Raw genomic sequence first — 113108 nt, forward strand, 5'->3', positions numbered from 1 at the left:
CGTGAATCTGGCTTTCCCGAACGGGGTGAACCCCATCTTCAACCCGGCTCCCACTGACCCCGCCCAGCGCAAGTTCCCGCGCCGCCTGCTGCCGGCTCTCACCGAAACCCAGTATAACCCGCAGAATGTGCAGGCCATCGGTGGCCTCGACCCGGACTACGCCACCCGACCCGTGTGGTGGGACCAGCGGTAGTGTTGCGCTGGTGTCTTTTCCCTCTTTCTGATGTGCTTTCTTTATGAACCTGTTTTCTGATATTCGGGCCTTGGTGCAGCGCCCCTGGCCCCTGCTGCTGGCCGTGGCCGGCCTGGCCACCACCGCCTGCGACGACGACTTTGAGCCGCCCTACTCGCTGACCGGCGACGGTGGTTTTTCCACGATTGGGGCCGCGCCAGCGGGCCTGCGCACCAAGTATGCCCCTGGCGAGGTGGTGAACCTGCTGGTTGGCTTTAATGCCGCCGACAAGGTGCGCGACTTTACCGTGTTTCAGGTGATTGGCCGGACCGACTCGGCCGTGGTCAGAACGCTGCCTCCTACCAACCCGGTTTTCGACTCGCGGGCGGGCATCACGGCCCAGCCGATTGCCTACACCGTACCGAACCTGCCTAACCAGACGGCCGTGCGGGTGGACGTGACGACGACCTTCGAGAATGGGGCCACCCGCCGCCAGCGCTTCACCTACAACGTGGCGGCCCGGCCGACCCTGCGCTTCGGCACCACAGCCTCGCCCACTACCATCACTACATTCCGCAACAACCTGGCAGCCACGGCACAGGCAGAAAACGACATCGTTGGGTACAATCTGGTGCTCAATGAAGGCGGTATCGGCACGATTCCGGCCACTCCTTCCACGGCTACGCTGTTCAAAAACGTGGATAGTCTGACCACGTATTACCGCATCGGTACGGGCCGGCGGATGCGGGCCAGCTCCATCCTCAATCCCAGCACCGGCGCGGCCAACGCCCGTACAGTGGATGTAACGGTACCCCGTAGCGCCCAGGGCCAGGCCGTGACGTTCGTGTTCAAAGCTTTTTCCGGCCCCGACTCGGCCGTGGTGACGTCGGCTCCGCTCAACGTGGTGGCACCCACGGCCCTGAGCCGGGTGCGCACCGGCCGCGTCACGGCAGGCCCCAGCGCGCCGCAGGATTCGGTAGCCTACGACCTCCGCCTGGGCGCCAACGTGCTTGCCAGCGCGCCGGCCGCGACTAAGGATTTATTTGCCAGCGGCGTTTTCACTACCACCGTTAGCCTCTCTTCGGCCAACAACACCGTCTATTACCGAATTCCGGTAGCCACGGCCGCCACCGGCTACTACAACACGGCTTCGGCCAATACCGTAGGCACGCTGCTCTACCAGAATGCGGCTTCGCTGACCGGCACTACGGCCCTGCCCGGGGCCGTAGCCGCCGGCGACCTGTTCGCTGTGCGCGTACGCGGGGCCGAGCCCATGCTTCTGCGCATAGTGGGCGTGAAGCCCAGCACGGCAGGTTCCACGGCCCGCGTGGTGTTTGAGTACCGCGCGCTCTAGCCCTGGCTCGTTGCCTCTCTCTGAACAGCCCGCTGGTACTTCCGGCGGGCTGTTTGCGTTATCAATGACGCCGGTTCTGAGCGTATTGGACGCTGGCGTGGCCGTCAACCGCAGCAGGCAGGCAGCCCAAGTCTGCCCGAATCCGTAATTTTGTGTATGCCTCTTACCGCCCGCATTAACGAAACTCTGGCCCGCCACGCGCTGCGCGCTACTCCCATCCGGCGGCAGGTGCTGCAGGTGCTGCTGAACCACCCCTACGCCCTCTCCAGCAACGACATCGAGCAGGCACTGGGCGAGGCGGGCATCGACCGGATTACGCTCTACCGCACCCTGCGCACCTTCGAGCAGCAGGGCGTCATTCACCGCGTAATTGATGCTACCGACATCATCCGCTACGCGGCCTGCGCCACTGGCTGCACCGAGCACGCGCACTACGACAACCACGTGCACTTCAAGTGCACCGCCTGCCAGCACACGTACTGTCTCAACCAGGTTTCCATCCCGCCGGTGGTGCTGCCGGGCCGGTTTCAGGCAGAGCGCAGCGACTACCTCATGTCGGGCTTGTGCAGCCAGTGCCGGCCGGCCGCCTAGCGTGCATTACTCTTCCATGCTGATTCCCTGGCTTTCCTCGCGGCGCGTCCCGGTACTATTCTGGTGGCCGATGACGCTGCTCATACTTCTGACTGCAGCCAGCGTAGCCCAGGCCCAGGCGCCGCTTACGGGCCGGTGGAGCTTGCGCCAGATTGCCTTCGAGGCCCCCGCCACCCTGCCGGACTCATTGCAGGAAAAGCTCTTTCACAGCCCGGCCGCCGAAACCAACATCGGCATCACCAACGGTGAGCTGACGCTAGTAGTGGAATTCCGCCCCGACAGTACCTATACCCTACACCACCACCCGCGGCGGCCGCCTGGTGCTCACCGAGCAGGGCACTTACTCCGTGCGCCGCAACCAGCTCTACACCCGCAGCGCCCAAAACACCGACGAGCCGCTGTTCAATGGGCAGCTGCTGCTGGAACTCACGCGCCGCAAGCTGCTGCTCCAAACACCCATCTGGCAGCCCGAGCTACAGATTTTCGAGCAGTTGGAATACGAGCGTCTCCCGGCGGTGAAGAAGTAAATGCTGATACCCACATGCCATGCATGTGGCAAGAAGACTTTAACGAATTTCGCTTAGAACCGCTTATACCGATCCTCCGTGATATAATAATACCCATTTGGCCGACCGTCACGATGCTCAAACGTCAAACGTTGATCTGTCAGTTCTATAATTTTCAGCTCCCGAAATAACCCATCATTAATTTTTATAATCAGGTTTTGTCGAGTGTACGCAAACGCAGAATCGTATACAGCTCGCGTACCGATGTATTGTCTGTAGCGCGCAGTACTGTCATTAAAGATCATATCATACGTAGAGCCTGGCTGGGGCGACGCTGCTACCTCGTCAGATTGCAACTCGTTACGTGGATTGTAGTAACGAAAGCGCTGCTCAAACAGGCGCCACTGCCCCGCCAACTGTCCATTAGTAACTGCGACCGGGACAACCGGCTCTGGCGTGCTTTTCTTGCAGGCTCCAGTAAACAGTACCAGCAATAGTAACAAACAGCCAAGGACAGAATGCGTAGGTAAATGATCAATCAACATAAAGTAAAAGGAAGAAGGCAATCAACAAAAGTACTTATCTGAGCCTATAGATGCTGATAAGCTGCGTGCTGTACTAGTGACAGGAAAGGACGGCTACCTACTGGACCGCGATTCGACTGGTGAATGCGGGTTGTTCCTTAGAAACTAGTTGGACTTGGTACATTCCCGCTGGAAGTTGCCCAACAGATAAGAGCACCTGGCCCTGTTGCCGCTCCAGTGCGGTTACGGGCCGTTGCGCAATGAGGCGCCCCACCATATCGCGCAGGTGGATAGTGCCGCTTGGCACTGGTGCCGACGGCAGCAGCACAGTCATTTGCTGATGCGCCGGATTAGGATATATCATTAGCACTCTGTCACCGATGGAAGCGGATGTGGCTAACGGAGTTGCTAAGCGCAGTTTCAGGGTCCAGTAGTTGGCAATGCCGAAGTTGAAATTTGACTTGTCGCCATTGCGGCCAGACGTGGAATAGCCACTGATTGCTACATGGCCATCCTTGATGAGGGCCATTGCCTGTAGTTCGTCAATATCATCGGCGCCATAGCGCTGGTTCCACTGCAGGGTGCCTTGCGCATCAATTGCGACCAGCCAGTAGTCTTCCCGTCCCCACGAAGACTGCGTTTTGTCACCAGATGCGCCCGAAACTGACGTGCCGCCTAACAGGAAGGCATTGGAGCCCAAGGGTAGCAAGGCCGTCAGCTTATCGTCAGCACTGCCACCAAAGCGCCGGTCCCATTGCTTGGCTCCCAGCGAGTCAATCTTCACCACCCAGTAGTCGCGGCCACCACGACTGGGCTGGCTGTGCTCTCCTCCTACACCGGAGGTGGAGGTTCCGCCCAGCAGGAATCCTCCATCAGCCGTGGGCACCAGACTGCTGAGCTGATCGATACCCGGTCCGCCGTAGGTACGGTCCCATTCCGGGCGCCCAAAGGCATCAACTTTCAGCAGCCAGTAGTCATCGTTGCCCCGGCTGGGCTGGGTTTTCTCTCCACTTACCGGCGACTTAGAGTAGCCCGCCAACAGGAATCCCGCATCCCGGGTGCGATATACGGCTTTGAGCATATCGTCGTCAGAGCCCCCATAGGAACGATTCCATTCGTACACGCCCTCATTGGTTAGTTTCGTTATATTGTATTCATATTCAGCACGCAACACGTAAGAACCAGCCAGTAGATGACTGCCCTCCTGCGTATCTATCATAGCGCACAGCCCTTGCGCGCCACTACCAAGAATAGTGGCATCCCACAGCAAGTTGCCTACTGAATCTATTTTCACGACCCAAAAAGCAGAACCATCCGTTTGCGGGTTGGCAGCGGTTTTATCACCGCTATTATTGGAATAAGACTCGCCGCCGAGCAAATACCCCCCATCTACCGTAGGGTGCAGACTCTGCAGTAGTTCTATGTTGTCTCCGCCATAGCGCCGGTCCCACTGTTTTGTACCGGCTGCATCAAGCTTTACCAGCCAGTAATCACTTCTACCCCGGCTCGGCTGGGTTTTGTTACCGGTCGCTCCAGAGTATGCCGTCCCACCAATCAGGCAGCCCCCATCCCGAGTGGCCACCATTGCTGATGGTGTATCGTTTTGATTTCCACCCGAAATTCGGTCCCAAATTTTAGTAGGAGTGTTTTGCGCCTGGGTCGTCAGACTCATCAAAAGGCATCCTGTAAGTGCCATCAAATATGCACTACCTAACGTCCATCGATTTAGGGAACGTGCTATCTGCTTGATGCATTTGCGCAAGCCATTGGCTTTCTCGAAAAAATTATTGCATTTCATCTAGTATATAGAATTAAGCTTACTAGTAGAGCATCAATATAAATTCAGCACTTGATTTCCAGCTTTTTCGCTGGCGGTTTTCTACAGACTACCGGCCGCCAAATATCCGGCTGAAGAAGCCGCGCTTTTTCTTGGGCTTGACTTTGGTTTTCACCTTCGTGACGGTGCCGGCGGAAGCGGCGGGGCGCGTGGCCGTTGGGCGCGGCGTGGGCACCACTACGGGCGGGGCCGCCGGCACTGGCGCGGTGGCTACCGGAGCGGGTGGCGCGGGCGTTTCGGCGGGGGCCTGGGCCAAAATGATTTCGCCGGGGCGGCCGGTGCTGCGCACGCTCACGGGGCGGCTTTCGTTGTGCAGCCTATCCACGGCCGTGAGGTAGTAGGCATAGGCGTGGCCGATGCGGGCCGCGGTGTCGGTGTAGGCCAGCAGGCCGCCGGTACGGGGGCGCACCACGGTCAGGATGCGGCGCGGGTCGTTGGGGGTGGGCGTTTCGCCGTCCTCGAAGCGGTAGATGACGTAGTACGCCGCCAGGTCGCCGTCGGCGGCGGGCGGGGCGGGCTGCCAGGTGAGGATGTTGGCGGGCAGCGCGGCCGTGAGGGTCAGGCCCTGGGCCGGGCGGGGCGGCACAGCATCCAGCCAGGGCATGGTGGGCACCAGCGCTGGATAATGGAACAGGTTTTGTCGCAGCGAGTCGGTAGTATGCAGCGCGTTGGCAAGCAACGACTTCGCGCTGAAGAACACGCTGCCGCCCACTTCGGCCGGGAACGTGCGGTTGAAGCGAATCTGGCGGGGCAGCTCGCGCGGGTTACGCCAGGTGGTGTCGGCCTTGGTGTTTTCCAGCATGCGGTAGGCGCCGTGCCCGATGTAGAGGTGGCGGCCGTTGGCGTTGCGCGCCCACCACTCCACCAGCACCGGATACTGCGCCACCTTGAAATTGGAGCTCCAGTAGAGCTGCGGCAGCAGGTAGTCAACCCAGCCCTGGCGCACCCACTCCAGCGCGTCGGCATAGAGGCCATCGTAGCCCTGGAAGGCTTTAGTGGCCGAGCCGTTGGGGTCGGTGGCTTGGTTGCGCCACACGCCGAAGGGCGAGATGCCGAACTTCACCCAGCGCTTGGTGCCCTGGATGGAGGCGTGCAGGTCGCGGATGAGCAGGTTCACATTCTGGCGGCGCCAGTCGGCCAGCTTCAGGTTGTCGGGGTTGAAGCGGGCGAAGGCGTCCTCGTCGTGGATGGTCTGGTTGGCTTCGGGATATGGGTAGAAGTAATCGTCGAAGTGCACGCCGTCGATGTCGTAGCGGCTGACCACGTCCAGAATCACGCGGTTGATGTACTGGCGCACTTCCGGCAGGCCGGGGTTGTAGAGCAGCTTGCCCGAAAAGCGGATAAACCACTCCGGATGCTGGCGGTATGGGTGATTGGCGGCCAGCCGGTGCGTCACGGTGTCCATGGTGGCCCGGTAGGGGTTGAACCAGGCGTGGAACTCCATGCCGCGGGCGTGGGCTTCCTCAATCAGGAAGGGCAGCGGGTCGTAGGCGGGGTTGGGCGCTTTGCCCTGAGTGCCGGTCAGCCACTTGCTCCAGGGCTCAAGGCTGCTTTGGTAGAAGGCATCCGACGCGGGCCGCACCTGCACAAACACGGCATTGATGCCGTTGCGCTGCTGGGCATCGAGCATGCGGATGTACTCGCGGCGCTGCTGCTCCGGCGAGAGGGTGCGGGCGCTGGGCCAGTCGATGTTTTCCACCGTGGCAATCCAGACGCCGCGCAGCTCGCGCTTGGGCGGCGTATCGGCGGCGGTGGCGGGGCGGCAGGAGGCGGCCAGCAGGCCGGAAGTCAAAAGCAGAAAAAGAGCGAGGCGGCCAGCGGCAAACAGTCGGAACATCAGCACGAAAACAGGGAATCAGCCTGCAAATTACGCACATAAGCGGCCGGATTGGTATGCGGCAGAAAGGATTGCCATGCCGGCATAGGTCAGCCCGCGCCGCCGGTTCCGGTCCGGCAATTGGCAACCCGCCCCTACAGCGCTTCCAGCGGCACGTCCAGCAAGTCGAACTCCGCCCAGCGGTGGTGGTCGAAGTGCCACCACTCGCCCGGATAATTGACGAAGCCGTGCGCGCTCATGGCGGCCAGCAGCCAGGCCCGGTGGCGGCGGGCCGGCGCGGAAACGGGCTCGTAGGCGGTGTGGGCGGCGGGCGTCAGGTCGTCGAAATCGGTGGGCATGGGCAGCGGGCGGCCGGTGGCCAGGTCCACGAGGCCCACGTCAAGGCTGGCGCCGCGGTTGTGGCGGGAGCCGCGCCAGGGCGGGGCGGCGTACTGCTCGTCCTGCACTTTTTCCCAGAGGCGCACCGTGGCGCGGTAGGGCCGGTAGGCGTCGTACACGAGCAGGCCGGCGCCGTGTTGGGCCAGGGCAGCCTGCACTCGCATCAGATCCAGGGCGGCGGGCCGGGCCAGCAGCGCGGCGGCGTGGGCGTAGAGCGGCGCGCCCAGCAGGTTGTGGGGCGTAGCGTAGCGGATATCTAAGCGCAGGCCCGGCACCACCTCCGCCAGGTTCACCAGGGCGTGGTCGGGGTGGCGCTGCACCAGCTGGCGGTACTCGGCGGCGCTGAGCACGCGCGGGCCGGCGGGAGTCGGCTCAGTCATGGGGCGTCGTCGGTGGGAGTGGCGCGGTAGTCGAGGCGGAAGCGGCCAAGGTCGGGGGCGTGGCGGCGGGGACGCTGCTGCTCGTAGCGCAGCACGGCCTGGCCCAGGTCGCGCAGAAACGGAAAGCCGATGGTATCGTAGTCGTACTTGTCGTCGTTGAGGATGCCGTCGGAGTTGGTGTAGATGACGGCCGAAAGCAGGAACTCCACGTTGCGCTCCAGGTCCACGACGTAGGCGTTGTCAATCAGGAAGCCATACGCCTGCCCGATTTTATTGAACACCCGCACGCCCGGCGGCAGCGGCGCGATACCGCCGCCGCCCAGCAGAAACTTGGCGTAGGTGTCGGGGAAATGGGCCACGTCGTAGCGCGGGGCCTGGCTTTCGCGGGGCAGCATGGAGAGGTAGCGGTGCAGGAAGCGGTAGTCGGCCTCGGCCAGCGCAAACCGCTGGCTGGCCGGCACGGCCTCCGGAAACAGCAGCGCCCGCAGCACCTGCTGTTGCTCTGCCAGCGGGAAATAGTTTTTGCTGCCCAGATCCAGCGGCTCGGGCACCAGCACTGTGTTTTCCTGCCCGTCCACGGCGCGCCCGCCCTGCATGTAGCCGCGCCCGATCCGGAAATCGGTGGCGGGCAGCGGCGGCAGCGGCTGGGCGTTGTAGGCAGCGGGCTGCACGTAGAGCGGCCGGCTCAGGGTGGTATCGGCGTAGAAAGCCAGCGGGTTGGTGTGGCGCGAGCCCGGCTCCTGGTCGCCGACGGAAAGCCGATGAATCAGGCGCGTTTCGGGCAGGCCGCGGCGGCGCAGCTGCTCGTTCAGCTCCTGCTGCCCCACAAACTCATAGAGCCGGTTAAAGGCGTCATTATCACTCACCAGCAGCACCTTGCGGATATACTGTCCGATGCTGGCGCGCCCGCTCCGGGCGGTGGTGTCGCGCAGTACGGCGGTCTGGCCGGCAAACGCGGTGTCGATGCGTAGCGGCGAGGCGGCGCCCAGCTCCGGCACCTGGGCGCGCAGGGTGCGCATCTTCTGCAGCGCCAGCGCGGCGGCCGGCAGCTTCACGGTGCTGGCCGGGTAGAAATACTGAGTGGCCGGCGCCCCGTAGCGGAAAGTGCGGAAGTGCGGCCGCCCGCGCCCGTCGCGGTTGATCTGGGTGTATAAGATCTGTACGCGGTAAGCGGCCGGGTCGCGCAGGATGCGGCCGAAACGGGCCGTATCGGCCTGCAGCAGCTCCGTAAGCGGGTTGCGGCCGCGCTGGGCTGTAGCCGGCCCGGCCGGCACCAGCAGCGCGGCGGCGGCAGTCAGCGAAAAAACAAAAGCCCTCATGCGGCGAAAGATAAAGTCTTCCGCCACATGAGGGCCGCTTGTCACTGCCGCGAAACAGACTTTCGCGGTTCGGGCCTTATTCAGCCCACTGGTCGTTTTTCTTTTTCGGGGCGCCTTCGTCGTTGGCGTCCGAGGTGCCTTCGGCGCCGTTGGTCTGGCTGGCGTTGCCGTAGTCGCCGCGGATGCCGCTGCCATCGCCCATGTTCTGCTGGGTGCTGGTGGCTTCGGGGTTGCCGCTGGCCTGGGCGTCGGCGTCGTGCTGGGCAGGAATTTTACCGCCGGTGCTCAGCTGGCGGCCTTCCTGCTCGGAAGCTGCGTTGGGTGTGGTTTGGGCGTTCTGGTCGGAATTTGGAGTTTGGTCGGCGCTCATGGGAAGGGAAGTAAGAAGATGAAGCAGCGTCGCGGCTTGATGGCCGCGCTGCCTGTCTATACGCGCAGGCTGGCGCTGGCGTTGGCAGGCGGGCGTGATAGTCCGGAGGCTTTTTGCCAACTTGGAAGCCGATTATTCTTTCTGGCTGCTTTTACCCCGACATGTCCTCTCCTTCTGATTCCGAATTTATCCAGCAAAAAACCGACGCTGATCTGCTGTACTTGGCCCGCAACCCGGAGCTGTATCATACTGACCTGGTAAACACGGCCCGCCGGGAGCTGCGCCGCCGCGGCATCAGCCCCGACCCAACCACGGAGTCACAACCGATGGGCAGCCACCTGCCGGTGTATGCCGATGACGAGCCGGCGCCGGCCCTGTGGCAGCGCCCGGCCCTGTGGATAGGCGTGCTGGTGGCCCTGCTGCTTGGCGGGCTGATCTATTGGCAAAACCAGCAGGCCGCCCGCCGCCAGGCCGCCGAGCAGGCCCGCAAAGAAGCCGGCCCGCCCGTGCTGGAAACCGTGCAGACCCGCGTAATTCCGGCCTTCGACTCGCTCACGCGCACCCAGATTGCGCAGGAGCTGCGCCAGCTGCCCGCCGTCGAGCGCACCCGCGACACGGTGGCTACGCGCAAGTACCGGCGGCTGGCAGAGCGCTACTGGAAAGCCGAAAACCAGAGCACCTACCTGCTCCGGCCGCTGCGCACCACTCAGCCCGACGCCACCCTGCCCGGCCAGGCCAGCACCGTGCTGGAAGAATGGCACCGCCTCAACAAAGCCCTGGCCTACGACCACAAGCTCACGCCCGTACTTTCCGAACGGGTGGAGCTGATGCGTCGCGCCGCCTACCTGCGCATGGATCTACTGCAGAACCTGAGTGGCCGCTACGGCAATGGCCTGCCCATCTACACGCCCCAGCTCGTCAGGCTGCAGGATTCGGCCACCGTGATGCGGGAGGCCCTGCTCAGCCGCGACAAATGGACCGCCCGTCTGCGGCGCGGTACGCTGTAAATCAACTACCCTGGCTTAAGCCGCCTCGTCGAGGAAGTACAGGTTCTTGAGGATGCTGCCTTTGAAGCGGTAGTTGCGGGCCAGCAGAAACGTGCTGATGGGGTGCTGCAGCGGATGCAGCGGGTCGAAATCCTCGGCCTCCACCATCACCAGCCGGGGCCGGTAGGCCGCGAAATCCAGGGATTCCAGCACAGAAAGGTCGAACTCCTCAGCGTCTATCGTGAGCAAATCGAAGCGGGCGGGCGCGTGGCACTCCTGCAGGATGGCCGTGAGCGTGCGGGGCTGCACCTGCCGCGTGCGCTCAATCTCCTCGCCCTGCGCCAGATACTGCGGCACGTACTGCGGGTCGGCCGTCGACAGCACGTTGTTACTGAACTCCAGGTACGTCAGCGGCTCGGGCTCGTGCGACACAAAGGCGCACACAGCCTGGTCGCGGGGGCGGATGCGGCCGAATTTGCGGATCAGCTTTTCATTGGCATCGATGCAGATGCCGCGCCAGCCGCGCCGGTACAGCAGAAACGTGTTGGAAATGAAGCGGGGCTCGTTGCAGCCAACCTCCACGTAGAACCCGTTGTGGGTCACCAGGGGCTTGAGCAGCGACTCAATCAGGCGGTCTTCGCCGGTGTAGCCGTAGCTCAGCCGCACGCTGCGCCCCAGCGGCAGGCGTAGCAGGGCTACCAGCACATATTTCAGGCTGCGCAAACCCGAGGAAACCGGGCTCGACCACGAAAAGAACTGCCGGAAGCTCACGCGGCTTTCCTTAAGGGCTACGCCGGCCTGGGTGAACAGGGCCCGGGAGCGGGCATTACGGTACAGGGAGGTAGCTAGGCGCTGTTGTGCCTGAGCTCGCAGACGAGCAGAAACCGACATCAAGAATAAATGACAAAAAGGCGTGGTGGGAGGGCAAAGGAGCAGATCACAAAAGCCTAAATATAGTTAAATTTACTGCCTGCACATTCATTAAAAAGATAATACTTTATAAAAATAGTTACTATACAGCTACCGCTAATCACGGGCAGCGTGGCAGACTGAACACGTTGCATATGCGCGGCTGTTAGGCACTGTTGGCCGGTTCTGGCAGAGTGCGTCGCCGGCTGCGGGCGTGGGCTGGTTCTTGATAGCGCTGAGCTTCTGAGTTCTGCCTTATGGAAATCCCGGCTCCCGAATCTCCTTTTGCGCACAAAACCGACGCCGAGCTGCTGCACCTGGCCCGGCAGGCCGCCCGGTACCCGGCCGTGGGCGCGGCGGCAGTGCAGGAGCTGCAGCGCCGCGGCCTGATTCCGGCCGAGCTGCCGGCTGCCGCAGCCGGACCGCCGCCAGCCTCACCGGTAGCGGAGCCCGAGGGCAGCACGCTGCGGCAGGCCGCCCGGCTGGTGCAGGCCGTTTTCCGGCCCCGCCGGGGGTATTTCGTTACCCCGCTGCTGCTGCTGGCCAACCTGCTGGCGTATGGCGCCATGGGCGTTCTGGGTGGCGTAAATCTATTGGCACCTGCCGGCTCCGACCTCATTGCCTGGGGCTCCAATTTCTCGGGGCTGGTGGTGGCCGAGCCCTGGCGGCTGCTCAGCGGCACTTTTCTGCACGGCGGGCCGGCCCATCTTTTCCTCAACCTGAGCGCCTTGCTGCTGCTGGGCCTGATGGCCGAGGCCAAAGCCGAGAGCCTCCGGTGGCTGCTGGTGTATCTGCTGAGTGGCGTGGGCGGCAGCCTGGCTAGCTTGTGGTGGCACAGCCAGGGTGTTAACTCCGTGGGGGCTTCGGGCGCCATTTTTGGGCTGTATGGGCTAGTGCTGGCGCTGCTGCTGGGGCGCGGGGCCGCGCTTAGCCGCCAGGAGCGAGCCGGCCTGCTGGGGTTGCTGCTGTACTTCGCGCTGGGCAGCCTGGTGGGGGGCCTGGCCGGCCCAGCCGGCACCGACAACGCGGCCCACCTCGGGGGGCTGGCTACCGGCCTGGTCGCGGGCTTGCTGAGCACGCTGAAGCACCGCTAGCCCCGGCCAACGCTCCGGCTGGGGCGGTTTTCCTGAAGCCTGCGCATGAACAGCCGATTTTATCTATCTGCAATTCAGAATCATATATATTTTTCTTGCTTTTTATTTACGAAAAGGAACTTTTTTTTAGCGAAGCGGTAGAAGGGCGGCATAATTTTAGCGAGACGTATACAGCTTAGGAATTTGTAATTCGTTGGCATTACCCGTTACTCATTCACCCTTTCTTTCTTTTCTATGAAATCTTTATTACCCGTTGCGGCCGGTATTCTGGCCTTGTTCAGCAGCAGCGGCGCCGTGGCGCAGCAGGCGATTCCGAATGGCACCCTCGAAACCTGGAGCCAGCGTGGGCTTTTCGAGTCGCCTCAATCGTGGCTGACGTTCGACGATATCATTTCAGCGCTGGTGGGGCCGCTGCCTTTTTCCACCAACACTACGGTAAAGTCCACGGATAAGCGCGGCGGCAGTTTTGCAGCCAAACTGGAGACGCAGAACTTTCAGGATAATTTCCCTGGTGTTCTGTTGCTCGGCACGCGCATTGGCAACACCAATACGCTTGGTGGCGGTATTCCCTATACCAACCGGCCAGCCAATCTGCAGTTCTATTACAAAATGACTGGCCCGGCAGCTGACTCGGCTGGGGTTCAGGTAGCACTTTTCAAAACGGTCAACGGCAACCCCGAAATCGTAGCTGATGCCTTCCAGATTCTGGCGCCTCAGGCCGGCTACACCTTAGTAACCCTGCCCCTCACCTACCGCCGCGCCGATACGCCGGATACGCTGCAGATATTTTTTGCTTCTGGCTTGGCCAACAACATCACCGCCGGCACCGCGCTGTTCATCGACGACGTGAGCCTGACCGGTACCGTGCAGGCGGCCAAAAACCCAGCCCTCGACGCGGCCCTCACGGTATATCCCAACCCCAGCCCCAGCGGCGAATTCCGGCTGTCGTCGGTGGCAAATCCAGCGGTGGCTACTGCCCCCTACACCCTCTCCGACGCCACGGGCCGGGTGGTGCGCACGGCCACTGCCGCGCCGCTGGGCACGGCTGGCGGCCGCCCCGTAGACCTGCGTGGCCTGCCAGCCGGCGTCTACCTGCTCCAACTCAACACCCCCGACGGCCCTGTTACGCGCAAGCTTATCCGCTAAGCCCGCACTCAATAACTGCTAAAACTTAATCAATCAGAAATTTCTATCAATTACCTGATCGTCAATTCAGTAAAGACTACCTGAATACTCAGCACATCTACTACTCAGAGTCCTTCCGCCGGCGGCTGCCGGCGGAAGTTTTTTTTGCCCTGTGCCCGGCGCATCATTTCAGGCACAACCTTTTGCCTATCACCTGTTTATGTGATTCACCCTTGCCTGTATAGCTGGTATCTTTATAACAGGCCGGCGGAAGGGCCGTCTGGTCTGTTCGCACCTTACTGTCTGCCGGCTATGAAAACGCTACTCCTTACTGTTCTTTGGCTGTTTCTTTTCGTTGGAATGGGGCCGGTTTCGGCCCAGAGTGTGCCCAACGGGGGCCTGGAAAGCTGGATCACCCAGGGCGCCGCCGAATACCCCGCCAACTGGCTGACCACCGACGCCATCTACTCCGGGCAGGGCCTGCCCCTGACGCTGGGCACCGTCACGAAAAGCACCGACCGCAACTCCGGCAGCTTCGCGGCCAAGCTGGAAAGCAAAACAGTATTCGGGGTGCCGTTTCCGTCGTTTCTGATTCTGGGCTCGCGCTTTGTCAATTCCAACACCTTCGGCATCGGCGGCATTCCGTTCACGGGGCGGCCCGCTACGCTGCAGTTCTGGTACAAGCTCACGCTCTCCGCCAACGACTCGGCCGGCGTGTATGTGGCCCTGACCCGGGGCGGCGGCCCTACTGCCCAGGTGGTAGGGGCCGGGGCCGCCATTCTGCCGGCGCGGGCCGGCTACGGCCAGTTTTCGCTGCCAATAGGCTACGCCGCGGGCCTGGCGCCCGACTCACTGCGGCTGTTTTTTCTGTGCGGCACCGGCGGCGTGATGGCCAGCTCCTCGCTGTGGGTGGACGACATTGGGCTGACCGGTGCGGTAGCCGCCACCTCGGCCCCGGCTGCCACGCAGGCCGCCCTCAGTGTCTACCCCAACCCCAGCGCGTCGGGTGAATTTGTGTTGGCTTCAGCGCAGCAGCCCGCGGTGTCCACCGCATCCTACCGGGTGTTTAATGCCCAAGGCCAGCTGATACGGCAGCAACCGGCCGCGCCGCTCAACGAAGCCAGCGGCCGCCGCGTAGATTTACGCGGAATGCCGGCGGGTGTGTATCTTTTGCACCTCAGCTCCCCCGCTGGCCCGCTGCTGCGCAAACTCCTGATTCCGTGACCGAACAACCGTCCCTGCCCGAGCCGTCGGCTCCTTCCTCCTCTACCCCGGGCGCCCTGCCCCCACCCGACGCCGTCCCCGCGGCCGCCGGCCCGCCCGCCCCCACCGACGACCCGCCGGCCGGACAGGAGCTGCCGGACGCGGCGCCGTCGCGCTGGAAGCGGGCCATCCGGGCGGTGGGGCGGGCCGCTACGGTACCGTTCAACACGGCTGGCTTTCTCTACCGCACGGGGCAGGAAAATATCCACTTCACACTGCCGGTGCTCAACGGGGCCTTCGGCGACCAGCTGGCCGAGCGCCAGGACCGCCGGGCCATCCGGATGAGCTTCCGCCGCCACGCCGCCGATGTGCCAGTGTCGGCGCTACGCCTCACGCCCGGCACCAAAGGGCCGCGCAAAGTGGTGGTATTTCTGCACGGCCTCATGGGCGACGAGGTGATCTGGCAGGCCGGCTCGGGCGAAGGCGGCCTGCGCTACGGCCCGCGTCTGCAGCAGGAAGCCGGCGTGGTGTGCCTCTACGTGCGCTACAACACCGGCCTGCACATCTCCCAGAACGGCCAGCTGCTCCACGCCCTGCTCACGGAGCTGCTCGAAGCCTACCCCGACGCCATCGGCCGGCTTTCGCTGGTGGGACACAGCATGGGCGGGCTGGTTATTCGGTCGGCGGGCTATTATGCGGCCCAAGCGGCAGTGGCGGTAACCGGCATTTCGTGGCTCACGCACCTGCAGGACGTGTTTCTGCTGGGCGTGCCCAACGACGGCTCGTTTCTGGAGCAGAACAGCCACTTCACGTCGGTGGTGCTGCGCAAAATCAACCTGCGCCCCACCCGCTTCATCAGTGGCCTGATTGATAAGCGCAGCAACGGCATCAAAGACCTGCGCCACGCCATTCTGGTAGACGACGACTGGCAGGACCCGCATGCCGACGACCTGTTTCCGCCCCGCACACTGGTGCCGCCGCTGCCCGGCGTGCGCTACCACGTGCTGGTGGGCTCCCTGCTGAAATCGGCCAACTCCGCCCTGCACGACTACTTCGGCGACGGCCTTGTGGGGGCCGGCAGCGCCCTGGGCCGTGTATTTGGCGACCCGGCTCTGCCACCCGAGCAGCAGATCAGCACCCGCGTGTTCCCGAAGCTGCACCACGGTACGCTCCTCTCCAACCCTGAGGTGTACCAGTACCTGCGCGACCGGCTGCAATAAGAGCCTTAGGCTGCATCAGAAAAGCCGATTGAAGCCACCAGAACGCCGGGCTTCACGTATCGAAGGCCATAAAAAAGCCGCCCAAACTGTCCCTTACAGAAGGAAGTTTGGGCGGCTTTTATGATTGCAGGGACCTTAGACACCTATGTTTGGCTTACTCTTTCGCGCGGGCCATAATCCAGGTGTGCATGGCTTCGAGGGTAGCTGTGGACACCACCGGACGGGGCTGGCCGTTGATCAGCGGCCACTCGGTGGTGGGGGCCTGGAAGAGGTGGTTGGCCCCCTCGATTTTCTGAGTGGTTACGCGGGCATTGCCTTTCAGAGCCTTGCCGAGCAGCTCCAAGTTAGTCTGGGCCTCGGCCATGTCGTCGGCGGTGCCGTGCAGCAGCAGCACGGCGCCCCGGGCTTTGCCCAGCTCCGGGCGCGGGTCCAGCTTCACGTAGTCGCGGTACCAGGGCGAGGTGAGGCGGGCCACGGCGGCCTGCACGGCTTCCGGGGGTAGGCCGGGCTGGTCCTGCCGCACCATGTTCGCCACGATGGCCTGAGCCTGGGAGGCGTCGGGGCTGTTGGCGATGATGTCGAGCATAGTACGACGGCGCTTGCGCTGGGCATCCATACGCTTCTTGTCCTCTACTTTCTGGCGCAGGCGTTGCTGCTCCAGAAACGTGGCCACCTGCGCCGAGTTGGAGCCCGAAGCCCGCATCTTATCAGCCTGAACCTGGGCCTGCTGGCGGGCCACATCCTGGCGGCGGGCCAAGCTCAGCAGGGCCGTATCGGCGGCGCCGGCCCGCAGCAGCAGCGACGGGCGCTGCTCCGAGAGCAGGTCGGTGCCGGATAGGCCGGCAGCGGCCAGCGACACCGTGAAGTTGGGAGGCAATGGTTGCGCTGCCGCCAGCAGGGCCACGTTGCCGCCCTGCCCGTGCCCGATCAGGCCCAGATGGGCCACGTCAATCAGGGGTCGGGTGCGCAGAAAGCTCAGGGCTGCCTGGGCGTCGTGGAGGCGGGCGGCCACGGTAGCCGTAGCCGAGTCGCCGCCCGATTTGCCGACGCCCCGGTCGTCGAGGCGGAGCACGGCCACGCCGCGGCGGGTGAGGTAGTCGGCCAAGTTGCCAAACAGGGCGAAGTCACCGTATTGCGCGTCGCGGTTCTGGCTGTCCTGGTCGGAGAGCAGCACCACGGCCGGAAACGGCCCCTCGCCGGCCGGCACGGTCAGGGTACCGGCCAGCTGCAGGTGGTCGGTATCGTTGGGCACCGTTACTTCCTCTACGCGGTAGGGCGGCGGGAACTTGAAGGCTTTGGGAGCCTGCGGCACGGCTGGCGGCACAAACAGCAGCGTGAGCGGCGTGGAGTAGCCGGGCTGCTGCCACACGCCCAGCAGCTGCTGGCCATCGGCGGAGCGGCGGCCCACAAAGCGGCAGCCGGCCTGCTCGGCCTCAAACAGCAGCGTATCGCCGCGCGGCGTCACGGTCATCGGCTCCCGGTTGACGCGCTGCATGGGCACATCGAGTACGGCAAACCGGTTGCCATCGGCCAGTTCCGTAACGGTGATGGCCAGCGGCAGGCTGCCGCCGGGCACCGTCAGCGCCCCTCTCCACTGGCCTTCCAGTGAATGACGGACGGCAGCCGGAGCTTGGCCCCGGGCATTGGCCCCAATCAACAGGAGCAAAAACAAGAGCAGCACAAATCCGACCCACGTAGAGCCGAAAACCAACTTTTTCATAATGGCAGAGAATAAGCAGTACACCCGGCCGGCACCTGGCCGGCGACGCGTATTGGCCGGCAAATACGGTAGCGGCCGGCCAGCCTGAAACCACTATCGGACCGGCAGCCACGGATAGCCGCCGAACCGGTAGTTCTGCTCGGTTAATGCACTTGCCTTACGGCAGCAAAACCCGGTCGATGACGTGCACCACGCCGTTCGTGCACTGCACATCCGGAATGACCATGGTGGCTGGCGTGGCATTGTTGGCGCCTTTCACCGAAAGCGTGCCGTTGCTGAAGGCGCCCAGCGCCAGGCGGCCGCCACCGGCCGTAGTGACGCTGCTGTTTTCGGGCAGCTCGGGCGTGAACTGGCCGCCGGGTACTACGTGGTTGAGCAGCACGGCCGTCACGGTGGCCTGTGGGAGCTTGCGGATATCAGCCGGCACGTTCAAGGGCACGTTCAGCGCCACGCCCAGGTCTTTGAACGCCTGGTCGGTGGGGGCAAAGACGGTGAGCGGCGCGCTGCCGGGCGTGGCCGACAGAGCACCAGCCAGATTGCAGTACAGCACGGCTTCCACCAAGAAGCTCAGCTCGGGCCGGGTAAACACCTGCGCATCCTTCAGCGCCACGGCCGACTGCACAATGTCGGCGCCGGTGGCCAGCAGCACTTTATCCACGGCGTGAACGGTGCCGTTGGAGGCGCGCACGTCAGTGGCCACAATGCGCGAACCGTTGACGTAGAGGCTGCCGCCGCGGCTGATAATCCGGCGGTTCGGCCCCAGCGCCGACGGCGAAACAACACCGGCCCGTAGGTCGGCGCTGCTGAGCGTGCCGCCGGTTACGTGGTACAGCAGCGTGCTGCGCAGAAACGGCTGCTGCAAGGTCAGTAGGTCGGAAGCCGAGTTCAGGCCCAGTCGGCCAAAGCCCGCGTTGGTGGGGGCAAACACGGTGAAATTGCCCTGCGGGTCGCCGGGGTTCTTATTGGACAAAATTGACACGACGTCACCGCGGATTGCCGCGTCTTCCAGAATCTGGAAATCAGGATTCGTGACGGCTACTCCGGCAATGGTTGGGTCAAGCTCATCGTTTTTCTGGCATCCTGCCAAAACCATGGCGCTCAGGGCTAAGCCGGCAAACCAGGTGGGTACGATTCTTTTCATGAGCAATGAGGTGTAAATAAGGGTTATTGGAACAGATGAGACCCGTGGGCATTTCAGTAACGAAAAAAAAATGCAACCGGATTTACTTCGTCCTAAATCCGGTGCGGGTACCTGGTACGTAAAGCAGGATATTATGATGTACCAACACAGTTCCTGTTTTGAGACAAGCCTCAAAGGTAGCTGTCTAGAATAATTTCCTGAAGAGTTTCCGTAGTTTTGCCCTTTAACACCGCGCTTTTATGCAACACACCTACCGTTTTCTACTTGCTTTTTCCCTGTTGAGCTTCGCCACGGCATCGGCAGGCCGCGCCCAAAGTCTGGTCAGCGGATTTTTGCCCGGCAAGGGCCATGGCTCCGTGGTTGTCTCGGGCACGCTGGAGCGTTACCAGAGCGTGTACCTCGCTCCGGAAAAAATCAACCGCGTACCCATCTTCGACAAAGTAGAGGTCAGTTCCGTGAACCTGTACGGCAGCTACGGCATCACCGACAAGCTGGAAGCCGTAGTGAGCTTGCCCTACATTCAGTCGAAGGGTTTTGCCGACGAACAGGTGCTGCGCGAGCAGGGCTACGTGAACAAGCGCGCTGGCCTGCAGGATATTACGCTGCTTCTGAAAGCCAAGCTGTTCTCCACTGAAATCGGGACCAACGTGCTGGATGTGCTGGGCGTGGTGAGCGGCAGCACGCCCGTGAGCGACTATAAGTCGGAAAGCGGGCTGGGCTACATTATTGCCATCGGCAACGGCGCGCGTAAGGTGTCGGGCCAGGGCGTGGTGCACCTCAAAACGCTGTCGGGTGTGTTCGTGACCGGCCAGGCCGGCTACAGCCTGCGAGACAACAGCGCCCCCAACGCCTTCGTGGCCGAAACCAAGGTAGGCTACGCCGGCCCGAAGCTGTACGTCGACGCCCTGGCTTCCTTCCAGAAGTCAGACAAGAGCGGCACCGATATTCTGCAGCCGGGCTTCACGGGCTTCTTCCCCGCCACCCGCGTCGATTATGTACGCCTGGGCGTCAGCGCGTTCCGTCCGCTGGCGAAGGGCTTCGGCCTGACGGTGGGCGCGGCGACGTACGTGGCCGGACGCAATCTGGGCAAGTCTACCGGCGTATCGGCCGGGGTGGCCTACAACTTCTAGCACACGCTTCAACACGTACCCTGTCGGCCCCGGTGCCAGCTTCCTTGGAGGCTGGCACCGGGGCCGACGGCTTTCCGGACATTGGCGCTTGTACTGGCACAGTACAAATCTATTTCACCGGTACTTAGATCATAGGACTAAGTTGATATTCATCTAGCAACATGCCAGGAATATTGCATAATAAATTCAAGCGCAAATAGAATTATCCTATATAAACTCTCATTAACAGCACATTATCAAAACACCAACTTACAGCCCGCTTAAATTTTTCATGATTATTTCGCGTTGTGTGGCTGCCATGTGGCAGCCGGCGGCGGCATTCGGCCTGCCGGTTCCCGCCTTCTGTACCCAACCCGCCTACCATGAAATACCGCTATTGGAGTGCTGCCCTGTTGCTTGCTTTTCTGTTTCCGGCCGGTGCCGCCCAAGCGCAGTCTGCTGCTGATGCGCTGTGGCAGGAAGTAGCCGCACCGGCGGCTCGGGGGCCGCTAGCCACATCGGCCCGCTGGTACAGCCTCGATACCGCCCGGCTGGCCCAGCGCCTAGCCCTGGCCCCGCCGGAAACCCGGCCTGAGCAGGCCGTGACGCTGGAACTCCCCTACCCCGACGGCCAGCTGCACCGCTTTGCCGTGACGCAGGTGCCGGTGATGGCGCCGGCGCTGGCCGCCCGGTACCCGCATATCCGCACCTACGCCGCCCGTAGCCTCGACGAGCCCGGCACCACGGCCCGCCTAGAATGGACCCCAGCCGGCCTGCACGCCCAAGTGCTGGGGCTGACCGGCACCGTCAGCGTGCAGGCCGAGGCTGATACGCCCGGCCGCTACCAGAGCCGCACCAGTGAGGTGCCGGAATTCGACTGTCGGGCTCTGCCGGTGCCGGGCGAGGCACAGCGGCCGGCCGGCGGCACTCCGCCCGCCGCGCCGGCGCCCTACGGCGGGCAGCTCCGCACGCTGCGCGTGGCCATGGCCGCCACCGGCGAGTATGTGCAGCGCCTGGGCAGCGGCACCGTGGAGGGCACTTTGACGTCGATGGTGGCGCTGGTCAGCTCGATGAACGCCGTGTATGAGCGCGACTTGGCCCTGCGCCTGCAGCTGGTGGCCAACACCGACCAGCTGATTTTCCTGGACGCCGCCACCGACCCTTACGACAATGCCAGCCCCACGGCCCTGATGGAAACCAACCGCACCGTGGTCGACAATGCCATCGGCTCGGCCAGCTACGACCTGGGCCACGTGCTGGGCTACCGCAGCAACGGCTACTCGGGCGTGGCCTACGTGGGCGTGGTTTGCCGCAGCTCCAGCGGCCTCAAGGCCGGCGGCTCTTCCACCGGCAGTTCGGCCAGTAGCATCGCCACCGTCACGACCCACGAAATCGGGCACCAGCTCGGCTCGGGCCACACCTTCAACGGCGACCAGGGCAACTGCGGCGGCGGCAACCGCAGCCCCGAGCTGGCCTACGAGCCGGGCGCCGGCAACACCATCATGTCATACGACTCGCGCTGCCCCCCCGACAACGTAGGCAGTGCCATCCGGTTTTTCCACGCGGGCAGCCTCAGCGCCATTCTGCCCCGGCTGACCTGCGGCACGCTGAGCGCCACTGGCAACCAGCCGCCCAGCGTGAGTGTGCCGCCCAGCACCTACACCATTCCGCAGGGCACGCCCTTCACCCTGGCCGGCACCGGCTCCGACCCTGACGGCGACGCCCTTGCCTATTCCTGGGAAGAGCTGGACCTCGGCACCACCACCAGCCTGGCCAGCGCCGCCACCGATGCCAGCGGCCCGCCCCTATTTCGCAGCTTCGCGCCCGTGGCCAGCCCTGCCCGCACGTTCCCGACGCTGTCGGCGGTGCTGAGCAACACGGCTTCGCTGGGGGAAATATTGCCGCTGGTGGCCCGCACGCTCAACTTCCGCCTCACGGCCCGCGACAACCGCGGCGGCGTGGCAGCCGCCAACGTCGCGCTGAACGTGGCCGCCGCGGGGCCATTCCGGGTTACGGCGCCCAATACGGCTATTTCGGCGGCCCCCGGCAGCACCTACACCGTCACCTGGGACGTACTGGGCACCAACCAGGCCCCGGTGAGCTGCGCCGAGGTGCGCATTCTGTTTTCCACGGACGGCGGCCAGACGTTTCCGACGGTGCTGCTGGCCAGCACGCCCAACACCGGCTCAGCGCAGGTGCAGCTGCCGCGCCTCACCACCACGCAAGGTCGCCTGAAGATAGAGGCCGTCGGCAACGTCTTTTTTGATGTCAACGATGCCAACCTCACCCTGGCCGGGCCGCTGCCGGTGGAGCTGAGCAGCTTCACAGCCGACGCCCGGCCCAACGCCGCCGAACTGAGCTGGACCACGGCCTCTGAACAGAACAACCGGGGCTTTGCGGTGGAAGCATCAACAAACGGCACCGATTTCCGGCAGATTGGCTGGGTGACCGGCCGTGGCAGCAGCGCCGCCCCTGCCACTTACCGTTTCCTGGACCCACGCCTGCCGGCCTATGGCAGCAGCACCGTCTACTACCGCCTGCGCCAGACCGACCTCAACGGCACCGAAACTCTGTCGCCGGTGCGGGTGCTGGCCGTGGTGGGTGCCCGCACCGCCACCCTGCAGGTGTGGCCCAACCCCGCCCACGACCACCTGACCGTGGCAGGCCTCACCGCCGGCCAGCCCGTGCAGCTGCTCGACCTCTCGGGCCGGGTGCTGCTGACGGCTACCGCGCCGGCCGGGCCGCTGGAGCTGCAGTTGCCCACCGGCCTAGCGCCGGGCGTGTATCTGGTGCGCAGCGGCGGCCAGGCACAGCGGCTGCTGGTGCAGTAAGCCACAAACTTCCTTAGCCTCAGAAAGCAAGAGCGGAGCCGAGACATCCCGCCCGTGTAGTACTCAGGTTACTACACGGGCGGGACGTCTCGGCTCCGCTCTTGCATGACTGGCAGCCGTATTTCTACCCAACCACCAGCTCCGTGAACGTGGCATCTACGACTACGCCGGGCAGGGTGAGGCCGGTTTCGAGGGTGACGGCTACAGCCTCGGCGGGCTGGCCGTCGGTGCTGTAGGCGGCGGGCTGGAAGGGCAGGCCGTGCAGCACCACGCGGTAGCGCGTGAAGCTGGGCTGGTAGTCGCCTTCGGTGGCTTGCTGCAGCAGCAGGCCGCTTTCGGTGCCGGTCACGGTGAAGCGGCGGGTGGTGCTCTGGCCACTCTGGTAGCCGTAGCCTTCGCCGCCGTCGTCGTAGAGCACGCTACTTTCCTGGCCGGCTTTGTAGTAGACGTGCAGCGTCACCTCGTCAATCACCTTCTCGCCCACGTACTGCTGCACCGGATACATCGGAATAACGGCGCCGGCGCGCACAAACAGCGGAATCCGGTCGAGGCCGGCGGCGGCCCACACTTCGGCACCGCCGCTCTTGGCTTCGTCGGTGTAGTAGTAGAACCAGTCACCGCGGGGCAGATACATCCAGCGGCCGTCGGCGCCGGCCTGCGTGATGGGGCACACCAGCAGGTGGTCGCCGAGGCTGAACTCGGCCATGCGCAGGTAGGTGTCAGTGTCGGTCTGGTCGAGGAAAGCCAGCGGGCGCAGCATGGGCGTACCCTGACTCACGTACTGCCAGAATGTGCTGTACATGTAGGGCAGCAGGCGGTAGCGCAGCTCAATAAAGCCCCGGGCCAGCTCCATGAAGTTCTCGCCGAAGCTCCAGGGCTCCTGGTCGCCGTGGTCGCCGCTGGAGTGGGTGCGGAAGAACGGGTGGAAGGCGCCCAGCGCCACCCAGCGCACGTACAGCTCACCGTCGGGCGTATCAATAAAGCCTCCGATATCGGAGCCAATGAAGCTGAAGCCCGAGATGCTCAGGCGCTGGCACTGGATGTTAGCCAGCCACAGGTGCTCCCAGGAGGCAATGTTGTCGCCGGTCCAGGCGGAGGAGTAGCGCTGGCCGCCGGCATAGGTGCTGCGCGTGATGGTGAACGGCCGGTTGGGGTAGCTGAACTGCTTCACGCCCTCGTTGGTGGCGCGGGCCATCTGCATGCCGTAGATGTTGTGGGCCTTTTTGTGCGAGGCCGGGTGGCCGTCGTAGTCGAAGCGCACGTCATCGGGGAAGGTGCCCTTCTCGAACACGGCCGGCTCGTTCATGTCGTTCCAGACGCCGCGCACGCCGGTTTCCTCAATCAGGCCCTTGAACAGGCCGGCCCACCACTCGCGCACGTCGGGGCGAGTGTAGTCGGGGAAGTTGCAGAGGCCGGGCCACACCGAGCCTTTCATCAGCGGGCCATCAGCTCGGCGGCAGTACACGTCTTTTTCCAGGCCCTCGGCAAACACCCGGTAGTTGGGATCAATCTTGATGCCGGGGTCGATGATGACGATGGTTTTGAAGCCGTCCTGGGCCAGCTCCTGCACCATGCGCTTGGGCTCGGGGAAGTGCGTGGGGCTCCAGGTGAAGCAGCGGTACCCGTCCATGTAGTCGATGTCGAGGTACAGGGCGTCGCAGGGAATCTGCCGGTCGCGGAAGCCCTTGGCAATTTCCTTGACGTTAGATTCGGGGAAGTAGCTCCACTTGCACTGGTGGTAGCCCAGCGCCCACAGCGGCGGCAGCTCGGGCGGGCAGGTCAGGCGGGTGTATTCCTCGGTCACTTCGAGCAGGCTGGGGCCGTAGATGAAGTAGTAGTTCATCTCGCCGCCCTGGGCCCAGAAGCTGGTGACGTCGGCACGCTCCGCGGCAAAGTCGAAGCTGGCCTTGAAGGAGTTGTCGAAGAAGATGCCGTGGGCAATCTTTTGCTGCAGCTCCAGGTACAGCGGAATGTTCTTGTAGAGCGGGTCGGAGCCCTTCACGTAGCCGTAGGTATCAGATCCCCAGTTGGTGAAGCGCTTGCCGCGCAGGTTCATGTTGTCGGGCTTGTCGCCGAGGCCGTAGTAGTGCACGCCGCTCTGCACCTGCTTGCTCATCTTCACGATGTCGTTGCCGGTGTCGTAGTCGTACTCCCAGTGGTAGCCCTTCTCGTCCTGCACCAGCGTGTTGCCGGAGCGGTCGAGCACGCGGGTTTTCAGGCCGTCCTTGGCTACGGTGCAGATCAGGCGGTCGGTGGTGATGCGGTAGTGGTCGGGCCGCTCCCGGAACTCCAGAAACTCGGGCGCCTGGCGGGCGGGTACGCCGTTGGGGAAGGCGTAGCTGAAATCGGGCGCAAACCCCACCTCCGAGGCGTAGCGGAAGCGCAGAACTTTATCGGTGATGACCTCCAGCCGGAGCTGGGCCCCGTTGTCGCAGCGGAAAACGAAATCGGAGCCGTCCTGCTGGCTGGCCACTACTTTGCCGGGAAAGAACTCCTGCTTCGCTTTCGCGGCCAGGTCGTTCAGCATGTAGTTGTTTTCCTGAATGTTGTGCTCGTTCATGAGGAAGGTCGGGCTGGGAAAAGCGGGCGGGTAAAAAAAAATCCGGCCGTGCCGGAGAAGCCTGCATTAAGCTTGCGAAGGTAAAAACGAATCCCGCGAATTTTGCCTAACATTGGCTATTGATTCGTAAAAACCGCCTTTATAGCCCCAATAAACCGGTTTTGCTATTCTTCCTTTTTCTGCCCGATTGCCCATGACTATTGCTCCGCTTAAGGTACTGATGCTGGGCTGGGACGCGCCCGCCGGAGCGGAGGCGACTCCGGCCACTACGGCCGCGCTGGTTTCGGCGCTGGCCCCGCACGCGGCGCTCACGCTGCTGCTGCCGCATCTGCCCGAGCCCATGCACCTGCCGGCCCCCGCCACCGCCACCGGCCTGGGCAACCTCACCGCCGAAGAGCTGGCTTTGGCCGACACCCATTTCAACGCCCCCCATCCGGAAACCTGGCAGTCGCCGATGGCGCCTTACCTGGGCGCCACGGTGGGCACGGAGGCAACTGGCCCGGCCACGCCAGCGGCGCCCTACATCGGCAGCAGCGAGGCCGCGCCAGCCGCAGCCCTAGGGCCAGACGCCGCGGCCGAACCGGCTTCGGCAGATACCGCCCAGACCGCCGAAACAGCTACCCTGCTCAACGCCGACGCCTTTGCCGCCGATGAAGCCGAGCCGGACGCGCAGGAAGCCGCCGCCCTCGACTTTACGGAGTTGGCTGGCGCCGAGCCAGAAACCGCAGATCAGGAAGGGGCGCCGTATTCTGAAACGCTTGCGCCCACTGCTCCCGTGGCAGCCATCCAGCCGGCCCCGGCGGCCGCGCTGGTCGGCCCGCAGTCGGTGCTGACCGTTGCGCTGGAAGCGTTGCGCACGCCGGCCGTTTCCGATGCCGACCTGAACTTCCGCGTGATTCAGTACGCCCGGTTTGCCACGCGGCTGGCCGCCAGCCAGGAGTTTGCGGTGATTTATGCCGCCGACTGGCAGGCGTGGCTGGCCGGCCTGGAGCTGCGGCAGCTGACCGGCAAGCCGCTGGTGCTGCACGTGCACAGCCTGGCCCAGGACCGCAACACGGCCGCCGACCGGGGCTGGGTGCTGGAGCTGGAGCGCCTAGCGTTGCGCCGCGCCGACCTGGTGCTGGCGGCTTCCTCAGCCCTGGCCCTGCGGGTGCTGGAGCTGCACGAGCTGCCGCCACAGCGGGTCCGCCGCTTGTCGGCCGCCGCCGCACAGGACCCGGCCCGCCTCGCCGAAGCCATTCTGGCGGCGCTTCAGGAAGTGGCCCCGGCGTAGCAGCACTGGCAGGTGGCGGACGGCAGATAGCCGGCGCTAGTGTACGGAGCGCTACCTTTGCAGCCGCTGGCCGCCCGGAGCGGCCAGCGGCTTCTTTTTGTATTGGCTGGCCGCCGCATCTTCCCTTCTTCTCTATGTCTGATTCGCAGGAACAGGTTTTTGATACCACTTTAGAGCTGCATCCGACCGATGGCGGCGTGTTTCTCTTCGTGCCGTTCAGCGTGCCCGAGGTGTTCGGGCAGCGGGGCCAGGTGCACGTGCGCGGCACCCTCGACGGCTTTCCGTTCCGGTTGCCGCTCACGCTTGACGAGGACGGCCACCACATTCTGGCCGTGAACAAGCAGCTGCGCAACACCATCGGCAAAACCTGGGGCCTGCCCGTGCACGTCACGATGATGCCCGACACCGACGAGCCCGGCTTCGTGGTGCCCGACGACCTGGCCCGCGCCCTGGAGCGCACCGGCCTGCGCCCCGCCTTCGACCAGCTGGCCTACCCCCACCGCCGCGAGTATGTGCAATGGGTGGAGCGCGCTAAAAAGCCCGAAGCCCGCCAGCGCCGCATCCAGGACGTGCTGGAAGGCGCCGAAGCCGGCAAAAAGCTGAAGTAGGCGGTTAGCTGACCGGCCGCTGGCCCCGGTCTGCGCCGACGCAGTCGGCAAGACCGGTGGCCGCCAAACCGTCCCGGTCTCCGACCGGAGGACGCGCAGCGGCCAGCCGGAACCGCGCCGCTAAAACAGCAACTCTACCGGCAGCAGCACCTCCAGCCCCGCATACTGCGCGGCACTGCTGTACACGTAGTCTTCGGCGCGGTAGCAGATCCCGGCCCGCACTGGATTCTGGTGAATGTAGTCGAGCCGCTGCCGGGTCATGGCTTCGGTGGTCAGCTCCACGGCGTGGCTGTCGTTTTGCCACACCTGCACGTAGGTGTTGTCGGGATTGAAGCGGCCCTCGCTGGTAAATATCCATTCCAGCCACTTGCGGCGGCTTTCCTGCTGATTGGCATGCAGCATCCGAAACAGATTCCGGGAGGTGAACTTCTTGAAATCCCTCACGAAGTCTGATAGCGCTGCCCCCTCAGCCGCCCGCGCAATCAGGTGCAGATGATTGGTCATCAGGCAGTAAGCGAACAGCTCCAGTCCCTTCTTCTGTTGGCAGAAGCGTAGGCTCTCAAGGATAAGCTCTTTGTAAGCCGGCCGGGTGAAAATGTCAACCCAGCTGACGATAGTGAAGGTGAGGAAATACAACCCTTGCTGATTCCGGATTCTGTACGCCATCGTATTATAAATCAGAAGCCCACGCTAATGTAGCGTGGGCTTCTGATTTATAATACTGCACGGCTGGCGCGGTTCCGGCTGGCCGCTGCGCGTCCTCCGGTCGAAGACCGGGGCGGTGGGGCGGCCACCGGTCTACGCGGCAAAGCCGCTCAGACCGGGGCCAGCGGCCTACACTAGCGAGATGCTTCGGCTGCGCCTCTGCATGACGGTCTATTTGCTTCTCTGTTCTACCCTACCCGCATCAGCACCAGCGCGGTGCGGCTCGTGACGTAGAGGCTCAGCTTGTCGATGCCGTCTTCCTCGAAGGTTTCGTAGGTCAAGGACGTATCCACGCGGTTGTGGCCGCCGAACTCGGGGGCGTCGGTGCTGAGCAGGATGCGGTAGTGGCCGGAGTGCGGCACGAAGAAGTGGTAGTCGGGGATGCTGCGGCTTACGTGGAAGTTGAACACGAACAGCAGCGAGCCCCGCTCGAACACCAGCACCTGGTTGTCGGTGTCGATGTTGAGCTGGTGGGCGGCAGGGTGCGCCAGCAGGTGCTGCTTGCGGGCCAGGTGTAGCTGGGCGTGGTCGAAGGCGGCCAGCTGTTGGAACTTCAGGTCGGGGTTGTCGGCGAGGCTCCACTGGCGGCGGGCGAAATGGTAGCTCCAGTCGTTGCCCTCGCGCGGGAAGTCCACCCACTCGGGGTGGCCGAACTCGTTGCCGATGAAGTTCAGGTAGGCCTCGCCACCCAGCGCCAGCGTGAGCAGCCGGATGAGCTTGTGCAGCGCCACGCCCCGGTCGGTGATGGGGTCGGGGTCATCTTTGTGCATGTGCTCGTAAATGGCCTTGTCGAGCAGCCAGTGGGCCAGCGTCTTGTCACCGACCAGCGCTTGGTCGTGGCTTTCGGCGTAAGCCACGGTTTTCTCGCCGGCGCGGCGGTTGGTGAGCGTGTGCCAGAGCTCGTGCAGGTTCCAGTTTTCGTCGCGGGTGTGCTTGAGCAGCTTGATCCAGTAATCCGGAATGCCCATGCCCAGGCGGTAGTCGAAGCCGATGCCGCCCTCACTGATGGGGCGGCACAGGCCGGGCAGGCCGCTCATGTCCTCGGCGATCAGCAGAGCGCCTTTCTTCAGCTCGTGTACCAGCGTGGTGGCCAGCTGCAGGTACAGTATGGCGTCCTCGTCGGCCTCCGGCCCGAAATACTGGTCGTAGGAGCTGAACGCCACGCCCTCGCCGTGGTGGTGGTAGAGCATGCTGGTGATGCCGTCGAAGCGGAAGCCGTCGAAGTGGAACTCCTCCAGCCAGTAGCGCAGGTTGCTGAGCAGGAAGCGCTGCACTTCGGGCTTGGCGTAGTCGAACAGCTTGGAGTCCCAGCCGGGGTGGTTGCCGCGCGGGCCTTCGTGGAAATACTGGTCGCCGGAGCCGTCGAAGTCGGCCAGGCCCTCGGCCTCGTTTTTCACGGCGTGCGAGTGCACCACGTCCAGCAGCACGGCCAGGTGGCGCTTGTGGGCTTCGTTGATGAGATACTTCAGGTCTTCGGGCGTGCCGAAGCGCGACGACACGGCAAAGAAATTGGCCACATGGTAGCCAAACGAGCCGTAATACGGGTGCTCCATCACGGCCATCAGCTGCACGCAGTTGTAGCCGCCGGCCTGAATGCGGGGCAGAATCTGGTCGGCAAACTCGCGGTAGGTGCCCACGCGGCCCTCCTCAGTGGCCATGCCCACGTGGGCCTCATAAATCAGCGGCTCCTTGACGTGGTTGTGTACCCGAAACTTCTGGTCGGTCCAGGCGAAGGGCGTTTCCGGCCGCCAGACCTGGGCCGCGAAGTCGTGGCTGTGCTCGTCCTGCACGGCGCGGCGCACGGTGGCGGGCAGGCGGTCCTTGGCGCCGTGGGCGCTGCGCACGTGCACCTTGTAGCGGCTGCCGTGCGTGAGACGCTCCTTGTACTGCTTGTCAGCCAGGAAAATCTCCCACACGCCGTCGGGCTGACGCTGCAGGGGCGTAGCCTCCCGATCCCAGCCGTTGAAGTCGCCGATGAGGAACAGGGCCTCGGCGGCGGGCGCCCACTCGCGGTACCAGTAGCCGCGGCGGCGGGCGTCGTAGTTGAGGCCGAGCTGCTGATGGGCAGTGGCAAACTTGCTCAGCGAGCCGTATTCGCTTTGAATTTCCTGCAGGCGGTCGTCGAGGCGCTGCAGGCGCTGGCGCAGTACGGGTTCGTAGGGCGTCAGCCAGGCATCTTGCTGCACCAGCGGCAGATGCGGCGTTTTCAGGGCCGGGACAAGCATTTCAGGAGCCATAGCGCGGTAGTTTATTTCGGTCAAATCTACTGATGTAACGCGAAGTTGGGTTATCCGGCCACTGCCGGGCGAACTTTGTGGCCGGGCCAGCCAGCCGGCAACCCGCGGCGGCAAGTTCGCGCTATGCCAGTCAAACCCCAGTTAATCTGCTTTACCTTGCCGCTTATGAAGCGTATTTTTCACTCGCTGGCGCTGCTGGCCCTCGCTGCCTGCTCCACCACTCCGCCACAGGCGGCCCCCGACACTGCCACGCTGGCCGCCCCCATTCCGGACGGCACGCCCGTGGTGGCCGATAAAGCCATGGTGGTGTCGGCGCACCCGGAAGCCACGCGGGTAGGCGTGGACATCATGCGCCAAGGCGGCAACGCCTACGACGCGGCCGTGGCCGTGCAGTTTGCGCTGGCCGTGGTGCTGCCCGTGGCCGGCAACATCGGCGGGGGCGGCTTCCTGCTTTACCGTGGCGCCGACGGCCAGGAAGGCGCGCTGGACTTCCGCGAAACTGCCCCCGCCGCCGCCACGCGCGACATGTACCTCGATGCACAGGGCAACCTCATTCCGGACCTGAGCACCCTGGGCCACCGCGCGGCCGGCGTGCCCGGCACCGTGGCGGGCATGGTGGAGCTGCACAAAAAGCTGGGCAAGCTGACCTGGGCGCAGGTGGTGCAGCCCGCCGTCGACCTGGCCGCCCAGGGCGTGAAGCTCACCGAAAAGGAAGCGGCTGGCCTGAACCGCACCCGCGCCGATTTCGCCCGGTTTACGCCCGGCAGCTCCTACCTCCGGCCCACGCCCTGGGCGGCCGGCGACCTAATCCGGCACCCCGACCTAGCCGCCACGCTGGGCCGCATCCGCGACCAGGGCCGCGCTGGCTTCTATGAAGGCGCCACGGCCGACCTGATTGTGGCCGAAATGCAGCGCGGCCAGGGCATCATCATCAAAACCGACCTGGCGGGCTACCAGCCCAAGTGGCGCACGCCGCTGCACGGCCAGTACCGCGGCCACGACGTGCTGACGTTTCCGCCGCCCAGCTCGGGCGGGGTGGCGCTGCTGCAAATGCTGCAGATGTTGGAGCCAAACGTGAATCTGCGCGGACTAGGATGGCACTCGCCGCAGGCCACGCACTGGATTACGGAGGCCCAGCGCCGCGTGTACGCCGACCGCGCCACCTACCTCGGCGACCCGGATTTCGGCAAGGTGCCGGTGGCCCAGCTACTCGACAAAAAGTACAACCAGGAGCGGATGCGCACCGCCCAGCCGCGCCGCGCCACGCCCAGCGCCCAGGTGGCGGCCGGCTCCGGCTTGCCCGCATACGAGTCGGACCAGACCACGCACTACAACATCGTGGACGCGCAGGGCAACGCCGTGAGCTGCACGACGACGCTGAATGGCGCCTACGGCAGCAAGGTGGTGGTGGCCGGGGCAGGCTTTATCCTGAACAATGAGATGGACGATTTCAGCAGCAAGCCCGGTGTGCCCAATGCCTACGGGCTGGTAGGAGGCACGGCCAACGCCATTGCGCCCGGCAAGCGCATGCTGTCCTCAATGACGCCGGCCATCTTCACCAAAAACGGCAGGCTGGCTCTGGTGGTGGGCACGCCGGGCGGCAGCACCATCATCACCAGCGTGCTGCAGGCCAGCCTCAACGTGCTCGACTACGGCATGAACGCCCAACAGGCCGTGGCCGCGCCGCGCCTGCACCACCAGTGGCTGCCCGACCAGATTGACGTGGAAGCCGGCGCCCTGCTGCCCGCCGCCGAAGACACGCTCCGCGCCCGCGGCTACGTACTGAAACCGCGCAACGCCTGGGGCCGCGTCGAGGTGATTCGGGTGCTGCCCGGCGGCAAGCTGGAAGGCGGCGCCGACCCCCGCGGCGACGACACGGCGGCCGGGTATTAGCCTGAAAACCAATGCGGCGCTTCAGCCTGATAACGCGGCAACAGGTGAAGCCAAGCTGCAGAACTAAAGCACCATTTCGGGATTTTCTGAAAACGTAAAAAGGCTGCTCCAGCAATTGGAGCAGCCTTTTTACGTGTTGACGCAGTGTCGCTTAGCCTTTCAGCGACGTAGCGGCCGAGCTCAGGGTCTGGCTGAGCTGCTGGAGCTTGGCCTGGGCGTCGGGCGTGGCGCTGGCGGCGGCTTTGGTGGTGTGCTCACCCAGCGTCTGCAGCGACTGGCTGATCTGGCTGCCGTCGCCGCTACCAATGGCGCTTTTCAGGTTTTCCAGCTCCGAGGCAATGGCGCTCAGCTCGGGGCTACCGGCGCCGTTCAGGGTGAAAATCCAGCTGTCGATGTTGCCGCCGGCGGCCGGAGCCGCAGCGCTCAGGCCGCCACCGAGGGCCTGCAGGGTAGCGTCGAGTTGGGTGGTGCCGGTTGATGAGGTAGAATCCATGGTAGTAGGGGTTTGGTTGGTGAGATTGAACAGGCCTATTACCTACCTAAGGCTTCAATGTTGATTATCAATTATTTGAACAAGCATTCCTGAAACATATCTGCCCCCCGATGGTGCAGCCCCCAACAGGCCCTGCGTTGGGATTGGCCCGCCAAAGGCAAGGCCGGCCTCGCTCCCACAGGAGCAAGGCCGGCCCGAATCTTACACCCATCTATTTTATTATCAAAAAATTAACACTGACCACTTACACCATTTTCAGGTTGCCGGCGGCGGTGATGAGCGTCTGGCCGAGGTGGCGCAGCTGGTCGCCGGTGCCGTCGTGCAGGTCGCGGGCTGTAAGGGAGGTGTGCTCGCCGAGGCGCTGCAGGGAGGCGGCCATGGCGGGGCGGTCGTCGCTCTGCACGTGGGCGCGCAAATCGCGCAGCTCGCTCTGGATGCCCAGCAGCGCCGAGCCGCCGAGGCCGTCGAGGGCCTGAATCCAGCTGTCGATGGCGCCGAGGCCGGCCTCTACGGGGTGTTTGCCGGGGTGCGAGAAGGTGTCGTAGATGTTCTGGATGGTTTCTTCGATGCGGGATGCGTGGTTCATGGCGAAGGCAGGTTAGAAGGTGGCCGGATATTTCAGCGTACGCAAGGCGCCGCCGGGCGTTCCACAGATTCAGCTGGCGGCAGCGGCCCAAGGCGGTTGGGTGGGCGCCGCCGCCCCTATCTTGCGGGCCAAACTCTGCACTTCATGCCTACATTTTTCCGCTGCGGGTGGCCGGTGCTGCCGCTGTTGCTGCTGGCTTTTGCCCGTCCCGCTCACGCCCAGCATGCCGGCGGCTCTTCCGTACAGGCCGACCCGTTTCGGCGGCCCGAGGCGGCGCTGCGGCCCCTCGGCCGCTACCAGTCGCACAGCTACCAGCGCGGCCTGCTCACGGTTCGCAGCACCGAGGGCGGCACGCTGCGGGTGCAGCCCTGGGCCGCCGGCGTGGTGCGGGTGGAGTATTTTCCGGCAGGCACGGCCGTGCAGAGTCTGCCGTCTGTGAGCGTGGTGCAGCCGCCGGCCGAGTGGTTTGCGCCCTTCATGCACCATGAGGGGCCCGAGCCCGGCCTGCCGGCGCAGGCTTACCTGGATTTTGAGAACGGCTACGTGCGCGCCACAGCCGGGCAGCTCACGTGGCCAATCGACCCTAGCATCACCGTCATCATCGAGAAAAACCCGCTGCGTGTGCGCTACCAGCGCCCGGGCGCAACCGTGGTAGCCGACGCCGACGGCGTGTTCCGGCACCCGGCCGCGGGCCCCGACGCGCCGGGCGGCACGGGCGTATCGTTTCAGCTGCAGCCCGATGAGCACCTCTACGGCACCGGCTCGCGCGCTTTGCCCCTCGACCGCCGGGGCCGCCGCCTGCGCCTCTACAACGAAGCCCACTACGCCTACCAGAACGGCGAGCCCACGCTCAACGTGAGCTTGCCGACGGTGGTGAGCAGCCGCGGCTACATGCTGCTGTTCGACCACCCGGCCGCCGCCACCCTCGACCTAGGCGCCACCCGCCCCGACGTGCTGGAGTACCGCAACGAGGGAGTCGGGAGCCTCTGCTACTTCCTGATTACGGGCGAGTCGTACGCCCAGCTGCTGAGCCGCTACACGCTGCTCACCGGCCGGCAGCCGCTGCCGCCGCGCTGGGGCCTGGGCCTGATTCAGAGCCGGTTCGGGTATAAATCAGATACGGAGATGGAGCAAGTGGCGGCCCGCATGCGGCGCGAGGGGTTTCCGCTGGACGCGCTGGTGCTGGACCTGTACTGGTTCGGGGGCACCACCCGGCAGGGCGACCTGGACTGGGACTACCGGCACTTCCGGCAACCCGCCCGCATGATGCGCCGGCTGGACTCGGCGGGCGTGAAAACGCTGTTGATTTCCGAGCCCTACGTGATGCGCACCTCCCGCAACGACGCCGACGTGCGCCGCCTGGGCCTCGTGGGCACGCACGCCGACGGCTCGCCCTACACCGTGGAATCGTTCTGGGCCGGACCGGCCACCATCCTCGACATGGACCGCCCCGAAACCCGCGCCTGGCTCTGGAGCTACTACCGCCGCCGCAAAGCAGAGGGCGCCGCCGGCTGGTGGAGCGACCTGGGCGAGCCCGAAAACCACCCCGCCGACATGCAGCACCTGCGGGGCAGCACCCGGCAGGTGCACAACGCCTTGGGCCAAGCCTGGGCGGGCATTCTGCAGGAAAACTACCGCCGCGAGTTTCCGCAGGATCGGCTGTTCAACCTGGCGCGCTCGGGCTGGGCCGGCATGCAGCGCAACTCGGTGTTTCCGTGGTCCGGCGACGTGAGCCGCTCGTGGGCCGGCCTGCAGGCGCAGGTGCCCGTGATGCTGGGCATGGGCCTGGGCGGCGTGGGCTTCATGCACTCCGACGCCGGCGGCTTCTGCGCCGGCCCCACCGACCCCGAGCTGTATACCCGCTGGCTGCAGATGGCCAGCCTCGGCCCCATCCTGCGCCCCCACGGCGAAGGCGTGCCGCCCGAGCCCTACTGGTGGCCGGAACCTTACAAGAGTATCGTGCGCCGCTACACGCACCTGCGCTACGAGCTGCTGCCCTACCTGTATTCGCTGGCCTGGGAAAACAGCCAGACCGGCACGCCCCTGGCGCGCCCGATGAACTTCGGCCCCACCTATCTGCTGCCCGAAGCCGTGGAGGCCTCCAACCAACCTGCAGGCTTATCAGCGGAGGAAATTGCGGCTGGCTTCTCCGAAGATGTTGGCCCGGGCCAAAGCGCCGACCCGGCAGTTTGGAGCTGGCGCACCGCCACGCCCAGCGGCTGGGGCGACAATATTCTGCGGGAGCGGCAGCAACAGGCCTTCGAGGCCGGCAATACGCCGGCCCTGGCCAACGTCAACGACCAGTTTCTGCTGGGCCCGAACCTGCTGGTGGCGCCGGTGCTGCAGCCTAGCCAACGCCGCCGCAACGTGGTGCTGCCCGCTGGCAGCTGGGTTGATTTCGACACGCAGCAAACTTACGCCGGCAGCCAGACCGTGAGCGTAGCCGCGCCGCTCAGCCGCCTGCCGCTGCTGGTGCGTTCCGGCGCCTTCCTGCCAATGACGCCCTATGTGCCCACCACCGCCCGCTACCACCCCGACAGCCTGCGCGTGCGCTACTACGCCGACCCTGCCGCCGGCCGCAGCACCTTCACGGTGTATGACGACGACGGCAAAACGGCCACCGTGGCGCACACCGGCGCCTACACGCTGCTGGCCTTCAGCGGCCTCACCACCGCCACCCAGGCCGATATCCGGGTGGTGCCCGGCGGCCAGAGCTACCCCGGGGCCCCCACCCGCCGCCACATCGAGCTAATGATTCCCCGCGTGGCGGCCGCTCCGGCAGCGGTGCTACTCAACGAGGCGCCGCTGCCGGCCACAGCCTGGGCGTTTGAAGCGGCCACCAACACCCTGCGCCTGCGCTTCGAGCTGGCGCGCGAGCCCGCCACAGTATCGGTGCGCGGCCTGCGCCTGCATACCACCCCCACCGCCGCCCTGCCCGAGCCGCTGACGCTGGAAGCGCCCGACAACCGCACCTTCGCGGGCCGCACCACGCTGCGCTACACCGTGCACCACGCCACCCACCCCGATACGCTGCGTATTCTCGACGCCACAAGCCGCCGCGTGCGCAGCCTGCCGGCCGCCACCTCGCCCGGCACCCACGCCCTCGTCTGGCCCACCGACAACGACCAGCGCAAGCCGGTGGCCGGCGGCGTGTACTGGGCCGAGCTAGCCGGCCAGCGCCAGCGGCTGGTAGTGTTGCCTGAGTGACATGAAAGTCCGAGTGGTGAGCTGCCCGCGAAGTGGCCCGGTGCATAATGGCAAGATGCTGCCAGCACGATGTAGAGACGCAATATTTTGCGTCTCGTCGTTGAACGACTGGGAGTGTGAGGCTATAACAACCTCAGCAACGACGAGACGCAAAATATTGCGTCTCTACATCGTACTCAAACCGCTTCTTATTTCCGCCTACTTCGCCGCTTCGGCCAGTACGTCGAACGTGAGCTGGAACTCGTTGCGGATGGCGTAGGAGCCCAGGTTCTGGAAGAAGCTGGTGGAGTTGTGATTGATGCCGAACTGGGTGCGGTCGAGGGTGGCGGTGCCGCGCAGGCGCAGGCGGCCGTCGGGGCGGCGCTCCAGCTGCAGCGGAAACTGCACGGGCCGCGTGACGCCGCGCAGCGTGAGCTGGCCGCGGGCCTGCCCCTGGCCGAATTGCTGTAGCACGAAAACGGCCGTTGGGTATTTGTCTACGTCGAAGAAATCCGCGCCGCGCAGGTGCTCGGCCAGCTGGGCCTGCTCCTGCGCGATGGTGCGCATGTCCACTTCCAGACGGGCCTGGCGTAGGGTGCGGCCGTCGTAGAGGAAGCTGCCGCGACGGAGCTGCACGGTGCCGCTGGGGGCGTAGGTGCCTACTTCGGCGTAGCCGGTCCAAGTGAGGGCGGCGGGCAGCAGCTGGTAGGAAATAGCGGCGGGCTGGGCGGCGGCCAGCACGCAGAAGGTCAGGAAGGCGAGGAGAAGTTTCATGGTTTCGGGGGAGTATATGGGTAAGCTGGTGGGCAGTGGTGCCACGGGTTGCCGAAGGCCTCGTTGTACCACTATCGTTGAACGACCACCGGCGGCGCCGTTCAACGGTGGAGGTACCACGGGGACACCTGCAGTGACGCTTGTGGCCGATGCGCGCCGTTCAACGGTAGTGGTCCACGAGGCCTTCGGCAACCCGTGGCACCACAGGGCTAGCGCACGGTGGCTTCGGTTTCGAGCAGGCCGAGGCCTTTGTAGAGTTTGCCGGCTTTGTCGCGGGCCAGAATGTACCAGAGGGCGTCGCCGCCGTAGAGCTGGCGGGCGCTGTCGGCGTAGCGGTAGTTTTTGGCGAAGGTGTAGGTGCGGCCGGGCTGCAGGCGGCCGCCGGGGCACTGGAATATCTCGGCAAACTGTGCGGGTGTCTCTGCCATGTTCTGCTTCCAGCCGGTTTCATCGTACCAGATAAAGCTGCCGCACTCCACCACTTCCAGCTCGCCCACCTCAGAGCGCAGCAGGGTGCTGTGCTTCCAGAGGAAGGCGCCGGGCTTATCGGGGTTGAGCTCGGGGTAGTTGGGGTTGGGCGTGTGCCAGAGCGTGAGGCCCACCGGCACCTGCCGCAGCTTGTCGGGCAGCACGCGGGTGTGGTCGGTCCAGGCGGTGGCGGGGGGCGTGGTCTGGGCCAGCAGCGGGGCAGCCGGGGCGGCAAGGTCCAGCAGGAGCAGCAGCGTCTTCATGGGTCGTTCGGGGTTGATGAATGACCCAAAGGTGGCCGTCCGGCTCACCCCAAACGCCCCGAATCCGGCTGCGGGACGCCCCACATCATGATGTGGGCGCTATTGGTACTGTCATTGCGAGGACGAAGGACGAAGCAATCCTTCCTCTCTTTTGAGCTAAACAACCCTAATCGAAAAGCCCTCCGGCAGTAGGTTGCTAACCTAGTGCCGGAGGGCTTTGCTGCAAGGAAAGTGTCTGCCACGAGAGGAAGGATTGCCACGGCCTTCGGCCTCGCAATGACAATCAACTCTACTCCGCCACCCCAGCATTCCAGTCCCGCGGGGCGGTGCCGGTGAACTGCTTGAAGATGCGGTTGAAGGTGGTTTTGGAGTTGAAGCCGCTTTCGAAGGCAATGCCGAGCAGCGTGAGACGCCGGGCGTCGGGGGTGGCGAGACGGCGCTTCACCTCGGCCACGCGGTAGCCGTTCACCAGGTCGTTGAAGCTCTGGCCGAAGCCGTTGTTGACCGTGAACGAAATCAGGCGCGCAGCCAGGCCGGTGTGCGCCGACAGCTCGGCCAGCGTGAGCGTGGGGTTGAGATAAAGCCGTTCCTGCTCCAGCGCCTGCCGAATGCGCGCCACCACGGCCGCATCCGCCACCGGCGCGGCCGTGGCCGTGGTAGCCGTGGCCTGGATGGCCGTGGTTTCGGGAGCGGCTTCTGCAACCAACGAGGCCGCCGGAGTTGCATCAGGTTGCAGCGGCAGCGTGGGAACGGCCAGCGGCGTAGAAACGGGCTGCAATTCCAAAGCCGCCAGCTCCTGCTCAGCCAGTTCCGGCTCGAAGCGGACGGCGCGCATATCGGCTTGGCGCAGCCCTACCACGCCCACCAGAAACACCACCACACCCAGCAGCTCGGTGGAGTAGTCGTAGGCGTAATACAACCCGAAAAACTCGCGCAGCACCACTTCCAGCAGCCATTGCGCACTCACCACGCCCACCAACACCAGCAGCACCCGCAGCCACTGCAGCCGTAGCTTCGACACCTCCGAGAAGTTGTCAGGCAGCCAGCGGCGGTACTGCTGCAGCAGCCGCAAACTCAGTCCCAGATACACCGTGAGCGAAACCCAGGTCCCAATAAACTCCACACGATAGGTGTATGGCTGGTGCACGGTTTCCCAGAACCACAGGCGCGTGCTGTACGGCTGCAGCCGCAGCCACCAGTACAGCCCCGCCTGCAGTAGCACCGGCCCAAAGTGCCACACGTGCCGCCGCTGCAGCCGAAAATCGTGGTTGACGAGGCTGCGCACGTAGAAGTATAGCAGCGGCCCGAAGGCAAACGAGTAGTAGATGGGCGCGAAGTACCAGTTGGCGTTTTGCCCGTAGATGTTAGCTTCGCGGAAGAAGCCGTCGAGCAGCCAGAGGGCAATGGCCAGCATGAGCAGGGCCAGAAAGCGGTTGGGCAGGCGGTTGGCCGGGGCCAGCCACAGCAGGCCGGCCGCAAACACAGCCTGCGCCACCACGGCCAGCAGCACGACCACCAAAGGCGTAAACGGTATCTGCATACGGGCAGGAAAAAAGACGGTAGTTGGGCCGGGTTGCCAAAATAGCCGTTTATTTCCACTGGCTTATGAAACAGAAGATTCGGGAATGGCTGCGCCGCTACCTGCCCGCCGAGGTGCTGTCGGTGGCAGCCACGCTGCTGGCGGCGGCCCTGGCTCTGCGCGCTACCGGCAACGGCCTGAGCGCGGCGCTGGCGGGCACCTGGGCCGGCAACGTGGCGTACTTTGGCTGGCTGCTGGGGCAGGATGTATGGCAGACGCGCCGCACGCTGCAGGCCAGCGGCCGGCCGTACCGCTGGCGCACGCTGGGCCAGAACGTGCGGGCGCTGGCCGTGGAGTTTGGCGTGGCCGAGGTGTTCGACAGCCTCCTGATTCGGCCGGCACTGCTCTACTACATGCCACGCTGGCTAGGCAGCTTCGGAACGGGCATCGTAGTGGCCAAGCTGCTGGCCGACGTCACGTTCTACATCCCGGCCATCATCAGCTACGAGCTTAGCAAGAAACGGCTGCGGCGGTTCGAGTAGGCGGCAGACACGGCTAAAGAACGTCATGCAGAGGCGCAGCCGAAGCATCTCGCTCGTGTAGTAATCAATAGTACCACAACATCAGCACGCGAGATGCTTCGGCTGCGCCTCTGCATGACGTACCTTTCCACCTTCTCCAAAACCCTCCTGTTTCCCGCCTATGTCTCTGCCCGTTCTCACGCTGCAGTCGTTTCCGCAGGGGCCGGGCCGGCGGCCGTGGTACTTGGAGCGGCTGGAACGGCACGTGGCCAACTTCCCCGGCGTCAGCCAGGCCCACGCCCACGACTTCTACCTGCTGCTCTACGTCACGCAGGGCCAGGGCACCCACACCATCGATTTGGTGAGCTACCCGCTGGCGCCGGGCAGCGTGTTTTTTATGACGCCGGGCCAGGTGCACCACTGGCAGCTTTCCGACGACGCGCAGGGCTACGTGGTGCTGTTTGAGGCCGACTTCTACCTGTTCCGCTACCCCGGCGAGCGGCTGTTTGAGTACCCCTTCTTCGACCACCGCCACGCCCCCGCCCTGCAGCTGCCAGCCCCCGAAACCGAGCTACTGCCGCTGCTGCAGCGCATGTGGCAGGAGGCCGCCGACCCCGCTCCGCATCAGGACGAGGTAGTGCGCTCCTACCTCCACCTGTGCCTGGAGCTGGCCGCCCGCCACTACCCACCAGATACGCCCGAGAACCCACCCGCCGACGAGCCCCGCCACGCCCAGCAGCTGCTCCGGCAGTTTGGGAGCCTGCTCAACCAGCACTTCCGGCAGCAGCGCGAGGTGCAGCACTATGCCGATTTGCTGCACGTGTCGCCGAACCACCTCAACGCGCTGTGCCGGCGCCATTTGGGCAAAACCGCCAGCGCCCTGGTGCAGGAGCGGGTGCTGCTGGAGGCGCGCCGCCTGCTCCACCACACCCCCGCCACCGTGGCCCAGGTAGCCGACGCGCTGGGCTTCGAGGACGCCTCCTACTTTGGGCGCTACTTCCGCCGCCACACCGGCCGCACGCCCGAGGCCTTCCGCCAGCCGGCCTGAAGATGCAAGTCAGGTGGCGTTGATTTGTACCGGATCTGCCCGCAGATGGGCCTTCCCGGGCGCGGCTGCGTAGAGTAGCTTTGTATCCATATCTGCTCCGGTTGCCATGTCCACTCCTGCCACTCCTCCTGCCACGCCCAACACCGACCACGACTCCACGCTGCTGGCCATGGTGCAGCAGCGCTGCCCCCGCTGCCACCAGGGCCCGCTGTTCACGCATCCGGCCCTCAGCACCAAGTTCATGAGTATGCCCGCCCAATGTCCGGTCTGCAGCCAGGCCTACGAGCCCGAGCCGGGCTTCTACTGGGGCGCCATGTACATCAGCTTCGTGTTTTCGACGGGCATCATGCTGGTGATTGGCTTCGCAGTGTACTTCCTGCTCAACGACCCCGATACGTGGGTGTACATTGTCTGCGTGGCGGTGGTGTCGCTGCTGTTCACGCCGCTGTCGTTGCGCTACTCGCGCACGCTGATGCTGTACCTGTTCGGCGGCATCCAATACCGCCCCGACCGGGCCCACACCAACGCCCGCTAAACCGGCCATTTCCGGCGGAGCATGTTGAAAAGTGGTACTTTTCGGCATGCTCCGTTTTTTTACCCCTGGCCTGCTGGTGCTGAGTTTGCTGGCCGGCTGCCAACCCAAGCAACCCGTCCTCGACCTCACGCCCAACGTCTGCGCGCCCGACGCCCCGGCCGCCTACACCGTCCGCCACCCCGCCTGGGCTGATTCGGCCAGCATCTACGAGGTCAATATCCGGCAGTACACGCCGGAGGGCACGTTTCGGGCCTTTGAAAAGCACCTGCCGCGCCTGGATAGCATGGGCGTGGGCATATTGTGGCTGATGCCGGTGCAGCCCATCGGGCAGCAAAACCGCAAGGGCACGCTCGGCAGCCAGTATTCCATCCGGGATTATCGGGCCGTCAACCCCGAATTCGGGACCATGGACGACCTGCGCCACCTCACCGAGGCCGCCCACAAGCGCGGCATGCACGTGATTCTGGACTGGGTGGCCAACCACACCAGCTGGGACAGTGAGCTGGCGCAACAGCACCCCGACTGGTTCACGAAAGATGACCGCGGCCAGTTCGTGCCGCCCGTATCCGACTGGCAGGACGTTATCGACCTCGACTACAGCAAGCCGGAGCTGCGCGGTTACATGCAGCAAAGCATGGCGTTCTGGCTGCGCGAAGCCGGTTTCGACGGTTTCCGCTGCGACGTGGCCGGCCTCGTGCCCACCGACTTCTGGAACCAGACCCGGCCGCTGCTGGAGCAGGTGAAGCCCGTGTTTATGCTGGCCGAGTGGGATGAGCTGCACGCCCCGCCCTTCCTTGAAAAAGGCGAATTCAGCCCAAACACTAAGCTGCTGGAAAAGGCCTTCGATGCCACCTACGGCCTGCGCCTGCGCTACCTGCTCGACAGCATCAGCCGCCGGCAGCAGCCCACCGCCGCCCTCGATAAGTACTTCCAGGCAGAGCGCGCCAAATACCCGGCCAGCAGCTACCTGATGTACTTCACCAGCAGCCACGACATCAACAGCTGGGACGGCACCGAGTACGAGCGGCTAGGCCAGACCGCCCAGGCCCAGGCCGTCCTCACGGCCCTGCTGCCCGGCATTCCGATGGTGTATTCGGGCCAGGAAGCCGCTCTGAAAAAGCGCCTGCGCTTCTTCGATAAGGACACGATTCCGTGGAACGGCTACCCGCTCCAGGACTTCTATACCCGGCTGCTGCAGCTGAAAAAGCGCCATCCCGCCCTGCGCAACGGCGACCCGTGCAGTGAGTTTGAACGCGTAGAAAACAGCAGCCCCGAAGTCTACAGCTTCATCCGCCGCCGGGGCGAGGCCGCCGTGCTGACCGCCGTGAACCTGGGCCGCCAGCCCCACGAGGTGCGCCCCACTACGCTGGGACCGGGCATCTACCGGGAGCTGTTCAGTGGGCAGGTGCTCAAGCTGGGCTCCGGCTCGAAGCTGCTGGTGCCCGCCCACGGATACCGCGTGTATGAGCGCCTCCCCGACCTGCCCCGCAACGGCCTCTGGTAATATGGAAACTCCCCTCCTGACTGCCCAATATGCGCTGGTGCAAAGCAGCCGCGCCGTCCTGCTCGACCACTGCGCCACCTTCGCCCCCACCGACTTCACGGCGCCGGTGCCGGCCTTCAACCACAGCAGCCTCCGCGACCTGCTGGTGCACGTGGCCAACTGCTATCGGCACTGGCTGGGCATCATCGGCCTAGGCCAGCCCCTCGTCTATTCCGACCCGGCCACCCTGCCCGACGTGGACGCTGTGCGCCGGCTTTTCCAACAGATTGATGCCCTGATGGCCGACTTCCTCGCGCAGCCTGCGCCACACTGGCAAACCCCACGCTCCTACCACGCCCCCAACCGCCCGGAGCCGCTGGTTCTCACGCCTCTGGCACTGTTCACCCACACGCTCACTCACGAATTCCACCACAAAGGCCAACTGCTGAGCATGGCCCGCCACCTCGGCTACACGCCTATTGATACCGATGTTATCCGAACCTGATGCCCACCCGGCCGCTTTTGGCGGGCTAATGGGTTGGAGCACACTGACGTTGTTTCAAGCGACTGTTCTCGCGGAAACCAGCCCGACGGCTCCAAGAGGCCGCCGGGCTGGAGTAGACGCCTTATTAATCGTTAGCATCCCTAAGGGTCCGAGGGTTAGGTGCCCCAAAGTCCTCCTTTTCCGTACACGGCCTTCCACCACTGCCGTAGCCCGTGCCCGATTCCGCCGTTCATCCCGATGCCCACTTATTCCAGGTTCGTCACCCGGAGTGGGCCGCCAATGCCACTATCTACGAAGTCAACCTGCGCAATTTCACGCCCGAAGGCACTTTTCGGGCCTTTGCCGAGCACCTGCCGCGGCTGGCGGCCATGGGCATCAGTATCGTGTGGCTGATGCCGATTCACCCGATTGGGGCCGTGGAGCGCAAGGGCACGCTGGGCAGCCAGTACGCCGTACAGGACTATTTCGGGGTGAACCCGGAGTTCGGCACCCTCGATGATCTGCGCTACCTCGTGCAGACGGCCCACGCCCTGGGCCTACGCGTGCTACTCGACTGGGTGGCCAACCACACCAGTTGGGACAACCCACTGGTGCAGCAGCACCCCGACTGGTACCAGCACGACGAATATGGCCGCCTCGTGCCGCCCGTGCCCGACTGGACCGACGTAGTAGCCTTCGACTACACCCAGCCCGGCCTGCGTCGCTACATGACCGACGCCCTGCTCTACTGGCTGCGCGAGGCCGACATCGACGGCTACCGCTGCGACGTGGCCGGCCTTGTGCCCACCGATTTCTGGGACGAGGCGCGCCTGGAGCTGGACGAGGTGAAGCCCCTGTTTATGCTGGCCGAGTGGGACGAACTCTATCCCAGCGGCGGCCTCACCTGGGAGCAGTTCAACTCCGACACCAAGTTGCTGGAGCGGGCCTTCAACATGACCTTCGGCCTGCGCCTGCACTACCTGCTCGACCACATTGCCGAAGGCAAAGCCCCGCTGGCCGACATCGACGTTTACCTGGCTGCCGAGCGGGCCAAATATCCGCCCTCAGTGTACCTGATGCACTTCACCAGCAACCACGACGTGAACAGCTGGGACGGCACCGAGTACGAGCGACTGGGGCCGCTGGCCCTGCCGTTTGCGGTGCTCACGGTGCTGCTGCCCGGCATGCCGCTGCTCTACACCGGCCAAGAAGCCGCCCTCAACCGCCGCCTGCTGTTCTTCGACCGCGACACCATCGACTGGACCGAGCTGCCGCTGGAAAGCTTTTACACCAAACTGCTGCAACTCAAGCGCCGCCACCCGGCCCTGCGCAACGGCGACGTGCTCAGCCGCCTGCGCCGCCTCCCCGGCCCCGCCAGCCTCTATGGCTTCCTGCGCGAAAAAGACGGCGCGGCCGTGCTCTGCGTCATCAATATCTCCGAAGAGCCCACGCCGCTCCAGTTCCCCGCCGAGGCCGCCGGTACGTGGCTGGACGTATTCAGCCAGGTACAGCTGACGCTGGAAGAAGGCGCCACGCTGACCGTGCAGGCCCACGGCTGGCGCGTGCTGGAACGGATGTAGCGCCGTAGAGACGCAATATTTTGCGTCTCGTCGTTGAACGACCGATATCGAACGGCCGGAAGCACACTAGGTATTGCGAACTGACCAGCATCAGCAACGACGAGACGCAAAATATTGCGTCTCCATGGCCCTACTTACGCAATACCTGGCCGCTGCGGGCGCCGGTGTGGCGGCCGTCGCGCACGGTCAGGCGGCCGTTTACCAGCACGTATTTCATGCCCTCCGAATACTGATGCGGCTGCTCGAAGGTGGAGCGGTCCTGCACGGTGGCGGGGTCGAACACCACGATATCGGCCACGAAACCGGGGCGCAGCAGGCCGCGGTCCGCAAAGCCGAAGGTTTGGGCGGGCAGGCTGGTCATGCGCCGGATGGCTTCTTCCAGGGTCAGCACGTGCAGCTCGCGCACGTAGCGGCCCAGCACGCGGGCGTTGGAGCCGTAGCCGCGCGGGTGCGGCACGCCCTCCTGCCACACCCGGATGCTGGCGTCGGAGGCCACCATGTTCTGCGGGTAGCGCATAATGTTCTGCACGTCGGTTTCACTCATGCCGTGGAACACCATGCCGGCGTCGTGCTGCAATACTAGGTCCAGCACGGTGGCGGCTTCAGCGCGGGCGTTGTGCGGGCTGCCACGCCGCTGGTTTATCTGCTCGATGCTGAGGCCGTTGTAGCTGGTGTCGGGCGGGAAGCTGGCCACCACGGCGTAGCTGAAGTGCTTGAGCTGGCGACGTTTCAGGCGCTCCAGCAAGCTGGCTTCCACGGTGCGGCGCACGGCCGGCCGGGCCAGACGGGCGCGCAGCGAGTCGCGGCCGTCGGCCTGCACGGCATCGGGCAGCAGGGTGCTGAGGCTGGTGGAGCTGGCCGTGTACGGGTACTGGTCGATGGTGACGGCCTGGCCGCTTTGCCGCGCGGTTTCGATGAGGCTAAGCAGGTTTTCGGTGCGGCCCCAGTTCTGCTGCCCGCCCAGCTTGAGGTGCGAAATCTGCACCGGCAGACTGGCCTCACGACCGATGCGCAGGGCCTCCTCAATGGAAAAGGTCACACTGTCGGTTTCGTTGCGCATGTGGGTGGCGTAGAGGCCGCCGGCCCGGCCCGCCACCCGCGCCAGCCGCACCAGCTCCGGCGTGCGCGAGTACGTGCCGGGCACGTAAATCAGCCCCGACGACAAGCCCACTGCCCCGGCCCGCATGGCGCTGTCTACCAAGGCCTCCATGCGCAGCAACTCCGCCTCCGACGGCGCCCGCCGCGCCCGGCCCATCACGGCCTTGCGCACCGTGCCGTGCCCGATCAGCGAGGCCACGTTCACGGATAGCCGGGCGCTGTCGAGCGAGTGAAAGTAGCGGCGCAGGTCGGGCCGGGAGGAGCCGCAGTTCCCGGTTACCACGGTCGTTACGCCGTCATAAAGGAAGTTGTCGGCGGTGGGCTGGCGCATTTCGTCGTCTTCGATGTGGGTGTGCACGTCGATGAAGCCGGGGGCCACGGCCAGGCCGCGGGCGTCGAGCACGGTATCGGCGGGGTAGCTGGCCGGCAGGCGGCCCACGGCCACGATGCGGCCGTGGCGCACGGCCACGTCGGCCTGCATCCAGGTGTTGCCGGTGCCGTCGTAGAGGCGGCCGTTGCGGATGAGGAAGTCGGCTTTAGGCGGCGTTTGGGCCAGCGTGGTGTGAGCAAGCAGCAGAAGCAGAAAGGCGAGGCGCATACGGCGAATGTAGCCCGAACCATTGGCTTCGCGTAGGTGTAACGGCACAACCGGCAAAGCGCTGCCCCTGCCGGACTGATATCAGCTTTCAAAATAACATAACCGGACTACAAACGCCGGGCCATTGGGCGATTATGAATAGCATTGCAACGAAGCGGCAGAGATGCTTCGGCAAGTTCATTCTCCCATTCCCCGTCACCCCATAACCCCATAACCCCATCACCCCATCACCTGTCACGATTCACCCCATCACCCCATCACCCCATCACCTAAAAATATGCAACACCGTGAACTGGGCCGCTCCGGCCTGCAGCTCGCCCCGCTCGTGCTGGGCGGCAACGTGTTTGGCTGGACAGCCGACGAAGCCGCGTCCTTCCGCGTGCTCGACGCCTTTGTGGCCGGCGGCGGCAACGCCATCGACACGGCCAATATGTACTCGGCCTGGGTGCCCGGCCACCAGGGCGGCGAGTCGGAAACCGTTATCGGAAAGTGGCTGCAGCAGCGCGGCCGCCGCGACGACGTGCTCATCTGCACGAAGGTGGGCATGCAGATGGGCGACGGCTCGAAGGGCCTGGCCAAAGACTACATCCGCCGCTCGGTGGAAGCCTCCCTGCAGCGCCTGAAAACCGACTACATCGACCTGTACCAGAGCCACCAGGACGACGAAACGCTGCCCGTCACGGAGCCGCTGGAAGCCTACGCCGACCTCATCAAAGAAGGTAAGGTGCGCGCCATCGGGGCCAGCAACTTCTCGGCCAGCCGCCTGCGCGAGGCCTTGGAGGCCAGCACCCAGCACAACCTGCCCCGCTACGAAAGCCTGCAGCCCGAATACAACCTCTACGAGCGCGCCAAGCTGGAAACCGACGTGCTGCCACTCTGCCAGGAGCACGGCTTGGGCGTGATTCCGTACTTCGGGCTGGCCTCGGGCTTCCTTACGGGCAAGTACCGCACCGACGCCGACCTCGCCAAGAGCGTCCGCGGCAGCAGCATCGGCCCCAAATACCTCAACGACCGGGGCCGCGGCATCCTGGCCGCCCTCGACGCCGTGGTGGCCCGCCACGCTGGCGCCACGCCCGCCCAGGTGGCGCTGGCTTGGATTATGGCCCGCCCCGGCCTCACGGCCCCCATTGCCAGCGCCACTACCGCCGAACAGGTGCAGGAGTTGCTCGGCGCCACGGCCCTTCACCTGAGCGAGGAGGACATGCGCGCTCTGAACGAGGCCAGCGCGTAGTCCAGTGAGTGGTTGGAACTGCGGGGCCGACAGTAGCGCGAACTACAAAGTTCGCGCTACAGCCGACAACGGCAGCGCCCCTAATGCAGCCTTTCCACTTCGGTCAACGGCCTGCTGCCTCTCTGGAGGCGGTGGGCCGTTTTGCTGGCGGGGTTTCTGAACAGGTGGCCGGCTGCCGCCGGGAAGTGGGCTAGGGCCAGCAGTCAGTTTTTTGCAGTGGTAGCGTAGGATTGCCTATTTTTCCCCCGCTTATTCTTTCCACTGCTGTTTTCGCACCTATCGGCACCCTCTCTCCCCGGTTTTTCTATGGCTGCTCCCATCACCTCCTCCTTCCCTACCCCCACCGACACGCCACCCGGCCAGCAGGCCCCGCGCTATACCTCGGCGCTGGCCTCGCTCACGGTGCTGTTTTTCATGATGGGGTTTATTACCTGTCTGAACGACATTCTGATTCCGTATCTGAAGGCCATTTTCAGCCTCTCCTACACCCAGGCCAACTTTATTAACCTCTGCTTTTTCGGCGCTTACTTCGTGATGGGCATTCCGGCCGGTAAGGCCGTGGAGCGCCTGGGCTACAAGGGCGGCATGCTGCTGGGCTTTCTGGTAGCGGCCCTGGGCGCCTTTCTGTTTTATCCGGCCGCCGAAAGCCGCTCCTACGGTCTATTTCTGGGCGCGCTGTTCGTACTGGCTACGGGCGTGGTGCTGCTGCAGGTAGCCGGCAACCCCTACGTAGCCATTCTGGGCCCAGCCAAGTCGGCCCCGGCCCGCCTCACGCTCACGCAGGCCTTCAACTCGCTGGGTACCACAGTGGCCCCGCTGCTGGGCTCGGCCCTGATCCTGTCGAACCTGCCCGACCTAAATACGGCTACGTCGGCCGCCGCCATTGATGTGCGCGCCGTGCAGGTGCCCTACCTGGCCATCGGCGGCGTCCTGATCCTGATCAGCATCCTGCTGGGCATGCTGAAGCTGCCAGTTATCTCACACGCCCAGACCGAAGACGTACCCGGCCGCCACGCCTGGCACTACCGCCATCTGGTGCTGGGCATGGTGGGCATTTTCGCCTACGTAGGCGGCGAAGTGGCCATCGGCTCGCACATCGTGAGCTACCTGCACTTGCCCGACGTAATGAACCTGGCTCCAAAAGTAGCCGGCGACAAAGTAGCCTATTACTGGGGCGGCGCCATGGTAGGCCGTTTCCTGGGCGCGTATTTGCTCAACAAGTTCAACCCCGGCCGCCTGCTGGCCTTCAACGCGCTGGGCGCCGTGCTGCTGGTGCTGATTTCGGTAAGCACCACCGGCGAAGTGGCCATGTGGAGTTTGCTGGCTGTGGGTCTAATGAACTCCATCATGTTTGCCACCATCTTCACGCTGGCCGTGGCCGGCCTGGGCCGCCACACCGAGGAGGCCTCGGGCCTGCTGAACGTGGCCATTGTGGGCGGCGCCGTGGTGCCACTGCTGTTTGGTTTGGTGGCCGATGCCAGCACCCTGCGGTGGGCCTTCATCCTGCCCGTACTGTGCTACGCCTACATTCTGTGGTACGGCATCTCAGGCCACAAAACCACAGAAGCGTAAGAGCTTCGGTTTTTTCAGTAAAACACTCCGGGTTGGCGGCTTTTCAGGCAGCCGGCCCGGAGTGTTTGCGTATTTGGGTACGATTGAACTTTAGAGTCGGCACTTTCTGCATCCGACCAGGCAGGCCTGCCTTATATGCCATCCATCATGCTTCTACGCCGCTTTTCTCCTCTCCTGATTCCGAGCCTGCTGCTGGCTTTGCTGACCTTGCCAGCCCGGGCTGCCGTGCGGCTGCCGCGGCTGGTGGGCTCGCACATGGTGCTGCAGCGCAATGTGCCGCTGCCGCTCTGGGGCTGGGCCGAGCCGGGCGAAGTGGTGCGCGTAGCGTTCCGGGCAGCGCAGGCCCATGCCACCGCCGGCCCCGACGGCCGCTGGCAGCTCACGCTGCCGGCCCAGGCCCCCGGCGGGCCGTTCGAGCTGACGGTGCAGGCCTCCAACACCCTGCGCCTCACCGATGTGCTGGTCGGCGACGTGTGGCTGGCCTCGGGGCAGTCGAATATGGAGTGGACGCTGCTCCGCGCCGCCAACGGCCCCGCCGAAACCGCCGCCGCCCGCTTCCCCAACCTGCGGCTGTTTGCGGTGCCCAACCGCCCCGAGCTGCGCCCCCAGGCCGAGCTGGCCGGTGGCGAGTGGCAGCCCTGCACCCCGGAGTCGGCCGCGGAGTTTTCGGCCGTGGCCTACTACTTCGGGCGCGACCTGCTGCGGCGCTACAACGTGCCGGTGGGGCTGATTGCGGCCGACTGGGGCGGTACCGTGGCCGAAGCCTGGGTTAGCGCCGAAGCGTTGCAGCAGCTGCCCGATTTCCGGGCATCGGTGGCGGCGCTGCAGCAACAGAGCAGCTCGTTTGCCGAGCAGGAAGCTGCCTACGCCGCGCGCCTCAACGCCTGGCAGCAAAGCCCCGCCGGCCAGGACCAGGGCCTGCTGCCGGGCCGCCCGTCGTGGGCCGACCCAGCCCTTTCCACCACCGACTGGCCCACGATGCCGCTGCCGGGCTACTGGGAAAATCTGGTGCCGGCCCTGCACGACCTCGACGGTATTGTGTGGCTGCGCCGCGACCTGACGCTGCCCGCCACGGCCGCCGGCCAGCCGCTCACGCTCACCCTGGCCAAAGTCGATGACCAGGATAGTACTTTCTTTAACGGCGTCGCCATCGGAGGCACGCGCGGCTACGACCAGCTGCGGCGCTACACAGTGCCGGCCGAGCTGGTACGGGCCGGCCGCAACGTAGTGGCCGTGCGCGTTACCGACAACGGCGGCGGGGGCGGCCTCTGGGGTCAGCCTGCGGATATGTCGGCCGTGGTGGGCGGCCTCACGGTGCCGCTGGCCGGCGCCTGGCACTACCGCCTGGCCCAGGACCCCGCCACCCGCCCACCCAACCCGCTGGCCGGCGGCCCCAACAACGCGCCCACGGCCCTCTTCAACGGTATGATTGCGCCGCTGCTGCCCTACGCGCTGAAAGGCATCATCTGGTACCAGGGCGAAAGCAACGCCGACCGCGCCACCCAATACCGCACGCTATTCCCGGCCCTGATTCAGGACTGGCGCCAGCGCTGGCAGCAGCCGGCCCTGCCGTTTCTGTTCGTGCAGCTGGCCGCCTACCAGCCCGACCCGCCGGAGCCTGCCACTTCTGCCTGGGCCGAACTGCGCGAGGCTCAGCGCTACGTGAGCCGCACGGTGCCGCGCACAGCCATGGCCGTCGCCTTGGATCTGGGCAACGTCAACGACATTCACCCGCTCAATAAGTTGGACGTAGGCCGCCGCCTGGCGCTGGCCGCCCGCCGCCTGGCCTACGGCGAAACCACGCTGGTGGCCTCGGGCCCCACCGTGGCGGGCGTCACGCCGGGCCGCGGCAGCCTCACGGTGCGCTTCGATAACGTCGGCGGCGGCCTAGTGCTGAAGCCAGCCGCGGTGGCCGGGGCCGGACGCAGCAGCTTCGCCATAGCCGGGCCCGACCGGCGGTTTGTGTGGGCTACCGCCGAAGTGCAGGGCAGCGCCCTCGTGTTGCGGGCAGCCGGCGTGCCAAATCCGGTGGCCGTGCGCTATGCCTGGGGTAATAGTCGCTCGGCCACGCTTTACAACAAGCAGGGTCTGCCGGCCCCGCCGTTCCGCGCCGGGGAGTAAGGCCGATTCAGCGGAAAATATAGGCCCGGGGACACGACGACCACAAGGCGCGTCGGCTGCGCTACCCACCACCGTAGCGCCTTGTGGCCGCTGTGGCGGGGCCCAAACATCCCGGCGGGCCGGGGGTTAGCAGCAGACTCCTTCCGAAAAACCGGCCGGTTTTCCGGCCCCGAGGCCTTTAATTCCGGCATTTCTCTGGCAACTTGCCGCTTTTACGTCCTGTTCGACTGCATGATTATCCGCCCGGCCACCCGCTCCGACCTGCACGCTGTGTACCGCCTCTGGTGCGAGCTGATGGACGCGCACGCCCCCTACCACCCCGTGTTCGGGTACCACCGCCGGGCCGAGGTGGAGCTGAAGCAGGTGCTGCTGGGCCGCCTGCGCGAGCCCCAAACGCGGTTTTTCGTGGCCGAAGCGCCCGACGGGTTGGCCGGCCTACTTATTGCCCTCTACCAGCCCGGCAACCCCGCCCTGCACTACAAGCGGCGCGGCTATATCGCCGAAACCATGGTGCGCCCGCCCTTCCGGCGGCTGGGCATCGGGCGGGAGCTGTTTCTGGCGGCCCGCGAGTGGCTGCAGCAGCAGGGCGCCGACCATCTGGAACTGCAGGTAGCCGTGCCCAACGAGGGCGGCCAGCGGTTCTGGGCGGCCATGGGCTTCGCACCAACCACCTACCACCTCATGCTGCCCCTACAGCCCCCGCCCGGCCCCCACGACTGGCCCGAATAGCCGCGCCGGCCCAACTACCGGGCCGGGCCTTGCGTTAGACCGGTTGCGTGCCCCGGCCCGATGGCACCCCCATCGGGCCGGGGTGCCGATACGCTATCCGCTTTTATCCGGCCCCGCTGCCTTCTGCCCATGCCCCTGTTTGCCGCCGATATCCAGCCCTTCGACTGGAACCGTATTCTGCTTTCCGACGAAGCTCCGCCGCTGTTCCTGCTGGAAGTGGTGGTGCGCTGCGTGCTGACTTATCTGATGATTATCGGGGCGCTACGCGTAACCGGCCGGCGCGGGGTGCGGCAGCTGTCCATCTTCGAGCTGAGCATCATCCTGGCCCTGGGCTCGGCCGCCGGCGACGCCATGCTCTACCACGATACGCCGCTACTGCACGCGGCCGTAGTGTTTGTGGTCATTTCCGGACTGTATCTGCTGTTCAACCGCCTCACCGAGCGGTTTCCGAAGTTTTCCGACTGGCTGGAAGGAGCACCCGTGCTGCTGGTGGAGGATGGCGAAATCAACCTACCCAACTTCACCAAGCAAAACCTCACCCAGAAGGAGCTGTTTGGGGAGCTGCGGCTGCGCCAGGTGGAGCACCTGGGCCAGGTGCGCCGCGCCTACATCGAGGCCACCGGCGAGGTCAGCATCTATTTCTTTGCCGATGAGGACGTGCGCCCCGGCCTACCCATCTGGCCTGAGCGCAAAACCGACAAGCGCCACCGCGTGGAGCAGGCCGGCCAGCACGCCTGCGCCTGCTGCGCCCATATCCAGACGCTGGCCAAAGGCGAGCTGGCCCGCTGCACCAGCTGCCACCAGGACCAGTGGATTCCGGCCTGCGACGCCAAGCGCATTGCGTAAGCGGCCAGATTATTTTTCTGTGTAGTTGTACGGCACGTAGTTTTCCCACTGCCAGGGCGTAGCTGTGTCACCAAGCAACTGCATTAGCAGCGGCCGGAATAGTTTGTCGGCATTGGAACTGTTGCCCATCAGGAGCAGCGCTTTTTTCTGCTGTGGAAACACCACGCTGTGGTTTTCCCAGCCGTCATCGTGGCCTTCCTTGAAATAGGCTGGTCCGTATGCAGTCTGAAAAACACCCCACCCCAGCCCATAGGCCAGCTGAATGGTGCGGTTGCTGTCCGGGGCGGCCACCGTAGCCAGCGGCCCAAACTGCGCCCGGAAAGGAATTAGGACTTGGGGGCGGATCATTTCGGCCAACGCGGCGGGCGGCAGTACCCGGCCCTGCATAAGAGCGGCTAGAAACGCGGCGTAGTCGGCGGGGGTAGTTTCGAGCGAACCGGCGGCCTGGGCTTTGGCGCGGCGGCGCTTTTCCAACGGTTGGCCCTGTTCGTCGTAGCCCAGCGCATAGTTGGCCTCGAAGGCAGGCTGCCACACGTAGCTGGTGCGTGCGAGGCCCAACGGCTTCCATAACCGTTCTTCACTGAGCTGCAGCAGGCTTTTGCCAGCAATGGTTTCCACCGCTACTTGCAGTAGTTGCAGGCCCTCGCCGGAGTAGCCGTAGCGGGCCCCGGGCTCGAATTTAAACCGCAGCTTTTTGTCGGGCTCAATCCAGCGCCAGTTGGGCAGGCCGGTGGTGTGGCTGAGGGCCATGCGGGCCGTTAGTTTGCGCCATCTCTCATCACCAGCCAGATCCTGCCAGCCAGGTAGCTCCGGAATCGGCCGGCCCACATACTCGTGCAACGGCTTGTCGAGGTCGAGCTGGCCGGCCTGCACCAACTGCATAACCAAGCAAGCAAATACGGCTTTGCTCAAAGACGCCCCATACATAGCCGTATAGGGCTCCATCGGAGCTTTTTCAGCAGCGTTGCGGTAGCCAAATGTGCGCAGATAGCGTACCTGGTTGTTTTCCAGTAGGGCCACCGCCAGCCCCGTTACCCGGGCCGAATCCAGGAGTTTCTGCACGGTGCGGTCCATATCGGCGGGGCGGAGCGTGCGGCCGTCGAGGGTGTGAAACGGCCGGGCCGGTTGCGCCGCCAAAGGCTGGGTTGCCGCCAGAACTCCCGCAAGGAGGAAAAGTGCTTTCATGCTGCCCAAACTGATTGATTACCAAACGAAGAAAAGATTTTCCATCAATATTGCCCTACTGAACGTTCCGCACTTCATGATCCCCTTACTTCACATCCACCACATTGCCATTATCAGCGCCGACTACGCCCGCTCCAAACGGTTTTACACCGAGGTGCTGGGGCTGCGCGTCCTGCGGGAGGTGTACCGCGAGGCCCGGCAGTCGTGGAAGCTGGACCTGGCTTTGGGCGAGCAGTACGTCATCGAGCTGTTTTCCTTCCCCGAGCCGCCGCCCCGCCCTACCCGGCCCGAGGCCGCCGGCCTGCGCCACTTGGCCTTTGCCGTGTCGGACATTGAAGCCACCGTGCGCCACCTCACCACCCACGGCGTGGCCTCGGAACCCATCCGGACGGACGAGTTTACGGGCCGGCGCTTCACCTTTATTGAGGACCCCGACGGCCTGCCGCTGGAGTTTTACGAGGTCTGAACCGGGCCGCGGTGGGTTGGGAAATCGTAGAATGGGCTGGGGCCGACTTGTGCGCTATTGCCCGCCGCCCCCTACCTTGCCCCCATGATACCCGACAACCCCGCACCACTCCCCTACCTCATCATTGATTTCGACAGTACGTTTACCCAGGTGGAAGGCCTCGACGAGCTGGCCGACATTGCCCTCACCGGCCAGCCCAACCGGGCGGAAGTAGTAGCCGCCATCCGCGCCCTCACCGACCGGGGCATGAGCGGGGAGCTGAAGTTTTCGGAGTCGCTGCGGCAGCGACTGGCTTTGCTGCCGGCCCAGCGCGAGCATATCGGGCTGCTGGTGGAGCGGCTGAAGGGCAAGGTGTCGGAGAGCATCCGCCGCAACCGGGGCTTCTTCGAGCAGTTTCCGGGCCGGGTGTACATCGTGAGCAGCGGCTTCCGCGAGTTCATTGAGCCGGTGGTGGCCGAGTTCGGCATCGACGCCGACCACGTGCTGGCCAACACCTTCACCTTCGACGCCGAGGGCCGCATTACGGGCTTCGACGCCACCAACCCGCTCAGCCAGGACGGCGGCAAAATCCTGCAGTTGCGCCAGCTTGATTTGCACGGCCCCGTGTACGCCCTCGGCGACGGCTACACCGACTACCAGATCCGGGAAGCCGGCTTGGCCGACCGCTTCTACGCCTTCACCGAAAACGTGACCCGCGACGCCGTGGTGGCCCGCGCCGATGAAGTGCTGCCCTCCTTCGACGAATTTCTCTACCAGAACAAGCTCCCGATGACCCTTTCGTATCCCAAGAACCGCATCAAAGTCCTGCTCCTCGAAAACCCCGACCCGCGCGCCGCCGAGCTGTTCCGCCAGGAAGGCTACCAGGTGGAAAGCGTGCCCGGCGGCCTCGACGAGGACGAAATGGCCGCCCGCATCGAGGGCGTGAGCATCCTGGGCATCCGGAGCAAAACCCAGGTGACACCGCGGGTGCTGGAGGCCGCCAACCGCCTCATTGCGGTGGGCGCGTTCTGCATCGGCACCAACCAGATTGACCTCACCGGCTGCATGAAAAAAGGCATTGCCGTGTTCAACGCCCCGTTCAGCAACACCCGCTCGGTGGTGGAGCTGGCCCTGGGCGAAATCATCATGCTGGCCCGCCGCATCCCCGAGAAAAACCCCAAGATGCACCGCGGCGAGTGGGATAAGTCGGCCGGGGGCTCGTTTGAGGTGCGTGGCAAGAAGCTGGGCATCGTGGGCTACGGCAACATCGGCTCGCAGCTGTCGGTGGTGGCCGAGGCCATCGGCCTGCAGGTGCTCTACTACGACGTGGCCGAAAAGCTGCAGCTGGGCAACGCCGTGAAGTGCCGCACCCTCGACGAGCTGCTGCAGCAGGCCGACATCGTGACCCTGCACGTGGACGGCCGCCGGGAAAACACCAACCTCATCGGGGCACGCGAGCTGGCCCTGATGAAGCCCGGCGCGCTGCTGCTCAACAATGCACGCGGCCACGTGGTGGACGTGCCGGCCCTGGCCGCCGTGCTCCGCTCAGGCCACCTGGGCGGGGCCGCCGTGGATGTGTTTCCCTACGAGCCCAAAACCAACCAGGAAGCCTTCGAGAGCGAGCTGCGGGGCCTGCCCAACGTACTGCTCACGCCCCACATCGGGGGCAGCACCGCCGAGGCCCAGCGCAACATCGCCGAGTTTGTACCCGAGCGGATTATGCAGTACGTGAACACCGGCAACACCCAGCAGAGCGTCAACTTCCCCAACATTCAGCTGCCCGAGCAGCAGGCCCACCGCCTCATCCACATTCACCACAACGTGCCCGGCGTGCTGGCCCGCATCAACAACGTGCTGGCCCAGCACCACGTCAACATCCTGGGCCAGTACCTGAAAACCAACGAGCACATCGGCTACGTCATCACCGACATCGACAAGCAGTACGCCCCCGAAGTCATCCAGGCCCTGCGCGACGTGGAGCATACCATCAAGTTCCGGGTGCTGTATTAAAAAGTGTGGGGTCGTTCGATATTAGTAGCGAGTAATCAATACTCAATCCTTCTGGCTGAAAAAACGCCAAACGGCCGCTCCGAAGCTCGGAGCGGCCGTTTGGCGTTTGAGAAAGTACTGCTATTGCCGCACTACACGTTGCGTGGTGCTCTTGGTAGCCGTGGTGAGCTGCAGCAGATACAGGCCGCTTTTCAGCTCCGGCAGGGCCGGCAGCAATTGCGGGCTTGCCGACAGCAGCAGCTTGGCCGAGTATACCGTGGCCCCGGTCAGCGTGGTCAGTGTTACCTGCGTGGGCTGCGGCTCAGTGCCGGCCGGCAGGGCCACGTACAGCTCCTGGCTGAATGGGTTCGGCGATGCCGTACCAACTGCCTGCGTGCTGCCCGAGCGGCGCACCACCACCACCGGCGAAACAGTAACGGTACCGTCCAGGTCCTGCTGCTGCAGGCGGTAGTAGCTGGTAGTCAGGCTCCGGGCCTCAGCTGAAGCATCCTCGTACTGGTAGCTGCGCGTCGCCGTGCTGTTGCCGGCGGCTGGCAACTGGGCTACCGGCTGGAAGGTGCGGCCGTCGGCCGAGCGCTCCAGCGTGAAGTTGTCGCTGTTCACTTCCTGCGCCGTGCTCCAGCGCAGCAGCGCACCTTCGGCCGTGGCCTGGCCGCCAAAGGATTTCAGCACGACGGGTAGCGGGGCCGTGATGGTGGGGCTGGTGGCGGAGGTGCTCTGCTCATAGCGGAACACAGAGCCATTAGCGTTGCCGATAAACAAATCCAGCAGGCCGTCGCCGTCCAGGTCCGTGACGGCGGGGGCCGCGTAGCCGTTCACATTGCTGGGATTGGTACCGGAGTTGCCCATATTAATAACCGTGGCATCCGTGCCGGCCGTGCTCAGGTCGCGCACAAAGGTGAACGTGGCGCGGTTCACGGCGGTCTGCGTGTACAGCTTCACGGCACCGGCCAGCGTGCCTACCACCAGGTCCAGCTTGCCGTCGCCGTCGTAGTCGGTCACCAGCGGCTTGCTCACGCTGCCCGCATCCAGCGGGGTGCCGTCGCCGAGCTTGATGCTGCCCAGGTCGGTGAAGCCCGCCGTGGTATTGGCGCGGAGCGTGTTCTGCTCGTAGCGCCGGATGGTGCCGTCGTTGGCGCCCACCAGAATGTCAATCCGGCCGTCGCCGTCGAAGTCCGTGATGGTGGGCCGGGCATAGGAGCCGGCGTTGGCGCTGGCCGTGCCCGCGGTTGTCACCACGCCATAAGGATTAGGGAACAGCGTGGACCCCGCGTCGAAGGTGAGAGCCCCGGCGCCGGTGCGTGCGGTCTGCTCATAAATCTGCACTTTCCCCAGCTCCTCGCCTACCAGAATTTCCTGCAGGCCGTCGCTGTCCAGGTCCGTGACGGTAGGCTTGGCGAAGTTCCCCACGTCGATAGTACCACTAGGGGAAAGGGTGAGCAGGGTGCCGGTGGTGCTGAACGCGCCGTTTGCGGCCGTCTGCTCATACACTATCATAGTGCCGTTACCCTGCCCGACCAGCAGCTCCAGCCGGCCGTCGGCGTCTAGGTCGCAGACTACGGGCGTGGAAAAGTTGCCGGTAGCAGTCGTGCCAGTTGTCGAAGGAGTAGCCTGGGGGTAGTTCTGCGACGACGACGTGCGCGTGATGCCCAGCTTGGTGGCGCTGACGGCCGTGCCGGCAGCCGTGGTGATGGCGAAGCTGCCCGAGCCGGCGGCAATCGGCACCACGAAGGTCAGGCTGGAGGCCGGCAGCAGCAGGCTGGACGTAGCCGACACCCGCTGGCCGTTCAGTTGCACGGCCGTAAACCCGTTCAGGTTGGTGCCGGTGACGGTCACGGTAGAACCGGGGGCCGCCGTAGCGGGCGTGAAACTGGTGATGGTGGGGGCCTGGGCCTGGGCCGCGGCCGGCAAGCCGAGCGTGGCTAGGGTCAGCAGTGAGCAACCAGAGAGTAAAGCGAAGCGCATAGGAGCAGGAAAAGAAGAGCGAAATCAGAGCAAAGCCGCCGTTACACTATGGTCGGCTGGTGTCTCATTGTGACAAAGCTATTCCCACTATGAGCCTCCGCCCGAATGGTTTCGCCCAACGCAGCTGTTTTGCAGTTGAACGCTATTCTTTTTCCGTACCAACCATGCGGGTGTCAGGCAGACATTCCCATTCTGGGTTTATTCTTATAGCCAGCACGCCCGGGCCGCATCTAGGCCGCGCACTGGCCTTTCCACATCCTGGCAACTGTTTCTATCTTAGCCCGCGCAACGTTATTTTCTTACCACATCCATGTATCGTATTCCCCTGTTATTGGCGCTGCTGCTGGGCGGCGGCGCCCTCGCCCGGGCGCAGGCCCAGGCACCCGCCACGTTCGTGCTCAAAGGCCAGCTGGGCCCGCTTAGCGGTCCGGCCAAGGTATTCTTGCGGCGCGAAGGACCCTACCAAGGCGCCATCACCGATTCGGCCATCGTGAAAAACGGCGCCTTCCAGCTACGGGGCACCCTGCTGCTGCCCTCCCGCGGCCGGCTGGTGCTGGTGCAGCAGGGCAAGCGCCGGCGCCTGCTCACCGGCCAGGCCGACAACTGCCTCTTCTACCTGGAAAAAGGCCAGATCAGCTTCACCAGCCCCGACTCGCTGGGCAACGCGACTATCGCAGGCGGGCCGCTCAACACCGATTTCCAGCAGCTGTAGCGGCAAATTCGGCCGCTGCGGGCTCCGCTGGACGCTTTGCTGCGCGAGTATTACGCCACACCGCCCGAGAAGCGTCAGGCGTCCGGCATTGTGCAGCGGCTGGATGCGCAGCAGAAAACCACCGAGCCGGCCATACAGGCGCTGCAGGTCAGCTTCATCAAAACGCACCCCGGCAGTCTTGTCAGCCTCGACGCGGTGGAGGAAATCGGTGGCCCCATCCCGAGCTACACCGTGGTGGCCCCACTGTTTGCCGGCCTCGACGAGGCCCTGAAAGCCACGGCGCAGGGCCAGGCCTACGGCGAGCAGGTAGCGGCCCTGAAGCGGGTGGCGGTGGGCGCCGCCGCCCCCGACTTCAGCCTACCTACACCTGAAGGTAAGCTCGTGACGCTGGCCGAATACCGTGGCAAATACGTGCTGGTGGACTTCTGGGCCAGCTGGTGCGGCCCCTGCCGCCGCGACAACCCCAATCTGATTCAGTATTACAACCAGTTCAAAGCCCGCAACTTCGAGGTGGTGGGCATCTCGCTGGACGAGGTCCGCGGCCGCGCTTCTTGGCTGAAGGCCGTGCTGGACGACCACCTGCCCTGGCAGCAGCTCTGGACGCCGGGCGGCTGGCAGCAGGGCGTGGCCCCGCTCTACAACGTGCGGGCCATCCCGCAAAACTTCCTCCTCGACCCAAACGGCACCATTGTGGCCACCAACCTACACGGCGAAGAGCTGCGCGCGACACTGGCCCGCCTGCTGCCGGTCGCGCCGTAGCTAACCCAAGTGGCGGACGATATGGCGGCCATTGGCAAGGGCTCCGGTCCGGCGGCTCTTTAGCCGTCGGACCGGTCTTCGTTGGCGCATCGGGCACGTGTTGCCAGCCTCGGCCGCCTCGTGCACCCCGCTACCGGTCCGACGACTGAAAGAGCCGCAGGGCCTGCTCTGCAACTTGGCTCAAGTAGTCAGCCACTCTGATTTTTGCCAGCTGCCGGTAGCATCCGACGGCGGCAGGAGTCTGGCACGCTCCCCTACAGCCGCTCCCGCACCTGCGTCAGGATGCGCTCCATTTCGGCGCGCACGGAGGCATCGTCGCCGGGCATGTTGTTATTCATAAAGCTGAAGGCGAGCAGCCGGCCTGATTTTGTGCGCAGGTAACCTACCAGGTTGTGGTTGTTGGTGAGCGTGCCGGTTTTGCCCCACAGCCACGGCTGGCCGGCCACCGGGCGGTAGCGGCGGCGCAGCGTGCCCTGGCCGCCACCGGCCGCCAGCAAACTCAGCAGGCGCGCTTCGGGCACTTCCTGGTGCAGCTTCAGCAGCAGGCTGGTCATGGTGCGGGGCGTGATGAGGTTAAGGCGCGAGAGGCCGGAGCCATCCACCCAGCGGGGTGCGTCGGGCAGGTTGGCGAGGTAGAGCTTCTGCATCACCCGGATGGGCCGGCGCGTACTGAGTGAGTCGGGGCCGAGGCGGCTGGAACACAGCAGCAGCAGCTGCTCGGCCAGGAAATTGTCGCTCACGCGCAGCAGGCGGCGATACAGCGAATCGACGGGCAGGCCGTGCACCACGCGCACGCTATCCTGGGGTTGGATGCGGAACGGCACTACCCCTACCGGGCGGCGCAGCGTATCCTGCAGCAGTTGCTGCAGCAGCGCGGTGCTGGTGCGGAAGGGGGTTTCGTCGACCCAGTTTTTCGAAGCCGGAAACACCGTAAACCTGTTTTCCAGCTCCAGGCGCCGCACGTGGTCGTCCTGGGGGTTGGGGGTGCCGACCGGCGCGGCCTGGGTAAGCGGGCCGAAGAAGCGCGGGTAGATGCGCGGCATGGCGCGGCCGGCCGTGCCGTAGAAGCGCACCGTGTGGCCGTACACCGGAAAGGCGCCCCGCTCGGGCTGGTAGTAGTAGTTGTAGTCATCCCAGGTCCAGCCGGGGCCGTAGGGCACCACGCTGGGAATGGCGGCGTAGAACAGCTTTTCGGGGCGGCTTTGCAGGAAGGTGAGGGCGCGGCGGCTGGGCACGTCGCCGTGCAGCAGCGTAGGGTCGCCGGTACCCCAGAAGATCAGGCTGTCACCGCGCACCACGTAACGCAGGGCGGGCACCGAGTCTGAGAGCAGGTGCAGGCCAGCATACACGCTGAACAGCTTCATGACGCTGGCCGGCGTGAAGTACTTGTCGGCGTTCAGCTCATACAGCTTCTCGCCCGTGGTGGCATCAGCCACACTCACGCCCACGTGGTGCTGGCGCAGCGCCGGCGAGGTAGTCACCAAAGCCTCCAGCCAGGCCGGATTGGGCGCGCTGCGTGCCGGAACCGAAGCCGCAGATTGAGCGAAAACCCCAAGCGGCAGCAATACCAACCCGGCCAGCAAACGAAAAACGGATACGAACATAAGCTGCAAGATGCGCACGGAAATCAGCAGAACGGCTGCCGCCCTGGTAGCTTTTTTCTGCCGACTTGGCTGGGCCTAGCTTCCGCCCTGCCTCCACGTAGCCGCTTGCGTGGGTTAAGGTTGATGTTGTACTTTTTGCCTGAGCCATTACCCCAAAATAAACAACCTGCAACCCCGCCGGCCCGGTCGAATCTGCTAACTTTGTTTCCCGTTATGCCAGACCGAACCCCTACCCCCACGGCTGCAACGGCCAAGTACATTTTCGTCACCGGTGGAGTGACTTCCTCGCTGGGCAAAGGCATCATCTCGGCCTCGCTGGCCAAGCTGCTGCAGGCCCGCGGCTTCCGGGTCACCATCCAGAAGTTCGACCCCTACATCAACATCGACCCCGGCACGCTCAACCCCTATGAGCACGGCGAATGTTATGTAACCGACGACGGCGCCGAAACCGACCTCGACCTGGGCCACTACGAGCGGTTCCTGAACGTACCGACTTCCCAAGCCAATAACGTCACCACCGGTCGCATCTACGACCACGTCATCACCAAGGAGCGCGAAGGTGCTTACCTCGGCAAGACCGTGCAGGTAGTGCCGCACATCACCGACGAAATCAAGCGGCGCATGCTGCTGCTGGGCCAGACCGGGCAGTTCGACGTGGTGATTACCGAAATCGGGGGCTCGATTGGCGACATTGAGAGCCTGCCCTTCGTAGAATCGGTGCGGCAGTTGCGCTGGGACTTGCCCGAAAATAGCTCCCTCGTCATTCACCTCACGCTGCTGCCTTACCTGAAGGCAGCCGGCGAGCTGAAAACCAAGCCCACCCAGCACTCGGTGCGCGACCTGCGTAGCGCCGGCCTGCAGCCCGACATCCTGGTGTGCCGCTCCGAATACCCGATTCCGGCCGAGATGCGCCGCAAAATCGCGCTGTTCTGCAACGTCAACATCAACTCCGTTATCGAAAGCCTCGACGCCGACAGCATCTACTCGGTGCCGCTGCTCATGCTCAAGGAGCACCTCGACGAGCGGGTTATCAAGAAGCTGAAGCTGCAGGGCGGCGCGGCCCAGCCCGATCTGGACGTGTGGAAGGACTTCCTGGGCCGGCTGAAAAACCCCACCGAGGAAGTAACCATCGCACTGGTAGGCAAGTACGTGGAGCTGCCCGACGCCTACAAATCCATCATCGAGGCCTTCGTGCACGCCGGCGCCCAGAACGAGTGCAAGGTCACCGTGCGCAGCATTCAGAGTGACCACCTGAGCGCCGAGAACGTGGCCCAACAGCTGCACGGCGTGGATGGCGTGCTGGTAGCGCCGGGCTTCGGCGAGCGGGGCTTCGAGGGCAAGATTGCGGCCGTGAAATACGTGCGCGAAAACAACATCCCGTTCTTCGGCATCTGCCTGGGCATGCAGGTGGCCGTGGTGGAGTTTGGCCGCCACGTGCTGGGCTTGGCCGAGGCGTCGTCGACGGAAATGAATCCCCAGACTCCGCATCCGGTCATTGCCATGATGGAGGAGCAGAAAACCGTGACCCTGAAAGGCGGCACCATGCGCCTGGGCGCCTACGACTGCGAGCTGCGCCGCAACTCGAAAGCCGCCAAAGCCTACGGCCGCAACCACATCAGCGAGCGGCACCGCCACCGCTACGAGTTCAACAACGAGTATCTGAAGCAGTACGAAGCCGCCGGCATGATTCCGTCGGGCCTCAACCCCGACACCGGCCTGGTGGAAGTGGTGGAGCTGGCCAACCACCCGTGGTTTGTGGCCGGGCAGTTTCACCCCGAGCTGAAAAGCACCGTCCAGAACCCGCATCCGCTGTTCGTACGGTTTGTGAAGGCCGCCATTCAGTATCGGAAGGGGTAAGCCGGGGAGGCGTAAGCTAAACGCACGTCATGCAGAGCGGAGCGAAGCATCTCGCCAGTGTGGTAGAATCAGTTACCACACTGGCGAGATGCTTCGCTCCGCTCTGCATGACGTGCTTTTTCACTCATTTCTCCTGCCAAAAACGCCGACCGGCAAATATTAACCTGACAAGTCCGACCTTTGCGGCAGCGTTGCCGGATTTTTGCGGGCGGCGCCCACTCACGCATTCCTCTTTTTGCCCTCATCTTTACCTGAATGGACAGAAATTCAGCAACCGGCCTGTTTTTGATAGCGGCCTTGCTCCTTGTCTACCTGTATTTCTTCAAGCCGGAGGCCCCGAAGGAAACACCTGCCGACAAGCCCACCACCGCCGCCGCTGCCCGGCCCGGCACCCCTGCCGCCGCCGTAGCCGCTCCGCTTGATTCGGCTGCTGCCGCCCGCACGCTGGGTGCCTTTGCCGGCGCCGCTATGGGCACCGCCCAGCAGACCCAGCTGCAGAACGGCAACCTCACCGTAACCTTCTCCTCGAAGGGTGGCCGCGTGGAGGCCGTACGCCTCAACAAGTACAAGACGTTCTTCGGCAAGCCCCTGGATTTGCTCGACGCCCAGAGCGCCCAGATTGACACCAAGTTCCGCACCACCACGGGCCAGACCGTGCGGCTGTCGGATCTGTACTTCCAGCCGACTGCCGCCCAGCCGTTTGCTGAAGGCGACAAGAAAGGCCAGCGCCTGAGCTTCGTGGCCAGCGCGGCCGGCGGCCAGATCGAGCAGGTATATACGCTGCTTGACAACTCCTACGAAATGGCCTACGACCTGCGGTTTACGGGCCTGCAGCAGGTAATGTCGCAGGAGCCGCTCACGTACACGTTCGTGGACCGCGTGCGCCAGACCGAGCAAGACATAAAGCAAAACCGCAACCACACCACCATCAACCACTACCTCGTGGACGATGAGCACGGCGCCCTGACCGAAGCCTCGGAGAAACCCGAGGAACTGGACATTGCGGAGCCGCTGAAGTGGGCCGCCCACAAGCACGACTTCTTCGTGGCCGGCATCATCGCCCAGGACAAGTTCTCGAACGGCAAGTTCAACGCCACGGTAGACCTGGCCGATACCACGTTCATCAAAACCCTAAGCACCACGCTCAGCATCCCGGCCGCCGACGTGCAGCAGGACAAAGCCAGCTTCCGCTACTACTTCGGGCCCAATTCGCTGCCCATCCTGCAGGACGTGACGCCCGGCTTTGACCGCAACGTGTATCTGGGCTGGGGCTTGTTCCGCTGGGTGAACCAGTTCGTGATTCTGCCCGTGTTCCATACGCTGGAGAAATTCATCAGCTCCTACGGCATCATCATCGCACTGCTGGTAATCCTGATCAAGCTCGTTACCTGGCCGCTGACCTACAAATCGTATGTGTCGCAGGCTAAGATGAAGGTGCTGAAACCGGAAATCGACGCCATCAAGGAAAAGGCCGGCGATGACCAGATGAAGGTGCAGCAGGAAACCATGAAGCTCTATTCCAGCTTCGGGGTGAGCCCACTGGGCGGCTGCGTGCCTCAGCTGCTCACGCTGCCGATTCTGTTTGCCATGTTCCAGTTTTTCCCCAACGCCATTGAGCTGCGGCAAGAACATTTCCTGTGGGCCAAAGACCTGAGCACCTACGACGACTTGATCAAGCTACCGTTTATGGTGCCGTTCCTGGGCAACCACATCAGCCTGTTCACGGTGCTGATGACCCTATCTACGCTGCTCATGACTTGGCAGAGCAACCAGATGAACCCAGCCGCCATGCAGGGCCCGATGAAGTTCTACAGCTACCTGATGCCGGTGGTGTTCATGTTCGTGCTCAACAGCTTCGCCTCGGGCCTGACTTGGTACTACCTGGTGTCCAACCTTGCCACGCTGGGCCAGCAGGCCCTCACGCGCAGCTTCGTGGACGACACCAAGATCCGGGCGCAGCTAGAAGCCAACAAGGTGAAAAACAAGGACAAGAAGCCCTCCGGCTTCGGTGCCCGCCTCCAGGACGCCATGCGCGCCGCCCAAGAGCGCGACACCGCTACCAACCGCTCCGCCAGTTCCGACTCGGATGCTGACGCCGGCACCTCGGCCACGGTAGTCCCCAAGCCGAAAAAGCCAACCCGCCGTTCGTAGTCTGACCTGACTCCGGCAGCCCAAAAGGCCTTCTGCTCCATGCAGAAGGCCTTTTCGCTTGTTCAGGAAGGTTGGCTGGCGAATTGGTGCGCTTTTTGGAACTTGCCCCGCAGCAACTCTTCCTCTTTTCTTTACCTCCATGCGCCATTTCCTTACGCTCCTGCTGGCCGCTTCGCTTTGCGGCTGCGCTGCCCAGGCCCAGCAAGCTCCCAAGCCCGCCAAAAAGGCTACGGCCGCCAAAAAGCCTAAAAAGCAGAAGTCCAAAGCCGCCGCGCCGGTTGCAGCGGCCCCGGCCATCATCTTCAGCCGCACGCCCTGCCTGGGCCGCTGCCCGCACTACACCGCCTCCATCTACCCTGACGGCCGCGTGCAGTACGAAGGGTTCCAGCATGCCCCGCTGGAGGGCAAGCGAGAGTTCAAAATCTCGGTTTCCACGGTGAACACCATCCTATTTCAGGCGCGGGAGATGAATTTCGCCAAGCTGCCCGCCACCTACTCCGACGGCGCCACCGACCTGCCCGCCACCAGTCTCAGCATCCGGCAGGCCGAAGGCCCCGCCACCGCCGTAACCATCGAGTCGGGCGCCCCCGCCGAGCTCACCAACCTGCTGCGCTACGTCGAGAAGCAGATTACCGACGGCCTGGGCGTCACGGCCGACCAGTAGAATAGGCCTTTCATTGCGAGGACGAAGGACGAAGCAATTCTTCCTCTCGTGGCAGACACTTTCCTTAAAGCAAAGCCCTCCGGCAATAGTGTAGTACACTAACGCCAGAGGGCTTTCTGCTTAATTCACGATTCATGCTTAGAGCACGGAGAGGAAGGAGTAGCTGCGCTGCCCTTCGATTGCTTCGCTCTGTTCGTAATGACAGCTAGTGCTTGCGCACGCGCTCCAGCACCAGCTGGTTCATGGGGTTGGGCGTGAGGCCGCGCACGTTGTTTTGGGTGAGGCGCACCACTTCGTCGTAGTATACGGCCACCACTGGGCATTCTTCCACAATGAGGCGGTCCATCTGGCGGTAAAGCTCGTAGCGCTTTTCGGTGTTCTGCTCCAGCTTGGCCTGCTCGTAGAGGCGGTCGTAGGCGGAGCTTTTGAAATGGGTTTTGTTGGGGCCGGCGGGCGCGAAGTTCTTGCTGTAGAACAGGGCTAGGTAGTTTTCCGCGTCGGGATAGTCGCCGAGCCAGCTGCGGGTGAAGAAGGCGGCGCGGCCGTTGTCGATCAGCTCGCCGTGGGCCGCGCCCTGGTTCACGTCGATTTCCACCTGCACGCCCACTTCGGCCCACTTTTTCTGGTAGTACTCGCAGTATTCCTTGGTTTCGGCCACGGTGCTCAGGCGCAGCTTCAGCGGCTTGCCGGGCCCGTAGCCGGCGGCCTTCAGCAGCGCCCGCGCCTTCTCGGGTTGGTAGGTGTAGCCGGGCACCAGCGCGGCGCTGAACGAGGGCAGCGAGGCCGGCACGAAGCCCGAGTTGCCGGGCTTGCCCACGTTGTTGAGGAAGTAGGCCAGAAACTCCGGCTTGTTGAGGGCATAGTTTAGGGCTTGGCGCACGCGCTTGTCGCGCAGGGCGCGGCCGGTTTCGGCGTTGTCGCCGCGCAGGTTGGCGGGGTCCTGCTGCATGCCCAGGTATTCGGTGTTGAGGTAAGGCACTTTCTGCAGCTGAAACTTGCCCTGGAAGTCTTCCCGCACCGTGCCGTCGGGGTACATAATTAGGTCGCGGGAGCCGCTGCGGATTCCGCTCAGGAAGTCCAGCTTGCCCTGCATAAAGGTCAGGAATTCGGTTTTGCGGTCCTGAATGAAGCTGATCTGCACGGCATCCAGGTACGGCAGCGGCTGGCCCTGGGCGTCTTTCTTCCAGTAGTTGGGGTTGCGGTGGTAGATGATGGCGTTGCCCTCGTCCCACTGCTTGAACACAAACGGTCCCGTGCCCACCGGATGCTCGCGGAAGTCCTTGCCGTACTTCTGCACGGCCTCGCGCGGCACCACGTAGGCGTACGGCATCGTCAGGATACCCAGAAACGGAATGAATGGCTCCCGCAGGTGAATGCGTAGCGTGGAGTCGTTCACGGCCACAAACGCCGTATCCGAGGGCTCGCCAGGGCTGGTTTCCAGCACCTTGCCCCGGAAAATCCAGCCGCCGGGGCTGGCCGTGGGCCCATCCAGCAGGCGCTTGAAGCTATACACAAAATCCTGGGCCAGCACGCGCCGGCCCTTGCCGCCGGCAAACACCGCGTCGTCGTGAAAACGCACTTCGGGCCGCAGCCAGAACGTGTAGGTTTTACCGTCGGGCGATATTTCGTAGCGCCGGGCCACGCTGGGGCTGGGCCGCAGGCTGTCGTCGAGGGCGACGAGGCCATTGTAGAGCTGGGTGACGGCCCAGGTGTTGGCCTGGTTGCGGGCAAAGGCCGGGTCCAGCGAGGTCAGGCTCTCGGGCTGATTGTAGCGGAAGACGCGGCGCGCATCGGTGGGCGGGGCCTGCTCGGCGCAGGAACTCAGCAGGCTAAGCAGAAGCGGGGCAAAACCAACGGCACGGCGCGAAAACGGAAACATGGGAACGGCGAAACAGTGTATATTTGCAAAGGTATCCCATCCTAGGTTTGCGGCCCTATTGCCGTTTTGCCAGCCATTTCCTCCTATGAACCTGACCTACTACGGCCATTCCTGCTTCCTGCTCGAAGCCGGTGGCAGCAAAGTACTCTTCGACCCCTTCATTCGGCCCAACCCGCTGGCCAAAGACGTGGACGTGGACAGCATCGAAGCCGATTTCATCCTGCTCAGCCACGGCCACGGCGACCATGTGGCTGATGTGGAGGAGATTGGCAAGCGCACCGGCGCCGAGCTGGTGGGCATGTACGAGGTGCTGGCCTGGTTTGAAGCCAAAGGCCTGAAAGCCGATACCAAGATGAACCTGGGCGGCACCGTGCAGCTGCCCTTCGGCACGGTGCAGATGGTGGCCGCGGCCCACTCCAGCTCCATGCCCGATGGCTCCTATGGCGGGCTGGCGGCCGGCTTCGTGGTGAAAGCCGAAGGCAAGACCTTCTACTTCGCCGGCGACACCGCCCTGACCTACGACATGAAGCTCATCGGGGAGCGGCACACGCTCGACTTTGCCATCCTGCCCGTAGGCGACCATTTCACGATGGGCGTAGACGATGCCCTGGTAGCCGCCGACTGGACCGGTGCCAGCAAAGTCATCGGCATGCACTTCGACACCTTCCCGCCCCTGGCCGTCAACCACGACGAAGCCAAGGCCAAGGCTACGGCCGCCGGCAAGGAGTTGCTGCTGCTGGCCGTGGGCGAAACCATTTCCTTTTAAAAAATTATGAATTATGAATTATGAGAGCTGAATTGGACTGCCCAGGCACCCGGTTTTCAACTCATCATTCATAACTCATACTTCATAATTCTCTCAACCACATGGGTAAAATTATTGCGGTAGCCAACCAGAAGGGCGGGGTGGGCAAAACCACCTCTTCGATCAACCTGGCGGCCTCGCTGGCCGCGCTGGAATATCGGACCCTGCTGGTAGATGCCGACCCGCAGGCCAACGCCACTTCCGGCGTGGGCTTCGACCCGAAGGATATCCAGAACAGCATCTACGAGTGCATGGTGGATGGCATCAATGCCCAGGATATTATCCTGCAAACCAACATCCTGCCCCACCTCGACCTGATGCCCTCCCACATCGACCTGGTAGGCGCCGAGGTGGAGATGATCAACCTGCCCAACCGGGAGGAGAAGATGAAGGACGCCCTGCGCCCGCTGGCTGATCAGTACGACTTCATCATCATCGACTGCTCGCCGTCGCTGGGCCTCATCACGGTGAATGCCCTCACGGCCGCTCACTCCGTGATAATCCCGGTTCAGTGCGAGTACTTCGCCCTGGAGGGCCTGGGCAAGCTGCTCAACACCGTCAAGATCATCCAGAGCCGCCTCAACGAAAACCTGGAAATCGAGGGCATCCTGCTCACGATGTACGACGTGCGTTTGCGCCTCAGCAACCAGGTGGTAGAGGAAGTGAAGCTGCATTTCCAGCAGTTGGTGTTCGATACCATCATCCCGCGCAACGTGAAACTGAGCGAGTCGCCGAGCTTCGGCATCCCGGTCATTCTGCACGACGCCGAAAGCAAAGGCTCCATCAGCTACCTCAACCTGGCCCGCGAAATCGTGGAAAAGAACGTGGAAGCTGCCGGCACCTCCGAAGCCGCCGAAGACGCGGCAGCGTAGCGTTGGGAACAGTAGTTTGAGAGCGGCCGGTGAGTTTCACCGGCCGTTTTCGTTTGGTTGATGCCCGTAGCGCGAAGCTTTTGCTTCGCGTATCGCTGCGCAGCAAACATTGGGCTGGCGTAATGCTACCCGCTTGGCAACACACGAAGCTAAAGCTTCGCGCTATGGACATACTTTGCAGAGCAGCTGAGCGTTCCACGATTTTTACGGGGCGTGGAACATTTTTCTGTCGCCTTCCCCCGCGTTTGTGTATTTTTGAATCCCGCTGCCTGGCGCCTGTGCCGGGAAGCACTTTGCAGGTATGTCAGAGAAGCAAGAAGAGAAATCCGTTCCGGCTGCGCTTCCCGCAGCGGTAAAGCGCAAAGTCGGGGGCTTAGGCCGCGGCCTCAACGCCCTGATTGAAGGCAGCTACGAGAAAAAGAGCGACCGGCTGGGCTTGGTGCCGCACCCTGTGAACTCCGTCGGGCTGATTCCGGTGGGCCACATCGAGGCCAACCCCTACCAGCCCCGCACGCACTTCGACCAAGAGGCGCTGCAGGAGCTGGCCGAGAGCATCAAGGTGCAGGGCATCATCCAGCCCGTGACGGTACGCCAGATCGGGACCAACGCCTACCAGCTCATTTCGGGGGAGCGGCGTCTGCAGGCTTCCAAGCTGGCTGGCCTTGATACTATTCCAGCGTACATCCGGAAGGCCGACGACCAGCAGATGCTGGAAATGGCCCTCATCGAGAACATCCAGCGTGAAAACCTCAACGCCATTGAAATTGCGTTGAGCTACCAGCGCCTCGTGAGCGAATGCAACCTCAAGCAGGAAGAGCTGGGCGACCGGGTGGGCAAAAACCGCTCGACCGTAACCAACTACCTGCGCCTGCTCAAGCTGCCGCCCGACATCCAGATCGGGCTGCGCGACACGGCCATCAGCATGGGCCACGCCCGCGCCCTGATCAGCGTGGACAACCCCGAGCAGCAGCTGGACTTGTTCCACCGCATCGTGGCCGAGGAGCTGTCGGTGCGGCGCGTGGAGCAGCTGGTGCGCGCCGGCCTCAACCCCGCCACCAAGCCCGACGCCGCCGACGCCAAAGCCCCGCAGGACGCCACGCCGCAGGTGCCGGTAGCCGAGCTGCGCCGCACCGAGCGCCACCTCACGGAGCGTTTCGGCAGCCGCGTACTGGTGAAGCCCGGCCCCCAGGGGCGCGGCGAAATCAAGATTGCCTTCGACTCGGTGGAAGATATGCAGCGCATCCTGCACATCCTGCAGCCGGCTTAACCCCACGGGCATGACCTCGCGTTTTCGTACTCTGGCCCTGGCCGCTGCTGCGCTCCTTCTGCCGCTGCTGGCCTCTGAGGCGCATGCCCAAACCTCCGGCACCGATGTGGCCCCGACGGCCGTCACGGCTGGGCCGGACTCGGCGCAGGTCAGCACCATTGTGGTGCCGGACTCGGTGCGGCGGACGGCGCGGCTGTTTGGGCTGAAGATGACCAAGCCCACCAAGGCCGGGCTGCTGTCGGCGCTGCTGCCGGGCGCGGGCCAGCTCTACAATGGGCGCTGGTGGAAGGTGCCGCTGGCTGTGGGCGCCGTGGGCGGCACCGTGTACGGCGAAATCTTTTATCAGCAGCGCTACACCGAGTTTGCCGACGGCTTCAATGCCCGCACCGACGGCGACCCCAACACCGTGGACAACGGCCCGCGCTCCAGCCTCCTGCGCTCGTCGGATGAGGTGAAGCGCAGCCTGAACTTCTACCGCCGCCAGCGCGACTCCTTCCTGGCCTACATTGCGCTGGCCCACGCCGTGCAGATTCTCGACGCCGTAGTGGACGCCCATTTGCGCGACTTCGACATCAGCGACGACCTGAGTCTGCAGTGGGAGCCCTCCGTGCTGCGGATGCCTACGCTGGCCGCCGCCCCCGGCGTCAGCCTGACTTTAACCTTTAAATAAATGGCCAAACGGCTGGACGACTGACTGGCTGATTGTGGGGGCCGCTGTGTTCACCCTGTCACCTATCCAGTAAATCATCCATCCGGTAAGCCATTCAACCATTCAACATGAGACTTCTGCTGATCGGCTACGGCAAAATGGGCCGCGCTATTGAAGCCCGCGCGGTGGCCCGTGGCCACGAGGTGGTGGGCATCATCGACCCCTCCAACCCCAAGCTGAGCATTACCGACTTCACTCCCGCTACCGTTGATGCGGCCATCGAGTTTACGCACCCCGACGCGGCCTTTGCCAACGTGCAAGCCTGCCTGCGCCAGCGGATTCCGGTGGTGTGCGGCTCTACGGGCTGGCTGCACCACTTCCAGGAGGCCGTGGAGCTGTGCCAGCAAACCGACGGCTCGCTGTTCTACGCCTCCAACTACAGCGTGGGCGTGAATCTGTTCTTCCACTTCAACGAGTACATCGCCACCAAAATGCATCAGTTCGGTGGCTACGATGTACAGGTGCGCGAAATCCACCACACCCAGAAGGTGGACCAGCCCAGCGGCACGGCCCTGACGGCTGCTGAGGCTATTCTGCGCCACTTCCCCAGCAAAACCATCTGGCGCAACGAGCCCGCCCAGCAGCCCGAGGAGCTGGCCGTGCTCAGCGAGCGTACCGGCGCGGTGGTGGGCACCCACATCGTTACGTATTCTTCCGAAGCCGATACGCTGGAGCTCAAGCACGAAGCCCATACCCGCGACGGGTTCGTGGACGGCGCGTTGCTGGCGGCCGAGTGGCTGCCGGGCCATCAGGGCGTGTTCGGGATGAAGGATCTGCTGGGGCTGTAGAAAATGTAGCATAAGCTTTAGCTTGTGCCGCCGTTCCAACTTTCCGGCAGCTCTTCCACGGCTTCCAGCATCCCCTATCTTTACCTTTCCGGCACGGGCTGCTGCCTTTGCTCCATTTCTCGCTTCACTATCATGGCCATACAACAGTCCTGGGAAGAACGCATGAAAGCGGCTTCCGCTTCCAGCAAACCCGTTAATGCCCGCAAAAAAGGCTTCTTCCGGGAGTGGGGCGACGCCATTCTGTTTGCGGTGGTGGCCGCCACCCTTATCCGCTGGGCTACTTTCGAAGCCTACACCATCCCGACGCCCTCCATGGAGGACTCGCTGCTGGTGGGCGACTACCTGTTTGTGAGCAAGCTGCACTACGGCGCCCGCACGCCCCAGACGCCGCTGCAGATTCCGCTCACGCACCAGACGCTGTGGGGCTCCGGCATCAAGAGCTACTCCGACGCCATTCAGCTGCCCAGCTACCGCCTGCCGGGCTTTTCGGAAGTGAAGCGCGGCGACGTGGTGGTGTTCAACGTGCCCTTCGAGAGCCAGCACCCCGCCGACCTGCGCACCAACTACATCAAGCGGTGCGTGGCCGTGGCCGGCGACGTGCTCGAAATCAAGGATACGCAGGTGTTCATCAACGGCAAGCCGATGACCAACCCGCCGCAAAGCCAGAACCGCTACTTCCTGCAGGTGCCCCAGCCCAACGACGACCTGTACAAGGCCTTCCAGGACCAGCACGTGACCAACTTCAACCGGCCCGATGGCAAGCCGGAACCGATTTTCGGCACCCAGGAGCCCACGTTCATGATTGACGCCACGCCCGCCACCGCCGACTTCTTCCGCAAGCAGCCCTACGTGAAGGCCGTGGTGCAGGACAAGGCCGAAGCCGGCCAGCCCGAAGCCGACGTGTTCCCGAACAATCCCGACTATCCGCAGAGCACGCCCCAGCCCCTCAACCTCTGGAACAAGGACAACTACGGCCCGCTGCAGCTGCCCAAAGCCGGCCAGACCGTGCAGCTGACGCCCCAGAACACGCCCATGTACCAGAAGATCATCATGCGCTACGAGCACAACGAGGGCGTGACGATGGCCAACGGCGTGCTGCTGCAGAACGGCCAGCCGCTGAAAAGCTACACGTTCAAGCAGGACTACTACTTTATGATGGGCGACAACCGCCACGACTCGCTGGACTCGCGCTACTGGGGCTTCGTGCCCGCCGACCACATCGTGGGCAAGGCCGTGCTGATCTGGATGTCGGTTGACCCCTACGCCGACTTCCTGCACAAAATCCGCTGGAGCCGCCTGTTCAGCACCGTCGACTAACTGTCATTGCGAGCAGAGCGAAGCAATCCTTCCTCTAGTAGCAGACACTTTCCTTACAGCAAAGCCCTCCGGCGTTAGTGTGCTACACTACTGCCGGAGGGCTTTCTGCTTAGGGTTGCTTAGCTCAAAAGAGAGGAAGGATTGCTTCGCTTCGCTCGCAATGACAAGGGTTTACCACTTAATCGGTTCCAGGCCGTGCTGCTGGAGGTAGGCGTTGGTTTTGCTGAAGGGACGGGAGCCGAAGAAGCCGCGGTCGGCGGCGTAGGGCGAGGGGTGGGCCGATTTAAGGATGAGGTGCTTGCGGGCGTCGATCAGCTCGGCTTTCTTCTGAGCATAGGCGCCCCACAGAATGAACACCACGTGCTCTTTTTCCTCGGATACCTTCTGAATAACAGCATCGGTGAACTGCTCCCAGCCGCGCTTCTGGTGGCTGGCGGGCTCGCCGGCGCGCACCGTGAGGGTGGCGTTGAGCAGCAGCACGCCCTGCTCGGCCCAGCGGTCGAGGTTGCCGTTGGGCGCCGGGGGTGTTTCCGGGATGTCGGCCTGCAGCTCCTTGAAAATATTCTGCAGCGAAGGCGGCGTCCGGATGCCGTCGGCCACGGAGAAGCTAAGGCCGTGGGCCTGGCCCTTGCCGTGGTAGGGGTCCTGGCCCAGAATCACCACCTTCACCTGCGGCAGCGGGCAGGCATCGAAGGCGTGGAAGATCTGCGGGCCGGGCGGATACACAGTGGCCGTGGCGTACTCGCCTCGCACAAAGGCAATAAGATGCGGAAAGTACGGTTTCTCAAATTCGGGCTGTAATACTTTGCGCCAGCTCTCTTCTATCTTTACATTCATCCTCTGGAAAAATTATTTTGCGGGGTAAGTACGCCATCCTGGTGGCCGGCTGCGTAAATAAACCAATTTCTGTCCTCGTCTGTTAGTCTCACCCACACCCGCACAGCAGCCATGAATACGACCACTACGCAGGGCGTCACCGTGAGCGTCACGACCAACTACCTGCCCGACTACTCTAGCCCTAGCCAGGAGCATTACGTATTTGCCTACAAGATTGATATTCGCAACAACAGCGAGTACACCGTGAAACTGCTGCGCCGCCACTGGTACATCTACGACGCCAACGGCGTGGTGCGCGAAGTGGAGGGCGACGGCGTGGTAGGCCAGCAGCCCGTGCTTGAGCCCGGCGAGGCCCACCAGTACGTATCGGGCTGCAACCTGAAGTCGGGGCTGGGCAAGATGCGCGGCACCTACGACATGGAGCGGCTGGCCGATGGCAGCACCTTCGAGGTGGAAATCCCGGAATTCACGCTTGTGGTGCCGTACCGCCTGAACTAGCGCTTGCTGACTGAATAACTTGCTGACTGAATAAGTAGAACGTCATTCCGAACGGAATGAGGACTCTCGCTGGTCTGGTAGAAGCATTTACCCAGCCTGTAAGATTCCTCACTCCGTTCGGAATGACGTTCTTTGCCTTTGGTATCAACTACACTCTGTTTTGGTCTTTCAGGCTCTCAGCTACCTTCGGTTTCTCGCGCGCTCCGGCAACACCCACGGCCTGCACTCGCCCTTCGTGTTCGGGCTCTACGCCTACGTTATCAACCACACCGGGCAGTTTGCGGCGTTTGAGGCCATTGAGCAGCGGCGCCAGGAGCTGCAGCGCAGCCCCCAGACCATTCAGGTGCGCGACTTTGGGGCGGGCTCGCACACCGGCGCGGGCCGGCAGCGCCGCCTACAGGACATTGCCCGCACGGCCGCCAAGCCGCGCCCACTGGCGCAGCTGCTGTTCCGGCTGGTCAATCACTTCCAGCCGCGCACCATTCTGGAGCTGGGCACCTCGCTGGGCCTAACCACCGCCTACCTGGCCGCGGCCGACTCGCGCAGCCGCGTGCTGACGTTTGAGGGCTGCCCGGCCACGGCCACCGTGGCCCGCGAAACCTTCGCCCAGCTGGAGCTGCGCAACATCGAGCTGGTGGAAGGCAACCTCGACGACACCCTCGCCCCTGCCCTGGCGGCGCTGCCGGCCCCGCTGGATTTCGCCTTCTTCGACGGCAACCACCGCTACGAGCCCACGCTGCGCTACTTCGAGCAGTGCCTGCCCCACCGCACCGAGCGGAGCGTGTTTGTGCTCGACGATATTCACTGGTCGCGGGACATGGAGCGGGCCTGGAACGTCATCCGCAAACACCCAGAGGTGCGCCTGACTATCGACCTGTTCTTTATCGGCCTCGTGTTCTTCCGCCGCAACCAGCCCCGCCAGCACTTCCGCCTGCGCTTCAACAACACCCTGGACAAGCTGCTGGAACGCACCCGCCGGCTGGGGGCTTGATTTCGATTTTCGGGATTCGGTTTTCGTAGTTCGTTTTCTATGAGCCGTTTTCAGTGCAATCCAGAACCCCGAAAACCGAATCCCGAAAAACGGACTTACCGAATGGCCTCCCGCACGCGGGTCAGCTTGATGAGCAGGTCTTCCAGCTGGTCGAGGGCCAGCATGTTGGCGCCGTCGGACTTAGCCGTGGCGGGCGTGGGGTGGGTTTCGATGAACAAGCCGTCGGCGCCGACGGCAATGGCGGCTTTGGCAATGGTTTCGATGAGGGCCGGCTGGCCGCCCGTCACGCCGCTGCTCTGGTTGGGGCGCTGCAACGAGTGGGTCACGTCCATCACCACGGGCACGCCAAACGCCTGCATGGCGGGCAGGTTGCGGAAGTCCACCACTAGGTCGGAGTAGCCGAACGAGTTGCCACGGTCCGTGAGGATGACGTTTTCGTTGCCGGACTGGCGCACTTTATCCACGGCAAACTGCATGGCCTCGCCGTTCAGGAACTGACCTTTTTTCACGTTCACCACCTTGCCGGTTTTCGCGGCCGCAATCAGCAGATCGGTCTGGCGGCACAGGAAGGCCGGAATCTGCAGCACGTCCACGTACTCAGCCGCCAGCGCCGCCTCGTCCGATTCGTGAATGTCCGTCACGGTAGGCACCCCGATTTCGCGGCCCACCTTCTGCAGAATGCGCAGCGCCGTTTCGTCGCCGATGCCGGTGAACGAGTCGAGGCGGCTGCGGTTGGCTTTGCGGTACGAGCCCTTGAAGATGTAAGGAATCTGCAGCTTGTCAGTCAGGTGCTTCACCTTCTCGGCGATGCGCAGGGCCATGTCTTCGCCTTCGATTACGCAGGGGCCCGCCATCAGGAAAAACTGGCCGGAGTTGGTGTTGCGGAAGTGGGGCAGCGCGTTGGCGAGTTGGTTGATCATATAGCGTAGGCTTTAGCCTGTGCCAAACAGCGCACAAGCAGGTGAAACAGCCGCAAAGGTAAACGGAAGCCCCGGTTGCGCACCGACTGCACCAACCAAGTGCTTTCGGCACCCTAGCCGGCACAGGCTGAAGCCTATGCTACAGCACCAGCTTGCGCCGCAAACTGATGAACAGTTCCCGCCCCTGTCGGGGCCGCAGCGAGTTGGTGGCCGTATCGAAATGCACGAAATCAAAATACGGCTCGAAATACGCCCGGTATTCCTCGCGCGTGCCCCCGAAGGGCGGCTCCGTAGCGGGCCCGAAGTCGGTATCGAAGAGCAGGCCGGCCAGCGTGCCGCCGGGCCGAAGCAGGTGGGCGCACTGGCGGGCGTAGGCGGGGCGCAGGTGCGGGGCCAGGGCGCAGAAGAAGGTTTGCTCCACTATCAGGTCGTAGGGCGGGGCGGCCGGCAACTCAAAAAAATCCTGCTGCAGCAGGTGGGCCGCCGGAAACCCGGGTACGCGCTGTTGCAGGGCCGCCAGCGGCTCCGGCGCCAGATCGGCCACGAACACCTGCGAGAAGCCCAGACCATGCAGGTACTCAGCCTCGTAGGCGTTGCCGGCCCCCGGAATGAGGATACGGCGGGCATAATCGGGCTCCAGCTGATTGAAATAATCGCGCAAAGGCGGCGTTACGGCTCCGGCATCCCAGCCAGTGCGCCCCGTGGCGTAGCGGCCGCGCCAGTAGTTTTCGTCGAAGGAAACGGCAGATTTCATAGGCGTTCCGTACATTTTGGGGCACTGCTGGCCGGCAGCAAAACCGGTTTTGTTTTAAATTTTCGTTTGTTTGTGCGTAAAGGTAACGCACGCACCGGCCCAGCCGGTCTTCATTTAACCCCGCTCGCAATGGAACCAACCCAAAGCCCTGAACCCCGCAACAACAGTCGTATCCTGCTCATTGCCGCCCTGTTTCTGGTCTTGCTGGGCATCAACGGCGTATTGTACTGGATGAACCGGCAGAAAAGCGCGGAGAATGAGCAGCTCACCACGCAGGTAGCAGAAAAGGACGATCGGCTGAAAACGCAAATCGCCGAGTACGAGAAGCTGAAGGCCGATTTCGAGCGCCAAAGCCAGGAAGTGCAGAGCATGGGCCTGTCGAACGACTCGCTGGAAGCTAAAATCGCCTCTATCAACGCCGACCTGCTGAAGCTGCGCTCATTCAAGTCGAGCAGCTTCTCGGTGGCCGAGCAGCGCCGCTTCAAGGCCCGCGCCCAGAATCTGGAGTCGCAACTGCGCAAAAAGGACGACGAAATTGCCCAGCTGAAAGCCGACAACGAGGCCCTCTACACCGAGGCTACCACGCTGAAGGAGCGCCAGAACAAGCTCACCGATACCATCACGACCATCGCCCGCACCAACCAGGAGCTGACCGAGAAAGTGGCCGTGGCCTCGCGCCTGCAGGCCGAGAACATCCGGGTGGGCGTGGTGAACTCGCGCAACAAGGAGAAGGACGACGACGACAACGAGTTCAAGGCTAAGCGCGTCGAGAAAATCAAAATCAGCTTCAACCTGGCCCGCAACGACGTATCGCCGAAGGAAACCAAGCAGATCATGCTGCGCCTGATTGAGCCCGACGGCGCCGCGCTCTACAACCTGAGCACCGGCGGCGGCACGTTCATGATCGACGGCTCGGAAGCTTTCTACACCGCCAAGCAGGACCTCGTGTACGACAACACCCGCCAGCCTGTGCAATTCCTGTACGCCAAAGGTGCCGCCTACAAAGTGGGCCTGCACACCATCGAGCTGTACGAAGGTGGCGTGATGATCGGCAAGACGACGTTCACGCTGAAATAGGCAGCCACGAGCCGCTACCACGCGTTTTTCAAAAGCGCCGGTCTACTGGCCGGCGCTTTTTCGTTTCAGAAAGCGCCCGGTTTCAGCCGCCGGCAACTGGCCGGCCGTGACACTTCGCCCACCATTCCAAGCAGATACGTTGCCCCATGACGACGCCCTTTTCCCTGCAGCCCACGCTGGAAACCGACTCCCTGCGGCTGCTCCCGCTGCAGGAAGCTGATTTTGCCGAGTTGTACGCCGTTGCCGCCGACCCCAGAGTGTGGGAGCAGCACCCCAACAAAGACCGGTGGCAGCGGCCGGTGTTTCTAAACTTCTTCGAAGGCGCCATCCAGAGCCAGGGCGCTTTCAAAATCGTGAACAAGGCCAATGGGGCCACTCTGGGCAGCACCCGCCTCTACGACTACAGCGCCGAAGACAACAGTCTCCTCATCGGCTACACCTTCTACGGCACCCAATCCTGGGGCAAGGGCATCAATCTGGCCGTGAAAAGGCTGCTTCTGGATTACGCGTTTCAATTCGTGGATACCGTCCGCTTTCATATCGGGGCCGAAAACGTTCGCTCGCAGATTGCCATCCAGCGCCTGGGGGCCCGCAAAGTTGCCGAGCAGGAAGTGGCGTACTACGGGGAGCCATCCAAGCTGAACTTCGTGTTTGAAATCACGAAGCAGGAATGGGCAGCTCATCCCGTCGGCTCGTAAGTACCTGGTTATAATCAAGTGCCTTATTCGCATGAATAAAAAAGAGCGCCGACCATCAGGTCGGCGCTCTTTTTTCTGCTGCCAGAGGCAGACTGCGCGGGTCAGGCTATTGCGCCAGCGAAGCCTCGAAATCATCCAGCTTTTTCAGGGTGGCCTTGATGTTCTCGGTGAACATCACGACTACCGAGCCCGGCTTTGCGGTGGCCAGCACGTGGTCGATGGCGTCCATCTCGTTTTCGATGTAGGTGATGGGCAGGTCCGGCGTATCGAGGCGCAGGCCGCGCTCCATGATTTCCTTCAGCTGCTCCGCCGTTTTGCCGCGCAGGTCGCGGTCCTGGCGCAGCACAATCTCATCGAAGATGCGGCCGGCGATGCGCGCAAAGCCCAGCGTGTCTTCGTCGCGCCGGTCGCCAAGGCCCGAGATGACACCCACTTTGTGGGTGGCCTCGGTGGCGTCCAGGAACTGGGCGAATTTCTCGATGCCGTGGGTGTTGTGGGCGTAGTCCACAATCACCTCGAAGGTCGGGAACTTGTACACGTTCATGCGGCCCGGCGTTTTGGTAGCCGAGGGAACAAACGTGCGCAGGGCCAGCTTGATGTCGTCTTTATCGAAGCCGTAGCAGTAGCAGGCCAGGGCCGCCGCCAGCGAGTTTTCGATGTTGAATGTAGCGCGGCCGCCCAGCGTAATCGGGAACTCCGCGGCCCGGTCGATGCGGAGCTTGTAGCTGTTCTTGTAGATGGTGATGTAGCCTTCCTCGTACACGGCCGCCAGCCCGCCGTTTTCGGCGTGCTCCCGGATGCGGGGGCTGTGCTCGTTCATGCTGAACAAAGCCACGCGGCACTCCAGCTTCTCGCGCATGGCGTACACCAGGTCGTCGTCGGCGTTGAGCACGGCCCAGCCATTTTTACGCACCGTGCGGGGCAGCACGCCCTTCACGGCGGCCATTTCCTCCACCGTGTAGATGTCGCGCATACCCAGGTGGTCGGCCGCCACGTTGGTTACCACGGCCACGTCGCAGGTATGGAAGCCCAGGCCCGAGCGGAGCATGCCGCCGCGGGCCGTTTCCAGCACTGCGAAGTTCACGGTCGGGTCTTTCAGCACAAACTCGGCGCTCTGGCCGCCGGTGCAGTCACCGCTTTGCAGCTGCACGCCCTGGATGTAGATGCCATTGGTGGTGGTGTGGCCCACTTTGTAGCCTTTGGAGGCCACAATGTGCGCCAGCAGCTGCGTGGTGGTGGTTTTGCCGTTGGTGCCGGTCACGGCAAAAATCGGAATCCGGGCGGTGCTGCCCTGCGGAAACAGCATGTCCACTACCGGAGCGGCCACATTGCGCGGCAGGCCCTCGGTGGGCGAAATATGCATCCGGAAGCCGGGCGCAGCATTCACCTCAATCACCGCGCCGCGGGTTTCGTTGAGCGGAATGGCAATATCAGAGGTCAGCAGATCGATGCCACAGATGTCGAGGCCCACGATGCCGGCCACGCGCTCCGCGAGCAGCAGGTTGTAGGGGTGCACCAGGTCGGTCACGTCGGTGGCGGTGCCACCGGTGCTGATGTTGGCGGTGCTTTTCAGGTACAGCTCCTGGCCGGCTGGCAGCACGCTGTCCAGCGTCAGGGCCTGGTTTTTGAGCAGGTCGATGGTGTGCTGGTCGGCTTTGATGCTGGTGAGCACCTTTTCGTGGCCGAAGCCGCGGCGCGGATCTTCGTTGACCTTATCAATCAGCTGCTGGATGGTGCTACTGCCGTCGCCGCGCACGGCGGCTGGGGTGCGCTTGGCCACGGCTATAAGCTTGCCGGCCACTACCAGCATGCGGTAGTCGTCGCCCTGGATGAACTGCTCCACGATAACGGCGCGGGAGTACTTCTGGGCCGCCTTGAAGCCTTCTACGGCATCGTCCCAGTTCATGATGCGGATGGTGGCGCCCTTGCCGTGGTTGCCGTCGAGCGGCTTGGTCACGATGGGGAAGCCCAGCTCCTCCACGGCGTCGCGCAGGCCATCCTCGGAGTAAACGGTGGTGCCGTTAGGCACGGGCACGCCCGCATCCTTGAGCATGGCCTTGGTGCGGTTCTTATTGCCGGCTACCTCCACCCCGGCGTGCGAGGTGTAGCTGGTGGTCGTGGCCCAGATGCGCTTCTGGTTGACGCCGTAGCCGAGCTGGATGATGCTGCTGTTTTTGAGCTGGATGTACGGGATGTTGCGCGAAGCCGCCTCCGATACAATGCTCCAGGTGCTGGGCCCGAAAAACTCTTCTTCCCGGATTTCGTGCAGTTCGTCCACAATGGCCTTCACGTTCACGTCGCGGCCCTCGCAGAGGTCTTCCACCAGCTGCACGGCTGCCTCAGCGGCCATGCGGCCGGCGCGCTCCTCCTGGTAGCTGAACACCACAAACTCCACCCCTTCCTGATGCGCCGGGTACGACTTGCCCCAGTACACGGGCATGCCCGCCATGCGCTGCAGCGCCAGCGCCACGTGCTGAATTACGTGGCCCAGCGGTTCACCGTCCTGTAGCTGCTCGGCCGTGAGAGGCGGGTGCTTGTGGGCGGCTTTGCCGGCCTCGTTGGGCTGGGGCTGGCCCAGTTCGGGCAGCAGCTGTGGCAGTCGCTCCGCCAGGGCCGGAAAATTGTTCGACCAGGAGTCGGCCAGCTCCTGCATATCTACTTTCAGAACAATCAGCTTGTAGTGCTTGACGGACCAAAAGCTGGGCCCGCGCATGGTGCGGAGGTCAATAATCTTCATAAAAACGAAAGGGGTGGAAACAGAGTCGAGCGGATTGTACGCTGGAGTTAAATGTAGGGATTTGAGCCTGCAATGCCAGCACCCACCGGTTTTTACCCCCAGCACGCCTCCGCCGGGCTTACCAACAGGTTATCAATCACTTGCCCTATATAGCAAGAATTCAACGCAGGATAAAAAAATGCACCCTCTACCCCACCCGACCCGGGCAGCGCCGTCGGAGGCCGTGCCGGATCAGGCTCCCGGCGCATCACTTCAGAATCAGGACCAGCGTACCCGCCACTATCAGGCCCGCTCCCAGCCCGGTCTGCCACGTCAGCTTTTCGCCCAGAAACAGCACCGACAGCCCGATGGCCAGCGCCACGCTCAGCTTGTCTACCGGCGCCACCTGCGACACGCTGCCGAGCTGCAACGCCCGGAAGTAAAACATCCACGACAGCCCGGTAGCCAGCCCCGACAGTCCCAGGAACAGCAGATTGGTACGGGTGAGCGTGTGCACTTCGGCCAGCCCACCGCGGAAATACACCACGCCCCAGGCCAGCACCAGCACTACCGCCGTGCGCACCGCCGTAGCCAGGTTGGAGTCGACGCCCCGAATCCCGATTTTAGCCAGCACGGCCGTCAGGGCCGCGAAGAAGGCCGATAGTAACGCGTAGATCCACCACATGACGCCAGCAAAGAAAGTCCAGAGCTTTCTACGCGGCCATCTGCCATTCGTGCAGGCGTATCGGCATCAATAGCAAGGTGTCAAACACGTATTTCTGGCCGATGCGCGGTACGGCCATTTGAGGGCTATTGCAGGTTCCAGACCATACCCATACCCATCCCGCCCCCGGGCTGCCACGTTGGCGTCAGGCTCATGCCTTTGGGCAGGCCCGGCTTGCGGCCCCAGCGGTTGCGGTGCGTGAGGTAGCCTACGTGCGCCGCCAGAATGCCGAAGCCGGCCCCCGCTACCACGTCGCTCTGCCAGTGCTTGTTGTTGATCATGCGCAGGGCCGCCACGCTGGTCGCAATAGTGTAGGCGCCCACCCCGTACCACTGACTTTTGTCGCGGAACTCGGTGTGCACAATGCTTGCGGCCAGAAACGCCTGCGCCGTGTGCCCCGACGGAAACGACTGGTTGTCGGAGCCATCAGGGCGGGGGTTGCGGGTGATATTTTTGACGGCGAAGACCGTTCCGAGCATGAACAGCTCGCTCTTGAGCACCACCAGCCCCACGTTCAGCCGGTCGTTGCGCGACTCCACGCCGGCCAGCGCCACCACGCCCAGCTCCACGTACGGCGCCAGAATCAGGATGTCATCGAGGCGGGTGCGGTAGGTCGGGAACAGGCGTTGAATGTCGCGGCGGGCTTCCTGGTTGGTGTAGAAGCCGCCGCCCCCGGCCGTGTAGGCGCCATAGCCGATCAGCACAGCCGGCACGATGGTGGCTTTCACCAGCTTGCCTTTGTACCAGGGCTGCTTCACGACGGCCGGCACGCCGCCGGGGTTTTCAAACTTGCGGGTAGTGTCGACCGGTACTGGTGCCACTTGGGCTACCGTTTGGGCAAGCGGAGCCGTAGCCAGCGCAGCCACCAGCGCCCAGCGAGAAAAGACTGCTTTCATTGAATACGAAGTAATGCCTGAGGTCTGCTTGAAGTCTGAATCCAGCGCCAGTAGCTGGCTGCGGGCGGGTAAGCCGGCAGGATACGCAACGATTCTGTGGAAACAATAAGTTGCGCCTTCGCCATAACGAAACAACCCCCGCTACCAGCCGGATGGCTATAGCGGGGGTTGCTGAACTAGAGGTGACGAGCGGATTCGAACCGCTGTACGAGGTTTTGCAGACCTCTACCTAGCCGCTCGGTCACGTCACCAGGGCTTTGAGGATGCAAACATACAGCATATTCCGGCTTCTGCCAAGGTTAGGCGCCAGGTTTTCGCAATCAGCGCGGTAAGTGGCTGGCATCGTGCGGAAAATTTTCTACAGACCACCTGCTTTGCAGCTGCCCAATTGGGCAAACACCCGGCCCGGCCCCAAGCCACAGCCGAAGCGCTAGGGCGGCCGGCCACAAAAAAAGGGCCCCAGCTTGCGCCGGGGCCCTTCTTAAGCTAACGGGGGAGAAGCTTAGGCTTTCTCCTCGTTTTTCTTGTCAGCAGCTTCGTCGCTCGACAGGGCGCTTTTCACCGAGTCAACTACGTCACCGGCAACTTCTTTGGCTTTGTCGAGGGCCGCCGAAGCCGCACCCGTTACGCTGGCCAGGATACCACCTTCGGCCGGAGCCTCAGCAGCGTCGGCAGCCTCAGCTTTCGGAGCAGCCTTGCCCGAGAGCTTCTGCTCACCAGCCTGACGCTCGTTGCCCATCATCTTGTCGCGCAGAGCGCTCAGAGCGTCCAGGTCACCGAGGGTCGACTTCTCAGCCGTTGCGGGCTTCTTGAGGTCGCTCAGTTTACCTTCGCCTTGTGCCGAAGCACCGGCAGCGCCGGCTGGCTTCTTCTTCGTGAACTTCGAAGCGCGGCCTTCTTCTTCAGCCTGCTGGTTGTACACAGCGTTGTGCGACAGCACGATGCGGCGATCCTCTTTCGAGAATTCTACCACACGGAAGTCCAGCGATTCGCCGTTTTCAGCCTGCGAGCCATCTTCCTTCTGCAGCGACTTAGGATAGGCGAAGCCTTCGATGCCGTATGGCAGCTCGAGCACGGCACCACGGTCGGTTTTCTCGGTGATGGTGGCTTTGTGAACCGAGCCGGGGGTGAACACCGTCTGGAACGTATCCCATGGGTTTTCTTCCAGCTGCTTGTGGCCCAGGGCCAGACGACGGTTGTTCACGTCGAGCTCCAGTACCACTACGTCCAGACGGTCGCCAACTTTCACGACTTCCGAAGGATGCTTCACTTTCTTGGTCCACGACAGGTCCGACACGTGCACCAGGCCGTCTACACCCTCTTCCAGTTCTACGAACAGGCCGAAGTTGGTCAGGTTGCGCACCAGGCCGTTGTGCTTGCTGCCGATGGCATACTTCTCGGAGAAGTCACCACGAGTCCATGGATCTTCGCTGAGTTGCTTGATGCCGAGGCTCATCTTGCGGTCTTCGCGGTCGAGGGTCAGGATCTGAGCCTCTACTACGTCGCCCTGCTTGATGAAGTCCTGCGGGTTGCGCAGGTGCTGGCTCCAGGACATCTCCGAAACGTGGATCAGGCCTTCTACGCCGGGGATGATTTCCATGAACGCGCCATAGTCAGCTACGTTCACGATGCGGCCTTTCACTTTCGAGCCAACGCCCATGTCGGCGCCGAGCGAATCCCATGGGTGAGGAGTCAGCTGCTTCAGGCCGAGGCTGATACGCTTCTTGGCTTCGTCGAAGTCCAGAACTACGATGTTCAGCTTCTGATCGAGTTGCAGTACTTCGCTCGGGTGAGCGATACGGCCCCACGAAATGTCGGTGATGTGCAGCAGGCCGTCTACGCCGCCGAGGTCGATGAACACACCGAAGTTGGTCATGTTCTTGATAACGCCCTCCAGGATCTGGCCTTTCTCCAGGTTGTTGAGGATGGCTTCGCGCTGCTTCTCGAGGTCTTTCTCGATCAGGACTTTGTGCGAAACTACCACGTTGTCGAAAGCGGCGTTGATTTTCACCACTTTCACTTCCATGCGACGACCAACATAGATGTCGAAGTCACGGATTGGCTTCACGTCGATCTGCGAGCCGGGCAGGAAGGCTTCTACGCCGTCCAGGTCCATGATCAGGCCGCCTTTCGTGCGACGCTTTACTACGCCTTCCAGAACGGTGTCGTTCTCCAGAGCGTCGTAGATGGACTTCCAGGCCTGCTTGATTTTGGCTTTCTTACGGCTCAGGATCAGCTGGCCGTTGGCATCCTCCTGGTCTTCGATGAACACCTCTACCTCGTCACCGATTTTGAGGTCGGTCAGGTCGCGGAATTCCGACAGGGGCACCAAACCATCGGATTTGAAGCCGATGTTCAGGATTACGTCGCGGTCGGTGATGCCTACCACGGTGCCTTTGATTACTTCTTCCTCCTGGACAGTGGTCAGCGTGTCGCTGTACATCTGCTCCATTTCGGCGCGCTGCTCAGCGGTATAGTTACCACCGAAGCCGCTGGCTCCAACGTTGTCCCAGTCGAAATTGTCTACTACTTCTGCCATAGTGTTGTGCAGTGGCCCTCATGTACACGTCCGGCGCAGGGCCCGCCTCCGGAACGCGTTTTTGTTTGATACACAGCGCAAACGCGCCGGCCCACCACCCTGGCGGGGCGGCAAAGATACGGAGTTTGGAGCGAGTTTGTACTGAACACCACCTATATTGAATACCAAATCCTAGTTAAAACAGTCTGTCTTCCAAAATGAAGTTCTCTCTTCTACTCACTCCTATTGTTATTGCTACATTGTCGGGATGCGCCGCGCTAGGCTCGAAATCCAATTTCAACGCATCTGTTCCGATTACCGGTATTACCGACGTTGCGCTGACCACTTCTTCGGTATCGCTGCCTACTGGTGTCTCTGCTCAGCAAGCTGATTCCGTATTCGTGAAGGAGCTAGCCACCAAGCTCGCCACGGCAACTGGTTGGCGCGTCACATACATTGGCGAAGCAGAAGCTGTCTTGAAAAATGCGAACGAGTTCTTTCAGAATAGTAGATACCAAGCTATAGTACATGCCGAACTAATGCTTAAAAGCTATGGCACGCTACGAGGAACGCCGCGTTATAATGCGTGGACAAGACTTCAGATATTCAAAATTCCGGAGAAGCAACTAATAGGTGAAAGTCATTTTAATACCCTGATAGGCAAATCATACGCTTTGCACCCTGAGCTAACATTAGCCATCCAGGACGGTACGACTGGCCTGGTGGCGCCTTGGCAAAAAAGAACTCATCCGACTCAGTAATGAACAGAAAAGGCCTACTGTAGAAGTAGGCCTTTTCTGTTATGATTATGCTGTAGGTGTCAGCTCTACGCCCGGCCCATCTCGCGCAGGTGCGCCACGTGGGAGGCTACGGCGTAGCGCATCTTGGGGTACTCGTTGTACTCCACGCCGAACTCCAAGCAGGCCTGGCGGATGATTTTGTTGAGGGCGGGATAGTGTACGTGCGAGATGGTGGGGAACAGGTGGTGCTCTACCTGGAAGTTGAGGCCGCCTACCAGCCAGCTGATGACTTTGCTATCGGTAGCAAAGTTGGCGGTGGTTTTGATCTGGTGGATGGCCCACTCGTCTTCCAGCTTGTTGGTGATTTCGTGAGGCACGGGGAAGGCCGCGTGCTCGACGGTGTGCGCCAGCTGGAACACGATGCTCATGGTGAAGCCCACTACCGTGGCAAACACTAGGAAGCCCAGAATCCAGGCCACGAAGCCCACGGTGTAGATGGGCAGGGCTACGAACAGGAACAAGTGCAGGGCCTTGAAGCCCCAGAATACGCCCTGGTCGGTGGCCGTCATTTTCTTGATGGGCATCTCCCCGATTTTGCCTTTAAAGTACTTCTGGTAGTCCATGAAGAAAATCCAGGCAATGAAGAGCAGGGCGTAGAAAAACCAGAAGTACAGATGCTGGAACCGGTGGAAACGGTGGCGCGTCTGGGTACTGCTCAGGCGCAGCCAGGGCTGGGCGTCGAGGTCGTCGTCCACGCCATCCACGTTGGTGTACATGTGGTGGATAAGGTTGTGCTTCACGTTCCACATGAAGCTGTTGCCGCCCAGCACGTTCAGGGTGAAGGAGGCAAACTGATTGATCCACTTGGATTTGCTGAACGAGCCGTGGGCGCCGTCGTGCATGACGTTGAAGCCGATGGCCGAGCCGACGAGGCCCAACAGAGCGCATTCGGCCAGTGCCAGCCACGTGGGCGGTGTCAGGAACACGAGGTGCAGATACACGGCCACGAAGGCTACCGTGAGGATGATGGCTTTGGCGAACAGGCGGGAATCGCCGGTGGTGTCTTTGCCGGCTTCGGCGAAGTAGGCGTTGGTGCGAAGCTTCAGCTCTTTATGAAAGGAGCGGGAAGCAGCAAATTTAGGTGCGTGCATGAAGAGCAAGGAATAGAACGTGGTAAATATACCGCTTCATAACCCGCGGCACCCGACGAACGGTCCATATCCCGGGATTATGTACACTTGAGCTTGCAGCTAGGGCCGGGTCACCTCGCCCCCACCCGCTACCGGCAGCCCCGGCCGCAGCAACGGCCGCAGCTCCGCCAATGGCACGAACACCCGGATTTCGCCCTGCGCATACGAGGCTATTTCATACGGTGAGTAAATAAACACGGCTCCACCGCTGGTCAGGAAGACGTTGCGGGTGGCGGGCAGGTGTTTCACGAACAGCGGGCCTTCCAGCGAGGCGCCGGGCGCCAGACCCAGCATACGACGGGCGGCCTGGTCGAGCAGAGCCACCAGCTGGGGCTGTGTGCCGGCCCGGAAGATGTCGTCGTAGCGGAGGCGGCGGCCCGTGCGGGTGTCGAAGGTGGCGGCGCTGGTGCCGTACATGCCGTGCGCGCCGCCGGTGTAGCTGTAGCTGAAATAGCCGATGCTCAGCAGCGGGGCCTGGTTCCAGAGCACGTGCATCAGCTGCTGCTCATCATAGCGGAGGCCGATGCCGAAGGCCGGCGAGGAGGTGTCTCCGGGCTCGGGGCGGCTGCCGGCGGCATCCTGGCGGTAGTCGTCGGTGAATTGCCGGAGGCGCTGCTGCCAGAGCTTCGGCAACGTGGGAGCCGGCTGGGTATCCACGGTATCGGCACGCAGGCCGCGCAACAGATTGTCCTGCAGGGTGCCGGAGGTGCTGGCCGAAGCGGGTAGCACCGCCAGCAGGCGCTGCTGGGCGTAGGGCGTGCCGGGCGTTTCGGGGAAAGCCGCCACGGAATCCTGGAAAAAGCGCGACACCAGCTGGAGGCTACCGGCGGGCCGGGCTTGCCGCAGTTGCACGGGGCGGCCGCCTACGGTGCCCGTAAGCACGCTGCCCTGCTGCCGGAGCCGCCACACGATTGGCTGGCTACCATTAACGCCATGCTCGGGCGCGTAGTCCTGCAACGTGAGGCTGTCGGCGGGGCCGGCCGTGCCGCTCAGGTCGAACGGGTGGCCGTCGGGGCCGGCGTAGCTGGCGGCCAGGCCGCCAAACTCAGTTCCGGCGGGCCACACCTGCAGGTGCAGCGTGATGGTATCGGTGGGCTGGCCGGGCAGCACGCCCCGGTACTGCCGGTACCAGGCGCCCGGCGAGTCGGGCGCGGCGGTGGTGGCGGCAGCAACGTCGGCGGCGGGTTTGCTGTCGGTGGTGGCTTTATCGGAGGAGTTGGGCTGGCAGGCGGCCAGGCCGGCCCCGAGCAGCAGGCCCGCCAGGCGGGCAGCCGGCAAAGCAGAGGAGTGGAAGTAGCGCATCAGGTCAAAGGAAGCACATTCGGCGGCGGCGTACAAAATCTTGGCGAGCCCCTATCCAATGGCCCGATCCGGCGTATGTACAAACATTAATCTCTCAACCACGCCAATCTTACTCGTATGAGCTACATCAAAGCCGGCCAGGACGCCAACGGCAACGACATCAAACTGCACTACACCGACCAGGGCACCGGCCAGCCGGTAGTCCTGATTCATGGCTGGCCCCAGAACCACGAGGCCTGGAACTACCAGCTCGGCGAACTGCCTAAGCACGGCCTGCGCGTGGTGGCCTACACCCGCCGCGGCTTCGGCAACTCCAGCAAGCCGTTTGAAGGCTACGACTACGACACCCTGGCCGACGACCTGAAGGCCGTGCTCGACGAGCTGGACCTGCAGAACGTAACGCTGGTGGGCTTCTCGATGGGCGGCGGCGAAGTGGCCCGCTACATGAGCCGTCACGGTGGGGCCCGCGTAGCCAAAGTGGTATTCGTGTCGGCCGTAACGCCCTTCCTGCTCAAAACTGACGACAACCCCGACGGCGTTGACAAGTCGGTGTTCGAGGACATGACTCAGCAGATGAAAGACGACCGGTTCGGCTTCCTGCAGGCCTTCGGCAAAGACTTCTACGGCGTAAGCACCCTGAGCCACCCCGTCAGCCAGGCCGTGCTCGACTGGTCGTTCAACATGGGCTCGCTGGGCTCGCAGCAGGCCACGCTGGGCTGCGCCAAGGCGTTTGCCGAAACCGACTTCCGCCGCGACCTGGAAACCATCAGCGTGCCCGCGCTGGTCATCCACGGCGACGACGACAAAACGGTTCCGATTAAAAACAGCGGCGACCGGATGAACCAACACCTCAAGCACGCCACGTACGTTACCTACGACGGCGCGCCCCACGGCCTGTTCATCACCGAGAAAGACAAGCTGAACCGCGACCTGATCGACTTTGCCGTCAGCGGCACCGTCCGCAGCGACGACAACCGGTAGCCTACCCGGCTACCGCTTAAGCAAAGGGCCCGGCTTCGTTGGAAGCCGGGCCCTTTGTGTGTTGGGAGGTTAGTTTTTTTCGAGCTGAAAGCTGGTGCGGCGGTTGGCCAGGTCTTCGATGCCGAGCACGTAGGTGTAGCGCCCGATTTCCAGCTTCTTCTCCCCCACGTAGTCCATCGGCTGCCATACCACCGTCTGGCCGTTGATGATGACGCGGGCGTAAGCTAAGCGGTAAGCGCTGGCAAACAGCTTGTAGTCGCTGCTCTGCCCGGGGGCCAGCTGGCTGTAGGTGTTTTTGCCGTCGGAGGTGTCTACGTCCACGCTTTCGAATACGTATGGGCTGGCATTGCGCACCCGAATTCGTACGCCATCGGGCTCGGCATCTTCTTTTTTAGAACAGGCCGCACAGCTCAGGCCCAGGCTCATAATCAACAACCATTTTCTCATAACAGGTAGCAGGTAAGTTCTCCGAAGAGAGCCTGACTACCGCTAAAACAGTTGCATCATCCCGTGCCCGGCCGCCGCCGCCGGCTGGCGCTGGTGCACAAAAAAGCCGGTAGCTGCTGCTACCGGCTCAATGGGTAAGATAGGCGTGCCAGTTCTGGTCGATGGTGCCGGCACTCAGCCTGAGGAACCCGGATAAGGTGGGTTTTTTGGGCTGCTGCCGGATGGTGAGGCCGGCCTCCTGCGGCGTGCGGTGCCCTTTAGCATGGTTGCAGCGGGCGCAGGCCGTGAGCAGGTTGCCCCAGCTGCTGTCGCCGCCGCGGGAGCGGGGCAGCACGTGGTCGAGGGTGAGGTTTTTGGTGGCCCCACAATACTGGCACTCGAAATGGTCGCGCTTCATGATGTTGTGGCGGCTCAGGGCAATGCCTTTGTAGGGCACGCGCACGTAGCGCTGCAACCGGATGATGCTGGGCTTGGGATACGAGGTGCTCACGGTGCGCAATACGCCACTCTCCGACCGGGCTATCATCTCGGCTTTGTCGAGAAACAGCAGGACGAAGGCTTTCTGCACGCTGCACAGCGTTATGGCGGTATAGTCGCCATTCAGGACTAAGACTTTTTGATCCATACGCGCTTGGGGTGGAATCATCGGGTACAGCGAAAGCTAGATGATTCTTAGCGCATTAACAACAGCCCGGAAGTTTAGTTTCCGACACTTCGGGCTGGTTTCCGTTGGCCAGCGGAAGGCGAGCCGCGCGGGTGGGCAGGTGGCAATGGCCTCTTCTACCTAGCGGGCCCATGCGGTACTATTTACGGTTGAATTAGAATAATTCGACCCGATGGCAGTACATTTCTACCTTCTTGAGCGTCTTTATCTTGTCTATTTTCCCAATCTACCGTCTTTGCCTGCAGCAACACGCTGCCCCGGTGTATGCCACTTTTACCTGAACCTTCATCCTGCCGCTTTCCTGAATCAGCTCAACTGCTGTATGAAAACCGTTTCCTGCACCTGGCCATCGACGCGCACCAGCCATGGCTGTATGCCTGCTGGCTGGGCGAAATAGACCATGCCATGCTGTGTGCAGGCGCGGAAACGATAGTACGGACGGTGCGGGAGCACGGCATTGCCAAGCTCCTCAACGACAACCGGCCCCTAACGAACCTACAGATCGACCTGGCGGCCTGGCGCCAGATTGATTACCTCAGCCAACTGCATGCGGCCAGCCTGCACTACATTGCCTGGGTGTACAGCGACTGCGCCCAGATCCGCTTTCTGGTTGATGACTCCCTGGGGAGAAACCGCTGGCCACTCACTCTCACGTTTGAAGAATACGATGTGGCGCTGGACTGGCTCCGCAATGTTGCCTGACTACCTTCCTACTCGGCCAGCAGGCGCTTGATGAGGCGCAGCTTGTGGGTGTACTTCTGCCGGTCGCGGTGGAAGATGCCGTTGTGGTCGAGCGGGTCGATGCGGACTTCGCCGCTGGCGTGCAGAATCTGCTGATCCTCGAGCAGCAGGCCTACGTGTACGATGTTGCCGTCGGCGTTGTCGAAGAAGGCCAGGTCGCCGGGCTGGGTCTGGGCCACGAAGTGCACGGGCTGGCCGAGGTGGATCTGCTGGCGGGCGTCGCGCGGGAGCTGCACCCCAATCAGGCCGTAGAGCTGCTGCATCAGCCCCGAGCAGTCGATGCCGAACAGGCTCTTGCCGCCCCACAGGTAGGGCGCTTTCAGGTACGTGAGGGCCATTTTCTGCAGCAGCCGCAGCCGCTGATCGATGGGGCCGTGCGGGCCGTGGCCGTTCTGCGGGTTGGTGGCCGCCCCGTTGTAGAACATCTGCCGCTCCCCTACGCGCAGGGTCATGCCATCAAAAAACGGCAGCCGTGAGCCCAGCTGCACCGGAATGCGCGTATTGGGGCAGCTCACCATCTGCACCACGTCGAGCGTGCGTGGGTGGTCCTGGGTTTGCCAGGCCGCCAGATACTCCGCACTAACTGGCGTGTGCTGCTTGAGGTCCATCCAGCCCACGTACTGGTCGGCGGTGGTCCGGATCTGGATCCACATGCCCTGGGTGAGCTGAATGGAGTAGCACTCGCCGAAGATGAGCTGGGTAACGATTTCGGCTTTATCGGTGGCCTCAGCGCGCACCGGCACAACGCTCAGCGCGCAGATTCCGTGTTCCAAAGTGGTGGAGTGGTGGGTTAATGGATTCGTGGCTTGATAATACAAAGAACGTCATGCTGAGCGAAGCCGAAGCATCTCTACTGCCAAACTAATTTTTGATTGGCTCACAGTAGAGATGCTTCGGCTTCGCGGACGTCAGATCAGGCATAACACTCTATATACCCAGCGCTAGTAGTCACGGGCGCGGTCCATTTCGCGCTTCTGGTCTTTGGCCTTGAGGTCGTCGCGCTTGTCGTAGAGCTTTTTGCCTTTGGCCAGCGCAATTTCCACCTTGGCAAAGCCCCGGTCGCTGACGTACATGCGCAGCGGGATGATTGTGAGGCCCTGTTCCTGGTTTTTGTGGGCCAGCTGCTTCAGCTCGCGCTTGTTGAGCAGCAGCTTGCGGGCGCGCATGGGCTCGTGGTTGTTGTAGGTGCCCTCGGTGTACTTGGCGATGGTGACCTGGTTGAGCCACAGGCTGCCGTCGGTGTGGAAGGTGCAGAAGCCGTCCTGCAGCTGCACGCTGCCCTCACGGATGCTCTTGATTTCGGTGCCCTGCAGCATGATGCCGGCGTCGTACTTCACCAGGAAAGCGTATTCGTGGCTGGCGCGGCGGTTCTGGATGTTAATGCGCTTGGGCGCGTCGTCTTTTTTGGAAGCCATAGAACGGCAAATGTAGCATAGGCTTTAGCCTGTGCCGGAAAGGAATAAGGGGTTTCTCGCACTGGTACGCAAAGAAGCCGGCGAGCGGCTGACCCGAATGGCCCGGGCCGGCAGGTCGGCGCGGTCACCAGGCCGCGTAGCTTAGGTCGGCAAAAGCTAAAGCGTATGCTGCATGAACGGACGCTACATGAGCTTCAGGCGCGGGTCGGAGCTGACGAGCTGATCGGCGAAGTCGCCGGCCTGGTACTGAAACTCGGCGGTTTTGGCCACCATGCCGGCGTTGTCGGTGCAGAACTGGAAGGCCGGGATGAACACCTGCCATCCCTGGGCGGCGGCCTCGTCCTGCAGCGCCTGCCGCAAACCCGAGTTGGCGGCCACCCCGCCGGCCAGCGCAATCTGGGTCAGGCCCTGGTCGGCGGCGGCGCGGCGCAGCTGGCGCAGCAGCGTCTGGATAATGGTGTACTGGATGCTGGCGCAGAGGTCGGGCAGATTCTGCTGCACGAAATCGGGGTTCTGGGCGGTTTCCTTGCGCAGGAAGTACAGCACCGAGGTTTTCAGACCGCTGAAGCTGAAGTCGTAGCCGGGCATGGCGCCCACCGGGAACGGGAAGCGCGTGGGGTTGCCTTCGCGCGCCAGCTTATCGAGGTGCGGGCCGCCGGGATACGGCAGGCCCAGCAGCTTGGCGGTTTTGTCGAAGGCTTCGCCGGCGGCATCGTCGATGGTCTGGCCGATGATGTCCATTTCCAGCGCCGACTTCACCACCACCAGCTGGGTGTGGCCGCCGCTCACGGTGAGGCACAAAAACGGAAACACCGGCCGCGGCTCCTCGATGAAGTGTGCCAGAATGTGGGCCCGCATGTGGTTGACGGCAATCAGCGGCTTGTTCAGGGCCAGGGCCAGGGTTTTGGCGAACATACCCCCTACTAATAAAGAGCCCAGCAGCCCCGGCCCCTGCGTGAAGGCCACGGCATCGAGGTCTTGCTTGCGGATGCCGGCCTTTTGCAGGGCGGCATTCACCACCGGAATGAGGTGCTGCTGATGGGCGCGTGAGGCCAGCTCGGGCACCACGCCGCCGTATTGCTCGTGTACCTGCTGGGTGGCCACCACGTTGGCCCGGATTTCGCCGGCCACCAGCACGGCTGCGGAAGTGTCGTCGCAGGAAGATTCGATGGCGAGGATGGTAGGCTGCTGCATATAGACAAGGTAGTGCAAGGCGCCGGCTGAGCGAAGCGTTGGACGAAGAAACTGAGCGGTACGGCCGCAACCGGAAGCGGATACCGGGCGCTTCGGCAGACGTAACCGGCCACAAAGTTCGTTAAAACTGCTAACCTGCACCCGCGCTGCTTCGTTGTTGCGGCAACGGTTGCCCGGCCGCCGGCGTCTGTCGGGCAACTGCCAACCCTGTATCTTCGCTCGGATATTCTCTTTCATCTCTGCCCGCCGTGCCCCGTTTCGTCTCCGTTCTGCTGAAAGTGCTGCTGGGCCTCGTGCTGGTGGTGGTGCTGGCCGTGGTGGGGGCGCTGGTGGCCCTGCGCGTGCCCAGCGTGCAGACGCGCCTCGCCCAGAAGGCCGCCCAGGTGCTCACCGACAAGCTGGGCCAGCGCGTGACCGTGGGCCGGGTGGACATCCGCCCGTTTTCGCGGGTGCTGCTGGAAGGCATCCGGGTGCTGGACCGCCGCGGCGACGAGCTGTTCAGCGTAGGCCGCGCCGACGCCGACATTACGCTGTTCAGCGTGCTGAGTCCCGACCGCCTGCACGTGGGCAAGCTCACGCTGGAAGAGCCACGCTTCGCCCTCGTCACCTACAAAGACCGGCCCGACACCACCAACCTCTCCGAGTTTCTGGCGGCCATCAAACGGCTGGTGGGGCCCTCTGATACCACCAAGGCCGGTAAGCCTTTCGATTTCAAGATTGAGGCCATCAGTTTGCGAAACGGGCGCTTTGTGCTGGACCGCCAGGACAAGCCCCGCGAGCCGTACTACGGCCGCTCCATGGACTACGGCCACATGCGCGTGGACAGCATCTACGGCGACTTTTCGCAGATCTGGCTGCGCGGCGACACCATTCACTCCCAGATTGATGGGCTGCGGGCCGTGGATCTGCCTTCCAAAACCCGCCTGCGCGAGCTGACGGCCAACATGACCTACGCCGGCAAGTTCTGGGAATTCGGGGGCCTGAACCTGCGCGTGGGAGGCAGCCAGCTGCACGACTACCTGCGGTTTGAGTACCCGCGCTTCCTGGCCTTTACCAGCTTCAACGACTCGGTGCGGGTGGTGGCGCGCCTGCAGCCCTCGCGCATCTACTCCGACGACATTGCCCTGTTTGCGCCCCAGCCCTTCATGCGCGAGCTGAAGGAAACGGTGCTGGTTGCGGGCGAGGCCAAAGGCTACGTACGCAACTTCACCACCAAAAACCTCGACATCACCTACGGCCGCAACACGCGGGTAGTGGGCAATATCAACGTCGAGGGTTTGCCCAACCTAAAGGAGAGCTTCGTGGAAATGCGCCTGCAGCCTTCGGTGGTGGACGGGCGCGACATCCGCAAGTTCATTCCAGCCTCGGGCTGGCCCTACGTGCAGCGGCTGGGCATCGTGAAGCTGAAAGGCCAGTTTCTGGGCTTCTACAACGACTTTGTGGCCAACGGCTCGTTCCAGACGGCGCTGGGCTCGGTGGTATCTGACGTCAACCTGAAGTTCAAGGATGACCCGCGGTTTTCGTCTTATGAAGGCGACATCCGGACCACGGGCTTTCAGCTGGGCAAGCTGCTGGGGCAGGAAAACGTGGTGCGCGACGTGACCTTCAGCGGCCGGGTGGAAGGCGTGGGCTTCACGCCCGAAGGCGCCCGCCTCACGGCCAACGCCACCGTGCAAAGCATCTGGCTGAACGGCTACCGCTACCGCAACATCACCACCAACGGCCGCTTCAGCCGCGAGTCGTTTACGGGCAAGATTGCCGCCAACGACCCCAACCTGCAGTTCGACGCCGACGGCAGCATCGACCTCAACCGGCAGCGCCAGGCCTTCGACCTGCGGGCCCGCGTGCGCCGCGCCGACCTGCGCGCTCTGGGCCTCACCAAACAAAGCGTAGTGGTGGCCACTACCGCCGACGTGAAGTTCCGGGGCTTGCGCCTCGACGATTTGATCGGGCGGATTCAGCTACGCAAGTCGCGGGTGGGCTACGCCGGCCGCACCGTGGCCGTGGATACGCTGGACGTGGTCAGCTCCCGCACGGCAACCCAGCGCCGGCTGGCGGTCCGCTCGGAGGCACTCAACCTGACGGCCACAGGCAACTTCGATTTCACGGAGGTTATCCGGAGCACGGAGGTGCTGCTGACCGAGTACCGCCTCAACTTCGAGAGCAACGACGCCGCCATTGCCGACTACTACCGCCGCAAGCGCCAGCGCCCCATTCCGGAGTACGCCATCGACCTGGATCTGTACCTGAAAAAGCCCAACCCGCTGTTGCGCCTGTTTATGCCGGGCCTGCAGGTGGCCAACTATTCGCGCATCGACGGCTCGTTTCGCAACGGGCAGACCTCGATTCTGCAGCTGGGCGGCAGCTTCGACACCCTGATTGTGGACAGCGTGCGCACCTACCGCACGGCCTTCGAATTCAACACCTCCAAGCTGCCCTACCGGCCCGAGGTGCTGGCCCAGGCCAACGTCACGTCGGAGCGGCAGGTGCTGCCGGGGCTGGGCCGCACCGAGGGTTTCTACGTGGAAGGCGTGTGGGACCAGGAGCGCATCAACTTCTCTACGGCTCTGGCCCAGACCAACACCACCAACAAGGCCCAGATCAACGGCGCGCTCAGCTTCCTGCCCGACGCGGTGCAGGTGGTGTTCCGGCAGTCGGGCGTGAATCTGCTGGGCAAGGACTGGACGATTGCGCAGGACAACTCGGTTATCATTTCCAAGCAGGGCAAAGAGTTTGATATTCAGAACCTGAGCCTCAGCAACGGGACCCAGAGCGTGAGTGCGCAGGGCTTCATCTCACAGAATCCGGCCAAGGAGCTGCAACTCACGGTGCGCGACCTGGAGCTGGCTACCCTCACGGCCCTCACCTCCCAGAACATGACCGGCCGCGTGAATGCCGCCGGCACCGTGAGCGGCGTGTACGGCCCGCTCTCTATCAGCTCCACGCTCACCGTCGACTCCCTGACGCTGGATAAGGTGCTGATTGGCAACGTGGCCGGCAAAAGCAACTGGGACAACCGCGCCAAGCAGGCCCTCGTGGACCTGGACGTGCTGCGCGACGGTAGCCGCGTAGTGCGCGTGGCGGGCAGCATTGCGCCTTCGCGCGAAAACGAGCAGCTCAACCTCACGGCCACCCTCGATAAAGCGCCCGTGAAGCTGGCCGAGCCGTTTCTGAAGACGCTGTTCAAGGATATTGGCGGCACGGCCGTGGGCACGCTGCGCCTGGCAGGCCGCTTCAGCCAGCCCCACCTCACGGGCACCCTCGATGTGAGCGACGGGCAGCTGACGTTCATCTACCTGGGCACCACCTACACCTTCTCTGACCGAATCCGGTTTGCCGACGACCGGATTGCGCTGCGCGACATCCGGATGAAGGACCCGCTGGGCAACACGGGCGTGATTACGGGCGACATTTTCCACGACGGATTCCAGAATATGCGGCTGGCGCTGGAGGCGTCGTTCCGTAAGCTACTGGTGCTCAACACCACCCGCAAAGACAACGAGCTGTATTTCGGCACGGCCTACGCCACCGGCTCGGCCCGCGTAAATGGGCCCGCCAACAACCTGGTGGTGAACGTGCAGGCCAAGTCGGAGCCCGGTACGCGCCTCTCGCTGCCGCTCGACAATGCCGCCCGCGCCGAAAAAGCCAGCTACATCCGATTCGTCAACCGCAACCTCACCGACACGGCCCGCACCCCGATTCCGGTGGGCGCGCAAGAAAAGGTGGACCTGTCGGGTATCCGGCTGAACATGAACCTGGAAGTGACGCCCGACGCCTACGTGGAGATTCTGCTGGACGAAAGCACCGGCGACGTTATCCGGGGCACGGCCGCCGGGCGGCTGCGCCTCAACATCGACACCCGCGGCGACTTCAACATGTTCGGGCAGATTGAGATTGTGCGCGGGGCCTACAATTTCACGCTGCAGGGCCTGGTGAACAAGGAGTTTGTGGTGCGGCCTGGCGGCACTATTGCCTGGAACGGCGACCCGCTGGCCGGCGAGATGAACGTGACGGCCGCCTACACTCAGCGCACTTCCCTGGCCCCCATTCTGGCCACCAACAACGCCGTGGTGCCCGTAACAGCCGTCATGAACCTGACCGGGCCGCTGCTGCTGCCTGTTATCAAGCTCAATTTGGAGTTCAACGACATTCCGTCGTCGCTGGAAAGCGACCTAGTGCCGTTCCTGTCGTCGTTGCGCAACGACGAGCAGGAGCTGAGTCGGCAGGTGTTCAGTCTGGTGGTGTTCCGGCAGCTGGCCCCGGCGGCTTCCTTGTCGTCGATTACCTCATTTCAGGGGCAGAATAACGCGTTTGGCAACAGCCTGGGCCAGATTATCAGTACCCAGCTTGGCGCCCTCACCTCGCAGCTCGACCCCAACCTGGAAATCAGCTTCAACTTCAACGGGCTTTCAGCGGAACAGCTGCAGGCCCTGCAGGTGCGCCTGAGCTACTCGTTCCTGAACGGGCGGCTGCGTGTGACGCGCGAAGGCGGCTTCAACAACGGCGTGGTGACTGACGCCAATACCGGCACTACCACCACTGTGGCCAACAACTCGTCCATCATCGGCGACCTGACGCTGGAGTACTACCTGCGCGCCGACGGCAAGTTCCGGGCGAAGCTGCGCTACGAAACCACCCCGCGCGACCTGAGCGCCCTGAGCAACGGCCAGAACCAGGCCCGCGCCGGCATCTCGCTGCTGCACACCGAGCAGTTCGACTCGCTCACGGAGCTGTTTGCCCGCAAGCACCTCACGCGCAAGCAGCAGAACGCCCGCAAAGCCCGCGAAGTCCTCAACGTCGACGACGACCCGCGGACGAGTATGTGAATGAATAATGGCAGAACGTCATTCCGAACGCAGTGAGGAATCTCGCCAGTATAGTAAATCACCACACTGGCGAGATTCCTCACTGTGTTCGGAATGACGTTCTTTCTCTGATTTACCTTTGCGCCTTTATTACCTTTGCCCTCTATGGCCCAACCCCGCCCGACCCGCAAGAAGAAGCTAGGCAGCTACCCGCATACGATGGTAGTGTTCAGCATCACGCTGGCGTTGCTGGTTATCGGGCTGTTCGGGCTGCTGCTGATTCATGCGCACAAGCTCTCCAACCTTGTGAAGGAGAACATCGAAATGCAGGTGTACCTGGACCGCGACCTGCCGCCCACCGAGCTGCTGCGGCTGCAGCAGGACTTTGCCCGCAAGCCCTACATCGCGCAGCGCGACGGCCAGGCTCAGGTGCGGTTCCTGAGCAAGGAAGAAGGCGCCAAGCAGTTTATCGAACAGACCGGCGAAGACTTCCAGCAGTTTCTCGGCGACAACCCGCTGCGCGACGCCTACATTCTGAAAATCAACGCCGAATATTCCGATTCGCTGCAGATGGGCCGCATTGAGCGGGAGCTGAAAGCCGAGCCGGGCGTACACGAGGTGCAGTACGTACAGAGCCTCATCAGCTCCATCAACCAGAACGTACGCAAGCTGAGCCTGGTGCTGCTGGGCTTTGCCGTGGTGCTGACATTCGTGGTGACGGTGCTCATCAACAATACCATCAAGCTGGCCCTCTTCTCGCAGCGCTTCCTCATCCGGAGCATGCAGCTGGTGGGCGCTACCTCGTTTTTCATTCAGAGGCCCTTCCTGAACCGCGCCACTTGGCAGGGCCTCGTGAGCGGTATTCTGGCGAGTTTGCTGCTGCTGGCGCTGCTCCAGTACGCCTACCTACAAGTAGCCGACCTGCGTGCCCTCCGCGACGACCGCCTCATCGGGGGCCTGCTGCTGGTGATGGTGGCCCTGGGCTGCGGCATTGGCTTTTTGAGCTCCTACCGCGCCGTGCGCAAGTACTTGGGCATGTCGTTGGATGAGCTTTACTAAATGGCTTAATTGTTTAATTGTTAAATGGTTGAGCCGAACGAAAATAACGAACGTAAATTTCTGCGGCTGGCAGACATTGAGTGTTACCGGATCAGCTTCGCGCTAAGCAATGCGGTGTGGGACTGCGTATTGGCGTGGCCGCCTCTCGCGCAACACACGGTTGGCGAGCAGTTTGTCCGGGCCGTAGACAGTATTTCGGCCAATATTGCGGAAGGTTTTGGGCGGTACAGCAAGAAAGACAAAATCAGATTTTACCGTATTGCACGTGGGTCGCTTTATGAATCCTTGGACTGGAATGAAAAAGCCAGAGTGCGCCAGATTATCACATCAGAAACCTATACCTATCTGTTCACTGAGCTACAACGGCTACCAAAGTCCATCAATTCGCTTATCAAATACACCGACTCTCACCTAACCATTTAACAATTCAACCATTAAGCCATGCAAGAACCCCGCTTCGCCTTCGGGCCCCGCAACTACCGCCTGATGTTCGTGGGCCTGGCCGTGCTGGCGGCCGGCTTCATCACGATGACGCTGGACACCGCCGACTACGGCGAAGGATTCCTGGGCATTACGCTCGGCCCCATTCTCCTGATAGTAGGCTTCCTGATTGAGTTCTGGGCCATTATGGCCAAGCCCGGCGGCCCTGCCCCGGTAGCGCAGGACGCTGCCACCCGCGAAACGCTGGCCCAGCAGCCTACGCCGGCCGCGCCGGCCACATACGTCGCTCCTACCTATAAGCGGTAGTAGCGCCGCAAAGCACTTGCTTTGCGCTTCGTTGAACAGCCTTTTCGGGCCAGTTCTATTTACCTCGTGCAACTAGGCGCGAAGCAGAAGCTTCGCGCTACTTTCTGCCCATGAACTACTGGTACGCCCTGATTCTGGCTATCGTCGAAGGCCTGACGGAATTTCTGCCGGTTTCCAGCACCGGGCACATGATTATCGTGGCCAACCTGCTCGGTATCGGGCAGCTGCCCTTCACCGAAACCTTCATCACCTCTATTCAGCTCGGCGCCATCCTGTCGGTGGTGGTGCTGTACTGGCGGCGCTTTCTGCAGAGCTTCGACTTTTACGTGAAGCTGCTGGTGGCCTTTCTGCCGTTTGGCGTGCTGGGCTTTCTGCTGAAAGACGTTATTCAGGAGCTACTGAAAAGCGTGACGGTGGTGGCCGTATCGTTGGTGGTGGGCGGCGTGATTCTGCTGTTCGTGGACCGCTGGTTTTCGGGCACGCGTAAGGCCGTTACCACGCCCAGCCTGGGCCAGGCGCTGCGCATCGGGCTGTTTCAGTGTCTGGCGCTGGTGCCCGGCGTGAGCCGCTCGGCCGCCACCATCGTGGGCGGCCTGGCCCAGGGCTTCGACCGCCGCTCGGCCGCCGACTTCTCGTTTCTGCTGGCCGTGCCGACTATGGTCGTCATCACGGCCTACCAGCTCTACAAAACCTACAAAGTTGACGCGCCCGGCGTTGAGGACCTCAAGCTGTTGCTGTTCGGCAACGTGGTGGCCTTTATTGTAGGGCTGCTGGCCGTGAAGTCGTTTGTGAATTTCGTGTCGCGCTTCGGCTTCCGGGCGTTCGGCTTCTACCGCATCATCGTGGGCGTCATCATCTTGGTGATGATTGCGCTGGGCATTCCGATGCAGCTGATTTAACTCAGTATAGAGTAGCAAGTAGTGAGTACTGAGTATTCTGACGCGAGTCGGCAACCCTAAATGCGGTGCTAGCACTCAACACCAACTTTTCAGTACCAGCCACCAAATACCGACTACTCAGTACCAAATACTTAATACTCCCTTTGGAAAATCCCCGCTCATTCGACTTTGAAGCCGGCGAAGTACTGCTGATGGACAAGCCGCTCACCTGGACGTCGTTCGACGTGGTGCGCAAGGTGAAGAACACGCTGCGCATCAAGAAGATCGGGCACGCCGGCACCCTCGACCCGCTGGCCACCGGCCTGCTGATTTTGTGCACTGGCAAGAAAACCAAGGAAATCGACCTGATTCAGGCCCAGGAAAAGGAGTACACCGGGACCTTCCGCCTCGGCCAGACCACACCCAGCTTCGACCTGGAAACGCCCGTGGACTCCGAGCTGTCCTACCAGCACCTTACCGAAGACGAAATCCGGGCGGCCACCGCGCAATTTTTAGGGCTGATTACCCAGACGCCGCCGCTGTTTTCGGCGGTGAAGGTGAACGGCGAACGGGCCTACGAAGTGGCCCGCCGCGGCGGTGAAGCCGAAATCAAGAGCAAGCAGGTCACCATCCGCGAGTTTGAATTCACGCGCATTGAGCTGCCCGAGGTGGACTTCCGCGTGACCTGCTCCAAAGGCACCTACATCCGCAGCCTAGCCCGCGACTTTGGCCTGGCCCTGGGCTGCGGCGCCCACCTCACCAAGCTGGTGCGCACCCGCATCGGTGAGTACCGCGTGCAGGACGCGCTGACCATGGAGGATGTGGAAGCCCTGCGCCCGCCGCGCCCCGAAGGCGAAACCGAGCGGCCCCGCCGCCAGCGCCAGCCCCGCCCAGAGCGCCGCGCCGGCCTGGAGTTCTTCTCGGCCAACCAAACCGACACCCCGCCACCCGCCGCCGCCACCGCCGCCACCGAGTAGCTGCGGCGGGCGACGAATGGCAGCCGGCAACCGCGCCGTATTCGCCGTCCGGCAATCAGCGAAACCAATTCCATCAGCGCAAATCAGCGAGTTATGCACGTCATCCACGATCCGGCGCAATTCCCGCACCTCGGCAATGCCGTCGTGACCAGCGGCACCTTTGACGGCGTGCACATCGGGCACCAGCAGATTCTGCGGCGGCTGTGCGAAGTGGCCCGCCACAGCGCCGGCCCGGCCGTGGTTATCACCTACTGGCCCCACCCGCGGCTGGTGCTGGGGCCGCCCCCCTCCCACCCCGAGCTGCTGGAGCTGCGCCTGCTCAGCACCCTGGAAGAGCGGGCCGCCAAGCTGGCCGAGTTCGGCGTCGACTACCTGCTGGTGGTGCCCTTCACCCGGGAGTTTGCGCAGTGGACGTCGGAAGAGTACATCCAGAACATTCTGCTGCGCACGGTGGGCACCCGCAAACTGGTCATCGGCTACGACCACCGTTTCGGCAAAAACCGGGAAGGCGGCTTCGACTACCTCAGCCTACACGCCGACCGATACGGCATGAGCGTGGAGGAAATTCCGCGCGAGGACGTGGACGCCGTGGGCGTGAGCAGCACCCGCATACGGCGGGCCCTGGAAAGCGGCGACGTGGCCACCGCCAACCGCTACCTTGGCTACCCCTACCCGCTGACCGGCCTGGTGGTGAAGGGCCGACAGCTGGGCCGCACCATCGGCTGGCCCACGGCTAATATTGTGTGTGAGGAGCCGCTGAAGCTGATTCCGGCGCGTGGCGTGTACGCCGTGCTGGCCACCACGGCCGCCGGCACCCACCACCCGGCCATGCTCAACATCGGGGTGCGCCCCACCATCGGCGGCGACCTGGCCCAGACCGTGGAGGCACACCTGCTGGACTTCGAGGGCGACCTGTATGACCAGCCCCTGACCGTGCAGTTCGTAGCCCGCCTCCGCGACGAGCAGAAGTTCAACGGCCTCGACGAGCTGAAAACCCAGCTGGCCCTGGACGCCGAAGCAGCGCAGGCGGCGCTTTTGTAGATTTCTCGCAGTGTCTTGCAGTGAAAAAGCGCGGTGTTGCGCAGTGTTCAGGCGTCAGAACACTGCGCAACACCGCGCTTTTTCACTGCGAAACGCTTTACCTTGCCGGCCCAAACCCCACCCAATTCCCCATGATCAATAAAGTAGTAAGCGGCCCGCAGGAAGCCCTGCAGGGCCTGACGGACGGCATGACCCTGATGCTGGGCGGCTTCGGCCTGTGCGGCATCCCCGAAAACAGCATCGAAGAAATCCTGCGCCTGGGCGTGCGCAACCTCACCTGCATCAGCAACAATGCCGGCGTCGACGACTTCGGCATCGGTCGGCTGCTGCAGACCAAGCAGGTGCGCAAGATGATTTCCAGCTACGTGGGCGAAAACGCCGAGTTTGAGCGCCAGCTGCTGAGCGGCGAGCTGGAAGTGGAGCTGATTCCGCAGGGCACGCTGGCCGAGCGCTGCCGGGCCGGCGGCGCGGGCATTCCGGCCTTCTACACCCCGGCCGGCTACGGCACGGAGGTAGGCGAGGGCAAGGAAAGCCGCGAGTTCAATGGCAAGATGTACCTACTCGAAACCGCCCTGCACGCCGATTATGCCTTCGTGAAAGCCTGGCGCGGCGACACGGCCGGCAACCTTATCTTCAAAGGCACGGCCCGCAACTTCAACCCCATGATGGCCACGGCCGGCAAAATCACGGTGGCCGAAGTGGAGGAGCTGGTACCCGCAGGCGAGCTGGACCCCAACCAGATCCACACGCCCGGCATCTTCGTGCAGCGCATTTTTGAAGGCAAAAACTACGAGAAGCGCATCGAGCAGCGCACGGTTCGGCAGGGGTAATGAGGTGATGAAGGGAAACGTAATGAGGTGGCAAAATCCATCCTCAGTTTTCCCGAAACGTCCTTTTCAACCTCATCACTTCATCACCTTTTACCTCATTACCCCATGTTAGATAAACACGGCATTGCCCGGCGCATTGCGCAGGAAGTCCAGAACAACTCCTACGTCAACCTCGGCATCGGCATTCCGACACTGGTGGCCAACTACATTCCCGAAGGCGTCAATGTAGAGCTGCAGAGCGAGAACGGCCTGCTAGGCATGGGCCCCTTCCCCACCGAAGACCAGGTAGACCCCGACCTCATCAACGCCGGCAAGCAGACCGTCACGACGCTACCCGGCTCCAGCATCTTCAGCTCCGCCGACTCGTTCGGCATGATCCGGGGCGAGCATGTGGACCTGACTATCTTGGGAGCCATGGAGGTTTCCGAGAACGGTGACATTGCCAACTGGAAAATCCCCGGCAAGATGGTGAAAGGCATGGGCGGCGCCATGGACCTGGTGGCCTCGGCCAAAAACATCATCGTGGCCATGCAGCACGTGGCCCGCGACGGCAGCAGCAAGCTGCTGCCCGCCTGTACGCTGCCCATCACCGGCCTACGCTGCGTGAAGAAAATCGTGACCGAGCTGGCCGTCATCGACGTGACGCCCGACGGCTTCGTGCTGCGCGAGCGGGCTCCCGGCGTGACCGTGGAGCAGATTCAGGCCGCCACCGCCGGCAAGCTGGTGGTACGCGGTGAAATCCCGGAAATGACGGGCGTGTGAGTTGGGATGAGGTGATGAGGTGATGAGGTGATGAGGTAAGAACGTCATTCCGAGCAGCGCGAGGAATCTCGCCCGCGGGCTACTCCCAAAAAACTCTGCCGCCGGAGAAAACACGTCTGGCTCCCCCTCTCCACGGGAGAGGGGGCCGGGGGGTGAGGCACGCGAGATGCTTCGGCTGCGCCTCTGCATGACGTACCATTCACCTCATCACCCCATCACTTCATCACCTTAAAAAATCACTTCAACCGCCGGAAGGCTTGGGCCATGATGCGCTCGGCGGCTTCCGCCGTGAAATGGCCGAAGTAGCGGCGCAGGTGGGCCAGCGCGGCGGCCGGACTGAGGCCGCCGTTCCGCACGGCGTCGGCGAGGTGGTCGGCCAGCTGGTCGGGGTGGCCGGTGAGGGCCGGAAACTCGTGCTGCAGCTTGTAGCTGGCCAGCACGTTCACGCGCAGCTCGGGCGAGGCGCCCGGCACTTGGGTGAGTAGACGCTCCATCACCAGCTGCACTTCGTCCATGAACAGGGTGCGCACCAGGCCGGGCGGCGCGGGCACCAGCTGGCCGGCCGCCGCTACTAGCAGCACGGCCGCGGGCATATCGGGCTGCCAGCGGCTGGCGTCGGGCGGAGCGCACAGCCAGGCCGTGGGCGGAAACCCGGCGGGCTGAGCAAGCAGACGGCCCAGGGTCTGGAGGCGGCGTTCTTCGGGCGGAAGCATGCCCGCAAGGTACGACGGCGCGCCCGGATGCCACTCAGAACTGCGCATGCGCTATATTGAGGTTTCGCCGTATCTCCCGTCGCTATGCGCTACTGCTACCTTCTGTTACTCGCCGTGTCGGCGCTTACCGCCCAGGCCCAAACCACCACTTCTCCCACGCTCACCCGCGCCGACATGCCGGTGCCTACCGACACGCTGCGCCAGAGCACGGCGGTCGTGCAGCTACCGGCCAGCGCCCCGCCCCTGAGCCGGCGCGGCCCCAACCAAACCTGGAACTACGGCGGCCTGGTGGCTACGGCCCAGAATGTATCGCGCTTCACCGCGGTGCCCGCCCAACCGCTGTATTTATTCACGTTCAACTCGCCGCTGAACCTGCCCAACCGCGCTACGGTGGCCTCGCCCCAAAGCGTGCCGCTGCCGCCCGGCTTCACGCTGCCCATCACCGACCCGTACCAGTTTTTCAACGCCTCGGCGGCCGACTTTCGCTCGGTAGGCTACGGCGGCACGCTGGCCGGCACGGCCGTGCCCGTGACGTATGCCAGCCCCGTGCAGCAGGACATCATCTACCGGTTTCCGCTCAGCTACGCCAGCGCCCCTGATTCCAGCAATTCCTTTTTCAGCATCAGCGTGCCCGGGACCGGCTACCTCAGCCAGAAGCGCAAGCGCGTAAACCGGCCCGACGCCTGGGGCACGCTCACCACGCCTTTCGGCACGTTTGCCACGGTGCGCGTCGTGACGCGCCTCGAAGACCACGACAGCATATCGGTAGGCACCACCAGCCAGGGGTTTGATTTGCCGGTGCGGCGCGAGTACAAGTGGCTAACTCCCGGCCAGCACGTGCCGCTGCTCACCATCACCACCACCCAGGTTGGCGCGCAGGAAGTGGTATCGGGCGTGGAATACCGCGACGTGTACCGCCGCATCGTGCTGAGCACCCGCCCGGCGCTGGCCGCCGCGGCGGTGCAGGTGTACCCCAATCCGGGCACTGCGCAAGGGCCGCTGCAACTAATGCGCACGGAGGCAGGAGCCGCCACCGTCACGGCCACTGACCTTGCTGGGCGGCAGCTGTTCTGCTATGTGCTGCCCCCGGCGGCGCTGCAAACCGAGCTGCCGGCGGCGCTGTTCGGCGGCTTTCGGGGCGTGGCGGTGCTGCGGGTGCAAACGGAAGCCGGCGTGGCCGTGCGGCGCGTGGTGCGGGAGTAGCGCCCCCGCTCCGGGTGGCCGGGCAATACGTACGACTGAGCTTTTTTGCCCCCGAAGTTGTTGTGCCGCCGTACTAGCAGCAGCCGGTTCGCCGGCGCTGGTACCTTTGCGTTTTCTTCCGACTTTCATTTTGCTCAATCCATATGGCCACGAACTCCACTGGCAAAACGGGCGGTAGCCACGCCAAAAAGGGCGCTGCCGCCGCTACTGAGCGCCTCACGCCCACGGCCGTACCCGCGCACAAACTGGTGCTACGCACCCTCAAACGCTCTGATTTCAAGGTAGTGCAGGAAATCATGGACAAGGTGTACTCCAACATGGAGGGCGCCTGGTCGCAGGAAGAGTACAATAACCTGCTCAAGAAATTCCCCGAGGGCCAGATCTGCATCGAGGACAACGGGCAGGTGGTGGCGGCCGCACTGGCTATCATTGTGCAGTACTCCGACTTCGGCGACCGGCACACCTACGCCAAAATCACGGGCCACGGCAAGTTCGACACCCACAACGCCGACGGCGACACGCTGTATGGCGTGGACGTGTTCGTGGACCCCGAGTACCGCAGCCTGCGTCTGGGTCGCCGCCTCTACGATGCCCGCAAGGAGCTATGCGAAAACCTGAACCTGCGCGCCATGGTGGCTGGCGGCCGCATTCCCGGCTACAACCAGTATGCCGAGGAAATGACGCCCGCCAAATACGTGGAAATGGTGCGCAACAAGGAACTCACCGACCCCATCCTCACCTTCCAGCTTTCCAACGACTTCTACGTCCGCAAAATCATCCGCGGGTACCTGCCCTACGACTCCGAAAGTAAGGCCTACGCCACGCTGCTGGAGTGGATCAACGTGTACTACGACGAGGAATTCGACAAGCTGATCGGCAACCAGAAGTCGAACGTCCGCATCGGCATTGTGCAGTGGCAGATGCGCGCCACGAAGAACCTGGAGGACTTTTTCCAGCAGATTGAGTTCTTCGTGGACACCGTCTCGGGCTACAAGGCCGACTGCGTGCTGTTCCCCGAGTTCTTCAACGCGCCCATGATGGCCCTCACCAACGAGGAGTCGCCATCGGTGGCTATCCGCTCGATGGCGGCCTTCACCGAGCCCATCAAAACCAAAATGATGGAGCTGGCCGTTAGCTACAACATCAACGTCATTGCCGGCTCGATGCCGCTCTACGAAGACGGCAAGCTCTACAACGTATCGTACCTCTGCCGCCGCGACGGCACCGTAGACGAGCAGTACAAGCTGCACGTGACGCCCGACGAGGCCAGCTACTGGGGCATGCGCGGCGGCGACAAGCTGCGCTGCTTCGACACCGATTTCGGCAAAATCGGCATCCTGATCTGCTACGACGTGGAGTTCCCCGAGCTGAGCCGCATGCTGTCGGATGAGGGCATGAAAATCCTGTTCGTGCCCTTCTGGACCGACACCAAGAACGCCTACCAGCGCGTGCGCCTGTGCGCCCAGGCCCGGGCCATCGAAAACGAGTGCTACGTGGCCATTACCGGCTCGGTGGGCAACCTGCCGCGCGTCGAGAACATGGACATCCAGTACTCGCAGTCGGCCGTGTTCAGCCCCTCTGACTTCGCATTCCCCCACGACGCCATTGTGGCCGAGGCCACGCCGAACACGGAAATGACCCTCATTGCCGACCTCGACCTCGACCTGCTGAAGGACCTGAACACCAGCGGCGCGGTGCGCAACCTCCGCGACCGGCGCAAGGATCTGTACTCACTGAGCTGGTCGAAGAAAACCGAGCGCGACGACGAGCTGCTGGCCCAGGGCGAGGAGCGCGCCCCCAAAACCGCCAGCAAGCGCAAGGCCGTATCGGCGGGGTAAGCTGTCAAACCATTCTCACTGAAGTCTGGCCCGCTAGTTCTAGCGGGCCAGACTATTTTTAGGTCTATTGCTTTAGCGGTACGGTTGCAATTCCCCGTGATTGGGATAGTGGTAGAAGGACCGGCATCCAGTACATTTACTGCTAACTATTTCTACCGAATTACTCCATGAATTACTGCTTACCGATTGCTTTGCTGCTGAGCGTTAGTGCCGCCGCACAATCGCAGCCATCCCAAACTGTACGCAATAAGTTTGAGCAAGGCACTTTCCGCAACAACACTCCGGTAGGAGAATGGAAATACCTCGACAACCAGGGCCAGACGGAGCTGCAGATCAACTACGATTCCGGAAATGTGCAGTACGTCCGCCCCGATTCGTCGATGCACCTGTTGCGCGTGGGAGAAAGCTGGCAGGTGCTACAGCCTGCGCGAGCCCCAAGGTTGTTGGGCAGCAGCTACAAGTATTTCGCCACAACGGCAAAGAGCCTCCGATACCCGGTTTTCGCATTGCGCATGCATACACAAGGGTCCGTCCAACTGTCGTTTGTGGTATCCGTCCAACTGTCGTTTGTGGTAACTCACACAGGCGAAGTTGCGGAGGTGCAGGTAGAGCAAAATCCGGGTCGGGAGCTGACGGAAGAGGTATTGCGGGTACTGAGCCAACACACTGATGCCTGGTTGCCGGCGCTGCACGATGGCAAAGCCCACGATGCGCGCCTGTCGGTGGTGGTCCATTTCGTCATGCAAGGCACTAACCCCAACGTCGTCAGACGGAACTTCGACCTAGACGACATGGGCACAACCACTGTCACGTACCTGGCTGCCGATGCTCTGCGTATGCAGCCTGGCCGGTTTGCCGAGTTTACCGTGACGCACACACCATAGAGAAGTAAGGGGGTGCAGAATTCGGGGTTGGCGTTCGGGCCTGACGGTTTTTCGCTAAACTGCGGGCCCCTCCCCCATAATGTACCCTTTCATTTTTCTCTTCTTATGAAACGCGTCCTCATTACTGGGGCCAACCGCGGCCTGGGCCTGGAGCTCACCCGGCAGGCACTGGAGCGCGGCGACCTGGTATTTGCTACCTGCCGCCGGCCCGAATCCGCTACCGACCTTCACGCGCTGGCCGGGCATTACCCCGACCGCCTGACGCTCGTCGCCCTCGACGTTACCGACGAAGCCAGCATCCGGGCCGCCCACGCGGCCGTCAAAGCGGCTACCGGCAGCCTCGACCTGCTCATCAACAACGCCGGCGTGTATCCGGGCGCGGGGCCCGAAGACCCGGAAAACCAGCGCCTGGGACAGTTCACGGCCGAGGTGGCGCTGCAGGTGCTGCGCGTGAATGCCGTGGGGCCGCTACTGGTGGCGCAGGCGTTTCTGGATTTGCTGCGCGCTGGCACCAAGCCGCGTATCCTCAGCCTGTCGTCGGGGCAGGGCTCGATTACCTGGAAAGCCGCCGGCGACCCGTACCACTACAGCGCCAGCAAGGCCACCCTGAACATGTACATGCGGGCCCTTGCCGCTGAAATCGGGCAGTACGGCGTACTGTCGATGCTGGTGGACCCGGGCTGGGTGCGCACCGGCATGGGTGGCACCGCTGCGGCCCAGGATCCGGCCGTGGCGGCCAAAGGCATCCTGCGCCTCGCCGAGCAGCTGCACGACGAGGAAAACGGCAGCTTCGTGACCTGGAAAAACGAGTTCGTGCCCTGGTAAGCTGCGAGTCGATAAGCACAACCATATCAAGGATGGCCTTTGCAAAAAGGTCATCCTTTTTGTTTGGACGGCCCGCTACCGACACTCTTACCGTAGCCGCAGTGGGCCGGCACCGCGTAGCAAACTCATTAAAAGCACGTTAAAATCAGCCCAGGCAGCTTATCTATTCGTAGGGAAAGAGAGCAGGTGCCTATCCGCTCCTGTTTTGCTTTCTTCTTTTACCCATTTTCAGTTTTTCGTTATGCGTCAAAAAGCTACTTCGCGCACTTCTTCCTGGCGTTCCGCCTTTCTGGGTTTAGCCACGCTCGGCCTTTCTGCCGGCGCCGCCCAGGCCCAAACGGCGTATGGTATAACCGCAGACCTGTTAGGGGATTATCGGCTGGTTACTTTTCAGCTGACGGCCCCCGGCACTTTCACCGCTACGGTACCGATTACTGGTATAACGACCGGCCAGCGGGTGGTGGGCATCGACACGCGCCCGAACACCGGCCAGCTGTTTGCGCTGGGATACAACGCCGGAGCCACCACCAACAACGCGCAACTCTACACGCTGGCCACCACTGGTGTGCTTACGCCCGTAGGCAGCCCCGTGACGCTGGCGTTGGGCACTGATTTCACGCGTATTGGCTTCGACTTCAACCCTACTGTGGACCGGATCCGGGTGACGGCCGGCAACCGCGCCAACTTCCGCCTCAACCCCGTCACGGGCGGAATTGCTGCTACTGATGGCAACCTGACCTACGCCACTGCCGACCCTAACGCAGCCCAGACGCCCGGCGTCGGCTCGTCGGCCTACACCAACTCCTACATCGGCAGCACCTCGACCACGCTCTACAACCTCGACGAAGCCTTTAGCCGCCTTGTTACTCAGATTCCGCCAAACGACGGCACGCTCAACACCGTGGGGCCATTAGGAGTGAGCACCAACAGCAACCTGCAGATTGCAGACCTGGACATTTATTCCAACCCAACAAACGGGCAGAACGTTGCCTACATGTCGCTGTCTACGGCCTCGCCGACTTTCACGGTCAGCAACCAGCTGTATACCATTAACCTGGCTTCCGGCGCGGCTACGGCTGTCGGTACACTGGGCAGCGCCACCAATGTTACATTTATCGACTTGGCGGTGGGCATTAACCGCCCCGCTTCGCTGCCAGCCATTACGGGCCAGCTGGTGTACGGGCTGGGCGGCACCAATCTGCTCACCTTCGACTCGGCCAACCCCAGCCTGATCCGC

The 113108-nt window shown here is 63.2% G+C and carries 97 protein-coding genes and 1 tRNA gene (2 of these 98 cut by a window edge); 60 read left to right on the forward strand and 38 right to left on the reverse strand.

Features of this window, described 5'->3' with window-relative positions:
- The 4 genes from O9Z63_RS11395 to O9Z63_RS11410 all read left to right on the forward strand — a co-directional run.
- Positions 1–193 carry the 3' end of a SusD/RagB family nutrient-binding outer membrane lipoprotein gene (locus O9Z63_RS11395; RefSeq protein ID WP_270125341.1) on the forward strand. The gene continues 1367 nt to the left of window position 1, outside the view, so only the last 193 of its 1560 coding nucleotides appear in the window; its start codon lies beyond the left edge, outside the window; its stop codon occupies positions 191–193.
- A gap of 43 nt (positions 194–236) precedes the next feature.
- Entirely contained in the window at positions 237–1526 is a 1290-nt protein-coding gene (locus O9Z63_RS11400) for a hypothetical protein (RefSeq protein WP_270125343.1), read from the forward strand.
- A gap of 156 nt (positions 1527–1682) precedes the next feature.
- Positions 1683–2117, forward strand: a complete 435-nt coding sequence (locus tag O9Z63_RS11405) for a Fur family transcriptional regulator (RefSeq protein WP_270125344.1) — start codon at positions 1683–1685, stop codon at positions 2115–2117.
- Between the two features lie 320 nt (positions 2118–2437).
- The gene (locus tag O9Z63_RS11410; RefSeq protein ID WP_270125345.1) at positions 2438–2644 is read left to right on the forward strand and encodes a hypothetical protein; all 207 of its coding nucleotides are present in this window, start codon (positions 2438–2440) and stop codon (positions 2642–2644) included.
- A 53-nt stretch (positions 2645–2697) separates the two neighbouring features.
- Here the strand turns inward: O9Z63_RS11410 and O9Z63_RS11415 are convergent, their stop codons facing one another.
- The 6 genes from O9Z63_RS11415 to O9Z63_RS11440 all read right to left on the reverse strand — a co-directional run bounded on the left by O9Z63_RS11415 (position 2698) and on the right by O9Z63_RS11440 (position 9268).
- Entirely contained in the window at positions 2698–3168 is a 471-nt protein-coding gene (locus tag O9Z63_RS11415) for a hypothetical protein (RefSeq protein WP_270125347.1), read from the reverse strand.
- Positions 3169–3265: 97 nt separating this feature from the next.
- Positions 3266–4945, reverse strand: coding sequence for a T9SS type A sorting domain-containing protein (locus tag O9Z63_RS11420; RefSeq protein ID WP_270125348.1), 1680 nt, complete (start codon positions 4943–4945; stop codon positions 3266–3268).
- An 88-nt stretch (positions 4946–5033) separates the two neighbouring features.
- A complete protein-coding gene (locus O9Z63_RS11425) occupies positions 5034–6821 on the reverse strand; it encodes a glycoside hydrolase family 10 protein (RefSeq protein WP_270125350.1) in 1788 nt (595 codons plus the stop codon).
- 134 nt (positions 6822–6955) lie between these two features.
- Positions 6956–7579, reverse strand: a complete 624-nt coding sequence (locus O9Z63_RS11430; protein ID WP_270125351.1) for a M15 family metallopeptidase — start codon at positions 7577–7579, stop codon at positions 6956–6958.
- Complete coding sequence (locus tag O9Z63_RS11435; RefSeq protein WP_270125352.1) at positions 7576–8898, reverse strand: serine hydrolase; 1323 nt, start codon at positions 8896–8898, stop codon at positions 7576–7578. Before O9Z63_RS11435 ends, O9Z63_RS11430 begins: the two co-directional genes overlap by 4 nt.
- 76 nt (positions 8899–8974) lie before the next feature.
- Complete coding sequence (locus tag O9Z63_RS11440) at positions 8975–9268, reverse strand: hypothetical protein (protein ID WP_270125353.1); 294 nt, start codon at positions 9266–9268, stop codon at positions 8975–8977.
- 161 nt (positions 9269–9429) lie between these two features.
- On the opposite strand from O9Z63_RS11440, the gene O9Z63_RS11445 reads away from it, so the two are divergent.
- Positions 9430–10275, forward strand: coding sequence for a hypothetical protein (locus O9Z63_RS11445; protein WP_270125354.1), 846 nt, complete (start codon positions 9430–9432; stop codon positions 10273–10275).
- 15 nt (positions 10276–10290) lie between these two features.
- On the opposite strand, the gene O9Z63_RS11450 is transcribed toward O9Z63_RS11445, so the two are convergent.
- Positions 10291–11145, reverse strand: coding sequence for an FkbM family methyltransferase (locus O9Z63_RS11450; RefSeq protein WP_270125355.1), 855 nt, complete (start codon positions 11143–11145; stop codon positions 10291–10293).
- A 275-nt stretch (positions 11146–11420) separates the two neighbouring features.
- On the opposite strand from O9Z63_RS11450, the gene O9Z63_RS11455 reads away from it, so the two are divergent.
- From O9Z63_RS11455 to O9Z63_RS11470, 4 genes are all read left to right on the forward strand, one after another.
- Entirely contained in the window at positions 11421–12257 is an 837-nt protein-coding gene (locus tag O9Z63_RS11455; protein ID WP_270125356.1) for a rhomboid family intramembrane serine protease, read from the forward strand.
- Positions 12258–12491: 234 nt separating this feature from the next.
- Positions 12492–13403, forward strand: a complete 912-nt coding sequence (locus tag O9Z63_RS11460) for a T9SS type A sorting domain-containing protein (RefSeq protein ID WP_270125357.1) — start codon at positions 12492–12494, stop codon at positions 13401–13403.
- A 291-nt stretch (positions 13404–13694) separates the two neighbouring features.
- Positions 13695–14606: a T9SS type A sorting domain-containing protein gene (locus O9Z63_RS11465; protein WP_270125358.1), complete on the forward strand. Its 912-nt coding sequence runs from the start codon at positions 13695–13697 to the stop codon at positions 14604–14606.
- A complete protein-coding gene (locus tag O9Z63_RS11470; RefSeq protein ID WP_270125359.1) occupies positions 14603–15805 on the forward strand; it encodes an esterase/lipase family protein in 1203 nt (400 codons plus the stop codon). The genes O9Z63_RS11465 and O9Z63_RS11470 overlap by 4 nt, the downstream gene beginning before the upstream one ends.
- A 154-nt stretch (positions 15806–15959) precedes the next feature.
- Here O9Z63_RS11470 and O9Z63_RS11475 read toward each other — a convergent pair whose 3' ends face one another.
- Both O9Z63_RS11475 and O9Z63_RS11480 read right to left on the reverse strand, forming a co-directional pair.
- Positions 15960–17525, reverse strand: coding sequence for an alpha/beta fold hydrolase (locus O9Z63_RS11475; RefSeq protein ID WP_270125360.1), 1566 nt, complete (start codon positions 17523–17525; stop codon positions 15960–15962).
- A 157-nt stretch (positions 17526–17682) separates the two neighbouring features.
- A complete protein-coding gene (locus tag O9Z63_RS11480; RefSeq protein WP_270125361.1) occupies positions 17683–18666 on the reverse strand; it encodes a fasciclin domain-containing protein in 984 nt (327 codons plus the stop codon).
- A gap of 239 nt (positions 18667–18905) precedes the next feature.
- On the opposite strand from O9Z63_RS11480, the gene O9Z63_RS11485 reads away from it, so the two are divergent.
- Both O9Z63_RS11485 and O9Z63_RS11490 read left to right on the forward strand, forming a co-directional pair.
- A complete protein-coding gene (locus O9Z63_RS11485; RefSeq protein ID WP_270125362.1) occupies positions 18906–19796 on the forward strand; it encodes a hypothetical protein in 891 nt (296 codons plus the stop codon).
- A 362-nt stretch (positions 19797–20158) separates the two neighbouring features.
- Positions 20159–22606, forward strand: a complete 2448-nt coding sequence (locus O9Z63_RS11490) for a reprolysin-like metallopeptidase (RefSeq protein WP_270125363.1) — start codon at positions 20159–20161, stop codon at positions 22604–22606.
- A 124-nt stretch (positions 22607–22730) separates the two neighbouring features.
- Here O9Z63_RS11490 and O9Z63_RS11495 read toward each other — a convergent pair whose 3' ends face one another.
- Positions 22731–25166 (reverse strand): glycoside hydrolase family 31 protein, encoded by a 2436-nt coding sequence (locus O9Z63_RS11495; protein ID WP_270125364.1) that lies wholly within the window; start codon positions 25164–25166, stop codon positions 22731–22733.
- Between the two features lie 193 nt (positions 25167–25359).
- On the opposite strand from O9Z63_RS11495, the gene O9Z63_RS11500 reads away from it, so the two are divergent.
- Together O9Z63_RS11500 and O9Z63_RS11505 are read left to right on the forward strand one after the other, a co-directional pair.
- Positions 25360–26439 (forward strand): glycosyltransferase family 4 protein, encoded by a 1080-nt coding sequence (locus tag O9Z63_RS11500; protein WP_270125365.1) that lies wholly within the window; start codon positions 25360–25362, stop codon positions 26437–26439.
- Between the two features lie 134 nt (positions 26440–26573).
- Positions 26574–27047 (forward strand): YdeI/OmpD-associated family protein, encoded by a 474-nt coding sequence (locus tag O9Z63_RS11505; RefSeq protein WP_270125366.1) that lies wholly within the window; start codon positions 26574–26576, stop codon positions 27045–27047.
- Between the two features lie 120 nt (positions 27048–27167).
- On the opposite strand, the gene O9Z63_RS11510 is transcribed toward O9Z63_RS11505, so the two are convergent.
- Together O9Z63_RS11510 and O9Z63_RS11515 are read right to left on the reverse strand one after the other, a co-directional pair.
- Positions 27168–27713: an REP-associated tyrosine transposase gene (locus tag O9Z63_RS11510; protein ID WP_270125367.1), complete on the reverse strand. Its 546-nt coding sequence runs from the start codon at positions 27711–27713 to the stop codon at positions 27168–27170.
- Positions 27714–27940: 227 nt separating this feature from the next.
- Complete coding sequence (locus O9Z63_RS11515) at positions 27941–29989, reverse strand: alpha amylase C-terminal domain-containing protein (RefSeq protein WP_270125368.1); 2049 nt, start codon at positions 29987–29989, stop codon at positions 27941–27943.
- A 165-nt stretch (positions 29990–30154) separates the two neighbouring features.
- Between O9Z63_RS11515 and ggt the strand changes: the two genes are divergently transcribed.
- Entirely contained in the window at positions 30155–31882 is a 1728-nt protein-coding gene (ggt, locus tag O9Z63_RS11520; protein WP_270125369.1) for a gamma-glutamyltransferase, read from the forward strand.
- A gap of 151 nt (positions 31883–32033) precedes the next feature.
- Here the strand turns inward: ggt and O9Z63_RS11525 are convergent, their stop codons facing one another.
- The gene (locus O9Z63_RS11525; protein ID WP_270125370.1) at positions 32034–32375 is read right to left on the reverse strand and encodes a hypothetical protein; all 342 of its coding nucleotides are present in this window, start codon (positions 32373–32375) and stop codon (positions 32034–32036) included.
- A 244-nt stretch (positions 32376–32619) separates the two neighbouring features.
- The gene (locus O9Z63_RS11530) at positions 32620–32961 is read right to left on the reverse strand and encodes a hypothetical protein (RefSeq protein WP_270125371.1); all 342 of its coding nucleotides are present in this window, start codon (positions 32959–32961) and stop codon (positions 32620–32622) included.
- Between the two features lie 144 nt (positions 32962–33105).
- Between O9Z63_RS11530 and O9Z63_RS11535 the strand changes: the two genes are divergently transcribed.
- Positions 33106–36168, forward strand: a complete 3063-nt coding sequence (locus O9Z63_RS11535; protein WP_270125372.1) for a TIM-barrel domain-containing protein — start codon at positions 33106–33108, stop codon at positions 36166–36168.
- Positions 36169–36366: 198 nt separating this feature from the next.
- On the opposite strand, the gene O9Z63_RS11540 is transcribed toward O9Z63_RS11535, so the two are convergent.
- The 3 genes from O9Z63_RS11540 to O9Z63_RS11550 all read right to left on the reverse strand — a co-directional run bounded on the left by O9Z63_RS11540 (position 36367) and on the right by O9Z63_RS11550 (position 39192).
- Positions 36367–36921 (reverse strand): YceI family protein, encoded by a 555-nt coding sequence (locus tag O9Z63_RS11540; protein WP_270125373.1) that lies wholly within the window; start codon positions 36919–36921, stop codon positions 36367–36369.
- 209 nt (positions 36922–37130) lie between these two features.
- Positions 37131–37736 (reverse strand): hypothetical protein, encoded by a 606-nt coding sequence (locus O9Z63_RS11545; RefSeq protein WP_270125374.1) that lies wholly within the window; start codon positions 37734–37736, stop codon positions 37131–37133.
- A 205-nt stretch (positions 37737–37941) separates the two neighbouring features.
- Positions 37942–39192: a helix-turn-helix domain-containing protein gene (locus O9Z63_RS11550; RefSeq protein ID WP_270125375.1), complete on the reverse strand. Its 1251-nt coding sequence runs from the start codon at positions 39190–39192 to the stop codon at positions 37942–37944.
- A gap of 65 nt (positions 39193–39257) precedes the next feature.
- Here O9Z63_RS11550 and O9Z63_RS11555 point away from each other — a divergent pair, with 65 nt between their 5' ends.
- The 6 genes from O9Z63_RS11555 (at position 39258) to O9Z63_RS11580 (ending at position 44822) form a co-directional block, all read left to right on the forward strand.
- The gene (locus tag O9Z63_RS11555) at positions 39258–39713 is read left to right on the forward strand and encodes a hypothetical protein (protein ID WP_270125376.1); all 456 of its coding nucleotides are present in this window, start codon (positions 39258–39260) and stop codon (positions 39711–39713) included.
- Positions 39714–39873: 160 nt separating this feature from the next.
- Positions 39874–40740: a helix-turn-helix transcriptional regulator gene (locus O9Z63_RS11560; RefSeq protein ID WP_270125377.1), complete on the forward strand. Its 867-nt coding sequence runs from the start codon at positions 39874–39876 to the stop codon at positions 40738–40740.
- A gap of 106 nt (positions 40741–40846) precedes the next feature.
- A complete protein-coding gene (locus tag O9Z63_RS11565) occupies positions 40847–41275 on the forward strand; it encodes a DUF983 domain-containing protein (protein ID WP_270125379.1) in 429 nt (142 codons plus the stop codon).
- A 46-nt stretch (positions 41276–41321) separates the two neighbouring features.
- Positions 41322–42779, forward strand: a complete 1458-nt coding sequence (locus tag O9Z63_RS11570; RefSeq protein WP_270125380.1) for an alpha-amylase family glycosyl hydrolase — start codon at positions 41322–41324, stop codon at positions 42777–42779.
- Position 42780: 1 nt separating this feature from the next.
- Positions 42781–43263, forward strand: a complete 483-nt coding sequence (locus O9Z63_RS11575) for a DinB family protein (protein ID WP_270125381.1) — start codon at positions 42781–42783, stop codon at positions 43261–43263.
- A 212-nt stretch (positions 43264–43475) separates the two neighbouring features.
- A complete protein-coding gene (locus O9Z63_RS11580; protein WP_270125382.1) occupies positions 43476–44822 on the forward strand; it encodes an alpha-amylase family glycosyl hydrolase in 1347 nt (448 codons plus the stop codon).
- 130 nt (positions 44823–44952) lie between these two features.
- Here the strand turns inward: O9Z63_RS11580 and O9Z63_RS11585 are convergent, their stop codons facing one another.
- A complete protein-coding gene (locus O9Z63_RS11585; protein ID WP_270125383.1) occupies positions 44953–46518 on the reverse strand; it encodes an N-acyl-D-amino-acid deacylase family protein in 1566 nt (521 codons plus the stop codon).
- Positions 46519–46795: 277 nt separating this feature from the next.
- Here O9Z63_RS11585 and O9Z63_RS11590 point away from each other — a divergent pair, with 277 nt between their 5' ends.
- The 5 genes from O9Z63_RS11590 (at position 46796) to O9Z63_RS11610 (ending at position 53017) form a co-directional block, all read left to right on the forward strand.
- Complete coding sequence (locus tag O9Z63_RS11590) at positions 46796–47749, forward strand: aldo/keto reductase (protein WP_270125384.1); 954 nt, start codon at positions 46796–46798, stop codon at positions 47747–47749.
- A 306-nt stretch (positions 47750–48055) separates the two neighbouring features.
- Positions 48056–49321, forward strand: a complete 1266-nt coding sequence (locus tag O9Z63_RS11595; protein WP_270125385.1) for a sugar MFS transporter — start codon at positions 48056–48058, stop codon at positions 49319–49321.
- A 147-nt stretch (positions 49322–49468) separates the two neighbouring features.
- Positions 49469–51442: a sialate O-acetylesterase gene (locus O9Z63_RS11600; RefSeq protein WP_270125386.1), complete on the forward strand. Its 1974-nt coding sequence runs from the start codon at positions 49469–49471 to the stop codon at positions 51440–51442.
- 231 nt (positions 51443–51673) lie between these two features.
- Positions 51674–52171, forward strand: a complete 498-nt coding sequence (locus O9Z63_RS11605; protein WP_270125387.1) for a GNAT family N-acetyltransferase — start codon at positions 51674–51676, stop codon at positions 52169–52171.
- A 129-nt stretch (positions 52172–52300) separates the two neighbouring features.
- Entirely contained in the window at positions 52301–53017 is a 717-nt protein-coding gene (locus tag O9Z63_RS11610) for a DUF421 domain-containing protein (RefSeq protein WP_270125388.1), read from the forward strand.
- 9 nt (positions 53018–53026) lie between these two features.
- On the opposite strand, the gene O9Z63_RS11615 is transcribed toward O9Z63_RS11610, so the two are convergent.
- Entirely contained in the window at positions 53027–54202 is a 1176-nt protein-coding gene (locus O9Z63_RS11615; RefSeq protein ID WP_270125389.1) for a serine hydrolase domain-containing protein, read from the reverse strand.
- 76 nt (positions 54203–54278) lie between these two features.
- Between O9Z63_RS11615 and gloA2 the strand changes: the two genes are divergently transcribed.
- Both gloA2 and serA read left to right on the forward strand, forming a co-directional pair.
- Positions 54279–54668 carry an SMU1112c/YaeR family gloxylase I-like metalloprotein gene (gloA2, locus tag O9Z63_RS11620; RefSeq protein WP_270125390.1) on the forward strand — a complete coding sequence of 130 codons (390 nt, stop codon included), beginning with the start codon at positions 54279–54281 and terminating at the stop codon, positions 54666–54668.
- A gap of 84 nt (positions 54669–54752) precedes the next feature.
- Positions 54753–56657 carry a phosphoglycerate dehydrogenase gene (gene serA / locus O9Z63_RS11625; RefSeq protein WP_270125391.1) on the forward strand — a complete coding sequence of 635 codons (1905 nt, stop codon included), beginning with the start codon at positions 54753–54755 and terminating at the stop codon, positions 56655–56657.
- 120 nt (positions 56658–56777) lie between these two features.
- Here the strand turns inward: serA and O9Z63_RS11630 are convergent, their stop codons facing one another.
- The gene (locus O9Z63_RS11630; RefSeq protein ID WP_270125392.1) at positions 56778–58622 is read right to left on the reverse strand and encodes an FG-GAP-like repeat-containing protein; all 1845 of its coding nucleotides are present in this window, start codon (positions 58620–58622) and stop codon (positions 56778–56780) included.
- A gap of 310 nt (positions 58623–58932) precedes the next feature.
- On the opposite strand from O9Z63_RS11630, the gene O9Z63_RS11635 reads away from it, so the two are divergent.
- On the forward strand, positions 58933–59334 hold the full coding sequence (locus tag O9Z63_RS11635) for a DUF4369 domain-containing protein (protein WP_270125393.1): 402 nt from the start codon (positions 58933–58935) through the stop codon (positions 59332–59334).
- Positions 59335–59370: 36 nt separating this feature from the next.
- On the forward strand, positions 59371–60093 hold the full coding sequence (locus O9Z63_RS11640; protein WP_270125394.1) for a peroxiredoxin family protein: 723 nt from the start codon (positions 59371–59373) through the stop codon (positions 60091–60093).
- A 254-nt stretch (positions 60094–60347) separates the two neighbouring features.
- Here the strand turns inward: O9Z63_RS11640 and O9Z63_RS11645 are convergent, their stop codons facing one another.
- Positions 60348–61697: a D-alanyl-D-alanine carboxypeptidase/D-alanyl-D-alanine-endopeptidase gene (locus O9Z63_RS11645; protein ID WP_270125395.1), complete on the reverse strand. Its 1350-nt coding sequence runs from the start codon at positions 61695–61697 to the stop codon at positions 60348–60350.
- Between the two features lie 213 nt (positions 61698–61910).
- Here O9Z63_RS11645 and O9Z63_RS11650 point away from each other — a divergent pair, with 213 nt between their 5' ends.
- The 3 genes from O9Z63_RS11650 (at position 61911) to O9Z63_RS11660 (ending at position 66369) form a co-directional block, all read left to right on the forward strand.
- Positions 61911–63554 carry a CTP synthase gene (locus O9Z63_RS11650; RefSeq protein ID WP_052381539.1) on the forward strand — a complete coding sequence of 548 codons (1644 nt, stop codon included), beginning with the start codon at positions 61911–61913 and terminating at the stop codon, positions 63552–63554.
- A 255-nt stretch (positions 63555–63809) separates the two neighbouring features.
- Complete coding sequence (gene yidC, locus O9Z63_RS11655; RefSeq protein WP_270125396.1) at positions 63810–65705, forward strand: membrane protein insertase YidC; 1896 nt, start codon at positions 63810–63812, stop codon at positions 65703–65705.
- Positions 65706–65844: 139 nt separating this feature from the next.
- Complete coding sequence (locus O9Z63_RS11660; RefSeq protein ID WP_270125398.1) at positions 65845–66369, forward strand: DUF6438 domain-containing protein; 525 nt, start codon at positions 65845–65847, stop codon at positions 66367–66369.
- A 205-nt stretch (positions 66370–66574) separates the two neighbouring features.
- On the opposite strand, the gene O9Z63_RS11665 is transcribed toward O9Z63_RS11660, so the two are convergent.
- Positions 66575–68248, reverse strand: a complete 1674-nt coding sequence (locus O9Z63_RS11665) for an ABC transporter substrate-binding protein (RefSeq protein WP_270125399.1) — start codon at positions 68246–68248, stop codon at positions 66575–66577.
- 85 nt (positions 68249–68333) lie between these two features.
- Between O9Z63_RS11665 and O9Z63_RS11670 the strand changes: the two genes are divergently transcribed.
- The 6 genes from O9Z63_RS11670 (at position 68334) to lepB (ending at position 74006) form a co-directional block, all read left to right on the forward strand.
- On the forward strand, positions 68334–69014 hold the full coding sequence (locus tag O9Z63_RS11670; protein WP_270125400.1) for a metal-dependent hydrolase: 681 nt from the start codon (positions 68334–68336) through the stop codon (positions 69012–69014).
- A 101-nt stretch (positions 69015–69115) separates the two neighbouring features.
- On the forward strand, positions 69116–69925 hold the full coding sequence (locus O9Z63_RS11675) for a ParA family protein (RefSeq protein WP_270125401.1): 810 nt from the start codon (positions 69116–69118) through the stop codon (positions 69923–69925).
- Between the two features lie 301 nt (positions 69926–70226).
- On the forward strand, positions 70227–71192 hold the full coding sequence (locus tag O9Z63_RS11680; protein WP_270125403.1) for a ParB/RepB/Spo0J family partition protein: 966 nt from the start codon (positions 70227–70229) through the stop codon (positions 71190–71192).
- A 10-nt stretch (positions 71193–71202) separates the two neighbouring features.
- Positions 71203–71862 (forward strand): DUF5683 domain-containing protein, encoded by a 660-nt coding sequence (locus O9Z63_RS11685; RefSeq protein WP_270125404.1) that lies wholly within the window; start codon positions 71203–71205, stop codon positions 71860–71862.
- A 107-nt stretch (positions 71863–71969) separates the two neighbouring features.
- The gene (gene dapB, locus O9Z63_RS11690) at positions 71970–72689 is read left to right on the forward strand and encodes a 4-hydroxy-tetrahydrodipicolinate reductase (protein ID WP_270125405.1); all 720 of its coding nucleotides are present in this window, start codon (positions 71970–71972) and stop codon (positions 72687–72689) included.
- Positions 72690–72821: 132 nt separating this feature from the next.
- Positions 72822–74006: a signal peptidase I gene (lepB, locus tag O9Z63_RS11695; protein ID WP_270125406.1), complete on the forward strand. Its 1185-nt coding sequence runs from the start codon at positions 72822–72824 to the stop codon at positions 74004–74006.
- Between the two features lie 171 nt (positions 74007–74177).
- Here lepB and O9Z63_RS11700 read toward each other — a convergent pair whose 3' ends face one another.
- Positions 74178–74843: a uracil-DNA glycosylase gene (locus O9Z63_RS11700; protein WP_270125407.1), complete on the reverse strand. Its 666-nt coding sequence runs from the start codon at positions 74841–74843 to the stop codon at positions 74178–74180.
- A gap of 111 nt (positions 74844–74954) precedes the next feature.
- Between O9Z63_RS11700 and apaG the strand changes: the two genes are divergently transcribed.
- The gene (apaG, locus tag O9Z63_RS11705) at positions 74955–75341 is read left to right on the forward strand and encodes a Co2+/Mg2+ efflux protein ApaG (protein ID WP_044016700.1); all 387 of its coding nucleotides are present in this window, start codon (positions 74955–74957) and stop codon (positions 75339–75341) included.
- A 160-nt stretch (positions 75342–75501) separates the two neighbouring features.
- Positions 75502–76332 carry an O-methyltransferase gene (locus O9Z63_RS11710; RefSeq protein WP_270125408.1) on the forward strand — a complete coding sequence of 277 codons (831 nt, stop codon included), beginning with the start codon at positions 75502–75504 and terminating at the stop codon, positions 76330–76332.
- Between the two features lie 95 nt (positions 76333–76427).
- Here the strand turns inward: O9Z63_RS11710 and kdsA are convergent, their stop codons facing one another.
- Positions 76428–77252 carry a 3-deoxy-8-phosphooctulonate synthase gene (kdsA, locus tag O9Z63_RS11715; protein ID WP_270125409.1) on the reverse strand — a complete coding sequence of 275 codons (825 nt, stop codon included), beginning with the start codon at positions 77250–77252 and terminating at the stop codon, positions 76428–76430.
- A gap of 139 nt (positions 77253–77391) precedes the next feature.
- Positions 77392–78006, reverse strand: a complete 615-nt coding sequence (locus O9Z63_RS11720) for a methyltransferase domain-containing protein (protein ID WP_270125410.1) — start codon at positions 78004–78006, stop codon at positions 77392–77394.
- Between the two features lie 129 nt (positions 78007–78135).
- On the opposite strand from O9Z63_RS11720, the gene O9Z63_RS11725 reads away from it, so the two are divergent.
- Complete coding sequence (locus tag O9Z63_RS11725; protein WP_270125411.1) at positions 78136–79083, forward strand: hypothetical protein; 948 nt, start codon at positions 78136–78138, stop codon at positions 79081–79083.
- 146 nt (positions 79084–79229) lie between these two features.
- Positions 79230–79781, forward strand: coding sequence for a GNAT family N-acetyltransferase (locus tag O9Z63_RS11730; protein ID WP_270125412.1), 552 nt, complete (start codon positions 79230–79232; stop codon positions 79779–79781).
- Positions 79782–79887: 106 nt separating this feature from the next.
- Here O9Z63_RS11730 and cphA read toward each other — a convergent pair whose 3' ends face one another.
- The 5 genes from cphA to rpsA form a co-directional block, all read right to left on the reverse strand.
- Positions 79888–82518 (reverse strand): cyanophycin synthetase, encoded by a 2631-nt coding sequence (cphA, locus tag O9Z63_RS11735; protein ID WP_270125413.1) that lies wholly within the window; start codon positions 82516–82518, stop codon positions 79888–79890.
- A 247-nt stretch (positions 82519–82765) separates the two neighbouring features.
- On the reverse strand, positions 82766–83182 hold the full coding sequence (locus tag O9Z63_RS11740; protein ID WP_270125414.1) for an EamA family transporter: 417 nt from the start codon (positions 83180–83182) through the stop codon (positions 82766–82768).
- 125 nt (positions 83183–83307) lie between these two features.
- Positions 83308–84117, reverse strand: coding sequence for a phosphatase PAP2 family protein (locus tag O9Z63_RS11745; RefSeq protein ID WP_270125415.1), 810 nt, complete (start codon positions 84115–84117; stop codon positions 83308–83310).
- Between the two features lie 180 nt (positions 84118–84297).
- A tRNA-Cys gene (locus O9Z63_RS11750) sits at positions 84298–84368 on the reverse strand.
- Between the two features lie 251 nt (positions 84369–84619).
- Positions 84620–86656 (reverse strand): 30S ribosomal protein S1, encoded by a 2037-nt coding sequence (gene rpsA, locus O9Z63_RS11755; RefSeq protein ID WP_270125416.1) that lies wholly within the window; start codon positions 86654–86656, stop codon positions 84620–84622.
- A gap of 197 nt (positions 86657–86853) precedes the next feature.
- Between rpsA and O9Z63_RS11760 the strand changes: the two genes are divergently transcribed.
- Positions 86854–87396 (forward strand): hypothetical protein, encoded by a 543-nt coding sequence (locus O9Z63_RS11760; RefSeq protein WP_270125417.1) that lies wholly within the window; start codon positions 86854–86856, stop codon positions 87394–87396.
- Between the two features lie 65 nt (positions 87397–87461).
- Here the strand turns inward: O9Z63_RS11760 and O9Z63_RS11765 are convergent, their stop codons facing one another.
- Complete coding sequence (locus O9Z63_RS11765) at positions 87462–88526, reverse strand: fatty acid desaturase family protein (RefSeq protein WP_270125418.1); 1065 nt, start codon at positions 88524–88526, stop codon at positions 87462–87464.
- A 99-nt stretch (positions 88527–88625) separates the two neighbouring features.
- A complete protein-coding gene (locus O9Z63_RS11770) occupies positions 88626–89867 on the reverse strand; it encodes a DUF3298 and DUF4163 domain-containing protein (protein WP_270125419.1) in 1242 nt (413 codons plus the stop codon).
- Between the two features lie 117 nt (positions 89868–89984).
- Between O9Z63_RS11770 and O9Z63_RS11775 the strand changes: the two genes are divergently transcribed.
- Complete coding sequence (locus O9Z63_RS11775) at positions 89985–90848, forward strand: alpha/beta fold hydrolase (protein ID WP_270125420.1); 864 nt, start codon at positions 89985–89987, stop codon at positions 90846–90848.
- A 69-nt stretch (positions 90849–90917) separates the two neighbouring features.
- Here O9Z63_RS11775 and O9Z63_RS11780 read toward each other — a convergent pair whose 3' ends face one another.
- Complete coding sequence (locus tag O9Z63_RS11780) at positions 90918–91295, reverse strand: hypothetical protein (protein ID WP_270125421.1); 378 nt, start codon at positions 91293–91295, stop codon at positions 90918–90920.
- Between the two features lie 127 nt (positions 91296–91422).
- Entirely contained in the window at positions 91423–91920 is a 498-nt protein-coding gene (locus O9Z63_RS11785) for an HNH endonuclease (RefSeq protein ID WP_270125422.1), read from the reverse strand.
- A gap of 303 nt (positions 91921–92223) precedes the next feature.
- On the opposite strand from O9Z63_RS11785, the gene O9Z63_RS11790 reads away from it, so the two are divergent.
- On the forward strand, positions 92224–92661 hold the full coding sequence (locus O9Z63_RS11790) for a hypothetical protein (RefSeq protein WP_270125423.1): 438 nt from the start codon (positions 92224–92226) through the stop codon (positions 92659–92661).
- A gap of 8 nt (positions 92662–92669) precedes the next feature.
- Here the strand turns inward: O9Z63_RS11790 and O9Z63_RS11795 are convergent, their stop codons facing one another.
- The 3 genes from O9Z63_RS11795 to tsaD all read right to left on the reverse strand — a co-directional run bounded on the left by O9Z63_RS11795 (position 92670) and on the right by tsaD (position 95309).
- Positions 92670–93473 (reverse strand): C40 family peptidase, encoded by an 804-nt coding sequence (locus O9Z63_RS11795; protein WP_270125424.1) that lies wholly within the window; start codon positions 93471–93473, stop codon positions 92670–92672.
- Between the two features lie 168 nt (positions 93474–93641).
- Positions 93642–94115, reverse strand: coding sequence for an SsrA-binding protein SmpB (gene smpB / locus O9Z63_RS11800; RefSeq protein WP_044016675.1), 474 nt, complete (start codon positions 94113–94115; stop codon positions 93642–93644).
- A 183-nt stretch (positions 94116–94298) separates the two neighbouring features.
- Positions 94299–95309, reverse strand: coding sequence for a tRNA (adenosine(37)-N6)-threonylcarbamoyltransferase complex transferase subunit TsaD (tsaD, locus tag O9Z63_RS11805; protein ID WP_270125425.1), 1011 nt, complete (start codon positions 95307–95309; stop codon positions 94299–94301).
- Positions 95310–95557: 248 nt separating this feature from the next.
- Here tsaD and O9Z63_RS11810 point away from each other — a divergent pair, with 248 nt between their 5' ends.
- From O9Z63_RS11810 to O9Z63_RS11850, 9 genes are all read left to right on the forward strand, one after another.
- A complete protein-coding gene (locus O9Z63_RS11810; protein WP_270125426.1) occupies positions 95558–100135 on the forward strand; it encodes a translocation/assembly module TamB domain-containing protein in 4578 nt (1525 codons plus the stop codon).
- A gap of 144 nt (positions 100136–100279) precedes the next feature.
- Positions 100280–101173 (forward strand): cell division protein FtsX, encoded by an 894-nt coding sequence (locus tag O9Z63_RS11815; RefSeq protein ID WP_270125427.1) that lies wholly within the window; start codon positions 100280–100282, stop codon positions 101171–101173.
- A 24-nt stretch (positions 101174–101197) separates the two neighbouring features.
- Positions 101198–101596 (forward strand): four helix bundle protein, encoded by a 399-nt coding sequence (locus O9Z63_RS11820; RefSeq protein WP_270125428.1) that lies wholly within the window; start codon positions 101198–101200, stop codon positions 101594–101596.
- A gap of 18 nt (positions 101597–101614) precedes the next feature.
- Entirely contained in the window at positions 101615–101920 is a 306-nt protein-coding gene (locus O9Z63_RS11825) for a DUF3098 domain-containing protein (RefSeq protein WP_270125429.1), read from the forward strand.
- Positions 101921–102030: 110 nt separating this feature from the next.
- Positions 102031–102819: an undecaprenyl-diphosphate phosphatase gene (locus O9Z63_RS11830; protein WP_270125430.1), complete on the forward strand. Its 789-nt coding sequence runs from the start codon at positions 102031–102033 to the stop codon at positions 102817–102819.
- Positions 102820–102962: 143 nt separating this feature from the next.
- Positions 102963–103775 carry a tRNA pseudouridine(55) synthase TruB gene (gene truB / locus O9Z63_RS11835; RefSeq protein WP_333490313.1) on the forward strand — a complete coding sequence of 271 codons (813 nt, stop codon included), beginning with the start codon at positions 102963–102965 and terminating at the stop codon, positions 103773–103775.
- A gap of 93 nt (positions 103776–103868) precedes the next feature.
- Positions 103869–104816, forward strand: coding sequence for a bifunctional riboflavin kinase/FAD synthetase (locus O9Z63_RS11840; protein WP_270125431.1), 948 nt, complete (start codon positions 103869–103871; stop codon positions 104814–104816).
- Between the two features lie 131 nt (positions 104817–104947).
- Positions 104948–105646: a CoA transferase subunit A gene (locus O9Z63_RS11845; RefSeq protein WP_044016666.1), complete on the forward strand. Its 699-nt coding sequence runs from the start codon at positions 104948–104950 to the stop codon at positions 105644–105646.
- 105 nt (positions 105647–105751) lie between these two features.
- Positions 105752–106408 (forward strand): CoA transferase subunit B, encoded by a 657-nt coding sequence (locus tag O9Z63_RS11850; protein WP_270125432.1) that lies wholly within the window; start codon positions 105752–105754, stop codon positions 106406–106408.
- A gap of 236 nt (positions 106409–106644) precedes the next feature.
- Here the strand turns inward: O9Z63_RS11850 and O9Z63_RS11855 are convergent, their stop codons facing one another.
- Positions 106645–107121 (reverse strand): hypothetical protein, encoded by a 477-nt coding sequence (locus O9Z63_RS11855; RefSeq protein WP_270125433.1) that lies wholly within the window; start codon positions 107119–107121, stop codon positions 106645–106647.
- Between the two features lie 84 nt (positions 107122–107205).
- On the opposite strand from O9Z63_RS11855, the gene O9Z63_RS11860 reads away from it, so the two are divergent.
- The 5 genes from O9Z63_RS11860 to O9Z63_RS11880 form a co-directional block, all read left to right on the forward strand.
- Positions 107206–108324 carry a hypothetical protein gene (locus O9Z63_RS11860; RefSeq protein WP_270125434.1) on the forward strand — a complete coding sequence of 373 codons (1119 nt, stop codon included), beginning with the start codon at positions 107206–107208 and terminating at the stop codon, positions 108322–108324.
- A gap of 296 nt (positions 108325–108620) precedes the next feature.
- Positions 108621–110162, forward strand: a complete 1542-nt coding sequence (locus O9Z63_RS11865; RefSeq protein ID WP_270129268.1) for a bifunctional GNAT family N-acetyltransferase/carbon-nitrogen hydrolase family protein — start codon at positions 108621–108623, stop codon at positions 110160–110162.
- Between the two features lie 167 nt (positions 110163–110329).
- Positions 110330–111046, forward strand: a complete 717-nt coding sequence (locus tag O9Z63_RS11870; RefSeq protein ID WP_270125435.1) for an energy transducer TonB — start codon at positions 110330–110332, stop codon at positions 111044–111046.
- A gap of 105 nt (positions 111047–111151) precedes the next feature.
- Positions 111152–111871, forward strand: coding sequence for an SDR family oxidoreductase (locus O9Z63_RS11875; protein ID WP_270125436.1), 720 nt, complete (start codon positions 111152–111154; stop codon positions 111869–111871).
- 241 nt (positions 111872–112112) lie between these two features.
- Positions 112113–113108: the 5' portion of a DUF4394 domain-containing protein gene (locus O9Z63_RS11880; protein ID WP_270125437.1), read on the forward strand. Its footprint extends 984 nt past the window's final position; the window shows 996 of its 1980 coding nt (coding positions 1–996); its start codon is at positions 112113–112115; its stop codon lies beyond the right edge, outside the window.

Source organism: Hymenobacter yonginensis, from assembly GCF_027625995.1.
Lineage (GTDB): Bacteria > Bacteroidota > Bacteroidia > Cytophagales > Hymenobacteraceae > Hymenobacter > Hymenobacter yonginensis.

What these genes read in the sequence shown, in the direction of transcription:
- O9Z63_RS11400 (WP_270125343.1), top strand. Translation starts at nt 237, where the DNA reads ATGAACCTGTTTTCTGATATTCGGGCCTTGGTGCAGCGCCCCTGGCCC.
- O9Z63_RS11405 (WP_270125344.1), top strand. Translation starts at nt 1,683, where the DNA reads ATGCCTCTTACCGCCCGCATTAACGAAACTCTGGCCCGCCACGCGCTG.
- O9Z63_RS11415 (WP_270125347.1), bottom strand. Translation starts at nt 3,168, where the DNA reads ATGTTGATTGATCATTTACCTACGCATTCTGTCCTTGGCTGTTTGTTA.
- O9Z63_RS11420 (WP_270125348.1), bottom strand. Translation starts at nt 4,945, where the DNA reads ATGAAATGCAATAATTTTTTCGAGAAAGCCAATGGCTTGCGCAAATGC.
- O9Z63_RS11425 (WP_270125350.1), bottom strand. Translation starts at nt 6,821, where the DNA reads ATGTTCCGACTGTTTGCCGCTGGCCGCCTCGCTCTTTTTCTGCTTTTG.
- O9Z63_RS11430 (WP_270125351.1), bottom strand. Translation starts at nt 7,579, where the DNA reads ATGACTGAGCCGACTCCCGCCGGCCCGCGCGTGCTCAGCGCCGCCGAG.
- O9Z63_RS11435 (WP_270125352.1), bottom strand. Translation starts at nt 8,898, where the DNA reads ATGAGGGCTTTTGTTTTTTCGCTGACTGCCGCCGCCGCGCTGCTGGTG.
- O9Z63_RS11440 (WP_270125353.1), bottom strand. Translation starts at nt 9,268, where the DNA reads ATGAGCGCCGACCAAACTCCAAATTCCGACCAGAACGCCCAAACCACA.
- O9Z63_RS11445 (WP_270125354.1), top strand. Translation starts at nt 9,430, where the DNA reads ATGTCCTCTCCTTCTGATTCCGAATTTATCCAGCAAAAAACCGACGCT.
- O9Z63_RS11450 (WP_270125355.1), bottom strand. Translation starts at nt 11,145, where the DNA reads ATGTCGGTTTCTGCTCGTCTGCGAGCTCAGGCACAACAGCGCCTAGCT.
- O9Z63_RS11455 (WP_270125356.1), top strand. Translation starts at nt 11,421, where the DNA reads ATGGAAATCCCGGCTCCCGAATCTCCTTTTGCGCACAAAACCGACGCC.
- O9Z63_RS11460 (WP_270125357.1), top strand. Translation starts at nt 12,492, where the DNA reads ATGAAATCTTTATTACCCGTTGCGGCCGGTATTCTGGCCTTGTTCAGC.
- O9Z63_RS11465 (WP_270125358.1), top strand. Translation starts at nt 13,695, where the DNA reads ATGAAAACGCTACTCCTTACTGTTCTTTGGCTGTTTCTTTTCGTTGGA.
- O9Z63_RS11475 (WP_270125360.1), bottom strand. Translation starts at nt 17,525, where the DNA reads ATGAAAAAGTTGGTTTTCGGCTCTACGTGGGTCGGATTTGTGCTGCTC.
- O9Z63_RS11480 (WP_270125361.1), bottom strand. Translation starts at nt 18,666, where the DNA reads ATGAAAAGAATCGTACCCACCTGGTTTGCCGGCTTAGCCCTGAGCGCC.
- O9Z63_RS11485 (WP_270125362.1), top strand. Translation starts at nt 18,906, where the DNA reads ATGCAACACACCTACCGTTTTCTACTTGCTTTTTCCCTGTTGAGCTTC.
- O9Z63_RS11490 (WP_270125363.1), top strand. Translation starts at nt 20,159, where the DNA reads ATGAAATACCGCTATTGGAGTGCTGCCCTGTTGCTTGCTTTTCTGTTT.
- O9Z63_RS11495 (WP_270125364.1), bottom strand. Translation starts at nt 25,166, where the DNA reads ATGAACGAGCACAACATTCAGGAAAACAACTACATGCTGAACGACCTG.
- O9Z63_RS11500 (WP_270125365.1), top strand. Translation starts at nt 25,360, where the DNA reads ATGACTATTGCTCCGCTTAAGGTACTGATGCTGGGCTGGGACGCGCCC.
- O9Z63_RS11505 (WP_270125366.1), top strand. Translation starts at nt 26,574, where the DNA reads ATGTCTGATTCGCAGGAACAGGTTTTTGATACCACTTTAGAGCTGCAT.
- O9Z63_RS11510 (WP_270125367.1), bottom strand. Translation starts at nt 27,713, where the DNA reads ATGGCGTACAGAATCCGGAATCAGCAAGGGTTGTATTTCCTCACCTTC.
- O9Z63_RS11515 (WP_270125368.1), bottom strand. Translation starts at nt 29,989, where the DNA reads ATGGCTCCTGAAATGCTTGTCCCGGCCCTGAAAACGCCGCATCTGCCG.
- ggt (WP_270125369.1), top strand. Translation starts at nt 30,155, where the DNA reads ATGAAGCGTATTTTTCACTCGCTGGCGCTGCTGGCCCTCGCTGCCTGC.
- O9Z63_RS11525 (WP_270125370.1), bottom strand. Translation starts at nt 32,375, where the DNA reads ATGGATTCTACCTCATCAACCGGCACCACCCAACTCGACGCTACCCTG.
- O9Z63_RS11530 (WP_270125371.1), bottom strand. Translation starts at nt 32,961, where the DNA reads ATGAACCACGCATCCCGCATCGAAGAAACCATCCAGAACATCTACGAC.
- O9Z63_RS11535 (WP_270125372.1), top strand. Translation starts at nt 33,106, where the DNA reads ATGCCTACATTTTTCCGCTGCGGGTGGCCGGTGCTGCCGCTGTTGCTG.
- O9Z63_RS11540 (WP_270125373.1), bottom strand. Translation starts at nt 36,921, where the DNA reads ATGAAACTTCTCCTCGCCTTCCTGACCTTCTGCGTGCTGGCCGCCGCC.
- O9Z63_RS11550 (WP_270125375.1), bottom strand. Translation starts at nt 39,192, where the DNA reads ATGCAGATACCGTTTACGCCTTTGGTGGTCGTGCTGCTGGCCGTGGTG.
- O9Z63_RS11555 (WP_270125376.1), top strand. Translation starts at nt 39,258, where the DNA reads ATGAAACAGAAGATTCGGGAATGGCTGCGCCGCTACCTGCCCGCCGAG.
- O9Z63_RS11560 (WP_270125377.1), top strand. Translation starts at nt 39,874, where the DNA reads ATGTCTCTGCCCGTTCTCACGCTGCAGTCGTTTCCGCAGGGGCCGGGC.
- O9Z63_RS11565 (WP_270125379.1), top strand. Translation starts at nt 40,847, where the DNA reads ATGTCCACTCCTGCCACTCCTCCTGCCACGCCCAACACCGACCACGAC.
- O9Z63_RS11570 (WP_270125380.1), top strand. Translation starts at nt 41,322, where the DNA reads ATGCTCCGTTTTTTTACCCCTGGCCTGCTGGTGCTGAGTTTGCTGGCC.
- O9Z63_RS11575 (WP_270125381.1), top strand. Translation starts at nt 42,781, where the DNA reads ATGGAAACTCCCCTCCTGACTGCCCAATATGCGCTGGTGCAAAGCAGC.
- O9Z63_RS11585 (WP_270125383.1), bottom strand. Translation starts at nt 46,518, where the DNA reads ATGCGCCTCGCCTTTCTGCTTCTGCTGCTTGCTCACACCACGCTGGCC.
- O9Z63_RS11590 (WP_270125384.1), top strand. Translation starts at nt 46,796, where the DNA reads ATGCAACACCGTGAACTGGGCCGCTCCGGCCTGCAGCTCGCCCCGCTC.
- O9Z63_RS11595 (WP_270125385.1), top strand. Translation starts at nt 48,056, where the DNA reads ATGGCTGCTCCCATCACCTCCTCCTTCCCTACCCCCACCGACACGCCA.
- O9Z63_RS11600 (WP_270125386.1), top strand. Translation starts at nt 49,469, where the DNA reads ATGCTTCTACGCCGCTTTTCTCCTCTCCTGATTCCGAGCCTGCTGCTG.
- O9Z63_RS11605 (WP_270125387.1), top strand. Translation starts at nt 51,674, where the DNA reads ATGATTATCCGCCCGGCCACCCGCTCCGACCTGCACGCTGTGTACCGC.
- O9Z63_RS11610 (WP_270125388.1), top strand. Translation starts at nt 52,301, where the DNA reads ATGCCCCTGTTTGCCGCCGATATCCAGCCCTTCGACTGGAACCGTATT.
- O9Z63_RS11615 (WP_270125389.1), bottom strand. Translation starts at nt 54,202, where the DNA reads ATGAAAGCACTTTTCCTCCTTGCGGGAGTTCTGGCGGCAACCCAGCCT.
- gloA2 (WP_270125390.1), top strand. Translation starts at nt 54,279, where the DNA reads ATGATCCCCTTACTTCACATCCACCACATTGCCATTATCAGCGCCGAC.
- serA (WP_270125391.1), top strand. Translation starts at nt 54,753, where the DNA reads ATGATACCCGACAACCCCGCACCACTCCCCTACCTCATCATTGATTTC.
- O9Z63_RS11630 (WP_270125392.1), bottom strand. Translation starts at nt 58,622, where the DNA reads ATGCGCTTCGCTTTACTCTCTGGTTGCTCACTGCTGACCCTAGCCACG.
- O9Z63_RS11635 (WP_270125393.1), top strand. Translation starts at nt 58,933, where the DNA reads ATGTATCGTATTCCCCTGTTATTGGCGCTGCTGCTGGGCGGCGGCGCC.
- O9Z63_RS11645 (WP_270125395.1), bottom strand. Translation starts at nt 61,697, where the DNA reads ATGTTCGTATCCGTTTTTCGTTTGCTGGCCGGGTTGGTATTGCTGCCG.
- O9Z63_RS11650 (WP_052381539.1), top strand. Translation starts at nt 61,911, where the DNA reads ATGCCAGACCGAACCCCTACCCCCACGGCTGCAACGGCCAAGTACATT.
- yidC (WP_270125396.1), top strand. Translation starts at nt 63,810, where the DNA reads ATGGACAGAAATTCAGCAACCGGCCTGTTTTTGATAGCGGCCTTGCTC.
- O9Z63_RS11660 (WP_270125398.1), top strand. Translation starts at nt 65,845, where the DNA reads ATGCGCCATTTCCTTACGCTCCTGCTGGCCGCTTCGCTTTGCGGCTGC.
- O9Z63_RS11665 (WP_270125399.1), bottom strand. Translation starts at nt 68,248, where the DNA reads ATGTTTCCGTTTTCGCGCCGTGCCGTTGGTTTTGCCCCGCTTCTGCTT.
- O9Z63_RS11670 (WP_270125400.1), top strand. Translation starts at nt 68,334, where the DNA reads ATGAACCTGACCTACTACGGCCATTCCTGCTTCCTGCTCGAAGCCGGT.
- O9Z63_RS11675 (WP_270125401.1), top strand. Translation starts at nt 69,116, where the DNA reads ATGGGTAAAATTATTGCGGTAGCCAACCAGAAGGGCGGGGTGGGCAAA.
- O9Z63_RS11680 (WP_270125403.1), top strand. Translation starts at nt 70,227, where the DNA reads ATGTCAGAGAAGCAAGAAGAGAAATCCGTTCCGGCTGCGCTTCCCGCA.
- O9Z63_RS11685 (WP_270125404.1), top strand. Translation starts at nt 71,203, where the DNA reads ATGACCTCGCGTTTTCGTACTCTGGCCCTGGCCGCTGCTGCGCTCCTT.
- dapB (WP_270125405.1), top strand. Translation starts at nt 71,970, where the DNA reads ATGAGACTTCTGCTGATCGGCTACGGCAAAATGGGCCGCGCTATTGAA.
- lepB (WP_270125406.1), top strand. Translation starts at nt 72,822, where the DNA reads ATGGCCATACAACAGTCCTGGGAAGAACGCATGAAAGCGGCTTCCGCT.
- O9Z63_RS11700 (WP_270125407.1), bottom strand. Translation starts at nt 74,843, where the DNA reads ATGAATGTAAAGATAGAAGAGAGCTGGCGCAAAGTATTACAGCCCGAA.
- apaG (WP_044016700.1), top strand. Translation starts at nt 74,955, where the DNA reads ATGAATACGACCACTACGCAGGGCGTCACCGTGAGCGTCACGACCAAC.
- kdsA (WP_270125409.1), bottom strand. Translation starts at nt 77,252, where the DNA reads ATGATCAACCAACTCGCCAACGCGCTGCCCCACTTCCGCAACACCAAC.
- O9Z63_RS11720 (WP_270125410.1), bottom strand. Translation starts at nt 78,006, where the DNA reads ATGAAATCTGCCGTTTCCTTCGACGAAAACTACTGGCGCGGCCGCTAC.
- O9Z63_RS11725 (WP_270125411.1), top strand. Translation starts at nt 78,136, where the DNA reads ATGGAACCAACCCAAAGCCCTGAACCCCGCAACAACAGTCGTATCCTG.
- O9Z63_RS11730 (WP_270125412.1), top strand. Translation starts at nt 79,230, where the DNA reads ATGACGACGCCCTTTTCCCTGCAGCCCACGCTGGAAACCGACTCCCTG.
- cphA (WP_270125413.1), bottom strand. Translation starts at nt 82,518, where the DNA reads ATGAAGATTATTGACCTCCGCACCATGCGCGGGCCCAGCTTTTGGTCC.
- O9Z63_RS11740 (WP_270125414.1), bottom strand. Translation starts at nt 83,182, where the DNA reads ATGTGGTGGATCTACGCGTTACTATCGGCCTTCTTCGCGGCCCTGACG.
- O9Z63_RS11745 (WP_270125415.1), bottom strand. Translation starts at nt 84,117, where the DNA reads ATGAAAGCAGTCTTTTCTCGCTGGGCGCTGGTGGCTGCGCTGGCTACG.
- rpsA (WP_270125416.1), bottom strand. Translation starts at nt 86,656, where the DNA reads ATGGCAGAAGTAGTAGACAATTTCGACTGGGACAACGTTGGAGCCAGC.
- O9Z63_RS11760 (WP_270125417.1), top strand. Translation starts at nt 86,854, where the DNA reads ATGAAGTTCTCTCTTCTACTCACTCCTATTGTTATTGCTACATTGTCG.
- O9Z63_RS11765 (WP_270125418.1), bottom strand. Translation starts at nt 88,526, where the DNA reads ATGCACGCACCTAAATTTGCTGCTTCCCGCTCCTTTCATAAAGAGCTG.
- O9Z63_RS11770 (WP_270125419.1), bottom strand. Translation starts at nt 89,867, where the DNA reads ATGCGCTACTTCCACTCCTCTGCTTTGCCGGCTGCCCGCCTGGCGGGC.
- O9Z63_RS11775 (WP_270125420.1), top strand. Translation starts at nt 89,985, where the DNA reads ATGAGCTACATCAAAGCCGGCCAGGACGCCAACGGCAACGACATCAAA.
- O9Z63_RS11780 (WP_270125421.1), bottom strand. Translation starts at nt 91,295, where the DNA reads ATGAGAAAATGGTTGTTGATTATGAGCCTGGGCCTGAGCTGTGCGGCC.
- O9Z63_RS11785 (WP_270125422.1), bottom strand. Translation starts at nt 91,920, where the DNA reads ATGGATCAAAAAGTCTTAGTCCTGAATGGCGACTATACCGCCATAACG.
- O9Z63_RS11790 (WP_270125423.1), top strand. Translation starts at nt 92,224, where the DNA reads ATGCCACTTTTACCTGAACCTTCATCCTGCCGCTTTCCTGAATCAGCT.
- smpB (WP_044016675.1), bottom strand. Translation starts at nt 94,115, where the DNA reads ATGGCTTCCAAAAAAGACGACGCGCCCAAGCGCATTAACATCCAGAAC.
- tsaD (WP_270125425.1), bottom strand. Translation starts at nt 95,309, where the DNA reads ATGCAGCAGCCTACCATCCTCGCCATCGAATCTTCCTGCGACGACACT.
- O9Z63_RS11815 (WP_270125427.1), top strand. Translation starts at nt 100,280, where the DNA reads ATGGCCCAACCCCGCCCGACCCGCAAGAAGAAGCTAGGCAGCTACCCG.
- O9Z63_RS11820 (WP_270125428.1), top strand. Translation starts at nt 101,198, where the DNA reads ATGGTTGAGCCGAACGAAAATAACGAACGTAAATTTCTGCGGCTGGCA.
- O9Z63_RS11825 (WP_270125429.1), top strand. Translation starts at nt 101,615, where the DNA reads ATGCAAGAACCCCGCTTCGCCTTCGGGCCCCGCAACTACCGCCTGATG.
- O9Z63_RS11830 (WP_270125430.1), top strand. Translation starts at nt 102,031, where the DNA reads ATGAACTACTGGTACGCCCTGATTCTGGCTATCGTCGAAGGCCTGACG.
- O9Z63_RS11840 (WP_270125431.1), top strand. Translation starts at nt 103,869, where the DNA reads ATGCACGTCATCCACGATCCGGCGCAATTCCCGCACCTCGGCAATGCC.
- O9Z63_RS11845 (WP_044016666.1), top strand. Translation starts at nt 104,948, where the DNA reads ATGATCAATAAAGTAGTAAGCGGCCCGCAGGAAGCCCTGCAGGGCCTG.
- O9Z63_RS11850 (WP_270125432.1), top strand. Translation starts at nt 105,752, where the DNA reads ATGTTAGATAAACACGGCATTGCCCGGCGCATTGCGCAGGAAGTCCAG.
- O9Z63_RS11855 (WP_270125433.1), bottom strand. Translation starts at nt 107,121, where the DNA reads ATGCTTCCGCCCGAAGAACGCCGCCTCCAGACCCTGGGCCGTCTGCTT.
- O9Z63_RS11860 (WP_270125434.1), top strand. Translation starts at nt 107,206, where the DNA reads ATGCGCTACTGCTACCTTCTGTTACTCGCCGTGTCGGCGCTTACCGCC.
- O9Z63_RS11865 (WP_270129268.1), top strand. Translation starts at nt 108,621, where the DNA reads ATGGACAAGGTGTACTCCAACATGGAGGGCGCCTGGTCGCAGGAAGAG.
- O9Z63_RS11870 (WP_270125435.1), top strand. Translation starts at nt 110,330, where the DNA reads ATGAATTACTGCTTACCGATTGCTTTGCTGCTGAGCGTTAGTGCCGCC.
- O9Z63_RS11875 (WP_270125436.1), top strand. Translation starts at nt 111,152, where the DNA reads ATGAAACGCGTCCTCATTACTGGGGCCAACCGCGGCCTGGGCCTGGAG.